General features: G+C 72.3%; 94 protein-coding genes and 1 riboswitch (1 of these 95 running past the window's edge). Of the genes, 61 read left to right on the forward strand and 33 right to left on the reverse strand.

Translation table 11 applies throughout. The annotated features are described in order from the left end of the window. Positions 1-187: 187 nt before the first annotated feature. The 4 genes from ACU436_RS15255 to ACU436_RS15270 all read right to left on the reverse strand — a co-directional run bounded on the left by ACU436_RS15255 (position 188) and on the right by ACU436_RS15270 (position 4,343). Positions 188-577, reverse strand: coding sequence for an ATP-binding protein (locus ACU436_RS15255; protein WP_459025734.1), 390 nt, complete (start codon positions 575-577; stop codon positions 188-190). Beyond that, positions 574-1,497 (reverse strand): MEDS domain-containing protein, encoded by a 924-nt coding sequence (locus ACU436_RS15260; protein ID WP_459025736.1) that lies wholly within the window; start codon positions 1,495-1,497, stop codon positions 574-576. Before ACU436_RS15260 ends, ACU436_RS15255 begins: the two co-directional genes overlap by 4 nt. 61 nt (positions 1,498-1,558) lie before the next feature. Further along, the gene (locus tag ACU436_RS15265; protein ID WP_459025738.1) at positions 1,559-2,251 is read right to left on the reverse strand and encodes a YdcF family protein; all 693 of its coding nucleotides are present in this window, start codon (positions 2,249-2,251) and stop codon (positions 1,559-1,561) included. 4 nt (positions 2,252-2,255) lie between these two features. Continuing rightward, entirely contained in the window at positions 2,256-4,343 is a 2,088-nt protein-coding gene (locus ACU436_RS15270) for a RecQ family ATP-dependent DNA helicase (RefSeq protein WP_459025740.1), read from the reverse strand. A 264-nt stretch (positions 4,344-4,607) separates the two neighbouring features. Here ACU436_RS15270 and ACU436_RS15275 point away from each other — a divergent pair, with 264 nt between their 5' ends. From ACU436_RS15275 to ACU436_RS15290, 4 genes are read left to right on the forward strand one after another with little or no spacing between them, the layout of a single operon-like run. After that, positions 4,608-5,825 (forward strand): MFS transporter, encoded by a 1,218-nt coding sequence (locus ACU436_RS15275; RefSeq protein ID WP_459025742.1) that lies wholly within the window; start codon positions 4,608-4,610, stop codon positions 5,823-5,825. Between the two features lie 48 nt (positions 5,826-5,873). Then, complete coding sequence (locus ACU436_RS15280; RefSeq protein ID WP_459025744.1) at positions 5,874-6,047, forward strand: hypothetical protein; 174 nt, start codon at positions 5,874-5,876, stop codon at positions 6,045-6,047. Between the two features lie 38 nt (positions 6,048-6,085). Next, positions 6,086-6,955, forward strand: a complete 870-nt coding sequence (locus tag ACU436_RS15285) for an AAA family ATPase (protein WP_459027002.1) — start codon at positions 6,086-6,088, stop codon at positions 6,953-6,955. 48 nt (positions 6,956-7,003) lie between these two features. Continuing rightward, positions 7,004-8,443, forward strand: a complete 1,440-nt coding sequence (locus ACU436_RS15290) for an AAA family ATPase (RefSeq protein ID WP_459025745.1) — start codon at positions 7,004-7,006, stop codon at positions 8,441-8,443. A gap of 77 nt (positions 8,444-8,520) precedes the next feature. Here the strand turns inward: ACU436_RS15290 and ACU436_RS15295 are convergent, their stop codons facing one another. After that, a complete protein-coding gene (locus tag ACU436_RS15295) occupies positions 8,521-9,258 on the reverse strand; it encodes an MBL fold metallo-hydrolase (protein WP_459025747.1) in 738 nt (245 codons plus the stop codon). 37 nt (positions 9,259-9,295) lie between these two features. Between ACU436_RS15295 and ACU436_RS15300 the strand changes: the two genes are divergently transcribed. From ACU436_RS15300 to nadD, 7 genes are all read left to right on the forward strand, one after another. Then, complete coding sequence (locus ACU436_RS15300; RefSeq protein WP_459025749.1) at positions 9,296-10,714, forward strand: vWA domain-containing protein; 1,419 nt, start codon at positions 9,296-9,298, stop codon at positions 10,712-10,714. A 47-nt stretch (positions 10,715-10,761) separates the two neighbouring features. Next, complete coding sequence (locus ACU436_RS15305) at positions 10,762-11,340, forward strand: TetR/AcrR family transcriptional regulator (protein WP_459025751.1); 579 nt, start codon at positions 10,762-10,764, stop codon at positions 11,338-11,340. A gap of 28 nt (positions 11,341-11,368) precedes the next feature. Further along, complete coding sequence (locus ACU436_RS15310; protein WP_459025753.1) at positions 11,369-11,827, forward strand: nuclear transport factor 2 family protein; 459 nt, start codon at positions 11,369-11,371, stop codon at positions 11,825-11,827. A gap of 38 nt (positions 11,828-11,865) precedes the next feature. Continuing rightward, complete coding sequence (locus tag ACU436_RS15315; protein ID WP_459025755.1) at positions 11,866-12,486, forward strand: alpha-ketoglutarate-dependent dioxygenase AlkB; 621 nt, start codon at positions 11,866-11,868, stop codon at positions 12,484-12,486. Between the two features lie 85 nt (positions 12,487-12,571). Then, a complete protein-coding gene (locus tag ACU436_RS15320) occupies positions 12,572-12,931 on the forward strand; it encodes an SPW repeat protein (RefSeq protein ID WP_459025757.1) in 360 nt (119 codons plus the stop codon). 134 nt (positions 12,932-13,065) lie between these two features. Continuing rightward, entirely contained in the window at positions 13,066-13,665 is a 600-nt protein-coding gene (locus tag ACU436_RS15325) for a TetR/AcrR family transcriptional regulator (protein WP_459025759.1), read from the forward strand. 9 nt (positions 13,666-13,674) lie between these two features. Further along, positions 13,675-14,268, forward strand: coding sequence for a nicotinate-nucleotide adenylyltransferase (gene nadD / locus ACU436_RS15330; RefSeq protein WP_459025761.1), 594 nt, complete (start codon positions 13,675-13,677; stop codon positions 14,266-14,268). Between the two features lie 70 nt (positions 14,269-14,338). Here nadD and ACU436_RS15335 read toward each other — a convergent pair whose 3' ends face one another. Genes ACU436_RS15335 through ACU436_RS15345 form a run of 3 tightly spaced genes read right to left on the reverse strand, consistent with a single transcriptional unit; the run spans position 14,339 to position 15,441 of the window. After that, the gene (locus ACU436_RS15335) at positions 14,339-14,776 is read right to left on the reverse strand and encodes an ATP-binding protein (protein WP_459025763.1); all 438 of its coding nucleotides are present in this window, start codon (positions 14,774-14,776) and stop codon (positions 14,339-14,341) included. 7 nt (positions 14,777-14,783) lie between these two features. Then, positions 14,784-15,161 carry an STAS domain-containing protein gene (locus tag ACU436_RS15340; protein WP_459025764.1) on the reverse strand — a complete coding sequence of 126 codons (378 nt, stop codon included), beginning with the start codon at positions 15,159-15,161 and terminating at the stop codon, positions 14,784-14,786. Beyond that, on the reverse strand, positions 15,103-15,441 hold the full coding sequence (locus ACU436_RS15345) for a hypothetical protein (protein WP_459025766.1): 339 nt from the start codon (positions 15,439-15,441) through the stop codon (positions 15,103-15,105). The genes ACU436_RS15340 and ACU436_RS15345 overlap by 59 nt, the downstream gene beginning before the upstream one ends. 157 nt (positions 15,442-15,598) lie before the next feature. Between ACU436_RS15345 and rsfS the strand changes: the two genes are divergently transcribed. The 5 genes from rsfS (at position 15,599) to ACU436_RS15370 (ending at position 19,712) form a co-directional block, all read left to right on the forward strand. Further along, on the forward strand, positions 15,599-16,003 hold the full coding sequence (gene rsfS, locus ACU436_RS15350; protein WP_459025768.1) for a ribosome silencing factor: 405 nt from the start codon (positions 15,599-15,601) through the stop codon (positions 16,001-16,003). Further along, on the forward strand, positions 16,000-16,626 hold the full coding sequence (locus ACU436_RS15355; RefSeq protein ID WP_459025770.1) for a histidine phosphatase family protein: 627 nt from the start codon (positions 16,000-16,002) through the stop codon (positions 16,624-16,626). Before rsfS ends, ACU436_RS15355 begins: the two co-directional genes overlap by 4 nt. A 10-nt stretch (positions 16,627-16,636) precedes the next feature. Beyond that, positions 16,637-17,365, forward strand: coding sequence for a diglucosylglycerate octanoyltransferase (gene octT, locus ACU436_RS15360; RefSeq protein WP_459025772.1), 729 nt, complete (start codon positions 16,637-16,639; stop codon positions 17,363-17,365). Between the two features lie 71 nt (positions 17,366-17,436). After that, positions 17,437-18,285 (forward strand): DegV family protein, encoded by an 849-nt coding sequence (locus tag ACU436_RS15365; protein WP_459025774.1) that lies wholly within the window; start codon positions 17,437-17,439, stop codon positions 18,283-18,285. Positions 18,286-18,701: 416 nt separating this feature from the next. Then, positions 18,702-19,712, forward strand: coding sequence for a helix-hairpin-helix domain-containing protein (locus tag ACU436_RS15370; RefSeq protein WP_459025776.1), 1,011 nt, complete (start codon positions 18,702-18,704; stop codon positions 19,710-19,712). Positions 19,713-19,726: 14 nt separating this feature from the next. Here ACU436_RS15370 and ACU436_RS15375 read toward each other — a convergent pair whose 3' ends face one another. Then, positions 19,727-20,266, reverse strand: a complete 540-nt coding sequence (locus tag ACU436_RS15375) for a hypothetical protein (RefSeq protein WP_459025777.1) — start codon at positions 20,264-20,266, stop codon at positions 19,727-19,729. A 93-nt stretch (positions 20,267-20,359) separates the two neighbouring features. Here ACU436_RS15375 and ACU436_RS15380 point away from each other — a divergent pair, with 93 nt between their 5' ends. From ACU436_RS15380 to ACU436_RS15395, 4 genes are all read left to right on the forward strand, one after another. After that, positions 20,360-22,756, forward strand: coding sequence for a ComEC/Rec2 family competence protein (locus tag ACU436_RS15380; protein ID WP_459025779.1), 2,397 nt, complete (start codon positions 20,360-20,362; stop codon positions 22,754-22,756). Between the two features lie 731 nt (positions 22,757-23,487). Further along, positions 23,488-43,896 (forward strand): preprotein translocase subunit SecA, encoded by a 20,409-nt coding sequence (locus tag ACU436_RS15385; RefSeq protein ID WP_459025780.1) that lies wholly within the window; start codon positions 23,488-23,490, stop codon positions 43,894-43,896. A gap of 28 nt (positions 43,897-43,924) precedes the next feature. After that, on the forward strand, positions 43,925-44,665 hold the full coding sequence (locus ACU436_RS15390; RefSeq protein ID WP_459025781.1) for a hypothetical protein: 741 nt from the start codon (positions 43,925-43,927) through the stop codon (positions 44,663-44,665). Between the two features lie 68 nt (positions 44,666-44,733). Further along, positions 44,734-45,183, forward strand: coding sequence for a pyridoxamine 5'-phosphate oxidase family protein (locus ACU436_RS15395; protein WP_459025783.1), 450 nt, complete (start codon positions 44,734-44,736; stop codon positions 45,181-45,183). Between the two features lie 7 nt (positions 45,184-45,190). Here the strand turns inward: ACU436_RS15395 and thrC are convergent, their stop codons facing one another. Then, the gene (gene thrC / locus ACU436_RS15400) at positions 45,191-46,465 is read right to left on the reverse strand and encodes a threonine synthase (protein WP_459025785.1); all 1,275 of its coding nucleotides are present in this window, start codon (positions 46,463-46,465) and stop codon (positions 45,191-45,193) included. Positions 46,466-46,473: 8 nt separating this feature from the next. Then, positions 46,474-46,590, reverse strand: a riboswitch (SAM riboswitch). 111 nt (positions 46,591-46,701) lie between these two features. On the opposite strand from thrC, the gene holA reads away from it, so the two are divergent. Further along, positions 46,702-47,661 (forward strand): DNA polymerase III subunit delta, encoded by a 960-nt coding sequence (gene holA / locus ACU436_RS15405; RefSeq protein WP_459025787.1) that lies wholly within the window; start codon positions 46,702-46,704, stop codon positions 47,659-47,661. A gap of 340 nt (positions 47,662-48,001) precedes the next feature. After that, on the forward strand, positions 48,002-49,465 hold the full coding sequence (gene gndA / locus ACU436_RS15410; protein ID WP_459025789.1) for an NADP-dependent phosphogluconate dehydrogenase: 1,464 nt from the start codon (positions 48,002-48,004) through the stop codon (positions 49,463-49,465). A 554-nt stretch (positions 49,466-50,019) separates the two neighbouring features. On the opposite strand, the gene ACU436_RS15415 is transcribed toward gndA, so the two are convergent. Next, complete coding sequence (locus tag ACU436_RS15415) at positions 50,020-51,852, reverse strand: sigma-54-dependent Fis family transcriptional regulator (RefSeq protein WP_459025791.1); 1,833 nt, start codon at positions 51,850-51,852, stop codon at positions 50,020-50,022. 202 nt (positions 51,853-52,054) lie between these two features. Here ACU436_RS15415 and ACU436_RS15420 point away from each other — a divergent pair, with 202 nt between their 5' ends. From ACU436_RS15420 to ACU436_RS15505, 18 genes are all read left to right on the forward strand, one after another. After that, complete coding sequence (locus ACU436_RS15420; protein WP_459027004.1) at positions 52,055-53,692, forward strand: ferritin family protein; 1,638 nt, start codon at positions 52,055-52,057, stop codon at positions 53,690-53,692. A 95-nt stretch (positions 53,693-53,787) separates the two neighbouring features. Beyond that, complete coding sequence (locus tag ACU436_RS15425) at positions 53,788-54,837, forward strand: FAD-binding oxidoreductase (RefSeq protein ID WP_459025793.1); 1,050 nt, start codon at positions 53,788-53,790, stop codon at positions 54,835-54,837. After that, the gene (locus ACU436_RS15430; RefSeq protein ID WP_459025795.1) at positions 54,834-56,021 is read left to right on the forward strand and encodes an aromatic/alkene monooxygenase hydroxylase subunit beta; all 1,188 of its coding nucleotides are present in this window, start codon (positions 54,834-54,836) and stop codon (positions 56,019-56,021) included. The genes ACU436_RS15425 and ACU436_RS15430 overlap by 4 nt, the downstream gene beginning before the upstream one ends. Next, the gene (gene mimD / locus ACU436_RS15435) at positions 56,018-56,383 is read left to right on the forward strand and encodes a propane 2-monooxygenase effector subunit MimD (protein WP_459025797.1); all 366 of its coding nucleotides are present in this window, start codon (positions 56,018-56,020) and stop codon (positions 56,381-56,383) included. The genes ACU436_RS15430 and mimD overlap by 4 nt, the downstream gene beginning before the upstream one ends. Before the next feature lie 110 nt (positions 56,384-56,493). Further along, positions 56,494-58,182, forward strand: coding sequence for a chaperonin GroEL (groL, locus tag ACU436_RS15440; RefSeq protein WP_459025799.1), 1,689 nt, complete (start codon positions 56,494-56,496; stop codon positions 58,180-58,182). Positions 58,183-58,195: 13 nt separating this feature from the next. Next, the gene (locus ACU436_RS15445) at positions 58,196-59,224 is read left to right on the forward strand and encodes an NAD(P)-dependent alcohol dehydrogenase (RefSeq protein WP_459025801.1); all 1,029 of its coding nucleotides are present in this window, start codon (positions 58,196-58,198) and stop codon (positions 59,222-59,224) included. 47 nt (positions 59,225-59,271) lie between these two features. Next, complete coding sequence (locus tag ACU436_RS15450) at positions 59,272-60,339, forward strand: amidohydrolase family protein (RefSeq protein ID WP_459025803.1); 1,068 nt, start codon at positions 59,272-59,274, stop codon at positions 60,337-60,339. After that, on the forward strand, positions 60,336-61,025 hold the full coding sequence (locus ACU436_RS15455) for an iron-sulfur cluster assembly protein (RefSeq protein WP_459025805.1): 690 nt from the start codon (positions 60,336-60,338) through the stop codon (positions 61,023-61,025). The genes ACU436_RS15450 and ACU436_RS15455 overlap by 4 nt, the downstream gene beginning before the upstream one ends. Then, positions 61,022-61,258 carry an iron dependent repressor, metal binding and dimerization domain protein gene (locus ACU436_RS15460; RefSeq protein ID WP_459025807.1) on the forward strand — a complete coding sequence of 79 codons (237 nt, stop codon included), beginning with the start codon at positions 61,022-61,024 and terminating at the stop codon, positions 61,256-61,258. The genes ACU436_RS15455 and ACU436_RS15460 overlap by 4 nt, the downstream gene beginning before the upstream one ends. After that, the gene (locus tag ACU436_RS15465) at positions 61,255-61,500 is read left to right on the forward strand and encodes a hypothetical protein (RefSeq protein ID WP_459025809.1); all 246 of its coding nucleotides are present in this window, start codon (positions 61,255-61,257) and stop codon (positions 61,498-61,500) included. The genes ACU436_RS15460 and ACU436_RS15465 overlap by 4 nt, the downstream gene beginning before the upstream one ends. After that, positions 61,497-62,093: a hypothetical protein gene (locus ACU436_RS15470; RefSeq protein WP_459025811.1), complete on the forward strand. Its 597-nt coding sequence runs from the start codon at positions 61,497-61,499 to the stop codon at positions 62,091-62,093. The genes ACU436_RS15465 and ACU436_RS15470 overlap by 4 nt, the downstream gene beginning before the upstream one ends. Positions 62,094-62,119: 26 nt before the next feature. Beyond that, positions 62,120-62,626 carry a cupin domain-containing protein gene (locus ACU436_RS15475; RefSeq protein WP_459025813.1) on the forward strand — a complete coding sequence of 169 codons (507 nt, stop codon included), beginning with the start codon at positions 62,120-62,122 and terminating at the stop codon, positions 62,624-62,626. Between the two features lie 10 nt (positions 62,627-62,636). Next, positions 62,637-63,467 carry a PhzF family phenazine biosynthesis protein gene (locus ACU436_RS15480; RefSeq protein WP_459025815.1) on the forward strand — a complete coding sequence of 277 codons (831 nt, stop codon included), beginning with the start codon at positions 62,637-62,639 and terminating at the stop codon, positions 63,465-63,467. A 63-nt stretch (positions 63,468-63,530) separates the two neighbouring features. Continuing rightward, positions 63,531-64,190 carry a hypothetical protein gene (locus ACU436_RS15485; RefSeq protein ID WP_459025816.1) on the forward strand — a complete coding sequence of 220 codons (660 nt, stop codon included), beginning with the start codon at positions 63,531-63,533 and terminating at the stop codon, positions 64,188-64,190. Between the two features lie 9 nt (positions 64,191-64,199). Continuing rightward, positions 64,200-65,390 carry a Tm-1-like ATP-binding domain-containing protein gene (locus tag ACU436_RS15490; protein ID WP_459025818.1) on the forward strand — a complete coding sequence of 397 codons (1,191 nt, stop codon included), beginning with the start codon at positions 64,200-64,202 and terminating at the stop codon, positions 65,388-65,390. Further along, positions 65,387-66,217, forward strand: coding sequence for a phosphoenolpyruvate hydrolase family protein (locus ACU436_RS15495; RefSeq protein WP_459025820.1), 831 nt, complete (start codon positions 65,387-65,389; stop codon positions 66,215-66,217). The genes ACU436_RS15490 and ACU436_RS15495 overlap by 4 nt, the downstream gene beginning before the upstream one ends. An 8-nt stretch (positions 66,218-66,225) precedes the next feature. Then, a complete protein-coding gene (locus ACU436_RS15500) occupies positions 66,226-66,669 on the forward strand; it encodes an SRPBCC family protein (protein WP_459025822.1) in 444 nt (147 codons plus the stop codon). Positions 66,670-66,905: 236 nt separating this feature from the next. Then, positions 66,906-68,024, forward strand: a complete 1,119-nt coding sequence (locus tag ACU436_RS15505; RefSeq protein WP_459025824.1) for an FAD-dependent oxidoreductase — start codon at positions 66,906-66,908, stop codon at positions 68,022-68,024. Between the two features lie 229 nt (positions 68,025-68,253). Here ACU436_RS15505 and catC read toward each other — a convergent pair whose 3' ends face one another. From catC to ACU436_RS15530, 5 genes are read right to left on the reverse strand one after another with little or no spacing between them, the layout of a single operon-like run. Beyond that, on the reverse strand, positions 68,254-68,541 hold the full coding sequence (gene catC, locus ACU436_RS15510) for a muconolactone Delta-isomerase (RefSeq protein WP_459025826.1): 288 nt from the start codon (positions 68,539-68,541) through the stop codon (positions 68,254-68,256). A 5-nt stretch (positions 68,542-68,546) separates the two neighbouring features. Next, positions 68,547-69,668 (reverse strand): muconate/chloromuconate family cycloisomerase, encoded by a 1,122-nt coding sequence (locus ACU436_RS15515; protein WP_459025827.1) that lies wholly within the window; start codon positions 69,666-69,668, stop codon positions 68,547-68,549. A 13-nt stretch (positions 69,669-69,681) separates the two neighbouring features. After that, complete coding sequence (locus tag ACU436_RS15520) at positions 69,682-70,536, reverse strand: dioxygenase family protein (protein WP_459025829.1); 855 nt, start codon at positions 70,534-70,536, stop codon at positions 69,682-69,684. A 10-nt stretch (positions 70,537-70,546) separates the two neighbouring features. After that, positions 70,547-72,097, reverse strand: coding sequence for a 4-hydroxyphenylacetate 3-hydroxylase family protein (locus tag ACU436_RS15525; RefSeq protein WP_459025831.1), 1,551 nt, complete (start codon positions 72,095-72,097; stop codon positions 70,547-70,549). Positions 72,098-72,126: 29 nt separating this feature from the next. Further along, positions 72,127-72,684, reverse strand: coding sequence for a flavin reductase family protein (locus tag ACU436_RS15530; protein ID WP_459025832.1), 558 nt, complete (start codon positions 72,682-72,684; stop codon positions 72,127-72,129). Between the two features lie 208 nt (positions 72,685-72,892). On the opposite strand from ACU436_RS15530, the gene ACU436_RS15535 reads away from it, so the two are divergent. Genes ACU436_RS15535 through ACU436_RS15560 form a run of 6 tightly spaced genes read left to right on the forward strand, consistent with a single transcriptional unit; the run spans position 72,893 to position 77,686 of the window. Beyond that, positions 72,893-74,548: a flavin-containing monooxygenase gene (locus ACU436_RS15535; protein ID WP_459025834.1), complete on the forward strand. Its 1,656-nt coding sequence runs from the start codon at positions 72,893-72,895 to the stop codon at positions 74,546-74,548. Further along, entirely contained in the window at positions 74,532-75,467 is a 936-nt protein-coding gene (locus ACU436_RS15540) for an alpha/beta hydrolase (protein ID WP_459025836.1), read from the forward strand. The genes ACU436_RS15535 and ACU436_RS15540 overlap by 17 nt, the downstream gene beginning before the upstream one ends. Before the next feature lie 22 nt (positions 75,468-75,489). After that, positions 75,490-76,314, forward strand: coding sequence for an IclR family transcriptional regulator domain-containing protein (locus ACU436_RS15545; protein ID WP_459025838.1), 825 nt, complete (start codon positions 75,490-75,492; stop codon positions 76,312-76,314). Positions 76,315-76,326: 12 nt separating this feature from the next. Next, positions 76,327-76,791 (forward strand): barstar family protein, encoded by a 465-nt coding sequence (locus tag ACU436_RS15550; protein WP_459025840.1) that lies wholly within the window; start codon positions 76,327-76,329, stop codon positions 76,789-76,791. Continuing rightward, positions 76,788-77,201: a guanyl-specific ribonuclease gene (locus ACU436_RS15555; RefSeq protein WP_459025842.1), complete on the forward strand. Its 414-nt coding sequence runs from the start codon at positions 76,788-76,790 to the stop codon at positions 77,199-77,201. The genes ACU436_RS15550 and ACU436_RS15555 overlap by 4 nt, the downstream gene beginning before the upstream one ends. Beyond that, complete coding sequence (locus ACU436_RS15560; protein WP_459025844.1) at positions 77,198-77,686, forward strand: SixA phosphatase family protein; 489 nt, start codon at positions 77,198-77,200, stop codon at positions 77,684-77,686. The genes ACU436_RS15555 and ACU436_RS15560 overlap by 4 nt, the downstream gene beginning before the upstream one ends. 114 nt (positions 77,687-77,800) lie before the next feature. On the opposite strand, the gene ACU436_RS15565 is transcribed toward ACU436_RS15560, so the two are convergent. After that, entirely contained in the window at positions 77,801-78,175 is a 375-nt protein-coding gene (locus ACU436_RS15565) for a hypothetical protein (protein ID WP_459025845.1), read from the reverse strand. Then, positions 78,172-80,133: a M13 family metallopeptidase gene (locus ACU436_RS15570; RefSeq protein ID WP_459025847.1), complete on the reverse strand. Its 1,962-nt coding sequence runs from the start codon at positions 80,131-80,133 to the stop codon at positions 78,172-78,174. The genes ACU436_RS15565 and ACU436_RS15570 overlap by 4 nt, the downstream gene beginning before the upstream one ends. Positions 80,134-80,360: 227 nt before the next feature. Between ACU436_RS15570 and ACU436_RS15575 the strand changes: the two genes are divergently transcribed. Further along, positions 80,361-81,026, forward strand: a complete 666-nt coding sequence (locus ACU436_RS15575) for a hypothetical protein (RefSeq protein WP_459025849.1) — start codon at positions 80,361-80,363, stop codon at positions 81,024-81,026. Then, positions 81,023-83,299 carry an N-6 DNA methylase gene (locus tag ACU436_RS15580; RefSeq protein ID WP_459025851.1) on the forward strand — a complete coding sequence of 759 codons (2,277 nt, stop codon included), beginning with the start codon at positions 81,023-81,025 and terminating at the stop codon, positions 83,297-83,299. The genes ACU436_RS15575 and ACU436_RS15580 overlap by 4 nt, the downstream gene beginning before the upstream one ends. Positions 83,300-83,311: 12 nt before the next feature. On the opposite strand, the gene ACU436_RS15585 is transcribed toward ACU436_RS15580, so the two are convergent. Beyond that, positions 83,312-83,680, reverse strand: a complete 369-nt coding sequence (locus ACU436_RS15585) for a Na+/H+ antiporter NhaC family protein (protein WP_459027005.1) — start codon at positions 83,678-83,680, stop codon at positions 83,312-83,314. A 416-nt stretch (positions 83,681-84,096) separates the two neighbouring features. Between ACU436_RS15585 and ACU436_RS15590 the strand changes: the two genes are divergently transcribed. Then, positions 84,097-86,922, forward strand: a complete 2,826-nt coding sequence (locus tag ACU436_RS15590) for an SUMF1/EgtB/PvdO family nonheme iron enzyme (RefSeq protein WP_459025853.1) — start codon at positions 84,097-84,099, stop codon at positions 86,920-86,922. Here the strand turns inward: ACU436_RS15590 and ACU436_RS15595 are convergent. Then, on the reverse strand, positions 86,904-87,713 hold the full coding sequence (locus ACU436_RS15595) for a class I fructose-bisphosphate aldolase (protein WP_459025855.1): 810 nt from the start codon (positions 87,711-87,713) through the stop codon (positions 86,904-86,906). The genes ACU436_RS15590 and ACU436_RS15595 overlap by 19 nt on opposite strands. A gap of 115 nt (positions 87,714-87,828) precedes the next feature. Beyond that, positions 87,829-88,452 carry a hypothetical protein gene (locus ACU436_RS15600; RefSeq protein ID WP_459025857.1) on the reverse strand — a complete coding sequence of 208 codons (624 nt, stop codon included), beginning with the start codon at positions 88,450-88,452 and terminating at the stop codon, positions 87,829-87,831. Positions 88,453-88,648: 196 nt separating this feature from the next. On the opposite strand from ACU436_RS15600, the gene ACU436_RS15605 reads away from it, so the two are divergent. After that, positions 88,649-88,864 (forward strand): hypothetical protein, encoded by a 216-nt coding sequence (locus tag ACU436_RS15605; RefSeq protein WP_459025859.1) that lies wholly within the window; start codon positions 88,649-88,651, stop codon positions 88,862-88,864. A gap of 15 nt (positions 88,865-88,879) precedes the next feature. On the opposite strand, the gene ACU436_RS15610 is transcribed toward ACU436_RS15605, so the two are convergent. Then, positions 88,880-89,323, reverse strand: a complete 444-nt coding sequence (locus tag ACU436_RS15610) for a pyridoxamine 5'-phosphate oxidase family protein (RefSeq protein WP_459025861.1) — start codon at positions 89,321-89,323, stop codon at positions 88,880-88,882. 188 nt (positions 89,324-89,511) lie between these two features. Between ACU436_RS15610 and ACU436_RS15615 the strand changes: the two genes are divergently transcribed. The 4 genes from ACU436_RS15615 to ACU436_RS15630 all read left to right on the forward strand — a co-directional run bounded on the left by ACU436_RS15615 (position 89,512) and on the right by ACU436_RS15630 (position 93,196). Further along, positions 89,512-91,122: an ABC transporter substrate-binding protein gene (locus ACU436_RS15615; protein WP_459025862.1), complete on the forward strand. Its 1,611-nt coding sequence runs from the start codon at positions 89,512-89,514 to the stop codon at positions 91,120-91,122. Positions 91,123-91,211: 89 nt separating this feature from the next. After that, positions 91,212-92,582 carry a Rieske 2Fe-2S domain-containing protein gene (locus ACU436_RS15620; protein WP_459025864.1) on the forward strand — a complete coding sequence of 457 codons (1,371 nt, stop codon included), beginning with the start codon at positions 91,212-91,214 and terminating at the stop codon, positions 92,580-92,582. A 33-nt stretch (positions 92,583-92,615) separates the two neighbouring features. Then, positions 92,616-92,948: a TfoX/Sxy family protein gene (locus ACU436_RS15625; RefSeq protein ID WP_459025866.1), complete on the forward strand. Its 333-nt coding sequence runs from the start codon at positions 92,616-92,618 to the stop codon at positions 92,946-92,948. Between the two features lie 38 nt (positions 92,949-92,986). Next, complete coding sequence (locus ACU436_RS15630) at positions 92,987-93,196, forward strand: dodecin (RefSeq protein WP_459025868.1); 210 nt, start codon at positions 92,987-92,989, stop codon at positions 93,194-93,196. Between the two features lie 9 nt (positions 93,197-93,205). Here the strand turns inward: ACU436_RS15630 and ACU436_RS15635 are convergent, their stop codons facing one another. The 7 genes from ACU436_RS15635 to ACU436_RS15665 form a co-directional block, all read right to left on the reverse strand. After that, positions 93,206-94,105 (reverse strand): serine protease, encoded by a 900-nt coding sequence (locus ACU436_RS15635; protein ID WP_459025870.1) that lies wholly within the window; start codon positions 94,103-94,105, stop codon positions 93,206-93,208. A 44-nt stretch (positions 94,106-94,149) separates the two neighbouring features. Then, entirely contained in the window at positions 94,150-95,721 is a 1,572-nt protein-coding gene (locus ACU436_RS15640) for a Na+/H+ antiporter NhaC family protein (protein WP_459025872.1), read from the reverse strand. Between the two features lie 34 nt (positions 95,722-95,755). After that, positions 95,756-96,949, reverse strand: coding sequence for a TIGR02679 family protein (locus ACU436_RS15645; RefSeq protein WP_459025874.1), 1,194 nt, complete (start codon positions 96,947-96,949; stop codon positions 95,756-95,758). Positions 96,950-97,011: 62 nt separating this feature from the next. After that, entirely contained in the window at positions 97,012-101,124 is a 4,113-nt protein-coding gene (locus ACU436_RS15650) for a TIGR02680 family protein (RefSeq protein WP_459025875.1), read from the reverse strand. Next, positions 101,121-102,314, reverse strand: coding sequence for a TIGR02678 family protein (locus tag ACU436_RS15655; RefSeq protein ID WP_459025877.1), 1,194 nt, complete (start codon positions 102,312-102,314; stop codon positions 101,121-101,123). The genes ACU436_RS15650 and ACU436_RS15655 overlap by 4 nt, the downstream gene beginning before the upstream one ends. Positions 102,315-102,399: 85 nt before the next feature. Further along, positions 102,400-103,956: a TIGR02677 family protein gene (locus ACU436_RS15660; RefSeq protein ID WP_459025879.1), complete on the reverse strand. Its 1,557-nt coding sequence runs from the start codon at positions 103,954-103,956 to the stop codon at positions 102,400-102,402. A 361-nt stretch (positions 103,957-104,317) separates the two neighbouring features. After that, positions 104,318-105,091 (reverse strand): aminotransferase class IV, encoded by a 774-nt coding sequence (locus ACU436_RS15665; RefSeq protein ID WP_459025881.1) that lies wholly within the window; start codon positions 105,089-105,091, stop codon positions 104,318-104,320. A gap of 82 nt (positions 105,092-105,173) precedes the next feature. Here ACU436_RS15665 and ACU436_RS15670 point away from each other — a divergent pair, with 82 nt between their 5' ends. Next, entirely contained in the window at positions 105,174-105,590 is a 417-nt protein-coding gene (locus tag ACU436_RS15670) for a hypothetical protein (protein WP_459025883.1), read from the forward strand. On the opposite strand, the gene ACU436_RS15675 is transcribed toward ACU436_RS15670, so the two are convergent. The 4 genes from ACU436_RS15675 to ACU436_RS15690 all read right to left on the reverse strand — a co-directional run bounded on the left by ACU436_RS15675 (position 105,574) and on the right by ACU436_RS15690 (position 108,912). Beyond that, on the reverse strand, positions 105,574-106,476 hold the full coding sequence (locus ACU436_RS15675; RefSeq protein ID WP_459025885.1) for a TIGR03564 family F420-dependent LLM class oxidoreductase: 903 nt from the start codon (positions 106,474-106,476) through the stop codon (positions 105,574-105,576). The genes ACU436_RS15670 and ACU436_RS15675 overlap by 17 nt on opposite strands. A 90-nt stretch (positions 106,477-106,566) precedes the next feature. Beyond that, positions 106,567-106,725 carry an SAM-dependent methyltransferase gene (locus ACU436_RS15680; protein ID WP_459025887.1) on the reverse strand — a complete coding sequence of 53 codons (159 nt, stop codon included), beginning with the start codon at positions 106,723-106,725 and terminating at the stop codon, positions 106,567-106,569. A 67-nt stretch (positions 106,726-106,792) separates the two neighbouring features. Continuing rightward, positions 106,793-108,070, reverse strand: coding sequence for an FAD-binding oxidoreductase (locus ACU436_RS15685; RefSeq protein WP_459025889.1), 1,278 nt, complete (start codon positions 108,068-108,070; stop codon positions 106,793-106,795). A 173-nt stretch (positions 108,071-108,243) separates the two neighbouring features. Continuing rightward, positions 108,244-108,912 (reverse strand): GntR family transcriptional regulator, encoded by a 669-nt coding sequence (locus tag ACU436_RS15690; protein WP_459025891.1) that lies wholly within the window; start codon positions 108,910-108,912, stop codon positions 108,244-108,246. A gap of 60 nt (positions 108,913-108,972) precedes the next feature. On the opposite strand from ACU436_RS15690, the gene ACU436_RS15695 reads away from it, so the two are divergent. From ACU436_RS15695 to ACU436_RS15720, 6 genes are all read left to right on the forward strand, one after another. Further along, entirely contained in the window at positions 108,973-110,346 is a 1,374-nt protein-coding gene (locus ACU436_RS15695; RefSeq protein ID WP_459025893.1) for an FAD-dependent oxidoreductase, read from the forward strand. A gap of 39 nt (positions 110,347-110,385) precedes the next feature. Then, entirely contained in the window at positions 110,386-111,723 is a 1,338-nt protein-coding gene (locus ACU436_RS15700) for an MFS transporter (RefSeq protein WP_459025895.1), read from the forward strand. 22 nt (positions 111,724-111,745) lie between these two features. Then, positions 111,746-112,918 (forward strand): CaiB/BaiF CoA transferase family protein, encoded by a 1,173-nt coding sequence (locus ACU436_RS15705; protein ID WP_459025897.1) that lies wholly within the window; start codon positions 111,746-111,748, stop codon positions 112,916-112,918. Then, positions 112,911-113,684: an enoyl-CoA hydratase/isomerase family protein gene (locus ACU436_RS15710; protein WP_459025898.1), complete on the forward strand. Its 774-nt coding sequence runs from the start codon at positions 112,911-112,913 to the stop codon at positions 113,682-113,684. The genes ACU436_RS15705 and ACU436_RS15710 overlap by 8 nt, the downstream gene beginning before the upstream one ends. A gap of 60 nt (positions 113,685-113,744) precedes the next feature. Further along, on the forward strand, positions 113,745-114,797 hold the full coding sequence (locus ACU436_RS15715; RefSeq protein WP_459025900.1) for a hypothetical protein: 1,053 nt from the start codon (positions 113,745-113,747) through the stop codon (positions 114,795-114,797). Positions 114,798-114,892: 95 nt separating this feature from the next. Beyond that, positions 114,893-115,343: the 5' portion of a hypothetical protein gene (locus tag ACU436_RS15720; protein ID WP_459025902.1), read on the forward strand. 629 nt of this gene lie beyond the right edge of the window; 451 of the gene's 1,080 nt are visible here — the first part of the coding sequence; its start codon is at positions 114,893-114,895; the stop codon falls past the right edge of the window.

The following is a 115,343-nucleotide window of genomic DNA, read 5'->3' on the forward strand; positions in this document are numbered from 1 at the left end:
CGATCTCCACATAGAGTGCGGTCAGGAGGGTGTCCAGGTCGTTCCTCACAGTCGATCATGGACACCCTCCACTCATGTCCCGGTTGATCGACACGCCATGTCCAAGGAATCGATCATCTAGTGTCCCGAACCGGAAGCCCGGTGCATAAATCCGTCGAGTTATGTGGTGGACTTTCGGTTCGGGACACTAGCGCCCTCGGCCGTCGAGCGACGCCGCCAGTGCGACGGTGGTGCCCTGGTCCCCGGGACCCGGACGTACCTTGAGCGGCCCGCCCAAGGTCTCGGCGAGCATCAGGCCACGACCGCGTCCGTTCGTGGGGAGCGTGATCGCGGCCGGGCCAGGACCTCGATCGGTGACCTCGCACCGCACCTCGCCGTCCACGGTCAGCGCGGTGAGCCGGCCCTCACCCCCGCCGTGCACGACCGCGTTCGAGGCGACCTCGAGCACCGCGTGGACGAACGCACCCAGCCTCGGTTCCTCCAGCCCCGTCCGCAGCAGCGTCATGAGGAGCCGGATCCGCAGCAGTGGCAGGTCGGGCCGGGTGAAGCCGAGATCCAGCAGGCGCCGTTCGGTCACGCGACGCCCTGGGCGCCGTCCGAGGCCTTCTTCACGACGAGCGCGATCTGGCGAACCCCGTCCGCGCCGAGTGCGCGCAGCACCATCTCCAGCGTCTGCTCGCACCGGATGACGAGCCGGTCGCCCTCGGGGAGCGCCGCGGCGAGATCGATCAGCATCCACGCGCAGTGGGCGTCCATGTAGCACATGTCCGCGAGATCGAGCTCGAAGTGGAGCGGGCCCTGCTCCGGGTGCCGGGCCAGTGCCTCGCTCAGGATCCGGGTGAACTCCTCCCGGGACCCCAGCTCCGCGGACCCCGCGATCCGGGCACCGCCGGGGTGCCGGCTGACCTCGAGCATGCCGAGGCGGTCGATCACCTGGACCGGGTGGACCCGGCGGGCGCCGGCCAGCATGCGTTCGCTGAACCGTTCCCGGTCGTACCAGCACAGGGCCGCGAACCGCGACGACTCGAAGAGTTGTTCCGCCGATCCCTCCCACGCCACCAGATCGTCGGCGCTCCACCCGGCCCGCGGCGCCCACGCCATCGAGATCGTGACCCGCAGCGCCTTGTAGCCGTCCCCGACGGCCTGCTCGATCGCGGCGGCGTAGGCACCGCGCTGGCGTCCGGCGTCGAAGTGCCCGTCCGGGAAGTAGAGCGGTGTGTTGCGGGCGACGACGAACTGGCCGCGCTCCTGCGCGGCGGCCGCCACCCCCGTGCCGCGGTCGAGGCGGGCGACCGCGGCGTCGTCGTTCAGGTCGTCCGGGTCGAGGACGAGCATCACCCGCTCTCCGCGCGCCAGCCCGATCTGGGCGAACGCCGTGAGAACCTCCCACCGGGCCTCCACGTCGTCGACGTCCACGCAGGAGTGGTCGCCCGGCTGCAGGCGCTCCACGGGGATCCGGCGCTCTTCCGTGACGTGGTCCTCGGCGTGCTCGATCACCGGGATGCCTCCCTGCTCACCGGCGCACGCCGGAGGAGCCTCCACAGAATAGTGAGCGGGGTCACCGCAGCCGTCGGCCGGATGGCGGCAATGCGCGGCTGGCGAAGCCCGCGGCGTGGAGCCGCTCACCCGCTGCGCGCACCTCTGCGGGTACCTCCTGCGGGACGGCGAACCCGCGCGCCGGGTACGCCACGATCCGCTGCAGGTCGCCGACCATCATGTCGACGACGAGACGCTCGTCGCCGATGCTCCGGACGTAGGCGTCGAAGTCGAGGGGTGCCGAGCTGCAGACGAGGTCCACCTCCGGCCAGAGCTTCCGCGCCGTGGCACGCGTCCGCCGTTCCGCGTAGGGCTTGGAGATCAGGAGGAGGGACCTCGGCCGGTACCCGGCGGTGGTGAGGAGCGCACGCGAGTTGACGATGTTCGCGCCGGTGTTCGTGGCGTCGGGGTCGAGGAGCATCGCCGTGCCGGGAACGCCGTGGGCGAGGGCGTGCTCGCGGTAGTGCACCGCCTCGCCGCGGGGGAAGCGGTCGCGGGTGGTCGGGCTGGACGCGCCGGTGAAGACGATCACCGGATACATCCCCCGGTGGTAGAGCTCGGCGGCGTGCGTGGCGACCCCGAGGTCGTGGCTGCCCAGGCCGACGGCCGCGTCGCAGGGGTGCAGCGCGTGGTCGAGGCGCAGGTAGTGCCAGAGCAGGAGCGCGTGGCTCCGCTCCTCGCGAGTGATCCCCGGGTGGAGGGGTCCCCCGAGCACCTTCTCAGCCGCGCTGGGCCAGCGCGAACGGCAGCACGGCCGACGCCCCGGCGCGGCGCAGCAGCCGGGCGGCGACCGTGGCCGTCCAGCCGCTGTCGATCACGTCGTCCACCAGCAGGACCGGCCCGTCCGGCAGCGCGAGCTCCGGCGGCTCGAACGCCGACCAGACGGCCGCGAGCCGCTGCGGGCTGTTGGAGTGCTCCTCGGGCCGCGGGCCGGCCGGGGCGAGGCTGCCGAGCAGGGGGAGGCGCCCGATGTCGGCGATCCGCCGGGCCAGGTGCTCCAACTGGTGGGGCCGGCTGCGGGAACCGATGCCGACGACGCCGACCGGCCGTTCCGCCCAGCCCCACCCGGCGAGCACGCGCACGCAGGCGTCGAGCACGTCACCGGGGACGGGCGCGTCGTCGCCGTCGACCAGCTCGCGCAGGCGGGTGCCCCACCCGATGTCGGAGAGGCGCCCGATCACGCGGCCCGGTTCGGCGAGCTCGCCCGCCGGGATCCGGCCCGACGCCGAGATGCCCAGCTCCGCCATGCCGCTGGGCCACTGCTTGCGGGGCGCGACCTCGACGCCCGGCCGGCTGATCCGTTCCTGCGCCGCCGCGGCCGCGCCGTCGCCGACGTCGGTGCTCCAGGCGGGGGTGGTGCAGGTGTCGCAGCGGCCGCAGCGCTCGTCGCCCGGGTCGTCGAGCTGCCGGCGCAGGAACTGCATGCGGCAGCCGGTGCCGTCGATGTAGTCGAGCATCGCCTGCTGCTCGGTGCGGCGGGCCTCGGCGATGCGGCGGTGGCGCTCCCGGTCGTAGACCCACTCCTCGCCGGTGGCCACCCACCCGCCCTTCACGCGGCGCACGGCGCCGTCGCTGTCGAGCACCTTGAGCAGCATCTCCAGCCGGGTGCGGGACAGGTCGACGCGCGTCTCGACGGCGGCCGTGGACAGCGCGTCCTCGCCGAGGACGCCCAGCGTCTGGCGCACCAGCGGCTCCGGCGGGAACGCGAGCGAGGCGAAGTAGGCCCAGATGTCGCGGTCCTCCCTCCCGGGCAGCAGCACGACCTCGGCCCGCTCGACGGCCCGGCCCGCGCGGCCGATCTGCTGGTAGTACGCCACGGGCGACGCGGGCGCCCCGAGGTGCACGACGAAGCCCAGATCGGGCTTGTCGAACCCCATCCCGAGCGCGCTGGTGGCCACGAGCGCCTTGACGCGGTTCTCGAGCAGGTCGGACTCGGCGGCGAGCCGTTCCGCCGGGTCCGTCTTCCCCGTGTAGGACGCGACGGGGTGGCCGCGCTCGCGCAGGAAGTCGGCCACCTCCTCGGCGGCCGCGATCGTGAGCGTGTAGACGATGCCGGCGCCCGGCAGCGCGTCGAGGTGGTCGGCGAGCCAGCCGAGGCGCTGGGCCGGGGTGGCCAAGCGGACGACCGACAGGCGCAGGCTCTCCCGGTCGAGCGACCCGCGTAGCACCAGCGGCTCACCGGAGGCCAGCCCCAGCTGCTCGGTGACGTCCACGACCACGCGGTCGTTCGCCGTGGCCGTGGTGGCGAGGACCGGGATGCCCGCGGGCAGCTCGGCGATGAGCGCGCGCAACCGGCGGTAGTCGGGGCGGAAGTCGTGGCCCCAGTCCGACACGCAGTGGGCCTCGTCGACGACGAGCATGCCGGCCGTGGCGGTGAGCTGCGGGAGCACCCGGTCGCGGAAGTCCGGGTTGTTGAGCCGCTCCGGGCTCACCAGCAGCACGTCGACCTCACCGGCCGCCACCGCCGCGTAGGTCTGCTCCCAGCCGGCCGTGTTGGCCGAGTTCACGGTGGCGGCCCTGATGCCGGCGCGCGCGGCCGCGTCGATCTGATTGCGCATGAGCGCGAGCAGCGGGGAGACGATCACCGTGGGCCCGGCGCCGTCGGCCCGCAGCAGCGCTGTGGCCACGAAGTAGACCGCCGACTTGCCCCACCCGGTGCGCTGCACCACGAGCGCCCGCCTGCGCTCGGCCACGAGCGCGTGGATGGCCGTCCACTGGTCCTCGCGGAGACGGGCCGCGGGGCCGGCGAGCGTGGCGAGCACGGCCTCGGCGCGCTGGCGGAGGTCCGACGTCACGGTGGAGGTCATGGGGCCATGGTGGACGAGGGCACCGACAGGCGTCCCGGCGGCGTCGAAGTGTCCGGTTCACGTCCTGTCGGTGGCCGGTCCCCGCTGCTAGCTTCGGATCACAGGGTCGGCGGGGGTTCGGCCCTGATTGGGGGTCCGATGAACAAGGATTGCGACACCGTCGTGCCGGCCTTCGGCACCAGGGTCACGTTCACCGGTACGAGGGTGACGTTCCGCTAGGAACTTCACAACCGGCATCCGCGCCCGGCCGGGCGCGGATGCCGCGTGGTCCCCCGGGGGGAAAAGATCATCGTCTACCGCCGGGTCGTCGCGGCGTCGGGCCTGGCGAACCTCGGCGACGGTGTCCGGCAGGTCGCGCTCCCGCTCCTGGCTGCCGCCATCACCCAGGACGCCGTGCTCGTCGCCGGGCTCACGGCGATCGCGTACGTGCCGTGGATGCTGCTCGGCCTGCCCATCGGCGCCCTCGTCGACCGCACCCGCCCCGAGCTCTTCGTGCTGTGGGCGGCCGTCTCCCGCGGCGTGCTGTTCGGCCTGCTCACGCTCGCGCTCCTGCTCGACGTCCGGTCGATGCTGCTCCTCTACGCCGTGGCGTTCCTGCTCGGCGTCGGCGAGGCCGCGTACGACAACGCGAGCCAGTCGCTGATCCCGCGCGTCGTCGACGACGCCGACCTGGAGCGGGCCAACAGCGCGCTCGTGAGCGTGGAGCGGCTCGGGCAGGACCTCGTCGGGCCGGCGGTCGGCGGTGTCATGTTCGCCGCGGCGGCGTCCCTGCCGTTCGCGGTGAGCGCCGCGGCCATGCTGCTCGCCGGCGTGCTCGTCATGGGGCTGCGCACGCCCGCGCCCGTCGTCGAGGGCCGGCCGACGCCCAGAACGGTTCTGCGGGAGGCCGCGGACGGGATGCGGTGGCTCCTCGGTGCCCGCTTCGTCCGCACGATCATCCTGACCGGCGCCGGCCTCACCTTCTTCACCCAGACCTGGGAAGGGCTGCTCGTCCTGCTCGCCGTCGGCCCGATGGGCACCTCGGAGACGGTGTTCGGGCTGATCCTCGCGGGCGGCGCCGTCGGCGGGATCGTCGGCGCGATGCTGACCGCGCCGCTCGTGCGCCGGTACCCGCAGCGCGCTCTCCAGGTCGTCGCCCTCGTCGTGGCCGCGGTGGGCAACTTCGTGCTCGCCGCGTTCCCCACCCCGGTGCTCGCCGCCGTGGTGCTCAGCACCACGAGCTTCTCGTTCGCCCTGTGGAACGTGCTGTCGGTGACGATCCGCCAGCGGCTCGTTCCGGCCGCCGTGCTCGGCCGGGTCAACGCGGCCGCCCGGACGCTCTCGATGACGGCGGCGCCGCTGGGCGCGCTGGCGGGCGGCGGGCTCGCGACCGCGCTGGACCTGCGGGCGCCGCTGTGGGTGAGCGGCCTGGCCATGGTGGTGATCACGGGCCTGTTCGTCGTGGCCACCCGGGACGTCGGTGCGGTGCGGGAACACAACTGAGAGACGTCACGGACGTGTGGAGTCACCCGGGCGGGGAATCCGGTCGGAATGAGCAGTCCTTCCTGGCCGTTCGCGGTGCGGCGTTGCACCCGATGCACGCGGGAGGCCGTCGTCGTGGTCACCTCGGACGACGGCCCCGGCACGGTGGCGGCCTGTTCCGAGCACCTGGAGTGGGTGTTCTTCCTCGGCGTCGACGAGTGGAGCGGGCGTCGAACGGCGTGACCCGACCGCGCCCGGCAAGGCACGATGGCCGGGTGAACCTGCCGCAGCCCGCGCTCTTCGCCTCGGTCGACGAGGTCGCCGAGCGCCTCGCCGGCGTCGACTACCTCGCCTCCACGGCCGTCGCCACCACCGTCTTCCTCGCCGACCGGCTCGGCAAGCCGCTGCTCGTGGAGGGCCCGGCGGGTGTCGGCAAGACCGAGCTCGCGAAGGCCGTCGCCGACGCCACCGGCTCGGGGCTGGTGCGCCTGCAGTGCTACGAGGGCATCGACGAGGCCCGTGCGCTCTACGAGTGGAACCACGCCAAGCAGCTGCTGCGCATCACCGCCGGCCAGGGGCACGAGTCCTGGGACGAGACCCGCGACGACGTGTTCTCCGAGGAGTTCCTGCTGCCCCGTCCCCTGCTCACGGCGATCCGGCGCACCGAGCCGACCGTCCTGCTGGTCGACGAGATCGACAAGGCCGACGTCGAGGTCGAGGGCCTGCTGCTGGAGGTGCTCTCCGACTACCAGGTGACCGTGCCGGAGATGGGCACGGTGCGCGCGGCCCGGCGGCCGTTCGCGGTGCTCACGTCGAACTCGACCCGCGAGCTGTCCGAGGCGCTCAAGCGGCGCTGCCTGTTCCTGCACCTCGACTTCCCCGACGCCGACCTGGAGCGGCAGATCGTGCTGACCCGGGTGCCCGAGCTCCCGGAGGCGCTGGTGGATGCGCTGGTGCGCACGGTCCGGGTGCTGCGCGGGCTGGAGCTGCGCAAGTCGCCGTCGGTGGCCGAGACCATCGACTGGGGACGCACCCTGCTCGCGCTCGGCCTGGACACCCTGGATGACGACGCGGTTCGCGCCACGCTCGGGGTGGTGCTGAAGCACCGGTCGGACGCGGACCGGGCGGCCAGGGAGCTGCGGCTCGACTGACGCAACTATGTAGATCCGGTCTATGTAGTTGTGAGCTACCATAATGGAATGCGTGCGTTCATCGGCCGAGCAACGGAGCTCGGGGTGCTGCAGAAGCGCCTCGACCGGGTCGCGAGGACCGGCGCAGGCGCGGCAGTCGCCCTTCGAGGCCGGCGGCAGGTGGGGAAGTCCCGGCTGGTCCAGGAGTTCTGTGATCGGTCCGGCGTCCCGTACCTGTTCGCCACGGCGACGAAGGGGGCCTCGTCGGTCGAGGCCGTCAGCACGTTCCTGGCCGACCTCCGGTCTTCGTCCTTGGCTGGATCGATCGACGTGGTGCCGTCGGGCGTCGCCGGTGGGTGGCCGGACGCCTTCCGGGCCCTCACCGTGGCCCTCCCGGATACCCCTTCCATCGTCGTGATCGACGAACTGCCGTGGCTGGCCGAGCAGGACGAGCTGTTCGACGGGGCCTTGCAGACGGCATGGGATCGCCTGCTCTCCCGACGCCCGGTCCTTCTGCTGCTGCTCGGGAGCGACATCCACATGATGGAACGGCTGACGGGCTATGACCGCCCGTTCTTCGGCCGCGCCGACAACATGGTCCTCGGCCCGCTCAACCCGGCCGAGGTCAGCGGTGCCCTCGGGCTCGAGGGGGCCGACGCCATCGACGCACACCTCATCACCGGCGGGCTGCCGGGCGTTCTCACCAGCTGGCCCCATGGCACACCCCCGCCGGACTTCTTGGAGACCGAGTGCGGCGACCCGGCCGCCCCACTGTTCAGCGTGCCCGAGTCCGCACTCCTGGCCGAGTTCGCGAATCCGGACCAGGCGAGGCGGGTGATCGAAGCGGTCGGCAGTGGCGATCGGAGCCACGCGACCATCGCTGCTGCGGCCGGCGGCCGCCAGGGACCGGTTCCCTCCGGAGCACTGTCGCCGCTGCTGAGACGTCTCGTCGAAGAGAAGCGTGTACTCGCCCTCGACCAGCCGCTCTCCACGAAACCAGGCCGGCCTGGCCTCTACCGGATCGCCGACAGCAACCTCCGCCTCTACCTCGGCATCGGGCGCTCCGCGCATGAGCAGGCCCGCCGAGGTCGGCCGGACGCGGCCGTCACGCTGGTGCAGCGCCGCTGGACGAGCTGGCGAGGTCGCGCCGTCGAGCCGCTGATCCGCGACGCCCTCGAGCTCGCGGCGTTGGCCGGTGCGCTGCCATGGCAGGAGGTCGCGACGGTCGGCGGCTGGTGGAACCGCCGGTTCGATCCCGAGATCGACCTCGTCGGGGCCGACCGTGGTCCCGTTGCACACCGCGTCGACTTCGTCGGGTCGATCAAGTGGATCAACAGCGCGTTCGACCATCGGGATCTGGGCACGCTCCGGCACGGCGCGACCCAGGTACCCGGCTTCGACCCGGAGAGCGGTTTGGTCGTCGTCTCGCTCTCCGGGGTCGTGGGAGTCGACGCCGCGCTGGTGTGGGGTCCTTCCGACGTCGTCTCGGCGTGGTCGTCGCCCACGTAGTCAGCCGAAGGACAGGTCCACCTCCGCGGTGACCGTCGGCGCGGTGGGCACCCGGGAGCGGTCACGCAGGGACACGCTCACCCCACCGTGACGGGGACGCCCGGAGGCGGCAGCACCAGCCGATCGGCCAGCCCGGCCGCGCCGAACGCGTCCCGCACCGAGTCCGGCCCCTGGGTGAAGTGCGTCCACTGCTCGACGTGCAGTACGACGACGTGCCGGGCGTCGAGGATCCGGGCTGCCTCCGCGGCGGCGTCGCTGGGCAGCGTGAGGAACCCGTCGACGAGCGGGGTCCGCGCCCCGCCCGCGAAGAGGACGGCGACGTCCACCGGTCCCGACCGGCGCGCCACCTCCCGGACGACGTCCAGGGAGGCGTTGTCCCCGCTCACGTAGACCCGCTGCGACCCGTGCAGCACGAACCCCGTCACCTCACCGACGAGGTGTTCCGTGCCGTCCGGCCCGTGCTGGGCGGGCACGCCGGTGATGCGGAGGCCCCCGACCTCGGCATCGGTCCAGGTCGGCAGCGCGGTGACGCCGGCGAGCCGTTCGGCCGCGGACCGGGTGGACAGCACCAGCGGGGCGGACGCGAGGAGCGCGCGGCCCGTGCCGTCTAGGTTGTCGGGGTGCTGGTCGTGGGAGAGCAGCACCGCGTCGAACGGCCCGACGTCCGCCGCCTGCAGCGCGGGCCCTGCCGTCTTGGTCAGGGCCCGGTCGCCGATGGGGTAGTTCCCGGGCGGGTCGAAGGTGGGATCGAGCAGCACCCGCACCCCGTCGAGCTCGAGCAGTGCCGTCGGTCCGCCGATGTAGACGATCTGCACATCGGCAGCGTGCCACGCGGGAGGGCATGATGGCCGGGTGGAGTCGGCGCTCACCGTTCCCGAGCACGGTCTGCCCGGGCATCTGGTCGACTTCGTCGGCGCGCTGCGCCGCCACGGCGTGTCGGTGGGGCCGGGGGAGACGGTCGACGCCGCGCGCGTGCTCACCGCCCTCGACCTCACGCACCGCGAGCACCTGAGGGAAGGCCTCGCGGCCTCGCTCCTGCGCCGGTCCGGGCAGCGGGACGCCTTCGACACGCTCTTCGACCTGTACTTCCCGGCGGCGCTCGGTGCCGGGGCGCGTCCGGTGGAGGTGCCCCGGGTCGACGACGGCCCGGTGGACGTCGACGCGCTGCGGGCCCTGCTCGCCGGCATGCTGCGCGACGGTGACACCGCCGCCCTCGCCGAGCTGGCCCGGGCGGCGGTCGACGCGCTGGGGCGCTCCGGCGCGTCCGGCACCGGGGTGCGCGGCGCGGCGGCGCAGCCGGGCTGGTCGGCCTACCAGGCGCTGCGGGCGCTCTCCCCGGAGACGCTGCTGGCGCAGATCGTCGCCGACCTGCGTGTCGGCGTCGAGGAGGAGGGGTTCGCCGACGAGATGCTGCGCCGGGAGATCCGGGACCGCATCGCCGCGTTCCGCCGGATGGTCACCGACGAGGTCCGCAGGCGCACGGCGGAGATCCGCGGCCGGGAGCAGGTCGCGCGCTCCGCGGTGCCGACACAGGCCGAGCAGGTCGAGTTCCTCTCCGCCCACGCCGAGCAGCTGGCCCGGCTGCGGCGGACGGTGCACCCGCTGGCCCGCCGGCTCGCGTCGCGCCTCGCGGTGCGTCGTCGGCACGCCAAGCGCGGCGAGCTGGACATGCGGCGCACGCTGCGGCGCTCGATGTCCACCGGTGGCGTACCGATGCGCCCGGCCTACCGAGCCCGGCGCCCCGGCCGGCCGGAGCTGGTGGTGCTGTGCGACGTCTCCGGGTCGGTCGCCGGGTTCAGCCATTTCACGCTGTTGCTGGTGCAGGCCCTGCGCGAGCAGTTCAGCAAGGTGCGGGTGTTCGCGTTCGTGGAGCGTGCCGACGAGGTCACGCACCTGTTCGAGCCCGGTGCCGAGCTCTCCGGCGTGATGCAGCGGGTGCTGCGGGAAGCCGAGCTCGTCACGTTCGACGGGCACAGCGACTACGGCGGCTCGTTCGGCAGCTTCGCCGAGCACTGGTCCGGCGCCGTCGGGCCGAAGACGTCCCTGCTCGTGCTGGGCGACGCGCGCACCAACTACCGCGACCCCAACCTGACGGTGCTGAAGCGGCTGGTCGGGCAGGCCCGGCACGCGCACTGGCTCAACCCCGAGCCGCGGCGGCAGTGGGGCAGCGGCGACTCCGCCGCCCTGCGGTACGCGGACGTCCTCCCGATGCACGAGTGCCGCACGGCGGCCCAGCTCGCCGACGTGGTGGAGGCCCTGCTGCCGGTGTGACCGCGGTAGCGTGGAGAACGCCCGTTCCCGCCGACGAGGACCCTGCCATGGCGCCGCTCGACACCGAGACCGCGCGTGCCCGCCTGCTCGACGCCGCGGAGGAGCTGTTCTACGCGCGCGGCATCCAGTCGGTCGGCATGGACGAGATCCGCACGGGCGCGGGCCTGCCGCTCAAGCGCGTCTACGCGCTGTACCCGGCCAAGGAACAGCTGGTCGAGGCCTACCTGCAGCGCCGGGACGTCCGGTGGCGGGGGCGGCTCGCCGCGGCCGTCGCGGAGGTGGCGGACCCGTGCGAGCGGGTCCTCGCGGTGTTCGACTGGCTCGGCTCGTGGTTCCGGGAGCCCGGGTTCCGTGGCTGCGCGTGGATCAACGGTTTCGGCGAGCTCGGGGCGGTGTCGGACGTGGTGGTGCTGCAGGCGCGGGCCCACAAGCAGGCCTTCGCCGACTACGTCGCCGGGCTCGTCGACGACGCCGGCCTGCCGCTCCGGCTCGGTCCGCAGCTGGTGCTGCTCGCCGAGGGCGCGATGGTCACCGCCGGCATCCTCGGCACGGACGCTCCGGCCGCCCAGGCGCGCGGGGCGGCGGAGGCGTTGATTGGAGAACGAGCGTTCTCTACGCTTCGGTGAGAACGCCCGTTCTCATCGAGGAGCTCCCATGGCCGACCGCCCCCCGCTTCCCCCGTTCACGCTCGAGACCGCCATGCAGAAGGTCCAGGCCGCCGAGGACGCCTGGAACACCCGGGACCCGGAGCGGGTTGCGGGCGCGTACAGCGAGGACTCGGTGTGGCGCAACCGGGACCGTTTCGTGCGCGGTCGCCGCGAGATCGTCGAGTTCCTGGCGGACAAGTGGAAGCGCGAGCTCGACTACGCACTGCGCAAGTCGCTGTGGACCTTCGCCGGCAACCGCATCGCCGTGCGCTTCCAGTACGAGTGCCACGACGCGGCCGGCGCCTGGTACCGCAGCTACGGCAACGAGAACTGGGAGTTCGACGAGCACGGCCTGATGGTGCGGCGGGAGGCCAGCATCAACGACCTCGCGATCGACGAGTCGGAGCGGCGCATCTTCGGCCCGCGTCCCGAGGGCGAGCGCGGCCTGGAGATCCCGCTGCAATAGAACTCGAACTGATGTTCGATTCGGCGTAGCGTGGCGGCATGGCCGCACCGGACCTCGCCTGGCAGCCCTCCCTGCTCGACGCGCCCGCCCTCGAGCTGGACCGGTCCTTCGTCGCGCTGCGCCGCCGTGGGCTCACCGAGGGGGCGTGGGTCGACCACGCCCCGGGGTGGTGTCGCGGGGCGGACGCGCTCTTCGCCCGCCTGCTGGCGGAGACGCCGTGGTCGGGCCGGGACGTGCGGATGTACGACCGCATCGTTCCCGAGCCGCGGCTCACGCACCGCTGGCGGTTGGACGACGGCCCGGCGCCCCCCGTCGAGCTCGCGGAGATGGCCGGCGTGCTGAGCGTGCGCTACGGCGTGGCGTTCACGCAGGTCGGGGTCAACCTCTACCGCGACGGCGCCGACAGCGTCGCCTGGCACGGCGACCGCGTCGCGCGGGAACTGCCGGAGGCCGTCGTCGCGCTGGTCTCCCTCGGCGCGGTGCGCCCGTTCCGGCTGCGGCCCGCGGGCGGCGGGCCGTCCGTCGCGTACCTGCCCGGCCCGGGAGACCTCCTGGTCATGGGTGGAACGTGTCAGCGCACGTGGCAGCACGCCGTACCCAAGACGCGAGCGGCGGCACCGCGGATCAGCATCCAGTTCCGCCACGCCTACGTCACCTGATCGGGTGTTCCGCACGTCATCTTGACCGGGCGGCCAGTCAAAGCGCATGATGATGTCATCTCCTCACGAGGGAAGGGTGAGTCTCATGACCGGGACATGGCATCGGTGGCAGGACTGGGCGGCACTCGTGATCGGCGTGCTGACGGCCTTGTCGCCGATCGTGGTGTCCACCGACACCGCCGCTCTGTGGTCACTGATCGTGTTCGGCGTGCTGATCGCCGTCGCCGCTCTGTGGTCGCTGGCGCAGCCGGGTTCGGTGGCCAGCGAGTACGTGCACGGGGTGCTGGGCGTCCTGCTGTTCATCTCGCCGTGGGTGTTCGGGTACGCCGACATGGCCGGCGCCGCCTGGACGTCCTGGATCGCGGGCGTGCTGACGGTCGCGGTGGGGCTGGCCGCCCTGCCGGCGGCCAACACCGAGCACCGCGGGCTCGCCGGTCAGCACTGACCGGAACACGCCACCACGAAACACCGAAACACCGAAACACCGAAACATCGAAACATCGAAACATTGAGACGACGGCCGCGGCCCTGGTTGGCCGCGGCCGTCTCGCGCGTACAGGATGGGCCGGTGAGGAGCACATGAGCGACGTCCCGCCGCCCGAGGAGCCCGCAACCCGCGAGCGGATCCTCGCGGCCGCCGAGGAACTCTTCGCCGAGGCCGGTTTCGACGCCACACCCACGTCGCGCATCGCGGAGCGGGCCGGGGTACCGAAGGGCCTCGTCCACTACTACTTCAAGCGCAAGCCGGACCTGCTGTCCGCGCTGGTCGAGCGGCTGCCGGAGGACCGCATCGACCCGGCAGCGGTCGTCGTTCCGGGCGACGTGGCGGCCAGCCTGCACCGCCTCATCGACGCGTTCGACCAGGCGCTCGACTCGTCGGCCGTGCTCTCCCACCTCCTGTGGCGGGAGTCCGACACCCACCCGGCGGTGCTCGACGCGCTGCAGGAACGCTTCGACCGCATGGTCGGCCAGATCCGGGAGGTCGTCGCGGCCGCGCGCCCGGTCGACGGTCCGCGGGCCGACGTCGACTGCGCGGCGCAGCTGCTCGCCTCGGCGATCAGCTACCGGCACTCGGTGGCGCGGCACGCCGAGGACGGGCAGGAGACCATGCACCGCGAGCTGCGGTTCCTCGCCGACGCACTGGCCGCCGGGGCGGGTGCCGGGAGCGGCGTCGCTTAGTCTTGGGCGGTGAGCCGCAAGATCGGCGTGATGGGCGGGACGTTCGACCCGATCCACAACGGGCACCTCGTCGCAGCCAGCGAGGTGGCGAACGGGTTCGGTCTGGACGAAGTGGTCTTCGTGCCGACGGGGCAGCCGTGGCAGAAGTCCGACCGCGCGGTGAGCCGGGCCGAGGACCGCTACCTCATGACGGTCGTGGCCACCGCGTCCAACCCGATGTTCTCGGTGAGCCGGGTCGACATCGACCGCCCGGGCCCCACCTACACCGCCGACACCCTCGTCGACCTGCACGCCGAGTACCCCGACGCCGAGCTGTACTTCATCACGGGCGCCGATGCGCTCGGCCAGATCCTCACCTGGGAGCGGCTCGACGAGCTCTTCCGGCTCGCCCACTTCGTCGGCGTGACCCGGCCGGGGTACACGCTCGAGGACGACCACCTGCCCGACGGCGCCGTCTCCCTCGTCGAGGTCCCGGCGATGGCGATCTCGTCCACCGACTGCCGCCGGCGCGTGGGGAACGGCCGCCCGGTCTGGTACCTCGTGCCGGACGGCGTGGTGCAGTACATCTCCAAGCGCCGCCTCTACCAGGACGAGAAGCCCTGACGGATCGCTCGGCGGGGCGGCGGACCGGTGATGTCGATGCCGACGGCGGGCGAAGCCGTAGCGAGGCCGCCTAGAACTCCCCGCCCAGCAGCGGCGGCACCTTCGCGCTCGTCAGCAGCATCGTGGTGCCGTCGGCCTCGTGGGTCACCTCGATGGCGTCCATGCAGGAGTGGATCATCAGGAGGCCGGGCCCCTCGAAGCCCTGGGGCTCCGGGGTCCAGTGCTCCCCGCCGGCCACCGCCACGAGGACCCGTCGCCCACCGTCCGACTCGGCGTACTGCCGCGCCGCGACCCGCACCTCCGCGCCGATGGCCGACGGATGGGTGTGCTCCACCGCGCTCGTGACCGCCTCGTTCACGGCCATCACGACGTCGTCGACCTCGCGTGGCGGCCAGCAGAGCGCCCCGAGCCACCGTCGGAACCGTTCGCGCACGACCGACAGCGACACGGGATCGGCCATGAGCACCATCGAGATCACGTCGTCCGGCGGGTGCAGCGGGTTGTCCACGAACTGCTCAGGCCGCGACGGCCTCGTCGACGGTGCGGAACAGCGACAGCACCTCGTCCAGGCCCATCGTGCGGATCGGCCGGATCACCGGCCGCGCCGGATCCACCACCACGCGCAGCGGCGCGCCCATATCTCGGCCGTCGTCGTGCAGCGCGACGAGCAGGCCGAGCCCCGAGGAGGAGAGGAAGTCGACCTTCGTCAGGTCGAGGATCACCGGCTGCTGCGCCGATTCGTGCAGCGCCGCGTTGCCGGCCTCCATCAGCCGTCCTCCCGTACTCAGGTCCACCTCGCCCCGTACGACCAGCACCAGGCAGCCGTCGCGGTCGTCACGCTCGATCGTCATCAGTTGCTCGGCCGGCGGCACCCCGCCGAGTGGGCCGTTCATGCTGGCGCAGCGTACAGCGATTGGCGTCGGTGTCGTCCGTTCGCGGCCCCCCTGGCGTGGTAAGCCGGGTGGATTCGCGCACAACACGGTGGGCGAGCGCGACGACCTCGCGGAGTCCGCGCCGGTCGAGCAGCCGCGCGACGTCCCGCGCGGCGGCCTCCGCGACGCCGTCCGGGTGCTCCGCGTCCTCGGCGGCGTCCATTCCCCCAGCGGGCCGGGTCTGCTCGTCGGACTGCGCGACGCCGATGGTCCCGTCGGTCGCCCCGTTGGTCGCAGTCATCGGCCCTCGCAGCCCTCGGACGTCCGCACACCGACCTCATTCCCGCTTCCACCGCACGGGAAACCACCACACGCCGGACCGCGTACCAGAGCCACCGAACGGGGCTGGGACAATGGGTGGGAGCAGGTGGGCCTGACCCGCCGGGGAAGGGGAACGGGTGACGGCGACCGACGACGCGCTCGACATGGCCCGGGTGGCCGTGGCCGCCGCGGCGGACAAGAAGGCGCAGGACATCGTCGTACTCGACGTGTCCGACCAGCTCGTGATCACCGACTGCTTCGTGATCGCGTCGGCGCCCAACGAACGGCAGGTGCAGGCCATCGTCGACGAGGTGGAGGAGAAGCTGCGCGCCCACGGCGCGAAGCCCACCCGCCGCGAGGGCACGCGCGAGGGACGCTGGGTGCTCCTGGACTTCGTGGACGTCGTGGTGCACGTCCAGCACTCGGAGGAGCGCGGCTTCTACGGGCTGGACCGGCTGTGGAAGGACTGCCCCCGGGTCGCGTTCCCCGAGGCCGTCGTCAACTCCGAACCGTCCGCCGACGCGACCAGGCCGACCACGTGAGCCTGCGCAGGGTGGTCCTGCTGCGCCACGGCCAGACCGACTACAACGTCAACGGCCGGATGCAGGGGCATCTCGACTCCCTGCTCACCGAGACCGGCGTCGAGCAGGCGAGCGCCGTCGCCCCCGAGATCGCCCGGCTGGCACCCGACCGGCTGATCAGCTCCGACCTGCGCCGGGCCGTCGACACCGCCGACCTCGTCGCCGCGGCGTGCGGCCGGCCGGTCAAGCTCGACGCCCGCTTGCGGGAGACCCACCTGGGGGAATGGCAGGGCCGCACGGTCGCCGAGATCGAGGACGCCTGGCCCGGGGCGATCGCAGCCTGGCGCTCGGACCCGGCGTGGGCGCCTCCGGGCGGGGAGTCCCGCATCGAGGTGGTGCGCCGCTCGCTGCCCGTCGTCGAGGAGCTGGACGACGAGTACGGCTCGTCCGAGCCGGAGATCACCGTCGTGCTGGTCGCCCACGGCGGCCTGATCGCCGGACTGGTCTGCGGGCTGCTGGCACTGCCCGCCACGGCATGGCCCGCGATCGGTGGCATGGGCAACTGCCGGTGGGCCGCGCTGGCCCGCAGGTCCGACCATCCGCGCTGGCGGCTCGCCGGGTACAACGTCGGCATCGGTACGTGACCGCCCGGCCGTGACGGCGAACGGCCCGGTGCTGCTGGTGCTCGCAGACTCCCTCGCCTTCCACGGCCCGGAGCGGCCAGAACCCGCCGACGACCCGCGGCTCTGGCCCAACGTCGCCGCCTCGGCGCTCGGCGCCCGCGCGGAGATCGTCGCGGGCACCGGGTGGACCGCGCGGCACGCGTGGCACGCGCTGATCTCCGATCCGCGCGTGTGGGCCGTCCTGCCGGCCGCCGACGCGCTCGTGCTGGGTGTGGGCGGGATGGACACGCTCCCGTCCCCGCTGCCCACCGCGGTGCGCGAGCTGATCCCGGTACTGCGGCCGGAGTGGCTGCGCCGCCGCGTCCGCGCGGCCTACCTGCGCGCGCAGCCCGCGCTCGCCCGGAGCTTCGCCGCGGTCCTGCCCGGAGGCGGGCCCGTGGCACTACCCCCACGGCTCACCGTGCAGTACCTGGAGCGCTGCCGCAGCGCCGTCCTCGCGGTCCGGCCGGGCCTCCCCGTCGTGGCCGTGCTCCCGCCCCCGCACCGCGCCGAGTGCTACGGGTCGGCCCACCCCGGCCGGGCGGCCGGCGAGCGGGCCACCCGGGCGTGGGCGCAGGCGTCCGGTGTGGCGCTGCTCGACCTGCCCGCCCTCGTCGCCGACCACGTGCTGGGCGGCCACGGCAACCCGGACGGGATGCACTGGGGCTGGGACGCCCACACCGCGGTCGGTGAGGCGTGCGCCGGGTTGCTGGGGCGCTAGTGGTTCCCGCCGGACGTACCGGGTCGAGATGCGTGCCGTACTTCCGGCGGGGACCACTAGGCTCCGGCGTCGTGCCCGTCGCCGTCGTCACGGACTCCACCGCGTACCTCCCGATGGGGGTGGCGGAGGACCAGGGGATCAAGGTCGTCGCGCTCGAGGTCCGGCTGGGTGACCGGGTCGGCCGCGAGGGCATCGACATCGACGCAGCCGAGCTGTCCGTGGCACTCGCCGACCGACACCTCGACGTGCAGACGTCTCGACCGACACCGGCCGAGTTCACCGCCTGCTACCGCGCCGCGTTCGACGGCGGAGCCGACGAGGTGGTGTCGGTGCACCTGTCGCGGGAGCTGTCCGGCACTTGGGACACGGCCCGGTTGGCCGCCGAGGAGTTCGGCCTAGACCGCGTGCACGTCGTCGACTCCCGGTCCACCGCGATGGGGCTGGGATTCGCGGTGCTGGCCGCGGCCGATGCCGCACGGGACGGGGCGACGGGCGGCGAGGTCGCGGCCGCCGCCGAGGCCGTCGCGGCGCGGTGCCGCCTGTTCTTCTCGGTCGAGACGCTCGACCGCCTCCGGCGCGGCGGGCGCATCGGTGCCGCCGCCGCCCTCGTCGGCACCGCCCTGGCGGTGAAGCCCCTGCTGCACGTCGCGCAGGGCCGCATCGTGCCGCTGGAGAAGGTCCGCACCACGGCCCGCGCCGCACAGCGGCTCGTGGAGCTCGCGGTGCGGGCGGCGGGGGACGGACCGGTCGACCTCGCGGTGCACCACCTCGCCGCGGCCACGCGGGCCGAGGAGGTCGCGGCCCGGCTACGTGAGCGGTTGCCGCAGGTGGCGCGGCTGCTCGTGTCCGAGGTCGGTGCCGTGATCGGCGCGCACGTCGGGCCGGGCCTGCTCGGTGTCGTGGTGGTGCCGAGGGGCTAGTGTCCCGGACCGAACGTCCACCACATAACTCGACGGCTCAGCTTCCCGCTGGCCGCACCGGCGAACCGCCCGAGTACGCCCGGTACGAGGCCGGCTCGCCGGCGCACCCAGCGGAAACCTGGATCCGCCGATTTATGCACCGGACTTCCGGTTCGGGACACTAGCGGAGGGTCTCCACAGCCGTGCGTCGCGGTCGGGCCTGTCGCCGATCAAGGGCAAACGGTCGTCGGTCGATCTCCGAGTTGATCGCAGCGAGCAGCACGCCAGTGATCGGTATGCGAGACGACCGGAGCGTCCAGCGGGCAACTGCGACAGTTCTTCCCGCCGCGCAGCGAGTCATCCACCTCGTACCCCGCTCATCCACAGCTCGCCAGGAAATCCGTTCGCCACCCTCGCACCGATCTAGCGTCGGCCACATGACGCGATCCGAGTTCCTCGTCCTGCCTGCGTCGCCCGAGCCGGAGGGCGGCCCCGGAACCGGCGGGCTGGGTGAGGGTGGGGTGTGGCCACCGCCGCGAGCGGAAGGAGGCTCGGCGAGTCCGAACCGGCTCGATCCACCCACGGTCCCGATCCTGCTGGCCGGCATGCGCGAGGCGCAGCCGCGGGCGGGCCCGCCCCGGTCGCTGCACCACCTCGTGCCGGACGACGAGCCGATCGCCGTGGAGCGGGATCGTTCCCCCGAGCAGGCCCCGGATCCGCTCGGCCGGGTCGCTGCCGCCTTGCGCCGGCTGGCGCCCGCGGCATGGCGCGGCGCACGTGTCGATCCCGGTCGGCCCGGCGCCACGGCGCTCGCGCTCGTCGCGGCAGTGGCTGCCGTGGTGGCGGCCGTGGGGGTCTGGTTCGAGCGGCCGCGGGCCGAGCCGGTGCCGGACCTGCCCGCGGTCACCGTGTCCGCTGCCGAGCCCGCCGCGTCGGTCGCGCCTGCCCCGGTCGCGCCTGCCCCGGTCGCTGCCACCACCGCCGCAGCGCCCACCGCGCCACCGGCCCTGCTCGTGGTGAGCGTGTCGGGCAAGGTCCACCGGCCCGGCCTGGTGGAGGTGCCGGAGGGCGCCCGTGTCGCCGACGTGCTCGACGCGGCCGGTGGTGCGCTTCCCGGCACCGATGTCAGCGGCCTCAACCTGGCGCGCCGCGTCGCCGACGGCGAGCAGGTCGCGGTGGGTGTTCCGGCCGCACCGGACGCCGCCCCGGCTCCGGCGCCCGGCGCTCCGCCGCCGGCGGCGGGCGGGGCTCCTGCCGGCAAGGTCGACCTCAACACCGCCACCGTCGAGCAGCTGGACACCCTTCCCGGGGTCGGCCCGGTCACGGCGCAACGGATCATCGAGTGGCGCACCCGCAACGGCCGGTTCACCCGGGTGGAACAGCTGCGGGAGATCGAGGGCATCGGGGAGCGCCGGTTCGCCCAGCTACGGGAAGTGGTCACGATGTGAGGTTGCCGGGCCGCTCATGCCCACCACCTCTCGACCGGCGCGACCGGCGCGGTGATGTCGGTGTGGCACGCCAGCAGCCGCAGTGACCGTTGTGTCTCCGGGTGGTTCGGCCCCAGCACCGCGAGCTGACCGTCGATCACCAACGCGAGCAGCGCGGTCGCCCGCACGCGCTGGCCCGTGTGCAGGAGCACGTGGGCGAACGTGCAGGTCCAGCGGAGCGTCAGCGGGTCGTACGGCCCGGCCATCTTCTCCAGCTGCTTCACGTACACGTACAGCTTCACGGCGGCGTCGTCGAACCGGCCCGCGTCGATGTACCTGCACGCCCGCTTCATGATCCACGCGTCCATCGCCCACTCCGCAGTGCCGACGACGTAGGCGATCCCGAGCCCCACGGCGAGGGAGACCGCCAACGTCCGCACCCACCGCGGCGTGGCATCGACGCCCCCGACCAGGACGGTGATCCCGATGCCCGCGACGAACAGCACCACCGCGCCCACCCCGATCACGACGGCCGGGGGCACGGACGTACGGCGCCGGAGTCGCTTCGAGGTCATCGGTCCTCCCGGGGATGCAGCCACGCCGGGTACGACCGACGACGGAGCACGTCGGTTGGGGTGGGCCCGCGACGGCGGCATGGCGTCGGGCACATGACGCTCACCGTCCGGCCGCGAACCTCCGACCTCGACCCGGTGCGGCGCCCGCCCGACCTGCGCCTGGTGCCGGCGGCGCTCGCGGTGTGGGCCGTCGTGCTGCTGGGCATCGGGCTCGGGCCGGTCGCGGGCGTGGCCGTGCTGATCGGGTGCGCGCTGCTCGTCGGAGCCACGGTGGCGCGCCACCGTGGGGCGGCCCGAGCGGGCGTGATCATCGCCGCGGGCGCCGGCGCGGCGGCAGCACTGGTGGTCACCGCCCACACGCTGCTCGTCGCGCAGCACCCGCTGCTCGGCCCCGCGGAGCGCGGCGCCGCGGCCGCGTTGCGGGTGGTCGTAGCCGACGACCCACGGCAGCTGCGGAGCCTGGGTTACGGGGCCCGGCCCGGCGAGGCGAGCCAGGTGCTCGTGCCGGCGGTGCTCCGACACGCCGAGGTCGGCGCCGCAGGTTGGGCGGTGGGTGGTCGGGTGCTGCTGATCGCACCCGCCGAGGAGTGGGCGACGCTGCTCCCGGGTCAGGTCGCCACCGCACACGGGCTGCTCGCACCGGCGGGGCGCCGCGATCTCACGGTCGCGGTGCTGCGGGTCCGCGGCCCGCCCGGGGAGGTCTCGGCGCCGCCGTGGTGGCAGCAGGCGGCGGGCGGGCTCCGGGCCGGCCTGCGCGACGCCGCGGGCGTGCTGCCGCCCGCGCAGGCCGGGTTGCTGCCGGGCCTGGCCGTCGGCGACAGGAGCGGGCTCACCGCGGAGGTCGAGGCCGACTTCCGGGCCGCGGGGCTCACCCATCTCCTCGCGGTGTCCGGGGCGAACCTCGCGATCGTGGCCGGCGCGGTTCTCGCGCTGCTGCGCCTGCTGCGGGCCGATCCGCGGATCGCGGCCGGCGTCAGCGCGGCCGCCGTGCTCGGGTTCGTGGTGCTCGCGCGGCCGTCGCCGAGCGTCGTGCGGGCGGCGGCCATGGCCGCCGTGGTGCTCCTCGCGCTCGCCATGGGGCGGGGGCGGTCCGCGGTCCCGGCGCTGGCCACAGCGGTGCTGGTGCTCCTGCTGGTCGATCCGGCACTGGCCGTCGACCCCGGGTTCGCGCTGTCGGTGCTCGCCACCGCCGGGCTGGTGCTGCTCGCGCCGGGATGGTCCGATGCGTTGCAGCGGCGTGGGGTGCCGCGGTGGGTGGCCGAGGCGCTCACCGTGCCTGCGGCCGCGTTCCTCGCCACCGCTCCGCTGATCGCCGGGCTGAACGCGCAGGTGAGCCCGGTCGCGGTGGTCGCCAACCTGCTCGCCGTGCCCGCCGTCGCGCCGGCCACGGTCCTGGGAGTGCTGGCCGCGGTGGTCTCGCCGCTCGGCGCGTTCCCGGCGCAGGTGTGCGCGTGGGCGGCGGGGCCGGCCGCCTGGTGGCTCGTGCTGGTCGCCGACCGGGCCGCGGCCGTGCCCGGCGCGGTGCTCGGCTGGCCCGGCGGGCCGGCGGGCGCGGTGCTGCTCGGCCTGCTCGTGCTGGGGCTGCTGTGGTTCGGGCGGTCACCGCGGTGGCGGGCGCTGCTCCTCGCCGTCGTGCTGGGGCTCGCGCTCATCCTGGTGCCCACGCGGATCGCACCGCCAGGGTGGCCGCCCCCGGGCTGGGCGGTGGTGGCCTGTGACGTCGGTCAGGGCGATGCGATCGTGCTCGCCACGGGCCGGCCCGGGTGGGTCGTGCTGGTCGACGCCGGGCCCGAGGACGGCGCGGTCGACGCGTGCCTCGACCGGCTCGGCGTGCAGGGCATCGCCCTCGTCGTGCTGAGCCACCTGCACGCCGACCACGTCGGCGGGCTGGCGGGCGCACTCCGCGATCGCGCGGTCGCCGGGGTGGCCGTCGGCCCGGTGCGGGAGCCGGGCTGGGCGCTGCGGGAGGTGGCCGGCACGGCATCCGACGCCGGTGCGCCCCTCGTCGCGCTCGCCGCAGGCAGGCGGCTGGAGTGGCCGGCGCTCGTCATCGACGTGATCGGCCCGCGGCATCCGGCCGTGTTCGTCGACAGCGAGGACGGCACGGCGGTCAACGACGGCTCGCTGGTGCTGCGCGCCCGCACCCCGGCCGGCACGGTGCTGCTCTCCGGCGACGTGGAGCTCGCCGCCCAGGCCGACCTGCTCGCATCGGGCACCGACCTGCGGGCCGACGTCCTGAAGATGCCGCACCACGGCAGCCGGTACACCTCGGTCGCGTTCCTCAATGCGGTGTCCCCGCGTGCAGTGCTGGTCAGCGTCGGTGCCGGCAACAGCTACCGACACCCCGACCCCGGCCTGATCACGGGGCTGGAGCGGGCCGGGGCCGCGGTGCGCCGCACCGACACGGCCGGGGACATCGCGCTGGTGGGGCGGCCGACCGAGGACCTGCAGGTCGTCTCCCGCGGTTCCCCGCTGCCGGCGCCGCCGTGAGGCCGGGGTGGAAGGCCGGCACTTCCGTGATGTGACCGCGGTTGTTGGTCGGTCCTGACCGCACCCAGCACGGGTTGTTCGTCAGGTCCGGCGGAAGTCGCGGAGAGCCCGAGCCTCGCATCGGGCCGGCTATCGGCCCGAATTCGACGCCCGGCGTGCGAACTGCGGCGCGGCGGAGAGCGGACGAGAGCGATCGTGGCACCATCCGGAGGGGGCCTGGGTGTTCCCGTTCCGCTACGGATGGGGTTTCCGTTCCGTCGCCGATCGGTGATCCACGGGGAGCGTCGCCGCACCGTCCCCGGACTGGCCGGGCACCCGTCGAGTCGACCCTCGCGAAGCTAGGAGATCGCATCCGCCGTTGGGTTCTGGTAACCTCCTGGTTACCTTGATCTTCGGGTCGAGGTTGCCGGGCTCGCCGCCGGTTGCTGACTTTGCGCAACTTGCGAGTCGAGACCGCATGAACCGCCAGGCGTGGTGTAGTCGCCCGGCTGTGGGTCGCTGCCTCAGGCGCGACGTGCGCATCCTCCATGTTCTTCCTCGTCAGCGGTCGTTCACGTGGCGCCCATCTCGGGGGCCTCGGACCTCTCGATGTACCTCCCCGTTGTTCCTCTCTGCGATCTCAGGAGTCGATCGGCATGTGTCGGCAGTCTGCGCACGACAGTGGGGCCCCAGGCCTCGCTGCGGGCGCTGGTGCCGTCCGGTTGCGTCTTTCGGCCACGGATGGGCTCTGGGTGGGGGCGCGGTGGCTGCTCGGTCTTGCCGGCGCCGTCGTGGTGCTCTGGGTCGGTGCGGCGTTCCTCGCCGCCGCGCCCGCCGCTGCGGCGGTGGTCGTCCCGATGGCAGCTGCTCAGGGCCTGCAGAAGGGAGGTACCACCAGGCTCATGAGCGCTGGTGACGGCGGCGGTTCCGACGGCGACTCGGGCGGCTCCGACAAGAAGGAGAAGAAAGAAAAGAAGAAGGACAAGAAGGAAGGAAAGAAGAAGGACAAGTCCGAGAAGAAGGAGGACAAGAAGGCGGACGACAAGAACGACGAGAAGGAGAAGTCCGAGAAGAAGCAGGACGGCAAGAAGAAGGAAAAGAAGTCCGAGGCGCGCGAGTCGCAGGACGACCAGGACGAGGACCAGGCTCGTCACGCCAAGCGGGCGAAGCACGAGCAGGCCGACGACGACGAGGACGCCGACCACCGCGAGAAGGACGACCGCGACGACGCTGACCGCCGCGAGAAGAGCGACCGCGAGAAGGACGACCGCGACGACGCTGACCGCCGCGAGAAGGCCGACCGCGACAAGGACGACCGCGACAAGGACGACCGCGAGAAGAGCGACCGCGACGACGCCGACCGCGACGACGCAGGGGCGCGCCAGGCCGCGCACGAGGACGACGGTTCGGACGTCGCAGACCGCGTCCGCAAGGTCGTCCGGGAGAAGCTGCAGGACTCGGGAACCGAGCATCGGGGGGACTCCGAGAAGTCCGCCGAGGCCGCTCGGGATGACGACCCCGACGCTGACGACATCGACGAGGCCGGCAAGAGCGACAAAGCCGGTGAGACCAGCAAGGGCGAGAAGACCGGCAAGGGCGACGGGCGCGACGAGGCCGACGGGGAGCGGGCCGACCGGCGCAGCGAGGTCACCCGCCTCGTGACGGCGAAGCTGAGCGAGCGCGCGAGCGACCACGAGGACTCGGACGCATCCGACGAAGCCGGTGACGATCGGTCCGGCAAGCGCGCCTCGGCCCGGGTGCTCGAGGGCGACGAGGACCACGGCGGCAAGAAGACGCACGAGAAGAAGAAGCGCGACGAACAGGGTCGTGCTCCGCCCCGCTCCGATGACGACGTGCGTCACCTCCTACGGGAGGTGGGTGCGCAACTCGACGGCGACGACGGCGACGGCTCCACCGAGGGCGACGGCGCCAAGAAGAAGCAGTCCCAGAAGAAGGCGGAGAAGAAGGCCGAGAAGCAGCGCGCTGAGGACGAGGCGCGCGAGTCGAGAGGCAGCGAGGTCGTGGCCGCGCTGCGCCGGCTGGGCGACTCCGACGGCAAGGACGGCAAGGACGGCGACAGCGAGGGCGGCAAGGACTCCGTCCGGGATGTCGTGAAGCGGGTGGCCGCGCAGCTGGCCGACCGCGATGAGAAGGGCGAGCGGTCACAGCGCGCCCGGGACGACCGCAAGAAGGTCCGCGAGAAGAACGGCAAGAAGGGCGCCTCCGAGCGTCGGGACGGTGAGAAGCTCGCCGACTCGGTGCGTGGACTCGTGCGCGAGGCGGTGGAGCACGCCGCGGACCGGGCCGGTGTGTCCAAGGACGACGTTGCCCGTGTGATCGACTCGGCGCGCAAGCGGCTGCGCGACGCGGACGGCGAGGAGCGCGGGGAGAAGGCCGGCAAGTCCGGTGAGGCCTCCGAGAAGGCGGCGTTGGCCGAGCTGCTCGACGCCGCCGGCGCCGACGGCGATCGCAAGGCCGATGAGAAGGTGTGCAGGGGCGGCAAGGGGTGTAGTGCGTCCGAGCTGCGCAAGCGGGAGGCGTCACTGCTGTCGTCGCGCGGCCCACCGAAGGGTGAGCGGGCCCGCAAGTCCGACGTGGACCAGCTGCAGCTGTTGAGCGCCCGCGACGAGGACGACAGCGACAAGGGCGACGACAGCGATCGGGACGACGACTCCGACGACGATTCGGCGGAGCAGTCCGAACGGGTGCTGCAGGGCCGGATCGACGTCGACAAGAGCAAGGCCCACCTGGCCGGCGAGAAGAAGAAGGTCGCCGCCGGCAAGGTCACCGCGGCCCAGTACAAGAAGGACAAGGCCGAGCACGACAAGCTGGCCAGCAAGTACGAGGCGGATCGCGCGGAGCTCTCGGACGAGCGGGCAGAGCTGATCGACGACGTCGTCGACGGCCAGCGGGGCCTGGACGAGGCGGAGAAGAAGCTGGCGGCCGAGGAGAAGAACGTCGCCGCCGGCAAGGTGACGAAGAAGGCGCACGACCGCAACGTCGCGAAGTTCGAGAAGCAGCGCGACAAGGTCTACGACGACACCGAAGACCTGATGGACGCCACCGACCGGGATGCCCGGGTGGTGCCGGACGACGGCCCGGACGGTGCGGGCGCGGTCGCCGGTTGCGGGTCGGACGGGGCCTTCGTCGAGTGCGGCTCGTCGAGCGAGTCCGGTGACGCGAAGAAGGACTCCGATCGAGACCTGTGCGTGTCCGGGGTGTCGTCGGGTTGCGGGGCGTCCTCGAGATCGGGTGACTCCCGCGCCGAGGCCTCGTGTGACGACTCCGGTTGTGGGAGTAGTGCGTCCAGTCGCGGTGCGGACGGCAAGATCAGCAAGGCGTCGGCGCGCTGCTCGGGGGACGCGCGGAACTGCGGTCAACACAGCCTTGCGATACCGGGCGGGGCGTCGGCGTACTGCGACAGCGGGGGAGGGTCCTGTCGCAGCGACAGCACCGGACCCGACCCGGACGTGGCGACACCACCGGACCCGGGAGATTCGGATCGCAGGACGGCCGCATCGGCGGCGTGCACCGGCGACTGCGCCGTGGACACCGTCGCGGACCGGTCGGGCGCCGAGTCCGACTGCGACACCGCGGGCGGCTCGTGCGACAGCAGCAGCACCGATGCCGGCCACGAGACCGGGGCCGAGAAGGCTGCGGCCACGGCCGCAGCCAGGTCGGCGACGAACGGGAAGGCGGTTTGCACCGTCTCCGGTGCCGGCGGGTGCTCGACGCGCAGCACCTCGAACGCCGAGGGTGACAGCGGGGACGACGGTGACTCGCGTGGTACCGCGGGCAGCAGTGACGCGGTGGTCGAGGTCGACTGTGGCGCCGGGTGCGTGGGCAAGGGCTCGACGAGCACTGTGGGTACCGCGAGCGGGGTCCGGGCCGGCGCGGAGCGCACGAGCACCGGGAGCTCGTCCTGCGAGGCGACGGGCAGTGGGTGTCAGGCCTACAGCAACACCGCCGTGGACAACCCGGTCGATGGGCAGGACTCGTTGGCGTCCCTGACCGACGGTGACGCCACGGTGGTCAGCTCGGCCGGCGCGAACGTGGACTGCGGCGACGGCCCGTGCAGCGGCGCGGCGCGCAGCGCCACCTCCGGTACGGCCGTGGGCGCGCCCGCCGGGAAGGGCGCGGCCGCGCCGGTGCGCACGACCAAGGCCTCCTCGAACTGCAACGCGACCGGCGGCGGGTGCGCGGCCGAGTCGAGCTCGCAGTTGAGCGACAGCGCTGCCGACGACGCCACCGAGCCCTCGTGGTCGGACCGGCTCAGCGCCGCCGCGCGCGGCACGACGCTCGCCGTCCGCGAGCTGGCGGCCTCGAGCACGGCCGGCTCGGAGCTGTCCTGCCTCACCGCCACGTGCACCGGGGCGGGTTCGAGCACGACCTCGGGCGGCGCTTCCGGTGACGTCAAGGGGGTCCGCGACAGCACCGGTTCCTCGTCCTGCACGGCCCACGGTGTCGGCGGCGGCTGCACGACGTCCGCGGACACGACGGTCGCCGACCGCGACCCGGCCGACGCCACGGACGTCGCGACGGCCGCCGGGGTGGCCCCGGTGTCCGGGCCGGTGAGCGTGTCGAACGCGGCGGCGTCGGTGGCGTGCTCCGGTGCCGCGACCGAGTGCGGCGGCACGGCGCGCTCGTCGACGAGCGCCCGGGACACGGCGGTGACGCCGCACGCCCGGGGCACGAGCGCGAGCGCGGACTGCACCGTCACCGGCGGTGGATGCTCGGGTGAGACCAGCTCGGCGGCGTCCAGCGCCGCGGACTACGTGGCGGTCGACCCCGACACCGGTGAGCCGCTGCCGGGCCAGTCGCTGAGCGGCCCCTCGTCGACCTCGTCGTCGAACGCCGGCCTGGCCTGTACGCCCGGCGTCCCCTGCTCGGGCTCGGTGCGCACCAGCACGGCCGCCTGGGACGGCGGCGTCGCCGGCGGGAAGCCGCGCACCTCGGAGGGCACGGCCGGTTGCACCGGTGGCACGGGCGGTTGCCAGGTGCGGTCGGCGTCGGGCGCCTCCACCGGCCCGGGTGCGGAGCTCGCCTTCTCCGGCCCGCAGGCGCAGGGCACGGCCCAGCAGGTCAACACGGCCCGGATGCCGGCCGGCCCGTCGGCGGCCTCGGTCGCGGGCGCGGCGCTGACCTGTGAGGGCCAGGCCGTCTGCACCGGGAAGGTGACCAGCTCGGCGACCGCCACCGACCCGTCGGTGTCGCCGGACCCGCGCGGCTCCCGCAGCGAGGGCTCGTGCGAGGGCGTCTCGGGCGGCGTGTGCCAGGCGGTGACGAACTCCGGGGCCGCGACCGGCCCGAACGCGAACAGCATGGTCCCGCTGGTGCAGGCGCGCTCCACCGAGAACGCCACGGTCTCCTCCGAGACCACCGGTGACGCGCCGGCGCAGGATCAGGAGACGCCGGCCGGCGGCCAGGACCAGCCGGCGGTCCCGCCGGCACCGACCGCGCCGGGTTCGTCCGCGAGCACCGGTGGCCCGACGGTGCCGGGCGCCTCAAGCTGGACGATGGCCTCGGCCACCCTGGACTGCCCCGGCGGTTCCGGTCCGTGTTCGGGCACCGCGCGGTCGTCGGCGACGGGCAGCGACGGGCCGAAGGCGATGAACGGTGCCGGCACGGCGCGTGGTCCTCCAGCCACGGGAACCTCCACCTCCAGCGGCAGCTGCACGAGTACTCAGTCCGGCTGCCAGGTCCAGACCGAGTCCTCCGCGGGTTCCGGCCAGGTCGTGGCCGACATCGTCGCGGAACAACGCAACAACGACGCCGAGCAGGCGAAGCAGCAGGCCGCCGAGGCCGCGCAGCTCGCCGCGCAGGCCGCAGACGTCGCCGCCCGGCCGGGTGCGACCGCAGCACAACGCAAGGCCGCCACCGCCGCCGCAGCCGCGGCGAAGAAGGCGGGCACGGCCGCCACCGAGGCGGCGAAGCTGGCCGCGAAGCCGGTCACCGACGCCCCGGCGACGCTGGCGCAGTCGAGTGCAACCGCGCAGTGCGCCGGGCCGGGATGCACCGCCGCGACCACGGGCGGGACGAGCGGCACGCCGGGCCGTAGCGACACGGCGGCCCACTGCACCGCCGCCGCGAGCGGATGCGTGGCGGTGAGCCAGGCCACCGCGGTCACCGAGCGTTCCCGGGACAGCGGCGAACCGGGTGGGAAGCCCGTCCCGGTCTCCTCCGGCAGCGGGCAGGCCGACTCGGAGATCCTCTGCCCGGAGATCGGCTGCACCGGCACCGTGTCGGGCAACGGGGAGGCCGTCGCCGGCCCGGCCGGGCAGCGCTCCCACAGCACCGCCACGGGCTCGACCCGCTGCGACGGCACCACCACGTGCCACGCGAACATCACCGCGACCGTCTCCTCGATGGCCACCGCACCGGGTGCCGAGGAGAGCGACCGGCTCGCCGCCACCTCCGCGGCCGTCCAGGCGGTCTGTGACAACGGCACCGAGGCGGGTTGCGCGACCCGCGGGTCGAGCCGTTCCACGGCGGTCGGCGGGGACGAGGTGCACGCCTCGTCGAGCTCGGCCTGCCAGTCGACCGGCATCTGCCAGACCGGCACCGGCGGGTTCGCCGCCGAGGACTCCGCCGGCTCCACCGCCGACTGCATCGGCACCGGATGCCGTACCCGCACCGAGGGCACCGCGCAGTCGGCCGCACCGGGCGGGACCAACAAGGCCGCGTCCCGCACCGCCTGCACCGCCGGGCACCTCGGTGGCTGCGAGGGCACCAGCCGGGTCGGCGCCAACCAGTACGGCTCGCAGGCCTCGGCCACCTGCCAGGGCAGCACGGGATCCCGCTGCTCCTACGGCTTCTCCTCCCGCAGCAGCGCCGCCGACAGCGGCGGCGGGGCCAGCTCCCGCGCGAGCGCATCCGGCTCGGAGTCGGGGACCTTCGGCGGCGGCTGGGTCGCCACCAGCGCCTCGGCGGTGGCCGACGCGGGTACCGCCCAGGCTTCGGCCTTCTGCGCCGGCACCGTGGCGAACTGCCGCTACTCCTACTCGGGCACCGCCTCGAGCTCGGCGGCCTACGACGACGGCACGCACAGCAGCTCGGCGAACGCCTACGCGTCCGGCTCGGGCGGCGGCACCGGCCAGGGCGGCGGCGGGCTGCTGGTCTTCGCGCACGCCTCGGCGGGCAAGGGCTACGGCAACGCGGAAGCCGGATGCAGCGGCGTGTCGAACTGCTCGACCAGCTACTCCAGCCGTGCCGACGCGTCGAAGACGGTGGGCGGGCAGCACGGCGAGGCGTGGTCGAAGTGCTCGGGCGGCGGCACGGGCGGGTCCTGCGGCTCCTACGCCTCGGTGAAGGTCGACTCCCACAGCGCCCTCGCGCAGGCGGGGTGCTCGGGCACCGGGTCGTGCGACAGCTACTTCGCGACGACCTCGGCGTCCTCGGCCAAGGGCGAGGGCATCAAGGGCGACTCGGGCGGCAACTGCTCCGGCGGCGGCCCGGACGGCGGGTACTGCGCCACCGGCTCGAAGGCCACGTACAGCAAGAAGACCGGTGAGCTGGAGCTGTCGTCCTACTGCGGGACCCAGGGTGGTACCTGCAGCCGGTGGGCGGACCTGGACATCGACGCGTCGTCGCCGGACGGGGAGCTGCACGGCAAGGGCGAGGTGGACTGCAAGGGCGGCGTGGGCTCGTGCGGGGTCATCGGCGTGGCGAAGTACTACAAGGAGTCCAAGGACAAGGACGGCAACCCGATCCCGCCGACGCTGGTGGTCGGCACCGGGTGTGACACGCAGGGCGGCGGGTCGTGCTCGCAGTGGTCGAAGGCCTACGCGGACATCTCCGCCCTGGACGGGAAGCTCACCGCGGACGCGGCGGCGGAGTGCTCGGGCACCACCGGCTGGTGCTCCACCGTGGTGGCCGGCGGCTACACCGAGAAGAAGAAGGGCGAGAACGGCGAGGCCCTGAAGGGCGGCGAGATCGTCGCCTACGCCGACTGCCAGGGTGGCGGCGGCAGCGCGTGCACCAAGTCCGAGGCGCACATCAACGGTGAGCTCGTCGAGAAGGGCAAGGCCACGCCGGGCGGCCCCACCGAGGGCACCATGAAGGGCGAGGGCTACACGCACTGCGACAAGACATCGGGCACGTGCTCGGTGGGCGCGGTGTTCCTGTACCACGACGCGGCGGAGTCGTGGAAGCGGGACAAGGACGGCAACCTCGTCCTCGACGAGAACGGCAACAAGATCCCGGTCTACGAAACCGAGTGGAAGCGGGACAAGGACGGCAAATTCGTCCTGGACGAGAACGGCAAGAAGATCCCGGTCGAGTCGACCGACGAGAACGGGGAGAAGATCCGGGCCTACGACCCGGCCTACATCGAGGTGCAGACGAGCTGCTACCCGAAGGGCGACCACTGCAAGCAGGACGCGAAGTTCACCGGCACCATCGACCAGCACAACGAGCACGAGAAGCACACGGGCACCGCCGACACCCACTGTTCCGGCACCTGGGGGGCCTGCAGTGTCGCCGGATCGGTCGCCTACAACCCCGAGACCGGCAAGGTGACGGCGTTCACCGACTGCGGGACGGGCGATGAGGGCGGCACCGCCTGCGACAAGTCCGAGACCCACACCTACGCGTGGGCGGAGTCGCCGGACGGGAAGCTGCACGGGACGGGCCACTCCGACTGCACGGAGGACGGCGGCCGCTGCTCGTCGGTGTCGATGGCCAAGTACCACGCGGAGTACATCCGGCCCATCCCGGATTCGTGCTACGAGCCTCCGGGCTGCTTCACCGCCACCGTTGAGGACCGGACGACTCCTGAGTACCTCACCGCCGGCGCCGGGTGCGACACCGACGGCAACGCCGAGAAGAACTGCAGCTACGACTTCTCGGCGGACGGCCAGCGGGAGGCCAGCGGTGATGAAGGCAGGCTGAGCGCCCAGGCCCAGGCCGGCTGCAACGAGTCCCACACCGGCAACGGCTCCGGCGGGTGCTCGATAGCCGCGACCGCCAAGGTGAACGCCAAGGACCACACGGCCGACGTGCTCGCCATGTGCGAGGGCAGCACGAGCTGCACGTACTCCGGGAGTGCCACGGCCAACTACGAGTCGGGGAAGAACAACGCCGACTCGACGAAGACCTGCGGGAAGGACACCTCCGGCACCTGCTTCATCGGGGTGAGCGCCTTCGCCGCGGGCGGGGACGACGAGAAGCAGGGCCTTGCGGTCGCGTCCGGGTTCTGCAGCGACACCAACGGGACCTGCAAGGGCGAGTTCCGCACCCACGTCGACTCCAACCGAGACACCCTGGCGGACTGCCACTCGAAGGGCAGCGGGATCTGCTACGGGATCGCCGTCCCCCAGTACGCCGAGTCCGGGGGCCGGGTCTTCGACGACCACACCAGCCTGTTCGTGGACACCAAGGCGCCCGGTGGCGAGGAGCACAAGGAGTGCTCGAACGGGAAGAACGGACACAAGAACAGTTGCGGGGAGGGTTGGTCCGAGGCGCTCGACGGCAAGGCCTTCGTCCTCCACCAGGAGACCGAGAAGAGCGTCGGCGGGTTCCTGAAGAACCTTGTCCGCGACGGCGACGACGTCCTCTCGAACGCGATCCCCGGTCTCCTCACGTCCATCGGCACCGAGCTGTTCAACTACGGCAAGCTCCGGCTCCTCGGCAAGGACGAGGGTCTGCTCGGCCTGGTGACGGGGGGGAACGTCGGCTTCTCGTCACCCGAGCAGGGGGAGAACGAGTCGGACCTGGAGTACTACGCCCGGCGCTACCCGTTCACCGGTGGGGTCGCCACGGGTGCGGTCAACTTCTACGACCGGTGGATCAAGAACGGCCCCGACCCCGGGCGGCTGGGCGACGACTACTACTTCGCTCCGATCTCCACCGCGCTGGAAGACATCGGCACCGTGGCGCTGGTCGCCTTCGGGGCCGGGGCGGTCATCAAAGCGATCTCGCTGGGCGCGAAGACCGGCGGCGCACTCGCGAGCGGCGCCGGTTCGCTCGCCGGCAGATTCGCGGTGACGAGCCGGCTGGGCGAGGGGCTGGCCGGCGGGGCGTCGAGGCTCAGGGGCTGGGCACCGCGCGCGAGCGCCGTCGGCCAGACGTTCTGGGACGCGTCGCTGATGGGCGGCAAGGTGGCCATGGCCCCCGTGACGCTGGAGCTCATGGGCGCGCGGGCGCTCACCGGGGTGATCGCGCGGCGTGGGCTCGCACCGCTCGGGGAACGGTTGGCGACCCGCGGAGGCATGCTCGGCCAGGTCGGGGGCGTGCTGAAGACCGGTGCCTCTGCCGGCAGCATCATCGGGCGCGGCGGCGTCTTCGGCCGGGTCGGCGTCAAGCTCCTCCGCGACAAGGAATCCGGCCGTCTCGGCTTCGAAAGGACCGACGTCCGGGGCCTGATCACTATCGCGCGCGGCTACCAGAAGCTCGGCCTGCCCTTCGGCCGCGTCGCCGCGCTCGGGGACGTGGTCGCCGCCGGGCGTGACGCGTCCGTCCCCCCGCGCACCGGGCTCAGCCGCGTTCTCGGCCAGAAGAGGGCCGACTCCATCCGCCAGAACCGCATCAACCGGGCCGTTGCCGCCGTGCTGGACGACCAGCTCGCGCGCATCAAGGGCACCAACGGCGGTCCCGCCCGCCTGTCGGGCAAGGACCTCACACCGGCCGAGCGGATGGTCCTCGAGGACGCCGTCGCGCGCGGCGTCGTGGTCGAGCAGCTGACCCCCGAGCAGCTGTCGGAACTGTCCGGGGTGCCGCTGAGCGAGATCACCGCCGCCGGCTGCCGCGGCGTGTGCGCGATCGACGGTCTCAACCGCACCGTCGCCGCGAACATCGACGACCTGGTCCTCTTCAGCCACAACGGCAAGATCTTCATCGACGGCCAGATCCTGGCCGCGCTGCGTGACGGCCGCCTGAGCCGCGCCGCGCTGGCCGACCTGGTACGCCACGAGCTCGACGAGCTGAACCGGAACGGTCGTGCGCACGGCGACCTGCACGAGCTCCCCGATCTGAGCCCGCTGGCCGACGATGTCGCCGCTGCCAACCGCGCCACGCGGCAGCAGGTCGACGAGCTCTTCGACCGGGCCGGCTGGCCGGAGGCGACCCGCGACGGCAAGCTCGCCGAGAACAAGATCGAGCAGCTGCGGGATCCGGCGATCTTCGCCGAGGTCGAGGCGACCCTGCGGGCCCAGGAGGCCGGCCGGATCGTCGGGATGAAGGACTGGCTGGAGTACAACGCGGGCAAGGCGCCCGCACAGCTGGCCGAGGCGGCCGCCGAGCTGGGCGTCGCTCGGCAGTTGGCGCGCGAGAACCCCGGCATGGTGGTGCGGGTCGGCCTGGAGAACAACGCGCCGATGCGGCCCGGGACGAACCAGCCGATGAAGGAGTTCGACCTCACGGTCGAGACGCCCGACGGGCAGGTCGTCGCCTCGGTCGAGGTGACCTCGGTCGACAAGCCCGTCTCCCAGCCCAGCGATGTGACGAACGGCGTTCGGCACGCCGTGGACAAGGCGGCCGACCGGCAGGGCACGCCGACCCCGATCGCGGGCAACCGGCAGGTCATCATCCACATGTCGCTGGACGTCGGCCGCCGGTCGATGCGTGGTGGTCTGATCCGGGAGATCCAGCCGGACGGCACGCTGACGCTCTTCCGCCCCGACGGCAAGACTCCGATCAAGGACAACAGGTCGACCGGCAACCTCTACGACGACATCGCGCAGAACCTCCCCGCCATCAAGAACCACAAGCTGCTCGACCGGGTGACGCTGATCGACGACGTGACCGGTCGGGAGACCGTGTACGTGCGGGACGGGGAGACCTGGACGAGGCAGGGCGAGCAGGGCGTTGCTCCGGGCGAGGCCCCGGGCCCCCGCTCGCCGGGGCCCGGGTCCGAGCCGGGCGCCACCTCGGGTGGGAACCCGACGGGCCCGGACACGCCAGGGCCCGGGCCCGGGAAGCTTCCGCCGGTCAACCCGCCCGGCGAGCGGGCCGGCGGCGGCGGGGCACGGACCTCCGGCGGCGGGGCCGACCCGCACATCGCGGAGTCGAGCTCCACCAGTGGGCCACGCTCGCACCTCGACGACTCGGCGCCTGCTGCGCCCCGCGAAGGACACCAGAGGCCACGTGATCCGGACGCGGACAACGGCGGTCCCGCACCCCCGCAGCAGGGTGTCGAGACGTCCGCTCCTACCGGTGAACTCGCCGGCCGGACGGACCAGGGCCCTGCTCGGCAGGGCACACCCGAGGCGGGTCAGCGGCCCGGCCCGGGTGCGACCGGACGTAAGGACAGCACCCGTTCGACCACGCCCGAGGAGGCACGACCAGGAACAGCTCACGATGCGAACACCACGAACCACGCTCCTGGCGAGCAAGGCGTTGACGCCAAGGGTGTGACGACGCCAGCGGAGACCAACCCCGCCGGCGGTGCCCGGACCACGTCCGGGCCGAAGGGATCGCGAGGGGCCACGGCGCCCGAGCGGTCCGGCGAGTCGCACGGCTCCACACAGTCGAAGACGGCTGAGCACCAGGGCACGCGCGAAACGTTCGAGGAGCAGGGACACCAGCCGGGCTCCACCCGGCCGGGCCCGCCGAACGTGGGCGAGTGGCTCGCGGTGCGCGACGTGTTCGACTCGTTCAAGGAGTGGCGCGCGACCCGCAAGCAGAACAAGGCCGACCGGACGAAGGTCGCGAAGTACCGGGAGGGCTTCGACGGCAAGAGCTACGACGACCTGATCGCCCGCGCGGAGGAGGTTGCCCAGGACGTCGAGAACGGGAAACGTTCATACGCGGACGGCATCGTCGAGTGCGTCGCCATCGCCTGTGAGGTGCAACGCCGGGTCAACCCGGACAAGGCGCCGTTCGAGGAACAGGTCCTGGGGGCCATCGCCCTCGTCCGCGACGGGCGTGTGGTGCAGATGCTCACCGGTGAGGGCAAGACGCTCACCGGTGCGATCGCCATCGTTGCTCGGGCGCTGATCGAACGCCCCAAGGGCGGGCAGGTGCAATGGGTGACCCCGAGCGAGGCCTACGCCGGGGAAGCGAAGCCGCAGATCACCCAGATCGCGGAGCGGCTCGGGCTGACGGTCGAGCTGCAGACGGCGGCGCGGGAGAGCCCGGGCAGGACGGCAGCCGACGAGGCCGCCATCAAGGTGCTCGCGCTCGGCGAAGAGGCGTTCGGTGCCCTGCGCTCCCGCAACGGGACGGGCAACGGCGGCCGGGCCGCCCCGGCGTGGAGGTTGCTCGACGAGGTCGACCAGCTGCTGCTCGACGACATCGCGCCGTTCGTCCTCAGCGAGCGGATCAAGGGCGGGAAGCCGGATCTGGCCGCCCTGAACTGGGCCAAGGAGATCGCCGAGGCGAAACGGCTGTCGCCTGCGACGGAGCAGAACCCGAACGGGCACTACAACCCGCGCACGTACGAGCTCACCGCGGCGGGCCGCAAGCTGGTCGGCGAGCAGATCGACGCGCTGGCGGCAGCCACCGGGCGGAAGTTCGGGGCCCAGGCGCGGGCCACGCTGCAGCAGCGGGTGGAGAACGCGCTCAAGGCCGAGGACGGCCTCGAGATCAACGTCGACTACATGGTCGAGAACGGCGAGATCGTCCTGATCGCCAGCGACAACCGGGCGCTGCCCGGGCGTCGGTGGAGCCGTGGGCTGCACGAGGCGGTCGAGCTGAAGGAGTTCGGGGACACCGGGGTCGGCGCCCCGACCCGGACCATCGACTCCCTCACCGTCGCCGAGCTGCTGGCCGAGGGCGAATGGGCCGGCACGACCGGAACGACCGGTGGCAAGGCCGGTGCCAAGCGGTTCCAGGACGAGTACGGCAAGGACGTCCTGGAGATCGACCCGCACACCCCGTTGAAGCGCGTCGATTTCGATCCGGCCAACCACGGGACCGCGGCGGAGGCCCGCGAGGCCGCGTTGAACGACGTGCTCGACGCCTACGCGCAGGGCTTCCCGGTGCTGCTGCGGGTCGAGAGCATCGCCGATGCGCTGATCATGGAGCGGCTGCTCTGGGAGCACGGCATCAACCCGCGGATGGTCACGGCCAAGTCCATCCACCAGTCGCAGGCCGCCGGGCTGACCACCCACGCCGGCCGGCGGGGCGCGGTCACGGTGGCGACCGACATCGCGGGCCGCGCGCGGGACATCGAGCTCGGCGGCTCGATCGCGGGCCACGTCGGCGACTACATGCTGCGCAACCACCCCGGGCTGGAGCCCTGGATGGACGGGTACCGCACGGCGCGGAACGAGGCCGTCGAGTGGGCCGAGGCGCACGTCAAGGCGGAGCTGAAGGACCTCGACGTCGAGGGCGGCGGGCTCCACGTGATCGGCCTCGGCACGCCGCGGAGCGTCCGGATCCAGGAGCAGCTGCGCGGCCGTTCCGGCCGTATCGGCCCGGACGGTGAACGCCAGCACGGCACGACGCGGATCCACCGCTCCATGGAGGACCGGCTGGTCCGGGAGAACTCGCGGTACGAGTTCGTCGTCGACGAGGGTCCCACCGCGATCACCGGCAAGTTCGACGGGCCCGAGGCCGAGGCGGTGTTCGAGCTCGCCCAGCACGACGCCGAGGTGGCGGCGAGCGCGCGGCTGGCCGCCACGAAGTCGCAGAAGGCCGCTCTCGGCTCCGACCACCTGGGCATGGTGCTGGGCGACGAGCTGCCCGCCGGGGTCCCCGCGCTGCCCGCCAACCCGGGCAACATCGACGTGCACCACCTCGACGCCCTGCGCAACACGGAGATGGTGCCGGGGCTGACCGCGGAGCAGTACCTGCAGGCCCGCGCGGATGCGCGGCGCTTCCAGGTCGAGCAGGACCCGGCAACGCAGGAGCTCGCGGACGCCGCCGAGGAGCAGGCGTTCGCGGAGGCCGTGGCCCGACTGGCGGACCTGATCCCGACCCGGAACTGGGTCGTGCGCGCCCGCCCCATGACCCCCGCCGACGTGGCGAAGATCCGGGAGCACGCCCAGCAGGCCGCGGACGCGTTCGCGCACGGCACGGAGCTGGCGGCCGGGCTCGGCATGGACGGGTCCCAGCTCGCCGCCATGATCGTGGTGGCCCGGCACATGCTGGGCGTGGGCGTCGGCAAGGATTCCGCCGACCCGGCACAGCCCCTGCGGCTGGACCGGCTGAACCTCGCGGAGCTGTTCGTCCTCGTCCACTACGCGAACGGGCAGTCGACGGAGCGGATCGCGGCCGAGCTGGGGATCTACCCCCGGCACATCGAGCCCCTCCTCGCCGTCGCCGCGAACGGCGCACTGACGGGCTCGGTGATCAGCAAGCTCGCCGGGCCCGGACGGGACGTGCGCACCGAGCAGGCGGCCCGCAAGCAGGCGACGGTGAAGAAGGCCCGGCCGGTCCGCAGGGAGACCGGGCGCGGTACCGAGCTGGCCACCACCCAGGACTGGAGCCTGCGCGACCTGGCCGATGCGCTCGCGCTGGCCACGGGCCGGCCGTTGCCAGAGGGGCCGATCACCGCCGAGGTCCTCGACGAGCTGCGCGCGGCAGCCGGCCTGGACCGGCTCGCCATCCTGCGCGGCGCCGCACCCGCCGCGCCGCACCCGACACCCCACTACCCGGGCGTGCTCGTCGCGCACGTGGGAATCGGTCCCGTCGACGCGCCCGAGGTGAACCGCGAATCCCGGCTGTTCGCCCTGCTGGCCCTGGACGAGCACGTCCACGGTCTCCACGGGACACCGCCGGCCCGGACCACGCCCTCGCAGGGACGGACTGAAGGCCGCGGCCGCGCGCTCCTGGGCCTCGGCGCGAGCATCCTGACGACGGCCCTCACCGGGGGCGTGCTCGGTTTGCTCGGGCAGCCGGTGTCCGTCCTGTACCTGGCGGGCGGCGCCCTCGTCGCCGCGACCGCCACGCGAGTGCTGCTGAAGTGGGGCGCGGGGACCATCCGCGGTCCCCCGCGGCAGATCCTGCGGCGAGACCGGTCGCCGGGTGGGCCGTCGCGGCGCGGTGGTGGTGACCTCACGGGCAAGATGTCGGCCAAGCTGGCGAGCTGGGTGGCGAAGCAGCACCGGCGCGGCAGCACCGTGGTCGTCACCGTCGCGGTGCGCGATGCGCACGGCACGGTCGTGGGTGTGCTGCGGCTGCTCCCATTGCGGGGCATGTCGGCGTGGGCACAGCGCTTGCTCGGTGTCGACGACCTGGTCGCGTTCGCCTGGGTGGGCAGCGGTGAGCGGCTGGTCGCGGTGGACGCGGAGCTGTTCGCGCAGATCCAGCACGTGCAGCAGGTCATCGCGACGGCCCGCGCCAAGCACACGTACGGTGGCCGGGCCGGCGAGCTGCAGCGGATGCTGGACGGCTGGGTGTTCGACGTGTTCCGGCACGAGAACGTGCACTTCGACCACCCGGGCGCCCGCCACGACGACGCGGTGTTCGACGGGCATCGGCATGTGCGGCACGGCCGGCTGGATCGGGCGGTCGCGTTCGCCGAGTACCTGGACCGGAAGATGCGCTTCTACGGCGCGACGCGGAACTGGGGCAGGTCGCGGATCGCCGGGGCGAGGGCGTTGCTGGATCGGCTCGCGGAGATCAGTGCGGCGCTCGGGTCTGCCACGCCCCAGGAGCGGGCGTGGCTGTTGGGAGAGGCCAGGGCGAAGCGCGCCCGGCTGGACGAGGTGCTCGGCACGACCGGCGCGGGGCCGGCGGCTCCGGTGCGTGGTCGGGCAGGTGGGCGACAGGAGGCGATGCAGGCGGCCGCCGAGGGGTGGGCGCAGCTCCCCGATGCCGAGTTGGGTGAGGGCGAGGCGGCCGCGTGGGAGGTCTGGCGCCTACTGGGTGCCCTGCTGCGGGCCGGCGCGCCACGGCTGAGCCACCCACGTGGGGCCGCGGCGGCCGATCTGGTGGCTCAGATCGGGGAGCTGGGGCATCGGCTGGCGGACGGGCAGCCGATCGATGCTCCGGAGTGGGTTGCTCCGTTGATCCAGCAGATGGTCAGGCGCGGCCTGCATGAGCCTGGGGCCGCGAAGAAGATCGAGGCCTGGTTGGCGGAGTTCGAGCGCCTCGGGCTGCTGACCAGGGAGGTCGACCTGTTCGGCGTGGAGCGGTTCCGGCCGGGTGGGGTGTTCGGGTTGATGCTGGCCCGGGCGCCGCCGCAGGCCGTGGATGCACTGTGGCGCAACCCGCTCGGCGTGGCTGGAGTCGGCGTCGCCGGGCTGTCGAGCGGTGAGCAAGCCGCTGCCGTCCGCACATGGCTGCGCGGAGTCGTGCTGGCCTGGGGCGCGGTCGAGCGCGGCTGGCGGTTGGCGGTTCCGCTGCGCCTGCGGGGGTGGTGGCTCGCCGCCGAGGTGCGCCAGGCGGAGAGGGCGTCCCGGGACGCGATCGCCGACGTGGTCGAGGCATCGGAAGAGCTGGCCGGGGCCGAGGCGGCGGGCGTGACCGGCGACGAGCTGACGACGCTGATCGGGACCCGGGACGAGGCGAACCGGAAGCTCGCGCAGGTCGTGGGGGCCGCTCGGGACGTGGCCGCCGCGAACGGCCTGAGCGCCCACCGGGTGCGGAACGTCGGCGTGCCTCCGCTGTTCGTGACCGAGGGCCGGCTCTACATGCCGATCCTGCCGGCGATGTTCGTCGCCGGCGTGACCTGGGCGCTGGGCCTCGGACCGGCGTGGGGCGCGCTGTGGCTGCCGTTGTGGGGGATGTTCCCGCACATGAAGACGGCGCGGACTCCCGGTTCGAAGCCGGGGATCCGGGGCTATGTGAAGTCGATCCGCTGGGAGCGGGCCTGGATGCTGGCCGCGCTGTCGTTCACGTTCCTCCAGACGACGCTGTGGTCGTGGGTGGTGGCCGGCGGGCTGGTCACGGTGGAGCTGGTGGGGCTCGGCGGGGTGGTGGCCGGGTTCTTGTCGACGTCGATGTCGAGGGGGCTGCGGGAGGAGCCGGACCAGGTGGCCTGGCTGACGACGGAGTCCTCACCGGTTCGGATGAAGTGGCCGTTCACAGCCATTCCGGATACGCGCCTGTGGCTGCGGATCAGCATCAACCTGTTCGGCCTCGGGTGGCTGCGGGTGGGGCCGGCCTTCTACACGTTCTGGCAGACGCCGGCGGACTTCATGCCGGTGCCGGGTGTGCGCGAGCCGAAGGTGAAGGGCTGGACCCGGCTGTGGCAGCGGCTGCGCAACTGGGCGGCCTCGTACGACAAGGGCCTGTCGTCGAGGAGGCCGGCGTTCTACACGTTCCACTTCCTCGGGTTGCTGGTCGGGTTCAACGATCAGCTGATCCTGGACCAGCGGGTGCTGTTCAAGCAGCTCTCGCGGGAGCGGCAGGCGCGGCGGCGCGCGCTCGACATCTGGACCGGGGCGAGCCGGACCTTCGGGAAGCTGATCTTCCTGGCCGCGCGGGGCCTGGAGCACACGGTGCCGGTCCGGCTGGGCCGGCGGCTGGCGCGCTTGTCGGATTGGTGGGTCGAGCGGGCGTTCCTCCACCTGGCCAACCACGCGCAGCGGATGCTGGTGCGCAACCTGACCGAGCAGGCATGGCAGCGCAAGCAGCTGGCCAAGCCACACAGCGAGAAGGCGAAGAAGCAGTGGCAGGCCGCTCTGGTCGAGAACGAGCGGCGTGCCGCGGAGATCCGCACGACCATGGATCGGCTGGCCGGTGAGTACGAGCAGCGGCTCAAGGCGCTGCACGAGGCCAAGCGGGACCTGCTGAGGGCCCGGCTGAAGGGGGTCGACGACCGGCTGGCCGCGAGGACGTGGGGCCGCAAGCTGCTGGACGTCCGCAAGGCGCGGCTGGAGGCCCAGCTCGAGCTGGTGGAACACGCCCTTGCGGATCTGGTGGCGCCGCCCCTGCGGCAGGGCAGGTACCTGCGCCGGGCGATGGAGCGTCAGCAGGCGAAGCTCGAGCGGCTGCGCGGAAAGCTGCGCAAGGCGCACGCGCAGCTCGCGGATGCTCGGGCGGGGGGCGACCGGGATCGGGTCCGGGCGTTGAAGGCCCGCGTGGACGAGCTGCAGGCGCGGTTCGACGCCGCCGGCTGGCGGGATCGGATGCTCGAGCGGGCCCCGGGCGCGTCCGGCGTCCCCGCCGGGACGACGTTGCGGGAGCTGTGGGCCGAGCCGTGGGTCCGGTGGACGGTGCGCGTGCTGGTCCTGGCCGCCGCGCTCGTCGGGGTCGTCGTGCTGCTGTCCATGCCTGCGGGTGCCACGCCCCTGGCCGGGGCAGGAGGGGCGAGCAACGGCGCCGCGACGTCGGCCGGCTGGTGGGCCGACCTCGGCCGGTTCCTGGACGGGGCCGCGTTCGGTGCGCTGGCCGCGATCGCGTTGGTCGGGGTGAAGGCCGTGCAGCTGGTGCGGGCGCACGGTCCACCGGCGTGGCTGGTGCGGGCCGCGCGACGGGCGACCGGCGGTAGGACGGCCGGACATCTCGCCCGGGCGGCCGGGGCGTTCGGGCACGAGGTGGCGTCGCGCTGGGCGCAGCGTTGGATCGGTCTCCGGGGAATCGCCGATCCCCAGCTGCGGCACCAGTTGCGGCGAGTGATCGGCAGCGGCGTCCCCGCACAGGTCGTGGCGGACCTCCGGGCGCTCGCCGAGCGCGGGGAGCTGACCGCGGAGGAGCTTCGCCGGCTGCTGGCCGTCGGCCGGTGGAAGGGCGTGGCCGGACCGGCGCAGGCGATCGGTGCCTTCGCCGCGGCGCACGGCCTGGAATGGGGCCGGAGCACCAAGAAGCGGTTGCGGGAGGCGTTGCGTGAGCTGCCGGACGAAACCCGGCCACGGGGTCGGGTCGCGGCGGTCGGCACCGGGATCCGGAACCGGCTGGTGCGGGCGGAGTGGGTGCAGGCTGCGGCACGGGCGCTGGTCGTGGTGGTTCTGGCGACGCTGTTCCTGGGGCTGCTCCCGAATCACGCGAGCAACGGGGCCTATGCGTTGCGCGGTGGCTTGAACTCGGTATCGGTCCGCGCCGGGCTGATGAGCCAGCTGAAGGCGCTGGCGCTGCTGGGGACGTTCGTGGTGAACGTGGTGGCGATGGTGTCGGCGACGGTCACGGGAGCCGGCCTGAGCGCGTGGATCTCGGGTCTCTACGCGGCGACCGTCGTGATGTTCTTCCTCGGGGCGTTGAAGACGGAGTCGAACGTGGCGCACGGCCGAGGGGAGTCGGCCAGCGGGATCACGGCGTGGTTGCTGACCTGGGTGGCGATGCCGATCACGTCGAACGTCGGGAACGTGCTGCTGGCGATCAGTGTCGGGTGGGTGGCCGCTCCGTTCGATCCGGTGCTGCTGGCGGCCACGGTGGTGCTGACGGTGGCGTTCGCCAACATGAGCGTGCTGGGAGTCGTGGAGGCGCTGCGGCCGACGACGTTCGGCGGCAAGTACCACGCGGTGATGGGCCGGGTCGGGAACATCAGCTTGCTGTACTGGGGGCTGGTGGCGTTGTGGCCGCAGCAGTGGCCGCTGCTCGTGGTCGCGGGTGCGGTCGTGGGCGTCGTGGTTGCCGGTCCGCGCGGGGTGTCGAAGCTCATGGCCTGGCGGGCACGGTTGACCCACAGCCCGCCGGCGGAGCGGGCGGCGATCCGCTCGGCGGTGCTCGGGCGGTTCTGGTGGGGCGTGGTCCCCGGCCTGCTCATGGCCGGCCTCGGCTTCTTCGTCCCGCTGGGAGTCCTGGAGTTGAGTGCGCCCGTCACGGTCGCGGCGGTATCGGCGGCGGTGACCCTCGGCGCGTTGTGGATCCTGAACTGGATCGTCCCGCACAAGGCGACGGGGAAGGCCCCCGATGCCACCGTCGTCAACCGCTGGATCAGTCTCGCGCCGGCGGCCGGGGAGAGCTCGCGGTTGCGGCCGATCGGTGCGTTCCTGCGCGGGACGGCCGTGGGCACCGCGGCCGCTGTGCTCGCGGCGCTGCTCGGCGCTCCGACGGTCGTGCTCGTGATCGCGGCCGCCGTGGCGGCGGTGAGCCCGGTCTTGGCGGCGGCAGCGGGTCACCACTGGGCCCGCGGCCCGCCGTGGACTCGGATCCTGACCCGGGCGGTCGCGATCGTGGCCGCGGTCGTCGCGTTGCTGGCGCTCGGTGGCGACAGCGCGTCGGCAACGCCGCCGCAGGACTCGGTCTCGGCGCCGGGTGTCGGGACGGCCCACCTGCTCGTGCCTCCGGGCAGCTGCGGACCCTCGCGGAACCCCGGATGGATCACGGCTTGCTCTAGGCCGGGGTCGCGGGGAACCTCTCGACCATGCAGAAGCACACGGTGCTCGACCGGGTGACGCTCGACGAGAACAGGGCGAGGTGCACGTGACCGAGGTGAGCATCTGGACCGAGGCCCGTCCGCACACGTACGCCGAGATCGTTGCCCCGGTCGGCGTCGACGACCAGCGTGCGTTCGCCGCGATGGCCGTGGACGCGCTCTTCTCGCTGGGTGACGGTCTTTTCGAACCGCTCGCGGTGAACGTCGAGCTCGTCTGCTGCGACGCCGAGTTCGGCTATCCGCGGGGCGACCCGCAGCCGGCCGAACGCTTCCACCAGTTGCGCCTCGCCGCGCCGCCCGAAACGGTCGCGATCCCCGAGATCTGGAACGACCTCGTGGTGGATCGGACCGAACGGCTCGACCGCGCGGTCGTCCTGGACTGGCTGGGCACGCTCCTCGTCGAGCAGGAGTGCCTGCAGCAGGACTCCAGGACCGGTTGGCTCCAGCTGATCGTCGAAGCGGTCCGTGCTCGCCTTCCCGAGAAGACGGGCCGCGGTGTCGAGAGCGGGGGCAACGAGCTGCTGATACCCGAGGGAGCGGGGGTGATCCGCTATCCCGTCGAGCGGTCCGGGGACGCGTTCCGGGTCGCCGGCCCGCTCGCGACGAGGTCGGGCACGTCCCCGTTCGGGGTGCGGATCGTCAACGAGGCCGGGGCCCTGTCCCTCGACTGGTCGCGGAACTGGTCGCCCTGGATCGATGCCGAGGGTGCGGGCCGCCCCGACGTCGAGGCGGCCATCCGCCGGCTCACGGCCGGGGGATGGGACGTGCGCCCGGCCAACCCGACCTGATCGCGGGGCTGGAGCGGTCCGGGGCCGCGGTCAGGGGTCGGGTGAGGCGATCGGGGATGCTGGTCCGCATGAGCGCTCCCCGTACCCGGCAGCAGCGCAAGCAGGACACGCTCACCCGGCTTCGGCAGGATGTCGACGCCTGGGTGGCGACGGGCGGGGACGGCCTCCCGTACCTCGTGCCGCTGTCGTTCCTCTGGGACGGGGAGACGCTCCTGATCGCCACGGCCGCCGCCAGCCCGACCGCACGCAACCTGCGGGAGACCGGCCGCGTGCGGATCGGGATCGGGCCGAGCCGGGATGTCGTACTCGTCGACGGCGTGGTGCAGGCTCTGGCGATGACCGACCTCCCGGAGGAGGTCGGCGACGCCTTCGCCGCCAAGACCGGCTTCGATCCCCGCCGGTACTCCGCGCCCTACCTGTACTTCCGCGTGCGGCCGCGGCGGGTGCAGGCGTGGCGCGAGGTGGACGAGCACGACGGCCGCGACCTCATGCGCGACGGGCGGTGGCTCACCGCCTGAAGCGGAGTCAGAGCCCGCGGTCCGCCAGCGCCTCGCGCACCGCCTTGCTGGTGGAGGGCACGGTGGCCGACGGGCCGATGTGGCCGGACACGGCGTCGAGGGTCTTGAGCCCGTCGCCGGTGATCAGCAGCACGGTCTCGGCGTCCGGGTCGAGCTGCCCCGACTCGATGAGCTTCTTCGCGGTGGCCACGGTGACGCCCCCGGCGGTCTCGGCGAACACGCCCTCGGTGCGGGCGAGCAGCCGGATGCCGTCCACGACCTCCTCGTCGCTGACGTGCGCGAGCGCCCCGCCGGTGCGGCGCACGGTGTCGAGGACGTACGGGCCGTCGGCCGGGTTGCCGATGGCGAGGGAGCGGGCGATCGTGTCGGGGCGCACCGGCTGCACGACGTCGTTGCCGTCCTCGAACGCCTTCGCCACCGGCGAGCACCCCGTGGCCTGCGCGCCGAACACCCGGTACGGGGTGGGCTCCACGAGCCCGAGCGTGCCGAGCTCGGTGAAGCCCTTGTCCACCTTGGTCAGCTGCGAGCCGGACGCCACAGGTACCACGACCTGCTCGGGCAGGCGCCAGCCGAGCTGCTCGGCGACCTCGTAGCCGAGGGTCTTGGAGCCCTCCGCGTAGTAGGGCCGGACGTTGACGTTGACGAACGCCCAGTCCTCGTGCTCGGCGGCGAGCTCCGTGGCGAGCCGGTTGACGTCGTCGTAGTTGCCGTCGACGGCGATCAGGGTGCCGTCGTAGACGGCGGTGGTGAGGACCTTGGCCTGCTCGAGGGAGCTCGGGATCAGCACCACGGAGTCCCAGCCGGCCCGGGCCGCTGCGGCGGCCACCGCGTTGGCCAGGTTGCCGGTGGACGGGCAGCAGAGCACCGAGAATCCGAGCTCGCGGGCGGCGGCCAGGGCCACTGCCACCACGCGGTCCTTGAAGGAGTGGGTGGGGTTACCGGTGTCGTCCTTGATCCACAGCGAGCGCACGCCCAGCGCCGCGGCGAGCTTGTCGGCCTTGATCAGCCGGGTGAGACCGGGCTCGGTGTTGGGGTGGGACTGCACGTCGGACGGCACCGGCAGCAGGTGCCTGTAGCGCCAGACGGACTTGGGCCCGGCCTCGATCGACTCGCGGGTGACGGCGCCGAAGTCGTAGGCCACCTCGAGCGGGCCGAAGCACTCCGGGCACGCGAACTCGGCGGCGAGGGGGATCTGGTGGCCGCACTCCCGACAGGACAGCGCGCGGGCCGGTCCGAGATCGAAGGCGGTGGAGGTCGCAGGGGCGCCAGCAGCCAGGGTCATGAGACGTCTCCTCATCTTCCCCGCGATGTGCGGGTCGGAATTGGCACCGTGTTCGAGCGCAAGAGCGCGCATCGCCGGTTGCCGGGGCTTCGTCGGGCCGTTCCCTCTGCCCCTCTGGATGAGCCATATTCGGTTGTGCCCGCCACGTTACGGCACGATCACCGCGGCTCCCAAGTTCGTTGCGTGATCTGGGAGCCGGGTCACGCGATGTCGGGGCCGTGCGCGAGCATGGACGCATGGCTGCGCCCGCCCCGCTCCGCCTCGTCGTCGGCGAGGAGGAGCTGCTCGTCGAGCGGGCGATCGAACAGGTGGCGGCGGAGGTCCGCGCGGGGGATCCGGCGGTCGAGGTGCGCCGGGTCCGCGCGGCCGAGCTCACCCCCGCCGACCTGACCGCGAGCCTGAGCCCGTCGCTCTTCGCCGAGGCGCGGGTGCTCGTGCTGCTCGCCTCGCAGGAGGTGGGCAAGGAGCTGGCGGCGGCGATCGTCGAGCAGTCGGCCGACCCGGCCGAGGGCATCGTCCTCGTGGTCGTCCACTCGGGCGGGGCGCGCAACAAGGGCCTCGTCGACGCGCTGCGGAAGGCCGGCGCCACCGTCACCACGTGCAACAAGATCACGAGGATGGACGAGCGGTCCGACTTCGTGCGCGCCGAGGCCCGCCGGGTCGGGGGCAAGATCACGGGCGACGCGATCGGCGCGCTGCTCGAGGCCGTCGGCTCGGACCTGCGGGAGCTCGCCTCGGCCACGAGCCAGCTGGTCGCCGACACCGGCGGGTCGGTCGACGAGCGCGCGGTGCGCCGTTACCACCGCGGCCGGGCGGAGGCCTCCGGGTTCGCGGTGGCCGACAAGGTCGTGGCGGGCGACCGCGCCGGCGCGATCGAGGCGCTGCGCTGGGCGCAGCTCCTCGGCACGCCGTCCGTGCTGGTCGCCGACGCCCTGGCCGACGCGCTGCGCACGCTCGCGAAAGTCGGGTCGGCCGGCCGCGGAGACCCCAACCGCCTGGCCGGCACCCTGGGCATGCCGCCGTGGAAGATCCGCAAGGCCCAGCAGGCCGTGCGCGGGTGGGGCCCGGAGGCCCTGACGGAGGCGTTCGCCGCCGCCGCCGAGGTCAACGCCGATGTGAAGGGCGCGGCGGCCGACCCGGACTACGCGCTGGAGCGCGCGGTCCTGCGGATCCTGGCCGCGCGCTCGCGCCGCTAGCCGTCGCTGGTGGTGCGGGTCTTCTTGAACCAGGCACCGACCTTGTCGCCCAGGAGGGCACCGCCGATTCCGGCGAGGACGGCGGGGATCAGCGCGAACAGATCAACGAGCATCGGGGGAGACTCCTCGGGTCGGACGGGCGAGGGGGAGCAAGGTGCCCGCCGGCGAGCCTCCACTCTGGGTGACGGCCGCCGAGGCTGTCGACGGGGATGTAGGCCATCTCACGTTTGGGTGCCGGCAACCCCGTGATCACCCGCCGTACCGGTGGGCCGACGGGCGACGGCGGCCATCGGGTGGGCGGTAGCGTTCGTGCGCAGGCATCTGAGTCCGAGGGGAAGCGATGACAGTGCCAGACGCGAACGCGACCGTCGCCAAGAGCCGTATCGGGGTGACCGGGCTGGCCGTGATGGGGGCGAACCTGGCCCGCAACATCGCGCGCCGGGGCACGCCCGTCGCCGTCCACAACCGGACGGCGGCGCGCACCCGGGAGTTCATCGAGGCCTACGGGTCGGAGGGCGCGTTCACGGCGGCGGAGACCCTCGAGGAGTTCGTCGCCGCGCTGGAGCGGCCGCGGCGGATCATCGTGATGGTGAAGGCGGGCGCCCCCGTCGACGGCGTGATCGAGGAGTTGGCGCCGCTGCTCGACGAGGGCGACATCATCATCGACGCCGGCAACTCGCACTTCCCCGACACCAGGCGCCGCACCGAGGAGTGTGCGGCCCGCGGCCTGCGGTTCATGGGTGTGGGCGTCTCCGGTGGCGAGGAGGGAGCACTCAACGGGCCGAGCATCATGCCCGGCGGCGACCCGGCCGCGTACGCCGAGGTCGAGGAGATCCTCACGAGCATCGCCGCGCAGGTGGACGGCACCCCGTGCGCCGTGCACGTCGGCCCCGACGGCGCGGGCCACTACGTCAAGATGGTGCACAACGGCATCGAGTACGCCGACATCCAGCTCATCGCCGAGGCGTACGACCTGCTCACGCACGTCGCCGGCCTCGACGCCCCGGCCATCGGCAAGATCTTCGAGGAGTGGAACTCCGGCGACCTGGAGTCGTTCCTCATCGAGATCACGGCCGAGGTGCTGCAGAAGACCGACGCCCGGACGGGCCGTCCCCTCGTCGACGTCATCCTCGACGAGGCGGAGCAGAAGGGCACCGGCCGCTGGACGGCGATCGACGCGCTCGATCTGGGCGTCCCGCTCACCGGCATCACGGAGGCCGTGTTCGCGCGCACGCTCTCGGCGCTGAAGAGCGAGCGGAAGGCGGCCGCCGGCGCCCTCGCCGGCCCGGTGCCGGGCGCGGGCGAGGACCGCACCGACCTCGTCGAGGACATCCGGCAGGCGCTGTACGCCAGCAAGGTGGTGGCTTACGCGCAGGGCTTCGCGCAGATGCGCGCCGCATCGGCGGCCAACGACTGGAACCTCGACCTCGGCGCGATGGCCACGATCTGGCGGGGCGGCTGCATCATCCGCGCGCAGTTCCTCAACCGGATCCGCGACGCCTACGCCGAGCACGGGGACGTCGAGAACCTGCTGATGGTGCCCTACTTCACCGACGCCGTCGCCGAGGCGCAGGACGCGTGGCGGCGCGTGGTGGTCACGGCCACGCAGCAGGGCGTGGCGATCCCGGCGTTCGCGAGCTCGCTGTCCTACTACGACGGCTACCGCCGCGAGCGCGGCCCCGCCAACCTGATCCAGGGGCTGCGGGACCTCTTCGGGGCCCACACCTACCGCCGGACCGACACCGAGGGCGTGTTCCACACCCGCTGGGCGCAGGACGGCACCGAGGTGCGCACGGACGCCTAGGACGGGGCCCCGGCGGGAGCGGCCGGTGGGTCGGTCTGTCGCCGGCGGTCTCATCGGAGGGACGGCCGGGATCGGACCCAGGCAGAACCACCGATTTCGTGGACGCTCTGCGAGATGCTCGTCCTGCCTCCCGGGCCTGCGTACCCTCCCGGGCCTGCGTACGAGCACGTCACCTGGGCGGCAGAGCGACTGCGTGTGGTCACCCTGCGGCGCGACCGCCGGACAGTGGTGTGGGCACCCGACGGCGCGCCGAGCCCCGCGTTTTCATGATCAGGTCGACCCCACGCGTCTCGGGAAGGCTCAAAGGAGTCGACATGATCATTCACTTCGGGGGGCGTGATCGCTGCGGGATGCGGCTCAGCGCCCCAGGCGGGGCGATCCGCCGCAACTCGGACTGATCATGCGGCCTTGATCGCTGCGAGACCACGCTGAACGCCCTCGTGAGGGCAGTTCCCCTCATCTCGGATGGATCGTGCTGCGTTGATCATTGCGAAATCACGGTGAGCGCCTTCGTGGGGGCGTTCACGCGGATCTCGGACCGATCAACCGGGGGGCTAGCCGCGCCGGGCCGCCTCCACCGGGGTGGGCATCGAGATCCCGTACTCGCGGATCTTGCGGTAGATCGTGGCGCGGGACGAGCCGAGCAGCCGGGCGGCCTCGACCTTGTTGCCGTCGGTGTCGAGCAGCGCCTCGATGATGGCGTCGCACTCGATCGCCTCCAGCGGGGTGAGCACCCGGCGAGTGGTGACCCGGCACTCCGGCGGGAGGTCCCGGGCCTCGACGACGCCGGCGCGGCGCTTGGCCACGACCTTGCGCAGCACCTGCTGCAGCTGCTCGACGTTGCCGGGCCACCGGTTGCGCATGAGCACGCGCATGGCCTCGGGTGAGCAGGTGAGGCTGCCCCGGGCGAGGTGGGTGAGCAGGTGCGGCACCAGCTCGGCGACGTCCTCGATGTGGTGGCGCAGCGGCGGCACCTCGACGGTCCGCGGGAAGCAGGTCAGCAGGGCCGCCAGGTCCGCGCTGCGCCGGTGGGGGTCGCGCGTGACGGTGGCCGCCACCCACGGCCGCTCGATCCCCGTCGCCTCGCGGTAGGGCTCGAGGGTGTCGGCGAGCGCGGTGACGCCGGCGGCGGGCAGCCGGTCGAGGTGGGTGATGACGAGGGTGCCGGCGTGCTCCAGCTCGCCCGCCACCTCGCCGATCCACTGCGGGCCGTACGCGGCGGCGTCGAGCACGCGCAGGTGGCCGGCCGGGGTGCGGTTGCGGTGCGTGGCGCGGGCGAGCGTGCCTTTGCCGACCCCCGGTTCCCCCTCCAGGATCAGCCACTCCCGCGCATGGAAGTGCCGGTCGACGGCCTGCCCGCACTTCTTCCACGACGTGCTGGACCCGACGGCGGTGGGCAGGGACAGCGCGTACGCCGGGGCGGCGCCGCTGGGCTCCGCCTGGTTCATCTGGGCGACGAGCTGCGCCTGCAGCACGCCGCCGCCCATACCGCTCTCGCTGAAGCTCGGCTTGCAGTGCACGCGCGCGGTGAGCCCGCTGGGGAGGTCGACGACGAGGCGGCGCTCGCGGCCCGAGGCGAGGGCCTCCACGGCCTCGGCGAGCAGGGCTCCCTGGTCCCGCGCGTCGAACTGCTCGCGCGCGCGGTCGTTCATCATCAGGAGGTCGGAGCCGATCGCGAACACGGCGCCCCGCGCGCGCCGGCACGCCCTGAGGTAGTCCTGCAGCAGCAGGTGCTCGCGCCGCCCGGAGTGGGCGAGCACGGCCTCCTCGATCCGGCGTCCGATCGAGGCCACAGCGGCGGCCATCATGGCTCCGGCGTTGGTGTGCCAGCAGGTGATGTCGACGACGCCCAGCACGCGGCCGGTGCCCGGGTGCCGGACGGGGACGCCCGCGCAGGCGAGGTCCTCGAGGTGCTCGACGTAGTGCTCGTGCCCGAACACCTGCGCCGGCCCGCCACCCTCCAGGGCGCTGCCGATGCCGTTGGTGCCGACGTGGCGCTCGGCGTAGCTGAAACCGGGTCGGAGCAGCACGCGGTCGAGGTGCTTCTCCAGGCCGGTGTCCGCGGTGCGCCGGTCGAGCACCACGCCGCCGGCGTCGCAGAGGATCACGCTCACCGGCTCGGTGGCGAACTGGTCGGAGACGTCGGAGAGCACGGGCCCGGCGGCGCGGGCCAGGAGGCTGTCCGGGTCGATGTCGTCGTAGGGCAGCTCGATGTGGTCCGCGGGGACGTGCCAGGCGAGGGAGCGGGACCACGAGGCCAGGATCGGCTCCCGCACCACGCCTCTCTGCACGGGCTCGTCCAGGAGGAACGACACGCGGGCGCGCGCGAGCTCCTCGGTGGCGGTTCCGGCCGCAGCCCGCGACCCGCCTTCCGTTCGCGCAGCCAATCGGGCCTCCTCGACGGCGGTGTCGACGCGTCAGCGTCCACCAAGGGTAGGTGCTCGGACGGAGTGACGCCCGTCTCATATTGAGACCGCGTATGCAAGCGGCAGGGGGTGTGATCGGCAACACGAGCAGACGACAACCCGCGCCGTCGGCGGCTCGCCGCCAACCCACCACCCGTGAGGAGATGTCGTGAGTCGGCAGAGTCTGGCGAAGGCTCACCAGAAGATCCAGGAACTTGCCTGGGAGCCCCTGTACCACGAGCCGTACATGAAGTACGGCACTGACTACACGTTCCGGAAGGCCGCGAAGAAGGACCCGCTGAAGCAGGTGCTGCGGTCGTACTTCCCGATGGAGGAGGAGAAGGACCACCGCGTGTACGGCGCCCAGGACGGCGCGATCCGCGGCAACATGTTCCGCCAGGTGCAGGAGCGCTGGCTGGAGTGGCAGAAGCTGTTCCTGTCGATCATCCCGCTGCCGGAGATCTCCGCGGCGCGATCGATGCCGATGCTGTTCCACACGGTTCCCAACCCGGAGCTGCACAACGGCCAGGCGATCCAGATGATCGACGAGGTCCGGCACTCGACGATCCAGCAGAACCTCAAGCGCCTGTACATGAACAACTACATCGACCCGGCGGGCTTCAACACCAGCCTGCGCGGATTCCAGGGCGACTACTGCGGCACCATCGGCCGCCAGTTCGCCGAGGGGTTCATCACGGGTGACGCGATCACCGCGGCGAGCATCTACCTGACGATCGTCGCCGAGACCGCGTTCACCAACACGCTGTTCGTCGCGATGCCGGCCGAGGCGGCCGCGAACGGTGACTACCTGCTGCCGACGGTGTTCCACTCGGTGCAGTCCGACGAGTCGCGGCACATCTCCAACGGCTACGCCACCCTGCTGATGGCGCTGTCGGACGAGGAGAACCACCAGCTGCTCGCGCGCGACCTGCGCTACGCGTGGTGGAACAACCACCGCGTGGTGGACGCCGCGATCGGCACGTTCATCGAGTACGGCACGAAGGACCGCCGCAAGGACCGCGAGTCCTACGCGGAGATGTGGCGTCGCTGGATCTACGACGACTACTACCGGTCCTACCTCGTGCCGCTGGAGAAGTACGGTCTCGAGATCCCGCACGACCTCGTCGAGGAGTCCTGGAAGCAGATCTGGGAGAAGGGTTACGTCCACGAGGTCGCGCAGTTCTTCGCCACCGGCTGGCTCGCCAACTACTGGCGGATCGACGGCATGACCGACGAGGACTTCGAGTGGTTCGAGCACAAGTACCCGGGCTGGTACGACAGGTACGGGAAGTGGTGGGAGAACTACAACCGGCTCGCCACCCCGAACGGGCACAACGCGATCGTCGCGGAGAACGTCGACTACGTGTACCCGCACCGGTGCTGGACGTGCATGGTCCCCTGCCTCGTCCGTGAGGACATGGTGATGGACGAGGTGGACGGCCAGTGGCGGACGTACTGCCACGAGATGTGCCACTGGACCGACAAGGTGGCGTTCCGGCCGACGTACGAGGGTCGCGAGACCCCGAACATGGGCCGGCTCGTCGGGCACCGGGAATGGGAGACGCTCTACCACGGCTGGAACTGGGCCGACATCGCCAAGGACATGGGTGCCGTGCGGGACGACGGGAACACCATGACCGCCCAGCCGCACCTGAATCTCGACCCCAAGAAGATGTGGACGCTCGACCACATGCGCCGCATGCCGGTCGTGCAGAGCCCGAACGTGTTGCTGAACCAGATGAGCGACGCCGAGCGTGCGGCGTTCGCGGCCGACTACGTCCGTCAGGGACCGGCCGGGCGCCCTGCCCCTGCTGACGCCTGAGCGCGGGTCAGGCGAGGGGAGAGGGCCGGTCACCGCCGGCCTTCTCCCTGCCGAGCCTGCTCCCGTTCCCTTCCCGGAACCGCATGGAGACCCCGTTGGGTGAGAAGCACATCGTCCGGTTCGAGCCGGTCGGCATCGAGATCGAGGTCGACGAGGACCAGACCATCCTGCGCGCCGCCGCCGAGCAGGGCGTCCAGCTCATGCACGGCTGCAAGGAAGGTCAGTGCGCAGCCTGCAAGTCCTTCGTGCTCGAGGGCGAGGACATCGAGCTGGACCGCTACTCGACGTTCGCGCTGCCGGACTTCGAGAGGGAGGAGGGGCAGACGCTGCTCTGCCGGGCGCACGCCTACGAGGACCTGACCATCGAGCTCCTCAACTACGACGAGGAGATCATCCGGGGCGGGTTGCCACTGCGCCGCGGCACGGTCGAGGTCGTGGCGATCGATTCGGTCACCCACGACATGCGACACCTCGTCGTCAAGCTCGTCGAACCCGAGGAGATCAAGTTCTTCCCGGGCCAGTACATGGACTTCCAGGTACCGGACACCGACGAGACGCGCTCCTTCTCGATGGCGAACACGCCCAGCCGGGACGGCCAGTTCGAGTTCGTCATCAAGGTCTATCCCGACGGCCTGTTCTCCGGGTTGCTGGCCTCCCGGCTGCAGGTCGGGGACCGGTTGGCGGTGGAGGCGCCGTTCGGCACCTTCACCCTCCGGGAGAGCCGCACATCCGACCTGATCTTCGTGGGCGGGGGTGCGGGGATGGCGCCGATGCTCGGGCTCCTGCGGTCGATGGCCGAGCGCGGGGTCGAGCGCCGGGTGAGGTTCTACTACGGGGCCCGATCGGCCCGGGACCTGTGTTTCGAGAAGGAGTTGGCACGCCTGCAGGAGCAGCTGCCCGGTCTCACCTACGTGCCGGCGCTGTCCGAACCGTCCGCTGCGGACGACTGGCAGGGGGAGACCGGTCTGATCACCGACGTCGTCGCCCGCCACGAGTCCGGCCTGGCCGGGAAGGACGCGTACGTCTGTGGCCCGCCGCCGATGGTCGACGCGGCGCTCGCGGTGCTGAGCAGGCTCGGCTGCACGACCGACCGCATCTTCTACGACAAGTTCACCACCACCGGTGATCCGGAGGACCAGCCATGACGACTACCGAACGCCCGGAGCGGAGCGTTCCGAAGCCCGTCTTCACCGATGCCGAGGCGGGGGCGCGCGAGTTCCCGGACTCCTCGGCGAGCGCGCGGCGCTACAACTACTTCACGCCGGCCAAGCGCAAGCAGACGCACTACGAAGACGTCACGGTCGACGTCCAGCCCGACCCGCGCCACTACCTGACCCAGGGCTGGATCTACGGGTTCGCCGACGGTGAGACGGGCTACCCGCTGCACTGGACGAAGCTCAAGGCCTGGGGCGTCGACAAGCCGGAGCCGCAGCGCGGTCCCGGCACGGGCGGTCTCCCGGTCGAGAGCTGGCCGGCCCACGGATGGCACGAGTTCCGCGATCCCAACGAGGAGTGGGAACAGACCATCTACCGCTACAACGCCAACGTTGTGCGGCAGCTGAACCAGAACATCGAGAACGCGCGGCACTCGAAGTCGTTCGAGCAGTGGTCGCCGAACTGGGTCCGGTTCGTCGAGCGGCACGTCGGCGCGTGGATGCACATCGAGCACATCCTGGGGCTGTACGTGTTCGCGGCGAACGAGCGGTCCGCGCCGACGAACATGCACAACACGGCGCTGGCGGTGAACAGCGCACACAAGATCCGGTTCGCGCAGGACCTCGCGCTGTACAACCTCACGCTGAGCGAGGAGATCGAGGGGTTCGACGGGGCGGCACACCTCGAGGCGTGGAACTCCGACGCCGAGTGGCAGGGCGTCCGGAAGGTCTGCGAGGCGCTCACCGCGGTCGAGGACGACTGGGGCGAGGCGATCTTCGCGGCGAACGTCGTGTTCGAGCCGTTGCTCGGGGAGCTGTTCCGCAGCAACCTCGTGATGCAGTCGGCCGCCGGCCACGGCGACTTCGTGACGCCCACCGTGATGGGTGCCGGCGAGTACGACTTCGCCCAGCGCGACCTGCGCTGGACGATCGCGTGCTTCGCGCCGCTCACGCAGGACCGCGAGTTCGCCGAGCACAACAAGGGGCTCATGCAGGGCTGGCTGGCGCACTGGGTGCCGCAGGCCCTCGAGGCGGCCCGCCAGCTGCAGCCGTTGTGGTCGCAGCCCGACGCGAAGCCGCCGCGTTTCGAGGACAGCCTCGACAAGGCCAAGAACCGGTTCGCCGGGATCTGCCGCGATCTCGGCCTCTCGACCCCCGAGGAGCTGAAGAAGTGACCGCCACCTCCACGAGCCCCTTCGAGCAGAACAGCACCGCTTCGAACATGTGCGGGTTCACGCTGATGAACAGCCAGGTCGGGGTGCTCATCGCCAACGTGATGACGCGCCTGGACAACGTGCAGGTCACCCACCTGCCCTCGATGATCCGCGTCGACGGCAGGAACCGGTTCGACGTCGTCTACGCCGACGTCGACGAGGAGGCCGGCGAGGAGGAGGGCTGGTTCAACGCCGCCGAGTTCGAGGAGGCCATGTCCACCCACTACGGGCGGATGGTCCACCTCGACGACCGCACGATCATGTTCGCCAATCCGGAGGACGCGGCCGAGTACCTGGACTTCGACCTGAAGCCGGTCAACTAGCCCCTCCGTCGGGCCGCCGCCCGCATCCCTCCGCGGGCGGCGGCCCGGTTCGTCGATCCCACCCGCGCAGCAGACCGACGTTTCGAAGAACATCCAGGAGGACCAACGACATGGCTAAGGAACTGCGCTTCGGCGCCGACGGAAGGCAACTGCTCCAAGCCGGAGTCGACCAGCTGGCCGAGGCCGTGAAGAGCACGCTCGGCCCCAAGGGGCGCAACGTCATCCTGGAGAAGATCACCGGATCTCCCGAGGTCACGAACGACGGCGTGACGATCGCGCGGGAGATCCACCTGCGGGACCCGTTCGAGAACATGGGCGCGCAGCTGGTGAAGGAAGCCGCGGTCAAGACCAACGACACCGTCGGCGACGGCACCACCACCGCGATCGTGCTGGCCCAGGCGATCGTCCGGCAGGGGATGAAGGCGATCGCCTCCGGCGGCAACCCGGTGCTCGTGAAGCGAGGCATCGACCTGGCCGTTGGCCGCATCGTCGCGCACCTGCAGCAGGTGACGCACCCGGTGACCACCGAGCAGGACTACGCGCGGGTGGCCTCGATCTCCGCGAACGACGACGAGATGATCGGCGCGGTCGTCGCGCGGGCGCTGCACACCGTCGGCGAGGACGGCGTCGTCACCGTGGAGGACGTCCCGCAGCACGGGGTGAGCGTCGGGTTCGTCGAGGACTTCCAGTTCGACAACGGCTTCGTCACGCCGTACATGGTCACCGACCCCGGCCGGCTCGAGGCGATCGTCGACGACCCGTACCTGCTGTTCACGGCGGAGAAGGTCAAGGACGTCCAGCAGCTGATGCCGGTGCTCGACAAGATCATGCGGGGCGAGCGGCGCCCGCTGGTGCTCGTCGCCGAGACCGTCGAGGGCACGGCGCTGCAGATGCTGGTGCACAACCACGTCAACGGCACGTTCCAGGCCGTGGCGATCCGGGCGCCCGGCTTCGGCGAGAAGCGCATCCACCAGCTGGAGGACATGGCGGCGCTGTGCGGGGGCAAGGTGCACAGCCGCAGCGCCGCGTTCGCGCTGGAGCAGATGACCACCGAGCACTTCGGGCGGGCGTCGCAGGTGCGCGTCACGAGCGAGAGCACCACGATCATCGGCGGCGGCGGGGACCGGGCGGCGCTGGAGCTGCGGCTCACGCAGCTGCGGGCCGAGCTGGCGCGCGCCACGATCGGCAGCGACGAGGACTTCCTGTCCGAGCGCATCGCGCGGCTGTCCGGCAAGGCCGCGGTGATCGGCGTCGGCGCCCCCACCAACGCCGAGGCGAAGGAGATCCGCCACCGCGTCGACGACTCCCTGCAGGCCACGCGCGCCGCGATCGCCGAGGGCATCGTCGCGGGCGGCGGCGTCGCGCTGCTGCACGCCGAGCCCGCCCTCGACGACATGGACGTCAGTGGTGACTACCGGATCGGGGTCGAGATCGTGCGCCACGCCCTCACCGAGCCGGTGCACCTCATCGCCACGAACGCGGGCTACGACGGCGACGACGTCGTCAAGCAGGTCACCGCGCAGGGCGTCGACGAGGGGTTCGACGCCCTGGAGGGGCGCTTCGGGAACCTGGTCGAGCTTGGCGTCCTCGACCCGCTGCGGGTGGTGCGCTCCGCGCTGCAGAACGGCGCCTCGGTCGCGGGCCTGATCCTCACCACCAACTCGCTGGTGGCCGAGGAGGTCACCCCGTGGAACAAGTCGCTGATGACCGAGTTCGGGCAGCTCGACGAGGGTATACCGCAACCGTCACCGGACTCGAGCACGCCGCAGTCCATGGGCCTCGGCCCGTCGATCGGTTGAGGAGGAACTCGTCGTGAAAGCCGTACGTGTGCACGACTACCACACGGATCCGAAGATCGACGACATCGAGGAGCCCCGGCTGCAGGGCCCCCTCGACGTGATCGTCAAGGTCGGTGGCGCCGGGGTGTGCCGCACCGACCTGCACATCCTCGAAGGGCAGTGGGCCGCCGCGATGAACCCGCAGCTGCCGTACGTGATCGGGCACGAGAACGCGGGCTGGGTGCACGCGGTCGGTGACGGGGTCACGAACGTCGCGGTCGGGGACACGGTGATCCTGCACCCGCAGCCGTCGTGCGGGTTGTGCCTGCCGTGCCGTCGTGGCAACGACATGCACTGCGTGAACGCGTTCTTCCCCGGGCTGTCGGACAACGACGGGGGAATGGCGGAGTACCTGCGCACCACCGCGCGGGCCTGCGTGAAGCTCGATCCTTCGACGAACCCGGCCGATGTGGCGGCGTTGGCGGATGCGGGGATCACCGCGTACCACGCGGTGCGCAAGGCCGCTCCGGTGTTGTGGCCGGGCACCACGGCCGTGGTGCAGGGTGCGGGCGGGTTGGGGCACATCGGCATCCAGTGCCTGGCCGCGTTGACCGCCACCCGGATCGTCGTGGTCGACAAGAACCCGGCCGCGCTGGAGCTGGCGCGCCAGATCGGCGCCGACGAGACCGTGGTGGCCGACGGGTCCCACGTGGACGCGGTCAAGGACCTGACCGGGGGCGAGGGCGCCACCGTCGTGTTCGACTTCGTGGCCGAGCAGGGCGCGGAGAACGAGGCTTGGGCGATGACCGCGCCGGACGGCTTCCAGTACGTGATCGGTTACGGCGGCCAGTTCAGCGCGCCGACGCTGGATTTCGTGGCCAACGAGAAGAGCGTGATCGGCAACATCGTCGGCACCTACAACGACCTGGCCGAGCTCATGGTCCTCGCGCAGGCCGGGAAGGTCACCCTGCACACGAAGCAGTACCCGCTGGATGCGGCGTTGGACGCGCTGCACGACCTCGACGCCGGCCGGGTCCGCGGCCGGGCGATCCTCGTCCCCTGACCCCCTTTCCCTGACCCTCTTTTCCCTGACGCGAAGGGCCCACCACCATGTATGAGAAGGACGGCGAGAAGTACTTCATCGTCGATTCGCACAGCCACTTCTGGGATGCCAGCCGGGAGAACTGGAAGCCGGGCGCGGAGCAGTACGCGAAGGGCTGGATCGACTGCTTCTACGGCTACCACCAGCTGGGCCCGCCGGAGACCCACTGGGACCAGGAGCACTTCCTGAAGGTCACGCCCGAGGACTTCGAGCGGGACATGTTCATCGAGGGCCACGTCGACCACGCCGTCTTCCAGTCGACCTACCTCAAGGAGTGGTACACGGCGGGGTTCAACACCGTCGACCAGAACGCGCAGCTGCTGGAGCGTTTCGGGGACCGCCTGATCGTCAACGGGCGCTTCGACCCGCGCGACGGCGACGCCGGGCTGAAGGAGCTTGAGGCGGACGCGCAGAGGTACAACCTGAAGGGCGTCAAGCTCTACACGGCGGAGTGGAACAAGGGGTCGCGCGGCTACAAGCTGTCGGACCCGGAGACCTACCGGTTCCTCGAGGCCGCGCAGGGCCTGGGGATCAAGAACGTGCACGTGCACAAGGGCCCGACGATCTGGCCGCTGGACAAGGACGCGTTCGACGTCTCCGACGTCGACCACGCGGCCACCGACTTCCAGGACCTGAACTTCATCGTCGAGCACGTCGGGCTGCCCCGCATCGAGGACTTCTGCTTCATGGCGGTGCAGGAGCCCAACGTCTACGCGGGCCTGTCGGTGGTGGTCGGCGGCCTGATGCACGCCCGCCCGAAGTTCTTCGCCAAGGTCATGGGCGAGCTGCTGTTCTGGGTCGGCGAGGACCGGATGACCTTCGGCGGTGACTACAACATCTGGGTGCCCAAGTGGCAGGTGGAGGGGCTCGTCGACTGGCAGATGCCCGACGACGACGCGTTCACCGACTACCCGCGCCTGACCACCGACTCGAAGAAGAAGATCCTCGGGATCAACGCGGCGAAGCTCTACGACATCCCGGTCCCGCCCGAATGCCGGCTCTCGACGTCGGCGGGCGAGCAGGACCAGCCCGGCGAGCAGTTGCTCACCGACGCCGCGGCGGCCGGTTCGCAGTGACCGGGCTGGCCGCTGCGGTGTGGGCGGCGTTGGACACGGTGCGCGACCCCGAGCTGGACGAGCCGATCACGGATCTGCAGTTCGTGTCCTCGTGCACCGTGTCCGACGGCGGGGTCGCGGTCGTGCGGCTGCGGCTGCCCACGTTCTTCTGCGCGCCCAACTTCGCGTGGCTGATGGTGGCCGACGCCCACGACGCGGTGGCCGCGGTGCCCGGGATCGCACGGGCGGACATCGCGTTGGAGGACCACTTCGTGTCCGCGACGATCAACGAGGGGGTCGCGGCCCGGGCCGGGTTCGTCGGCGCGTTCCCGGGTGAGGCGGCCGCCGAGCTGGACGAGCTGCGGGCGGTGTTCCTGCGCAAGGCCGCCCTGGCCGGGCAGGACCGGATCGCGCGGCCGCTGGTCGACGCCGGCTGGACCCCGCAACAGTTGGCGGGCGCCCGGCTCGGGGAGCTGCCGGCGTCGCCGGACCTGGCCCGGTTGCGGCAGCGCCGCGCCGAGGTGGGGCTGCCGCACGGGCCGGACGCGCCGCTGCTGCTGGACCCGGACGGCGCCCCGATCACCGCCGAGCAGGTCCCGTTGCACCTGCGGCGGGCCCGCCTGACCCGGGTCGGGATCGAGGCCAACGGCCACACCTGCCGAGATCTGCTCGCCACCCGCTACCCACAGGAGGTGGTCTCGTCGTGACCACGATCGAGGCGTCCGTGCTCACGTCACCCGACCACGCGCGCCGGTACGCGCTCGTCGAGCTGCTCCTCGTGCGGGTGCTCCACCTGGCCCCCGCCGACGTCCCGGCGGAGGCCGACGCCGTGGCGCATGCCGTCTCCGAGCGGGTGCTCGCCCGCATCGACGCCCTGCTCGGGTGGCCCGAGCGCGACCTGTCGGGCCGGCTCATCCCGCGCCGGGACGGACCGCCGTGAGCACCGAGACCTACAACCCGTGGACGGTGGTGAACGTCGTGTTCGACCACCTCGCGGAGGCGGGACTGCACCCCGTGCTCGGTGAGACCGGTGATCCCGCGGAGCCGGCATCGGCGCTGCTGCGTGCACTCGGCATCGAGCCCGGGCGCGACGACGAGGGCCCGGCCGCCCCGGCGGTCCAGGCCCACCTCGCCGAGATCCGCGCCCGGATGTTCCCCGGCATCGAGGAGGAGCGAGGATGACCGCACCCGCGGCCCCACCCACATCGGTGCGGCGGCTCGACATGGCGAGCGCACGCGAGCTCGCCGGACTCGCGGCGGTGCTCGACGACCTGCAGCACGCGCTGCGCTGCTGCGAGCACCTCGTGTCCCAGCTGGGCCGCCGCGGCGGAGCCGACGCGGTGCTGCTGGAGGCGCTCTGGACGGGGGCCCTGCTCGCCTACGTCCGCTGCTTCTCGCCGCGCGACGCGCTGCTCACCGCCGCGGACCTCGACGCCGTCGAGAGCGAGCACGAGGGTGAGTTCCGGCGGCTGCACGAGGTGCTGTTGAAGCTGCGCGACCACCTCGCGTCCCGGCACGTGAACCCGCGGGAGGCGTTCACGATCGGGGCGGCGCAGGCGAACGACGGCACGCCCACCGGGATCGCGGTCGTCTCCAGCCCGCGGCCGATCGTCGAGGAGCCCACCGTGCGGATGCTCGGGCGGCTCGCCTACCTCCTCGCGGCCCGGGTGGACGGCCGGATGCAGGAGCGGCAGGGCGAGGTGCTCGCGGAGGCCGCGGCGCTGTCGCCCGCGGCGCTGGCCGGGCTGCCGCTGGTGCACCTGAGCGAGGGATAGGTTCGTTCGTCGGCCAGACTCGCTCCGTGGGTCCCGGGGTGGGTGAGGGTGAGCGGGTGGCGGCGCTGCTCGGGCTCGAACCGCTGCCCCGCGAAGGCGGACTGTTCCGGCGCACGCACCTCGACGCGCACTCGTCGGCGATCTACTACCTGCTGCTCGCCCCCGACTTCTCGGCGATGCACCGGCTCCCGGCCACCGAGACGTACCACTGGTACGCGGGCTCGCCGCTGCGGCTGCTGCTGCTCGGCGAGGACGGGCAGGCCTGCGAGCCGGTGCTCGGCCCCGACGTCGCGGCCGGTCAGCGACCTCAGGTCGTGGTGCCCGCCGGCACCTGGCAGGGCTCCGGCCCGGCGGGGGAGTGGTCGCTCGTCGGGACGACCACGGCCCCACCTTTCGACTGGGCCGGGTTCGAGCTCGGCGACCGCGCCGCGCTCGGTGCGCGGTACCCGGGCGTCGCGGGCCGGATCGGAGAGCTGACCCGCCCGGGCCACGCGTCCCGGATTGGCCATGGCGGCCCCTCCCGTCGCCGATGATGCTGCACTCATGACCAGCCGCCCGTTCGCCCAGGTCGACGTCTTCTCCGCCGTGCCGTACCGGGGCAACCCGGTCGCCGTCGTCCTCGACGGCGACGGCCTCACCACCGAGCAGATGCAGCGGTTCGCGAACTGGACGAACCTGTCCGAGACGACGTTCGTCCTCCCGCCGACCACCCCCGCCGCCGACTACCGCGTCCGCATCTTCACCACGGCGGAGGAGCTCCCGTTCGCCGGGCACCCCACGGTCGGCACCTGCCACGCCTGGCTGGCCCGCAACCCGCAGCACACGGGGGACACGGTCGTGCAGGAGTGCGAGGCGGGGCTGGTCGCGCTCCGCCGCACCGGCGACCGGCTCGCGTTCGCCGCCCCGCCGCTGCTGCGCGACGAGCCGGTCGACGAGGAGCTGCAGGCACGCATCGCGGGCATCCTGGGCGTCGACCGGGCCGGGATCCGGGACGCCCGGTGGATCGACAACGGCCCCGGCTGGGTGGGCGTCCTCCTCGAGGACGCGAAGACCGTGCTCGCCGTCGCCCCGAACGCCGAGGACCTCAAGCTCGGGATCGCCGGCCCGTACCCGGCGGGCGCCCCGGAGGCCGTCGAGGTCAGGGCGTTCTTCCCGGCGGGGCGCACCAGCTTCGAGGACCCCGTCACCGGCAGCCTCAACGCCGGCCTCGGGCTCTGGCTCCTGCGCACCGGCCGGCTCCAGGCCCCCTACGTCGCCTCCCAGGGCACGGCGGTGGGCCGGGAGGGCCGGGTGCACGTCGACCAGGACGCGGACGGCACGGTCTGGGTGGGTGGCGACGCGGTCACCTGCATCTCGGGTGAGGTCGAGATCTGACCCAACCGGGATGCGCCGGGCGAGGTCGTCCGGAGCATGGGATCGGGATGGACACGGGACCCGGTGGTCGCGTCCGCGGGGTGGTGGCTCGCCGTCGTGAGCCTCGGCTGGGCGGCGTTGGCCGCCCTCGCGCTGCAGAAGCCGTGGAGCGCCGTCGCCTGCGCCTACGCGGCCGCGATCGCGGGATGTGCGATCGGAGTGCTGCGGGGGGAACTCTGGTGCGTCGTCGTGGCGGCATGTGTCCTCGTCGCCGTTCCGGTCGTCGCGATCGTGCTCGCCCTGCTGTGCCTCCCGATCATGATCATGCTGGCCGGCGCGTTCGTCCGGCTGCGTACGGCGGGGTCCGCCGCCGAGCACGTGCCCGACCCGGCCGCGGTGCCCGCAGGCGCGGCCTGCCTCGTCGCGGCCGTTGCCGGTGCGCTGTGGATCGCGGCCTGGGTCGAGATCGGGTCGGGCTGGGAGGAGCTCCTGGTCGTGACGGCGTTCGTGGCCGCGCCCGCGCTCGTGCTCGCCGTCGCGGCGGTCGGGATGCTGCTCGGGACGCCGGGCTGGGCGTTCGTGGCGGCGGTGGCGCTGGTCGTGACCGGCCTGGTCGTCCTGATCGCGAGGGTGAGCGAGGGGGTCGTGGCCGGCTGGGTGCCGATGGACCTCGCGCTGCTCGGCAGTGGCGCGTTCGCGTACGTCCGCCTGCTGCGGCTCGCCCGCGGCGCGGGACTGCGCTAAGAACGAATCATGGCCCTCGCCTACGTCATCGGCACCTTCGACACCAAGGGCGCGGAGCTGGGCTACGCGGCCGAGCGCGTGCGCGCGGCGGGCGCGGGGGTCGTCACGGTCGACGTGTCCACGCAGGCGCGGGGCGGGCCCGCGGACGTCGGGGCCGACGAGGTGGCGGGCCACCATCCCGACGGCGCCGCCGCCGTGTTCACCGGCGACCGCGGCAGCGCCGTCGCCGCGATGGCCGTGGCCCTGGAGCGGTTCCTCGCGAGCCGGTCCGACGTCGGCGGCGTGCTCGGGCTCGGCGGCTCGGGCGGCACCGCGCTGGTCACCCCCGCGATGCGGGCGCTGCCGGTCGGCGTCGGGAAGATCATGGTGTCGACGGTGGCGTCCGGGAACGTCGCGCCCTACGTCGACGCGTCCGACATCGCCATGTGGTACTCGGTCACCGACGTCGCGGGCCTCAACCGCATCTCCCGCCGCGTGATCGGCAACGCCGCCCACGCGCTCGCCGGGATCGTCACGCACGAGGTTCCCGCCGCCGACGACCGGCCCGCGGTGGGCCTGACGATGTTCGGGGTCACCACCACGTGCGTCACCGCCGTCACGCAGGGCCTCGGCGATGCCGTCGACCCGCTGGTGTTCCACGCCACCGGCACCGGCGGCCGGGCGATGGAGAAGCTGGTGGACGACGGCCTGATCGGCTCGGTCCTTGACATCACCACCACCGAGGTGTGCGACCTGCTGGTCGGCGGGGTCTTCCCGGCCACCGAGGACCGGCTCGGCGCGATCGCCCGCACGGGCGTGCCCTACGTCGGGTCGTGCGGTGCGCTGGACATGGTCAACTTCGGCGCGCCGTCGACCGTGCCGGCGCAGTTCGCCGGTCGCACGCTCTACGAGCACAACCCGCAGGTCACGCTCATGCGCACGACGCCGGAGGAGAACATTGCGATCGCCAGATTCCTGGCGCAGCGGCTGAACGCGTGCGACGGGCCGGTGCGGTTCCTGCTGCCCACGGGCGGGGTCTCCGCGCTGGACGCGCCGGGGCAGGCGTTCTGGGACCCGGACGCCGACGAGGCGCTCTTCGCCACGCTGGAGGCCGAGGTGCGCCAGACCGACCGGCGGCGGGTCGAGCGCCTGCCGCACAACGTCAACGACCCCGAGTTCGCCGACGCGCTGGTGCGCGCCTGGCAGGAGGTACTTCTGTGAAGTTCGTGCGTGCCCAGCTCGTCGAGCGGTTCCAGGACATGGCCCGGCGCGGCGAGCCGATCGTCGGCGGCGGTGCGGGCACCGGCCTGTCGGCCAAGTGCGAGGAGGCCGGCGGCATCGACCTCATCGTCATCTACAACTCCGGCCGCTACCGCATGGCCGGCCGGGGCTCGCTCGCCGGCCTGCTCGCGTACGGCAACGCCAACGAGATCGTGGTGGAGATGGCCGCCGAGGTGCTGCCCGTCGTCGAGCGCACCCCGGTGCTGGCGGGCGTCAACGGCACGGACCCGTTCATGATCACCGATCGGTTCCTGCGGGAGCTGGCCGACCTGGGCTTCGCCGGCGTCCAGAACTTCCCGACCGTCGGCCTGATCGACGGCGTGTTCCGGGCCAACCTGGAGGAGACCGGCATGGGCTACGGCCTGGAGGTCGACCTCGTCGCCGCCGCCCGCGAGGCCGACCTGCTCACCACGCCCTACGTGTTCTCCGCCGACGACGCGCGCGCCATGACCCGCGCCGGCGCCGACATCATCGTCTGCCACATGGGCCTGACGACCGGCGGCTCGATCGGCGCGGAGACCGCCAAGACGCTCGACGACTGCGTCGCCCTGATCGACGAGTGGGCCGCTGCCGCGCGCGAGATCCGCGACGACGTCCTCGTGCTCTGCCACGGCGGGCCGATCGCCATGCCCGACGACGCCGCGTACGTGCTGGAGCGCACGGCGCTGTGCCACGGCTTCTACGGCGCCTCCTCCATGGAACGGCTGCCCACCGAGAAGGCCCTGACCGAACAGACCCGCGCGTTCAAGACCCGACTCAACCGATAGGAGCCCCCATGCCCCGCGCATACGCCAGTGGTGTCGTACCCGCCTCGGCCGACACGGTCTGGTCCCACGTCCGCGACTTCAACGGGCTGCCGAGCTGGCTCCCGGCGATCACGGCGAGCGAGCTGACCGAAGGTGGCTCCGGCGCGGAGGTCGGGGCCGTCCGCAGGCTCACCCTCGGCGACGGCAGCGTCGTGGTCGAGCGCCTCCTCGAGCTGAACGACGGCGAGCGGCGCTACACCTACGAGTTCGTCGAGAACCCGTTCGGCGCCCGCCGCTACGTCTGCACGCTGCGGGTCGCGCCCGTGACGGCGGGCGGGGAGGCATTCGTCGAGTGGTGGTCGGAGTTCGACGCCGACGCCGCGGACGAGGAACGGCTCACCGGCTTCTTCGCCGACGGCGTCTACGCCACCGGGATCGGGGCGCTGCGGGAGCATTTCGCCGCGAAAGGCTGAGGCTGGAAGCACCTAATGGTCTGACCGAGCCCGGTTGCCGCGAAGCGGATGCCCGGCTAGCGTGGCGAGGTCGCGAAAAACGATGCTCTGCGGGTCCACCCGCCCGCCGAACATCGCGCATACATCGATGCGGGACGATTCTGATCGGTGAGCGTCTCCCTGCCGAGATCGGGCATCCCGTCCGCTCCCGGCGCTGGCCAGCGCCGGCGCGTGCTGGCGCAACAGAGGAGCGCAGCATGCAGAAGACCGTCACCATCGTCGGAGCGGGACTGGGCGGGCTGACGCTCGCCCGGGTGCTCCAGGCTCGCGGCGTCGCCGCGACGATCTACGAGAGCGAGGCTTCGGCGACGACCCGCGCACAGGGCGGCCTGCTCGACATCCACGAAGAGGCCGGGCAGGTCGCGCTTCGCGCAGCCGGTCTGTACGACGAGTTCCTCACTCTGGTCCGCCCGGGCGAGGACGCCAAGCGCGTAGTCGACCGCCACGGCACGATCCTGTTCGACAGACCTGCGGACCCCGGTTCGGCCCGTCCGGAGGTGGATCGCGGCGAACTCAGGCGCCTGCTCATCGACTCGCTGGCGCTCGGGACGATCAGGTGGGGCCACGAGCTCGCCTCGATCCGGCGGAGTCCGGAGGGCGGCTGCGACCTCACCTTCACGAACGGCTCCGCCGCGCGCGCCGACATCGTCATCGGCGCGGACGGTGCCTGGTCGAAGGTGCGTCCCCTGCTCACCCCGGCCAAACCTCTCTACAGCGGAACCTGCTTCATCGAGATCGCCCTCACCTCGGTCAGCCCGAACCATCGGGCGAGCGTGTCCGCGATCGGTAGCGGCACGCTGATGGCGGTCGCGCCGGGCAAAGGCATCATCGTCCACCGCTACGCCGACGGGCGCGTCCGCGGCTACGTGGCGCTGAACAAGCCCGAGGAGTGGATCAAGTCGATCGATTTCAGCGACCCGTCCGCCGGCCTCCGTCAACTCGGCGACGAGTTCGACGGCTGGTCGCCGCTGCTCACCGCCTTCGTGACAGAGAGCGACGCCGAACCGTGGCTCCGACCTGTTCATGCCCTTCCCGTCGGGCTCGAATGGGAAAGGGTACCCGGGGTGTCACTCGTCGGCGACGCCGCGCATCTCATGTCGCCCTTCGCCGGCGAGGGCGCGAACGTTGCCATGTACGACGCCGCCGACCTGGCGAGCGAGCTGGTCGAGCAACTCGACATCGAGGTCGCGCTCGCCGTCTACGAAGAGCGGCTGTTCCCGCGTAGCGGCGAGGTCGCCGGCCGCTCCGCGCAGAACCTGGAGACCTTCTTCGGCCGGGAAGCACCGCAGAGCGTGGTCACTCTGTTCGATCACTGAGCCCTTCCCGTCCCGGTGGCGGTTCGGCCGGCCGCTGCCGCCGCGAGGGCTCGACGGCCAGAACCCGCTCACACACCAACTTCCGCGCTCGCACACCAACTGCAGTTGGTGTGTCGGCGCACGAGTTGGTGTGCGACCGCCATCCCGGCGCCGCGCGCCCAACGACCCACCAACGACCCGGCGGGGATCTCGTCGACGCCGCGCCAGACCGCGGTGATCGCCGGTGCGCTCATGGCCCGGCCGCCAGTGCCGACGGGTGCTGGGCGAGCGGCGTGACCTGCACGGTCAGATAAGGGAACAGCGGCAGCGACCAGAGGATCTCGTGCAGCTCGTCGGTGGAGCCGACGTCGAAGACGCTGATGTTCGAGTACTGCCCGACGATCCGCCACAGGTGCGCCCAGGTGCCGTTGCGCTGCAGCTCCTGTGCGCGTTCCTTCTCGGTGGCGACGAGCCGGGCGCGCTCGTCGGGATCGAGGTCGCGGGGGATGGTGACGTCCATCCGCACGTGGAACAGCATCGGGGCTACCTCCTCGTCAGGGCCCGCACGGCGGCCGGGTCGAGCTCGACTCCGAGCCCGGGGCCGGCGGGCAGGTGCAGCTCGCCGTCGGCGTAGCGCAGCGGTGTGGTGAGCAGCTCCTCGCTCATGAGCAGCGGGCCGAACAGCTCGCTTCCCCACGTCACGGCGGGGGCGGCGCACGCGAGGTGCAGCGACGCGGCGGTGCCGATCGGGCTCTCGATCGACGTGCCGGCGTGGCAGGGGATCCCGGCGGCCGCGGCGATCTCGGCGATCGCCTTCGTCGCGCGAAGCCCGCCCGACTTCGTGGTCTTGAGCGAGTACACGTCGGCGGCGCCGAGCTTGGCCAGGCGCAGCGCGTCGGTGGGGGTGCGCAGGCTCTCGTCGGCCATCACGGGGACGGGCAGCGCGCGGTTGATCTCGGCGAGCGCCTCGAACTCGGCGCCCGGCACGGGCTGCTCGACGAGGTCGACCCCGGCGTCGACCAGCTTCGGCAGGTGCGTGAGCGAGGTGAGCCGGTCCCAGCGGGCGTTGAGGTCGACGCGCACGCTCGCGACGCCCGCGAGCTTCTCCGCGACCAGGCAGATGCGGGCCACGTCGTCGGCGGGGTCCTGCGCGCCCATCTTGAGCTTGAAGCTGCGGTGCAGCCCGGCGTCGAGCTTTCCGAGCGCCTCCTCGACGACGACGGGCGCGGGTTCGGTGCCCAGCGCCCAGGTCACGGGCACCGAGGTGCGGGCGGTGCCACCGAGCAGGGTGTGCACGGGGACGCCGAGGCAGCGTGCCCACGCGTCGTGCAGCGCGACCTCCACCGCGCACTTCGCGTACAGGTTCGCCGCGACGACGTCGCCGACATCGCGCTGGATGCCGGCGATGTCGTCGACGCGGCGGCCCAGCAGCAGGGGGGCGATGTACCGCTCGACCACCAGTTGCATGGTCTCGACGGACTCGCCGCCCCACCACGGGCCGGCCGGGACCACGCCCTCGCCGACGCCGGTGACGCCGCCCGCCGTGCGCACGAACACCAGCAGCACCGGCTGGGCGTCCATGCTCGTGCGGGCGAACCGGTGCGGCCGGCGCAACGGCACGTCCAGCAGTGCCGTCTCGACGTGGTCGATCGCCAGGTCGTTCACTCCAACCCCTCTTCTACGCGGCGCGCTCGAGCACGAAGTCGTACTCGACGCGCAGCGGTCCGTCCGGCTGGGCGACCGGGTCGAGCACGAGCTCCGGCTTGGTGGCGCCGGCGATGTCGGCGTCGAGCCACTCGCCGCCCTGGAAGTACAGCTGCGTGGTGATCTGCCGGTGGGCGGGCGCGCGGACGAGCAGGTGCAGGTGCGCCGGCCGCCACGGCTTCCACCCGGCGGCGGTGCAGAGCGCGCCGGTCGGCCCGTCGGTCGGGATCTGGTACGGCGCGGGCCGCACCGTCGTGATCTCGAACCGGCCCTCGTCGTCGGCCACGATCACGCCGCGCAGGTTGCCGTCGGGGATGTCGGGTGCGAAGCCGGAGTAGTAGCCGTGCTCGTCGGCCTGCCAGATGTCCAGCTCGGCGCCGCCGACGGGGTTGCCGTCGACGTCGTGGACCCGGCCGGTGAACACGAGCGGCGTGCCGCCCTCGTCCGGGCGGGTCGGCAGCGCCGCGGGCGACGGGAGTCGCCGCTGGTCGGGCAGGTAGTACGGGCCGAGGATGGTGCCCTTGGTGCCCTGCTGGGTCTGTGCGGCCACCTCCTCGACGACGTGCTCGAGGAACACGTCGAGGAACAGCGGCCACTCGCCGCCCTCGCCGAGCTCGATCAGCCACTTCTTCGCGGCCTGGAACTCGGGGTAGGTGACCTGGTGCGTCCGGATGGCGGCGTGCACGCCCTCCAGGACGGCCCGCACGACGGCGTCGACCCGCTGCGGATCGACGGCCGCTGCACCCTCCGCGCCGGCGCGGCGGAACGACTCGGTGGCCGACGCACCCGATCCGGCGGCGGTCGGGGAGTGCTTCTCCGTGGTGGTCATGGCGGTTCTCCTAGCGGTTGCGCAGGAACGACACGTCGTCGTTGCCGATCAGGTCGGGGACGGTCCAGCCGTCGATGTCGTACTCGGCGAGGCAGGCCTCGGCGAGGCCCTTCATCGCCGCCGTGGTGCCCTGGGCCTCGGCGGCGAAGAGCAGCTCGGACTTGACGTTCTCGTGGTTTCCGGAGTAGTTGCGCTCGTAGAGCTCGTGGCGGCCGCCGAACTCCGAGCCGACGGCGTCCCAGAGCGCTTTCATGACCTTGACGCGCTCGACCGCCGCGTAGCCGTTCGAGCCGCGGACGTACTTGTCCAGGTACGGCCGCACCTCGGGGGTCTTGAAGTCGATGGCGTGCGAGTTGAGGTAGATCAGCCCGCTGGCGACGTCGGACTCGATGATCTCCTTCACCCGCGGGTAGGCCTGGATCATCAGCATCCGGTAGGTCAGGCCGTAGTCGAGCTTCGGCAGGAGCGCGCCGTTCGTCCACTCGTCGGGGTTGCGGGCCATCGCGTCGGCGAGGGCGTAGAAGGTGTTGCGCCAGCCGACGACCTCGCCCGCCCGCGACTGCACACCGCGGAAGTCCTTGCTGCCGGTGATCTCCAGGGCCTTGAGCAGCAGCCCGGCGATGAAGTCGAGCTTGGTGGCCAGCCGGATGCAGCCGTGGAACGTGAAGCGCGGGATGAACCCGGACACCGGGAAGAAGCCGTTGATCTTGTCGACGTCGCCGTAGCAGAAGACGTTCTCCCAGGGCACGAGCACCTTGTCGAAGACGAAGATCGTGTCGTTCTCGTCGAGCCGGGACGAGAGCGGGTAGTCGAAGGGGCTGCCCATGACCGCGGCCTGCTGGGTGTAGGAGGCGCGGCAGATCAGCTTGATGCCCGGTGCGTCCATCGGCACCGTGCAGATGAGCGCGAACTCCTTCTTCTTGATCGGCAGCCCGTAGTGGGCGATGAAGTTGTAGTTCGTGATCGCCGACCCGGTGGCGACGACCTTCGCCCCCGAGACGACGAGCCCCGCGTCGGTCTCCTTCTCGACCTTCATGAAGACGTCGCCGACCTCGTCCGGCGGGAGGTTGCGGTCCACCGGCGGGTTGATGATCGCGTGGTTCCAGTACAGGACCTTCTCCTGCGACTCCCGGTACCAGCGCTTCGCGTTCTCCTCGAACGGGGCGTAGAACTCGCTGTTCGCGCCGAGCGTGCCGAGGAAGCTGGCCTTGTAGTCAGGGCTGCGGCCCATCCAGCCGTAGGTCATGCGGGCCCAGGTCTCGATCGCGCGCCGGTCGGCGAGCAGGTCGTCCACCGAGTGCGGGCTGCGGAAGAACGGGTGCGTGACGCCGCCGTTGCCGGTGTCGGTCGGCACGGTGAGCGCCTCGGCGTGCTGCGGATCGTGCAGGGCGTCGTAGAGCCGGGCGGTCATGCGCACGGGGTTGCGGAACGCCGGGTGCGTGGTGACGTCCTGGACGCGCTCCCCGTAGATCCAGACCTCGCGGCCGTCGCGGATCGACTCGATGTAGTCGTCGCCCGTCATCGGGCGGGTGGTGGTGGGGCGTTCCTGCTGGATGGTCATGGTGGCCCTTCCGCGTCGGTGGAGTCGGGTCAGGCGGCGTGCGGCCGCAGTGGCGTGAAGGTGGTGGAGGCGTCGAACCAGCCGGCCTCGGGGCAGTCGAGGGAGCCGGCCCAGTGGACGCCGGTCTCGGGCGCCCGCAGCTCGCGGAACGCGCCCGCGTGGAACACCAGCGGCTCGGCATCGGTGACGTCGAGGTGGTCGACCTCGCCGATCACGATGAGGTGGTCCCCGCCGTCGTAGGTGCGCCACGGCCGGCAGGAGATGGTGGCGGCGTTGCCCACCAGCGCCGGCGCCGTCGGGCCGTCGGCCCACTCCGGCTCCGGCTCCTGCGGGCGCCCCGCGAAGTGCAGCGCGGTGTGCAGTTGCGCCGCGGCCAGCACGTTCACGGCGAAGCCCGCCGCGTCGAGGTACTGGCACGCCTTGGACCTCCGCGTCAGCGCCACCTGGCACAGGGCCGGCTCGAGGGACACCGCGGTGAACGCGTTGACCGTGGCCCCGTGCGGCCTGCCCTCCCCGTTCCGGCAGGTCACGACGGTCACCCCGGTGGCGAAGCGGCCGAAGGCGTCCCGCAGCCGGCGCTGGTCCATCACGCACCTCCTCGTGCGAGTACGCTATGCGTACAACAAGAACGCTCTGCGTTCAATACGGAAGAGAGTGCACCCGGACGCGCCTCGGGTCAAGCCCGGGAGAAACCCGCCGCAGGATGAACCTCTTTTTTGCCCGGCACCCCTCCCGGGGACGGTCGCGGTGACGCATGCTGGGGACGGACCGGATCGTCGGACGAGGGAGTCGGATGTGACCGTCACGTCGGGAAAGCCCACGGAAGAGCTCGATGCGGTCGTCGTCGGGGCCGGGTTCTCCGGGTTGTACATGCTGCACCGCCTGCGCGAGCTCGGCCTGTCGGCGCGGGTGTTCGAGGCCGCGGGCGACGTCGGGGGCACGTGGTACTGGAACCGTTACCCCGGCGCACGGTGTGACAGCGAGAGCATCTACTACGTGTTCTCGGACCACTTCTCCGAGGAGCTCCTGGAGGACTGGACCTGGAGCGAGCGCTACGCCGCACAGCCCGAGATCCTCGGCTACCTCCGGCACGTCGCCGACCGGTTCGACCTGCGCCGCGACATCCGGTTCGACACGCGGGTCACCGCGGCGGAGTACGACGAGGCGACGAACCGCTGGGAGGTCCGCACCGACGACGGCGGCCGGGCGACGGCGCAGTTCCTGATCACGGCCGTCGGCTGCCTCTCGGTCGCCAACCTGCCCGAGTTCCCCGGCCGCGAGACCTTCGAGGGCACCTCGTACCACACCGGGCACTGGCCGCACGAGGGCGTCGACTTCACCGGGAAGCGGGTGGCGGTGATCGGCACCGGCGCCACCTCGGTGCAGGTCGTCCCCGAGATCGCCGGCGACGTGGAGCGCCTGTACGTGTTCCAGCGCACGCCGAACTACGACATCCCGGGGTGGAACCGCCCCCTCGACGAGGAGTACGTGCGGAAGACCAAGGAGTCCTACAAGGAGCTCTGGCAGCGGATGCGGGAGTCGCCGCTGGGCCTGCCCTACGACGTCGCGGAGCGTTCGGCGCTCGAGGTCGACGCCGAGGAGCGCCGCCGCGTCTACGAGGCGGCCTGGGGGAAGGGCGGCTTCCGGCTCGGCGGGGAGACCTTCACCGACCTCCTGACCGACGAGGAGGCCAACGAGACCGCGTCGGAGTTCGTCCGCTCCAAGATCCGCGGGATCGTGCGCGACCCGGAGATCGCCGAGCTGCTCGCGCCGAAGGACCACCCCTTCTTCACGAAGCGCCCACCGCTCGAACACGGCTACTACGAGGCCTTCAACCGGGAGAACGTGGAGCTGGTCGACGTCCGGCGCTCACCGATCGAGGAGATCACCCCCGCCGGGGTGCGGACGCGGGACGGTGAGTACGAGGTCGACAGCATCATCTTCGCGACCGGCTTCGACGCGATGACCGGCGCGCTGTTCAAGCTGGGCGTTCGCGGCAGGGGCGGGGTCCCGCTCACCGAGAAGTGGGCGGAGGGGCCCCGGAGCTACCTCGGGCTCGCCGTCCACGGCTTCCCGAACCTGTTCACGCTCACGGGCCCGCAGAGCCCTTCGGTCCTCACGAACATGACCGCCGCGATCGAGCAGCACGTCGACTGGGTCGCCGACTGCGTCGGGTACATGCGCGAGCGCGACGTCGACCGGATCGAGCCGCTGCCCGAGGCGGAGGACGGCTGGGTCGACCACCACCACGAGGTCGGTGACGCGACGCTGCTGCCGAGGACCAACTCCTGGTGGGTGGGGGCGAACATCCCGGGCAAGCGCCGCACCCTCTACCCCTACCTCGGCGGTCTCGGGGTCTACCGGGAGCGGTGCGACGACATCGCCGCGAACGGCTACGAGGGCTTCGCCCTGAGCCGCAACGGGGAGGTGCGCGATGCCGTTGAAGCCTGACGTGCAGGCCCTGCTCGAGGCGTTCGAGGCCCAGGGGGCGCCCCCGTTCGACGAGATGAGCGTCCCGCAGGCGCGGGACGCGATCGGGGCGTTCCGGGACCTGCAGGGCGAGCCCGAGCCGGTCGGCGAGGTCCGGGACATCCTCGTGCCCGGTCCGGCCGGAGACCTGCCGGTCCGCGTCTACCACCCCGAGCCCGGCACCGCGCTGCCGCTGCTGGTCTACTTCCACGGCGGCGGCTGGGTGGTCGGGAACATCGAGGTCGTCGACAAGCCGTGCCGGGCGCTGGCCAACGCCTCGCGGTGCGTCGTCGCGTCGGCCCAGTACCGGCTGAGCCCGGAGACGAAGTTCCCGGGTCCCGCCGAGGACTGCTACGCGGCCACGAGCCGGCTCGCCGAGCTCGCGGGCGAGCTGGGTGCCGACCCGGCCAAGGTGGGCGTCGGCGGCGACAGCGCAGGCGGGAACCTCGCGGCCGCCGTCGCCCTCATGGCTCGGGACCGCGGGGGGCCGCGCCTCGCCTACCAGCTGCTCATCTATCCGGTGACGGCGCCGGCGCGGGGCACGACGTTCGCGTCCTACCGCGACAACGCCGACGGGTACATGCTGACGCGGGGCAGCATGGAGTGGTTCTGGGACCACTACCTCCGGTCACCGGAGGACGAGAAGAACCCGTATGCCGCACCCCTGCACGCCCCCGACCTCAGCGGGCTGCCGCCGGCGATGGTCGTCACCGCGGAGTTCGACCCGCTTCGCGACGAGGGCAGGGCCTACGCCGAACGGCTGCAGGAGGCCGGGGTCGAGGTGAACGCCAGGACGTACCCCGGCGTCATCCACGGCTTCTTCTGGATGGCCGGCGCGATCGGCGACGGCCGCACCCTCGTCGCCGAGATGGGAGCGGAGCTGCGCTCTCACCTCGGGTGACCGGGGTGCGAGGATTGCCGGGATGACCGGCACGGAGAGCGAGCGGGACTACATCCAGAGCATCGAGCGCGGCTTCGCGGTGCTGCTCGCCTTCGACGAGGACCTGCCCAACCCGTCCCTCGCCGAGCTGGCCGCCGCCACCGGCCTGTCCCGGCCGGCGGTGCGCCGGATCCTGCTGACGCTGCAGCGGCTCGGGTACGTGCTCGCGGAGGGGCCGCGGTGGCGGCTGACGCCGCGCGTGCTCTCCATCGGCCAGCACTACTCCGGCTCGCACGTCATGATCGAGGCCGCCCAGCCCCACCTGCTCGCGCTCGCCGAGCAGACCGGGGAGTCGGCCTCCCTCGCCGCGCTCGACGGCACCGAGGTCGTCTACGTCGCCCGGGTACCGGTGCGGCGGATCATGAGCATCAACGTGTCGATCGGCTCGCGCGTCCCCGCGCACGCCACGTCCATGGGCCGGGCGATCCTGGCCTGGGCGCCGGAGGCGGTCGTCGAACGGGTCGTGGCGGAGTCCGGCCTGCGGGCGTTCACCGCGCACACGATCACCGAGCCGGAGGGTTTCCGCGCTGCTCTGCGCGCGGTGCGCGAGCAGGGCTGGGCGATCGTCGCGGAGGAGCTGGAGGAGGGCCTGCTGTCCGCGTCCGCGCCGGTCCGCGACCGGTCCGGGGCGGTCGTCGCGGCGCTCGCGTCGTCGACGTCCAGCGGGCGCTCCGATCCGGAGCGGCTGGCCCGGGAGGTGGTTCCGCTGCTCGTGGGGACGGCGGATCGGATCAGCGCCGACCTCGGGCACCGGGCGGGCTCGACGCGCCGTTCCGTGGTGCTGGAGGGGCGGGACGGGTTCTTCTGATCCAATGGGCGCATGGATCGGACCGCACGGGTGCGCGTCGCGACGCTCCTGCCCGGCCTGACCGGCCGCGGGGTGCTGCTCGCCGCCCCGATCGATGCCGAGCGCGTGCGCCGGACCCTGTCCGGGAGCGGGTTCGCCGTGGCCGAGGTGTCCGGGCCGGCGGTCGGGATGCGCGAGGCGCAGGCCGCGATCGCACGGGCCCTGCGGCTGCCGGAGACGGCGGGCCGCAACCTCGACGCCCTGGTCGACTCGCTGCGCGACCTGGCCACGTGGTGGCCCGACGACGATCGGGTGGTGTTGTTCTGGTCCGGCGCCGAGCAGCTGGTGGAGGGGGATCTCCCCGGCTTCCTCGCGCTGACCGAGATCCTGCGCGGCGCCACCGACGACCTGTGGCGCGGCGGCGAGCCCGGCGACCGGCAGTTCGAGACGGTCGCGTTCGTGCGCCGGCACGGTGTGCGGGCGTTGGGGGAAGCATGATCCGGATGGTGCTCGGCCTGCTGCTGGCCGTGGTCGCGCTGACCGGTTGCCAGGCGGCGCCGAGCGCGGCGCCGCCCGCCGCCGGCCCGGCCGCCACCGGCGCGGTCGACGACGGCATGCCCGACTGCGCCGTCGCGGACCTGCCACCCGAGGCGCACGAGGTGGTCGACGACGTCGAGGCGGGCGGGCCGTACGAGCACCCGCGCAACGACGGCGTCACGTTCGGCAACCGCGAGGGCCTCCTGCCCGACGAGGACCGTGGCTACTACCGGGAGTTCACGGTCGAGACGCCGGGGTCGAGCGACCGGGGTGCCCGCCGGATCGTCACGGGTGGGCCGGACGAGCGCGATCCGCAACACTGGTACTACACCGACGACCACTACGAGAGCTTCTGCGAGTTCGTACCGTGAACGAGGACGCCCACCGGCTCGTGGTCGTGCGGCACGCGAAGTCCGCGTGGCCGGACGACGTGCCGGACCCGGATCGGCCGCTGAACGCGCGCGGCCGGCGGGATGCGCCCGCCGCGGGCCGGTGGATCCGGGAGCGGGTCGGACGCCTCGACGCGGTGGTCTGCTCGCCCGCCACCCGGACCCGGCAGACGTGGCGGCTGATCTCGGCCGAGCTCGACGAGCCGCCCTCCCCGGTCGTCGACGACCGGGTGTACGCGGCGCCGGTCGAGACGCTGCTCGCGGTCGTGGCCGAGCTCCCCGATGACGTCGGCGTCGCGCTCCTGCTGGGGCACAACCCCGGCGTCGCGGAGCTCGTCGCGGCGCTGACCGGCGAGGAGCCGGAGATGAAGACCGCAGCGATCGCGGTCGTCGACCTAGGCGGCTCATGGGCCGACGCCGCCCCGGGCGTCGCGAGGCTGGCCGACCACGCGACGCCCCGCGGCTGACCAGCTGCTCGGCCCGGCCGTCCCGGAGAGTGTCAGGGCGACCGCACACACCGGGTGTGGACCGCGCACAGCGCCGGGCATGTGTCCCGTCCCGACTCGGTGTGTGCGGTGGCCCTAGTCCTTCAGCCAGCCGTACGCCGTTTGGCGCGAGATCCCTAGCGCCGTTGCCATCGCGCTGAGCTCCAGGCCCTGCTGCTTGCCGGCGCTCAGCAGCTCTCGCTGGCGGGCGCGCATCTCGTCGATGCGCTCGGCGACCTCCCGCATCTGCTCGAGCAGCGCCTCGGCCTCGGGCCCGGCGCCGGACCGGCTGCGCCCGACGCCCGGCCGCGGGTACCGGCGCACCTCGCCGGCGTCCCACTGCCTGCGTCCCTGCGCGTCGGGCTCCGGGAGCGGCTGCGGTGCCTGGTCCCGCGAGACGTAGCCGAGCCACGTCGCCGGCTTCACCCCCCACGCGGCCGCGCACTCGGCGCTGGTCCAGCGCTCGGTCACCAGATCCGCACCCGCTCCGCAGGCGCCCGGTAGAGCGCGTCGCCGTCCCGCACGCCGAACGCCTCGTGGAACGCGTCGAGGTTCGAGACGACCGCGTTGCAGCGCTGGTCCGGCGGCGAGTGCGGGTCGACCGCGAGCCGCCGGACCGCCTCGGCCTCGCGCGTGACGATCCGCCACACCTGCGCCCAGCCGACGAGCACCCGCTGCAGCCCGGTGAACCCGTCGATCGTCGGTGCCTCCGTGCCGCCCAGTGCGATCTCGTACGCCTTGAGCGCGATGGTCAGCCCGCCGAGGTCGCCGATGTTCTCACCGACGGTGAGCGCCCCGTTGACCTTGTGTTCGGGCAGCCCGGCGGGGGAGAGCACGTCGTACTGCTCGATCAGCGCCTGGGCGCGGCGCTCGAACTCCGCGCGGTCACCCGGCTCCCACCAGTCGGTCATGTTGCCGTCGCCGTCGTACTTGGAGCCCTGGTCGTCGAACCCGTGCCCGATCTCGTGGCCGATGACGGCGCCGATCCCGCCGTAGTTGGCCGCGTCGTCGGCCTCCGCGTCGAAGAACGGCGGCTGCAGGATCGCGGCCGGGAACACCACCTCGTTCATGCGCGGGTGGTAGTAGGCGTTGACGGTCTGCGGCGTCATCAGCCACTCGTCGTGGTCGACCGGCCGGCCGATCTTGGCGAGCTGGTAGTCGGTGTTCCAGGCGCCGGTGCGCAGCGCGTTGCCGAGCAGGTCGTCGGCCCGGACCTCGAGGGCCGAGTAGTCCTTCCACTTCTCCGGGTAGCCGATCTTCGACCCGAACTTGGCGAGCTTGGCCAGGGCCCGCTCGCGCGTGGCCGGGCTCATCCAGTCCAGCTCGCCGATGCTGCGCCGGTAGGCCTCGACGAGGTTGGCGACGAGCTCGACCATCCGGTCCTTCGCCGCCGCGGGGAAGTGCCGCTCGACGTAGAGCCGGCCGACGGCCTCCCCGACCGCCCCCTGGACGACGCCGACGCCGCGCTTCCACCGCTCCCGCAGCTGCGGGGTGCCCGACAGCGTGCGGCCGTGGAAGTCGAAGTCCTCCTCGACGATCGCCTCGGTGAGGTAGTCGGCGCAGGCGGAGGCCGTGTGGATCGCGAGCCACTCCTGCCACTGCGACAGCGGCCGCTCGGCCCACAGCTTCGCGGCCGCGGCGACGAAGCTCGGCTGCCGGACGATGATCTCGTCGAAGGCGCCGTCCGGCGCGCCGAAGGCCGCGAGGAACGGCTCCCAGTCGAACTCCGCGGCGTTCTGCCGCAGCGCCGGCAGCGTCATCAGCGTGTAGGTCTTCTCGGCGTCGCGGTTGGTGACGCGGTCCCACGAGGCGGCCGCGAGCGCGGTCTCGAGGTCCAGCACGCGCTCCGCGAGCCCGGCCGGGTCGGGCAGCCCGACGAGCTCGGCGAGGCGCGCGAGGTGCGCGAGGTACGCCGTGCGGATCTCGGCGTAGGCGTCCTCGCGGTAGTAGGACTCGTCGGGCAGCCCGAGCCCGGACTGCTCGAGCTGCACCAGGTACCGCGTGGCGTTCTTCGGGTCGGTGGAGACGAACGCGCCGAAGAGCGCCGTGCGGCCCTCCCGCTGGCGGCGGCCCAGCACGGCGGCGAGCGCCGCCCGGTCCTCGGCGGTCGCGACCTCGTCGAGGAGCGGCTCGAGCGGCGCCGTCCCCAGCGCCTCGACCCGCTCGACGTCCATGAACGACGCGTACAGGTCGGCGATCCGGCGTGCGTCGGTGCCGGGCGCGCCGTCCGCCTCCTCGACGATCGCGCGCACGTCCTCCTCCGCCTTGTCGTACAGGGCGCGGAACGCACCGTCCTGCGCGCGGTCGTCGGGGATCGCGTGCGTGCGCAGCCACTGGCCGTTGACGTGGGAGAACAGGTCGTCCTGCGGACGGGTGGCGGGGTCGACCCAGCGGAGGTCGAGCCCGGAGCGGGATGCCGAGGTCGTCACGGCGCCCATCATGCCCGTAGGTGTTCCGGCGTCGCGGGCCCGTTATTCACAGTTTCGAGTACTGCAGTGCTTGACTTGGACTAGGCGCGACGCTAGCCTTGCCCTTAGCGGGGTGATGGCACGAGGGCCTGGAAAAGAGCTTGCCCCGGGCGGCATGCAGAAGCAGGGGCGACCCGGGGCTTACGGGCCCGAGTGTAGCACTGCCTGCTCCGGCGACCCTCGATCGGATGGTGGAGGACGCCATGAGTACCCAGCCCCCCGCATGGGTCGACGTCGTCCTCTCGACGCCGCGGTTCACACCCTACTTGGCGGCCACTGGGGGAAACGCCACGGCGGCGATCGAGCTGGAGTGGTGGAACCTTGAGGTGGCCGCCGCGTTCGTGGTGCCGCTCAATCGCCTCGAACTGGCACTGCGCAACGCGCTCCACAGCAGTCTCGCCTCGAAGTTCTCCCGGCAGGACTGGTGGCATTCGGCACCGCTCGACGTGAACGGGCGGCGGAAGGTGGCGGATGCGAAGCGGCAATTGGCCCAGCTCCAGCGGCGGCCGGAGGTTCCCGACGACGTCGTTGCGCAACTGACTTTCGGGTTCTGGGTCTCATTGATCAGCAGTAGGTATCACCGAACGCTCTGGACGCCGGCTCTGCATCGCGTGTTCCCGGGCGCGGCCCGCCGCGCCCTGCACCAGGACTTCTCGAACGTCCTCGTGCTGCGCAACCGGATCATGCACCACGAGCCGATCCACCATCGGCACCTCGATGCCGACCACGACACGGTTTACCGTCTGCTCGGCCTGTTGTCGCCGGCGATCATCGCTGAACTGGAGTTGCGCGACCGTGTGCCTGATCTCCTCGTGCGGCGAAGTGCGATCGGGACCCGCGGTGGTGTCGGATGACGCGAACTCCCCAGTGGGTTTCTGCCGTGGACGTCGCGAGGCGCGCCGGAGTCGGTTCTGCCGCTGTCAGCAACTGGCGGAAGCGGCATCCGGACTTTCCAGCGCCCAGGCGGGTGGGTGCCACGGAGATGTTCGTATTCAGTGAGATTGCCGAGTGGTTGGGATCCCGGCGCATCCCGAAAAACGCGTTGGGGCCCGATGAGCTACCCGGAACCACCTACGGTGACCGCTTCCTGCTGCAGGGTCGCTCGACGGAGGCGGCACGGACCGCCGGGTCGATTCCGGTGCGCCCCGGGTCGGACCTCGCCCAGCGGGTGTGGTCCGCCTTTGTAAAGGCGCGGGGGACGCTCGACATCGATTCAGCGTTCGACCTGCTCGTGGCACTCCTGATCATCAGGATTCGAGCTTCGACGCACTGGCGTCAACTGAAGCATGATGGTCGATCTGATCTTCTGCGTTTCGGGCTGGATCATGTCTTGCGAGATCTGGCAAACGGGTCGGTGCCCGTGCATCTCCCGGACCCGGAGTGGGATGCCGGCGGAGACGAGTCGATTTATCGATTCATTCACGTGCTCGACGAGCTCGAGATGCCGGGCGATCGGGGTGGCGTGATTCACTTCCTTCTCGAATTGCAGGCGCTCATGGCGTCGGCCACTGCGCGTGGCGGCGACACCCACACGCCGCGCTCGGTGGTGCGTGTCATGGTCGGTGTGGCGGATCCAATCTCATCGGATCGTGTCTACGACCCGTTCTGTCGCTCCGGGGAGCTGCTTCTCGGTGCTGTCCTGCACGCGGAACGCGGAAATGCGGTAACGGCGACCGCAGCCCTGACCGGTCATGCGGTGAACCAGCGTTACGTGCGACGTACGTCGATGGCGGCGGCGCTGGCCGGTGTCAAGATGACCATCAGCTCATCGATGGCGCTCGACGCCGACCTCGACCATGAGAAGTGGTTCGACGTCGTGCTCGCGAATCCGCCGTTCAACCTGACCGATTGGCGCTCGGAGACTCGAACGGACAGCAGGCGTTGGCCGTACGGCGAGCCGCCCCGGCACAACGCAAACTTCGCATGGCTGCAACACGCGGTGACGGTGCTCCGGCCCGGCGGCCGAGCCGCAGTCCTGACGGCGAACGGCGCCACCTCCAGTCAGAACCCAGCCGAAGTCGCGATCAGGGAGCAAATGGTGGAAGCGGGTGCCGTCGAGTGTGTGATGGCCCTTCCGCCGGGTTTGTTCGCCGCCACCGGCATCCCGGTTACGCTCTGGGTGTTGCGGGCGCCTCGGCAGGTCTCGACCGAGGTGCTATTCATTGACGCGACGCTGCTGGGATCGACGGGTGACCGTAGACAGCGCGTACTCGGCGACGATGACATCGAGCAGATCGTCAGTGCATATCGGGATTCTCGAGGCCGCGGCGGATCGGTGGCACGCGAGCTGCCGCCAGGATTCGCTCGGAGTGTCCACCTCGAGGAGATTCGTGAGCGGCGTTTCGTGCTCAACCCGCGTTCGTACATCGCGACCCGGGCGGACGCGGCGAGCGCATCGTCCGCCCGGTCGATCACCGAACTGAGACTCGAGCTGGCCGAGATCAGAAACCGGGCAGGTGAGCTCGACCGGTTGCTTGACTACAGCGTCACGCGCGTCGATGAGAAGCAGGTCGACGGCCGGCCAGAATCTTCGCTGGGCTGGCAGAGGGCACTGTTGGGTGACATCTGCGATATCCTGGCCGGTCCCGGGCACGTTGCGAGGACGATGGGGCGCAGAACGCCGCAGCGACTCGTCGTCCCGCGCACCATCCGCTACAACGGCCTGGTCGGTGACACCGAGTTCGTGACGGAGCGCGAGGCCGCGAGATTGACCCGATATCGGCTGGAACAGGGTGACGTCGTCTGTGTCCGCACCGGTGAACCGGGTAGGAGTGGGCTGGTCGGTCCAGGGCAGCAGGGCTGGTTACTGGGGCCCGGGTGCATCCGCCTACGCCCCCGGCGCATCGTCGATTCCTCATACTTGGTGTACTGCCTCGGAGCACCGGCGGCTCGGGACTGGATAGATCGGAACCGCACTGGGTCGGCCATCAATTCCATCAGCACCAGGACCCTGGGCGATCTGCCGATCATGCTGCCTCCGACGTCTGTGCAGCGAGACATCGGTGAAGTCCTCGGTGCGCTCGACGCGAATGCCATGCTCCACGACCGGATCGGATCGATCGTCGTCGAGCTTCGGGAGCGCCTACTTGCCGCGCTGATGAGCGGGGCTGCCGGGATCGGGGAATGACCGGCGCCCGGTTCAGCCGCTGGACTCCGGCGCGGGTAGGGCCCCGATTCGGGTCGAGCGCATCCAGAGCACACCGACCGCGAGTGCGGTGACCAGCCCGGCCGCGCCGTTGCCCGTCACGCCCAGCACGACGTAGCCCACCGCGGACGCCGCCGCGACCAGCGCGAACGGCAGCTGTGTGGTGACGTGGTCGACGAGCTGGATGGCGGATCCGATCGAGGACAGGATCGTGGTGTCCGACAGCGGGGAGGTGTGGTCGCCGAAGATCGCGCCGGCGAGCACGGCGCTGAACATCGGCACGAGCAGCCCGGGGTCGAGGGCCACGGCGATCTCGCCCGCGATCGGGAGCAGCAGACCGAACGTCCCGAAGGTGCTGCCGATCGAGAAGGAGGCGGGAGCAGGGACAGCAGCGACGGTTCCACGGCGACTCCTCGTCGTTGAGGAGTGGTCCGATGGTTAGCCAGAAACCCCGTCAGGTCAAGGGAGCTGCGCCGCGATGTAGGGCCGGCAGGGCGTCGGCCGCCGCGGCCCAGCCGCGCGAGCAGCGCGTGCCGTCGGCGAGATGCCATCCCGTCGATCGAATGGAAGAATGCCTGTCGAGCCGTTCGCCGGCGACGGCCGGCGCCCCGGACGATGTTGACAGGAGGGCGTTCTTGCCTCCAGCGACGACGTTCGGTATCTGGGGCGACAGCCCGCTCGCAAACGAAGAACTGCGCGCTCGCCTTCGCGCGGCCGACCGGTCCGCCGAAGTTGTCACCCCGACACGAAATCAGCCGTTCGATTGCCTCGTTGCGGTAATGCGTCAACCGCTGACGGCGCGCGGTGCGTCGGAGTGGCTCCGGCTGGCGAACCTCGCCGCGGTCGACATCGCCGTCGTCACCGGTGAAGCTCGGGACGGGCAGCACGCGGATCTCCCCGTCGGCCCGGGCATCGACTGGAACGGCGACGTCACCGACATCCGTCGGGTGGCCCGCTGGATCGCCGACGTCGAACCGTACCTGGCGGAGTTCCCCCGGTCGGTGGTGCCGACGGTGGTCCCCATCGCCGACGCCGGCGTCGGCGGTGTCTGCGCCACCTCGTCCGAGCTGGTCAGGCTCCTGCAAGCGGGGCACGCCCGATTCGTCGCGGCCACCCCGGGGCTCATTGCGGAGATCCGGGACAACCGGCCCGCCCGCAGCCGTGAGGCGTTCGCGCTGAGAACGGTCGTCAATTGGTCGTTCGACCGCCGCGATCGCATTGTCGCCGAGCTGCCGTTGCGAATACTGGGCCTGGGCGCAAACGCGTCAGCACCGATCAGCCACTCCTTGCACGACCTCCTCTCCGATCCGCGCACCGCGAGCCTGGTGACGGTCATCGGCGAACCCGGTAGCGGCAAGACGTTGCAGCTCAGGCAGCTCAACGCCCAATGCGCGCTCGATGTCCTGCGCTCTCCGGAGAACGGCAGACCGCTCGAGACGTTCTACGCGCCGCTGTTCGACCACCCGCCCGGCCGGGCGATCGACCTGGCCTGGGTCGAGGAATGCTGGAACCGCGTCGTCGACTCCACCGCGTGGTGCACCTTCCCGGAGTTCCTCGCCGACGGGGGAGCCGTGATCCTCGACGGCTACAACGAGGTGGGGGCGCACTCGCAGGCGCTCACCCAGTGGATGTTGGAGTGGAGGGCCGTCGTCGCGGGCTGCTTCCAGCTCGGAGCGCGCCGCGTCGTGGTGTCCTGCCGCACCCGCGACCAGCTGATCCCCCTGCACAGCGCCCGCGGGGAGGAACCGACGGCGGTCGAGCTCTCCCCGGTGACGGCCCGCCAGATCGTCGCGATCGCCGCGGGGCGCGGGGTCGACGTCGCGCTCGACGTCCGCTCCGCGATCACCGAGGACCCCGAGCTCGCGGAGTTCTACTCCAGCCCCTTCCGGCTCCAGACCTACCTCGATGCGGGCGTGGCCCCCATCGCGAGGACGGACGCCCGCCTCTTCGGCAACGCGATCGCCGCGGCGATCCTGCGGGAGCGCGACCAGCTCCACTTCCATCCCCGGCTGTTGCCCGAACGCGCGATCGCGGCCCTCGTCACCACCCAGGGGCGCTCGGGCGCCGACCCGTGGCCGCTGCTCGCGGACGTGCCGCTGATCCGGGTGCTCGCCGGCCTCGCCCGCACGATGAGCCGTCCGGCCGACACGGCGGGCAGGACGCTCGACCGGGTCCGGACGCGGGCCGCGATCGCGGACGGGCTGCAGGAGGAGGGCCTCGCCGAGCCGGCGCCCGCCGAGGTCCTCGACGTCGCGATCGACCTGCACATGCTCGTCGAGGACGAGCGTCGCTCCTACGGCTTCTCGCATCGGATCGTGCGGCAGCTCCTCGCCGCCCTGACGATGGAGACCGACCGCGTCCTGGAGCTGATCCACGCAACGGCGGGGCCCGGCGCGGCGGACGCGGTGCCCGGGCCCGAAGCGCGGGACTCGGCAGGCGACACGGAGGGGATGGCGTCCGCGGCAGCGCAGCTGCACGGCGAGGACTTCACGCTGAAGCTGGCCGCCGCCGACCCGGTGCTCGCCGCCCGGGCCCACACCGCCGCACGCCTCGACGGCGACTCCGAGACCGGCCGCTCGATCCGCCTCGCGCTGCGTGGCCTGCTCTCCCGCGCCGACACGGTCGTCACGTCGATCGACGCGATGGAAGCGCTCGCGGGGATGGGGTGGAAGAACCCGGCGCCTCGACGCGGCGACCCCACCTCCGCCATGCACCGCGTTCCCGGCGGGGAGTGGCGGCTGGGTCCGGGCATCGCGGTCCCGGACGTGGACCTCGCGAAGATCAGCTCCGCGGTGGCGAGCGAGCGGCGGACGATCGAGCTGAAGCCGTTCTGGATCGCCGATGTGCCGGTGACGAACGCGGAGTACGCGGAGTTCGTGGCGGCCGGCGGATACCACGAGCGGGAGCTGTGGACCGATGCCGGGTGGGACTGGAGGTCGCGCAGGGACACGGTCGAGCAGTTCGTGCTGAACTGGATGCGCAAACGGGACACGCTGCGCGGGCATCCCGAGCGCATCGTGCGGCTCCTGCGCGACCAACTGGCGAGCCCGGCCCAAGCCGCAGCACTGGTTCGGTTCATGGACCTCGGCGACGACGACCTGGCCCGGTACGCGGGCGAGAACTTCCGGCGTCCCATCGAGGCGCCGCGGTTCTGGTCGTACCGCGGCCCCACGTCGGGGCTGCATCCGGTCATCGGGATCTCCTGGCACGAGGCAAACGCGTTCTGCGCGTGGAAGTCCCTGGAGCTCGGCGAGCTCGTGCGGCTGCCGAGCGAGGACGAGTGGGAGGCGGCCTGCGTGTGGCGGCTCGGCCGGGCGCCCCTCGACGGCCCGATCAACTCGATCGAGTACGGAGTCGGCGGGACGAGCCCGGTGGGGGCGTTCGAAGCCGTCGCGCGGCCCGGCGTCGAGATGCCGAAGGACCTGATGGGCAACTGCTTCGAGTGGACGTTCGACTACTACCGGCCGGGCGACCACATCCGGCGCGTCGTCAAAGGCGGGTCGTGGCGCCAGGAGAAATGGCGGGCCCACCCGGCGTATCGGGGCCGGGGCGACGTGAACATCCGCACGGACGACGTCGGCCTCCGCTATGTCGTCGGGGAATGATCCGCGCCGGAGCAGCACTTGGTGTAGGCGATACCGAGCCGATCCCGTAGCTCGACGAGGAAGGTCGCCGGGTCCTTCCGCTCGAAGATCTGGCGACCGAACGCCACCCCCCGGGCCCCGACCCGGACGGCCGCCTCGGCCCGGTCCAGGACCTCCTCGGTCGGGTCGTACTCCTCCCCGGCGATCAGGACCGGCACCCCGCAGGCCCCGTCGACGACGCGGCGGAAGGATTCCGCCGTGCCCGTGTACACGGTCTTGACCACGGACGCGCCGAGCTCGGTCGCCACCCGGACCGCGTGCGCGACCTTGAGGGCGAAGGCGTCCGGATCCGCGGCGCGCAGGCCGAAGTAGTTCTCGTCGCTGCCGTCCTCGCGGACCCCCCGGGGGTAGGTGATCGCGACGACCGGCATCCCGAACCGGCGGGCCTCGGCGACGACGCTCCCGAAGCGCTGGATCATCTCGTTCTCGCTGGGTGCGCTGAAGTTGAGGTGGCACGCCACCGCCGTCGCGCCGAGCCGCAGCGCGTCGGCGATCGACATGACGGTCACCTTGCGGGTGTGGTCACCCGTCAGGGTGCTGGCCGTCAGGTTGACGACGAGGGGGGTGCGCACGAGTTGGTCACGGCACCGGGACAGCGTGCCCTCGAAACCGAGCACGGCGTCCAGTTGGGTCACCACCTCGGGGACGAACAGCTCGCGCGGGTCACCCAACAACCCTTCCGGGCCGGCGATCAATGCGTCGTCGACCGGGTGCCACACGGCCGGCGCATCCGCCGGCAACAGGCGGGCCATCGCCCGAAAGTGACCGTCGCTTCGATCCATTTCCGCCGCCTAGTGCCGGGATACCGGAGACCGTTCATGATTTGGCCGCCGTCGTGAGGAGTACGCCGAGGGTATCCGCCTCAAATCATCCGAGAATATCGGGGGTATCGAACGTCGTGATCACCTCGAGGGCCTCGCCGACGCCGAACTCGCGCGCCATCTCGCGTAGCTGCTCGAGTATCGCCGCGTCGTCGGCCGACGGGTCCTGCGCCAGGGCGAGCACGGCCGCAGCGCTCGTCCGCACCAGCGGGTCGGCGCGCGGCTCGACGGGCACCCCGAGATCCAGAAGCACCCGGCCCAGGCGCAGGCACGCCTGCCGGCGTTCCCGGCGGAAGGCCGCCTCGCTCACCCCGCGGCGGCGGCGCAGCGCCGCATCCAGCAGCTCACCCGGGCTCATCGCGGGGATCGTCGTCGGGGACTCCCCGAAGAACAACTCGGTCAGCAGGCGCCCGTCCTCGGGGCGATCGTCGCTGAGGTCGGCGATCCCCAGCCGGATGAGGGTGCCGATGACGACACCGCGATCCGCCGACGTCCGTCGGCCGGCAGGGGAGCTCTTGAGGCCGAGGCGTTCGAGCACCGGAAGCTCGACGGGTGGCTCGGATCCGAGCGCCGCGTCGAGGCGCCCGAGGCCGCGGCGCCGGCATCGGACGAGCTCGTCCGCCACGATCCCGGGCGTCACACCCCCGTGTGGATCGCTGTCGGCGCTCACTGTGCGATGATGGCACGGCACCGGGCATGCGGTCCTCGGCCGGCCGATGAACCGTCACTACTTTCCGGTTCTGTGTCACTTCTGACGTTTAGGTTCGACGAGGTGCTGCGCCCGCGTGTCGGTGGCGTCACTTCCTCGTCACATCTGCGCCGCAGTCGATCTGGAACTGCACACCGGGCGCGCCGACCATGGTTCCATGGCCGATAACCTGATCCTTTTCATCCTGCTCACCGGAATGGCGTTCGTCGCCGGCGTCGCCGTCACCCTGATCGTCTCGGAGCGCTCGCTCTCCGCCCGGCAACGCCGTCAGGCGTTGCGGGAGCGCGAGCTCGCCGAGTTCAGCGCGTTCATCAACGACCGGCTGGCCCTGCTGGCACCGGGCCGGGACCCACGATCCCGCGGTGGACCGTGAACCGGGCCGGATCCGTCAGCGCTCGCGCTTCATCGAGACCATGGTGCCGCCGACGGTGCCGCCGGTGACCTCGTCGAGGTCGATCAGGATCGCGAACCCCTTGCGTTCGGGGTCGTGGTCGCGTTCCGCCTGCGCGCTCGCGTCGTAGACCGCGGTGCGCGTCTCGGCGTCGTCGGCGACGCGGGCACTGCCGGAGAACACGTAGGTCGTCCGCGTGTCCGAGTCGCGGTACAGCAGGCCCACCGCGGGGTTGCGGGTGATCGCCTCGACCAGCCCGGCGCTCTTGCGCACCCAGAGCGCGAGCTGGTCGGGCCCGTGCACGTGGGTGGAGCCGCGCAGCGACATGCGGGGCCTGCCGTCGGCGACGTAGCTCACGACGATCGGCTTGCCGCTCGTCAACGCCGAGTCGACGCGCTCGATCATCTCATCGGTGAGAGTGATGCCCAGTCCGGTTGTCACGGCGCTCCGGTCCTTTTGAGTAGACTTGCAGAGTCGCCATGACGGTAGGCGCGTCGTGCGCGGAGCAGAAATTCCTATTGTTTCTGCCGCGGTATCACTATTGTTGATGGCCGCCGATCTCGTTGACACTCGGGCCCGATTTCAGTTAGCTGGGACAACCTTTGCGGCTCGATGAGGAGTGCTGGTCGATGCGGTTCTGGCGACTGTGGTCCGCCGTGGCGACGATCGCAGTTGTCGTGCTGGTGGCGTCCTGTGGTGCGGCACCGGGGATCGGGCGGGTCGACGACGCGCCGCCGCTCGGTGCCGTCAACCCCTACGGGGGCGATCCGGCGGCCGACGGTCCACCGCAACGCGGCGGGACTCTCGTGATGGGCGGGACGGCGGAGGCCACGAGCTTCGACCCGACCGTCCTGAACGGCAACTCCGCGGCCAGCGCCGTGTACGACTCGCTGATGCGGATGACGCCGGACGGCGGCGTCGAGCCGTACCTGGCGCAGTCGATGGACACCCAGGACGGCGGCCGGACGTGGCTGCTGCGGCTGCGGCCGGGCGTCCGGTTCCACGACGGCACCGACCTCGACGCGAACGCAGTGATCATCAACGTGCAGCGGCACATCGACACGCCCACGTCACCCGGTCACGGCGGCGCGATGGCGATCCGGTCGATGCGTGCGGTCGACCCGCTGACGGTGGAGTTCGCGCTCACCGAGCCGGTCTCTGAGTTCTCGATGCTCTTCGCGCTGTCGTTCACCGAGGGCGCGCTCGGCATGATCATCTCGCCGGCCGCGTTGCAGCGGTACGGCGACGACGTCGGCAACCACCCCGTCGGCGCGGGCCCTTTCAAGTTCGCCGAGTGGGTCCGGGACTCCAAGACCGTCCTCGTCCGCAACGACGACTACTGGCAGCCGGACCTGCCCTACCTCGACGGTCTGGAGTTCCGGCCGCTGCCGGACACCGAGTCGCGGTACGCGTCGGTCCAGAACGGCGACGTCGACCTGATCTTCGCCGGCTACAACCAGGAGCTCGTGCGCGCGCTCGACGACCCGAACCTGGAGGTCTACTACGGCCCTGGCGACGGCGGGGAGTTCCTGCGGTTCAACTTCGCGCAGCCGCCGTTCGACGACCACCGGATGCGGGAGGCCGTGATCCGGGCGCTCGACATGAACGCGCTGGCCGTGAGCCAGTACAACGGCCGCCTCGTACCGGCGAAGAGCCTGTTCGGCGACGACAGCCCGTACCACACTCAGGCGGCGTCCGACGCGTGGCCGACCTACGACCCGCAGCGTGCGCGGCAGCTCGTCGACGAGTACCGGGCCGACGGCGGCAACCCCGACTTCACGTTCACCACGAGCACGAGCCGGGTCCAGTTCGCGGAGTTCGTGCAGGCGCAGATGGCTGCCGTGGGTATCACGATCGAGCTGAAGTTCTACGACCTCGCGGAGTTCACCTCCACGGTGACCCAGAGCGGGAACTTCCAGCTCACGACGTGGGTGGGTGAGGTCAACACGGCGTATCCGGGCGTGGGCAGGCTGCTGGGCACCGGTGGCAGCGCCAACCACGGCGAGTACTCGAACCCGGAGGTGGACCGGCTCCTCGACGTCGCGCGCGTCAGTCCCGACGCCGCGGAGCGGACGAGGGCCTACCAGCAGGTCGAGCTGCTGAGCGGCCGGGACCTCGCGGTGGCGTGGTTCAGCCGCACCTACCGGTCGACGATCGCCCGCCGCGAGGTCAACGGGGTCGACCGCTACGCGCTCGGGACGATGTGGTTCGCCACCGCATGGCTGGCCCAGACCGACTGATCGTCGACAATTTTGTTGACACTACTTCAGACAATCTGTTTAGCTATAGCAAACGTATCGAGGAGCGGTGGCTTCGGAGAGGGGCGACGATGCTGTCAACCGAGGACAACGAGCTGCTCACGCGCGTCGGGCCCGGCACCCCCATGGGGCAGCTGTTGCGTCGCTACTGGACGCCCGCGCTGCTGGCGACCGAGGCGCCGCTCCCCGGCGGCGACCCCGTCCGCGTGCGCCTGCTGGGCGAGGACCTGGTCGCCTTCCGCGACCTGAACGGCCGGGTCGGGCTGATCCAGGAGAACTGCCCGCACCGCGGCGCCTCGCTGTACTACGGCCGCAACGAGGCCGGGCCGGACGGGACCTGCGGGCTGCGCTGCCCCTACCACGGCTGGCAGTTCGACGCCGACGGCCGCTGCATCGACATGCCGAGCGAGCCGCCCAGCAGCTCCTTCAAGAACCGGGTCACGGCCAAGGCCTACCCGACGCACGAGTCCGGCGGCCTCGTCTGGACCTACATGGGCCCGCCCGACTCGATGACCCCGTTCCGCGACTTCGGTTCCGAGACGCTCGCACCGGAGCACGTCCAGGCCACGAAGATGCACACCACCTGCAACTGGGTGCAGGCGATGGAGGGCAACCTCGACACGTCGCACATCTCCTGGCTGCACCAGTGGGCCGGTGCCGCGGACCTCCCGGACGACGGCTCCGACAAGCCCGGGTACCCGTCGAACCCCTCGTCGTGGAAGTTCTGGCTCCACGACCGCGCGCCGCGGCTCGAGGTCGAGGACACCTGGTACGGCTTCAAGTACGTCGGCATCCGCACCACGCCCAACGGGAACAAGCACGTGCGGATGAGCGCCTTCTGCTTCCCGTACCACACGGTGATCGCGACGGTCCCGTTCGGCGTGCGGCACGGCATGTTCGTCCCGATCGACGACCACAACACCTGGCGGATCAGCTTCACCACCCGGGTGATCGACAACTCCCGCGGGGTGGGCGGGGCGCCGCTGTTCTCGGTCTCGCCGTTCAAGCTCGCCCGCGGCGAGGTGGACGGGGACGGGATCGTCCCGCGCGAGTACACCGCGGAGAACGAGTACGGGATCGACCGCGACGAGCAGCGCACCACCACCTTCTCCGGCATCGCGGAGTTCGCCAGCCAGGACCTCATGGCCACCGAGTCGATGAAGCCCATCTACGACCGCACCCAGGAGCGCCTCGGCACCACGGACAAGGCCATCATCCGCATGCGCAGGCTGCTGCTGGACGCGGCCAAGCGGGTCGCCGCAGGCGAGTCGGCCCCGGCCACGGCGCCCGACCTCGACTACCTCACGATCCGCTCGGCCGAGAAGATCCTCGAGCCGGACGAGGACTGGCGCGTGCTCGGCACGAACGACGACCCGCTCGTGCGCGAGATGGACGTCCACGGCTTCCGCGACCGCGACCGCGAGCCGATCGCCGGGAGCTGAGGCACGGCCACGGCTGGGCGTAGCGTCCCGGCCGTGGCGTACGACGAGGACCTCGCGGAGCGCATCCGGGATCTGCTGCTCGCCGAGCCGGATCTGGCCGAGCAGAAGATGTTCGGTGGGCTGGCGTTCCTGCTGGGCGGCAACATGGCCGTCTGCGCCAGCCGCGAGGGCGGGATCCTGGTGCGCATCGACCCCGCCGAGCGGGAGCGACTCTTGGAGTCCACGGCCGCGTTCCCCTCGGTGATGGGTGGCCGCACCATGAAGGGGTTCCTCCGGGTCGAGCCCGACGACGTGCGCACTGAGACCCAGCTCGCCACCTGGGTGCGGCGCGGAGCCGTCCAGGCACGCACCTTGCCCGCCAAGTAGCGGCAGCGGACTCCCCATCGCCGTGGTTCGCTACTGCGATGGACCACGTCTATCGCGTCACCGAGATCGTCGGCAGCAGCTCGAACAGCCTCGACGAGGCGATCCGGCACGGCATCGACCGGGCCACGCAGACGCTGCGCAACGTCGAGTGGTTCGAGGTCACCGAGATCCGCGGGGCGGTGCAGGAGGAGCGGCTGAGCTACTTCCAGGTCGGCATGAAGGTCGGGTTCCGGCTCGACGAGGGCTGATCGGCCGGCTCATCGGACCAGGGCGCGCAGCTTGTCGACGATGTCGTCGGCCGGGCCGGGGTCGAACGGCCGGGTGCCCGGCACCAGCTCCACGTTGCCCACGTCGCCGTGCGCGGCGGCGTAGTCCAGCGCCTGCGCGAGGTCGGCCACACCGTTGCTGCCCGGCATCGGGCTGAAGCTGAGCGTGGACAGCACACCCACCGCGTTGCCCGCGTCGTCGAGGTAGGCGCTTCCGGAGTCGCCGGGTACACCGGGGGTGAGCATGTAGACCTGGTGGCCGCGGCCTGAGCCCATGTCCGTCACCGCGAGCCCGGCCTGCGGGCTGATCTTCTCGATCCCCAGCCGCAATGGCGAGTTGCCGTAGCCGTAGACGTGCTCGCCGCGGCTGAGGCCGTCGGCGTCGAGGCCGGTGGGGCCACCGAAGAACGGGATGGTCGGGTTGACGTCGGCGACATCGGAGGCGGCGACCTCGACGAGGGCGAAGTCGTTGTACCGGCAGAGGTCCGGGTCGGTCTCGCCGCGCTCCTGCATCGCCAGCCACGAGCTGTAGGCGAGCCGGCCGGTGCGGGTGGTGCCGTCGGCGGCCCGGACGGTGACGGGGGTGCCGAGCGGGAGGCTCCCGGCGGTGCACCCGCTGGTGTCGGTGGCGGTCCCGGTGCTGGCGCAGTGGGCAGCCTGGCCGAGGAACGTGCGGGTGCCGCTGGTGAACACGAAGTTGCTGGTGCAGGACGCGCCGTCGGTCTCGAGGCTGACACCGGGCCGGATCGGCGCCGTGTCCGCGGGTGCCCACGACGAGCGGGCCGGGGCGGCCGACGCGGCCGGCGCCACCAGCGTGCCGAGGAGCAGCGCGCCGAGCGTGACCGCGAGCGCCCCTGCGCCGAACCCGATCCTGCTCCGTGATGTGTCCATGCCGATGACGACCGGTCTGATCGGCATTTGGTTGGGGCGGCGGCTCAGCCTCCCGGGCTCGGCTCCGCCACGGTCCCGACGCGGGGTGATCGCGCCCAGAGCACGCCGATCGCGACCGCGAGCGTCACGACGGCGGCGAGCAGGCCGACCACACCGCTGCCGGTGACGCCGAGCAGGACGTAACCCACCGCGGCCGCGGCCGCCGCGACCAGGGCGAACGGCAGCTGCGTGGTGACGTGCTCGACGAGCTGGATGCCCGAGCCGATCGACGCCAGGATCGTGGTGTCCGACAGCGGCGACGTGTGGTCGCCGAAGATGGCCCCGGCGAGCACGGCACCGAACATCGGCACGAGCAGCCCGGGGTCGAGGGCCACGGCGACCTCGCCCGCGATCGGGAGCAGCAGACCGAACGTCCCGAACGTGCTGCCGATCGAGAACGAGATGAACGAGGCCAGCGCGAACAGCAGGACCGGCAGCAGGGCGAGCGGCAACGCGGCGTCGACGAGCCCGGCCAGGTACTCGCCGATGCCCAGCTCGGAGATCACCCCGGCGGTGACCCAGGCGAGGAACAGCACCGCGGCGGCCACCAGCATCGACCGCAGGCCGGCCACCGCCGCGCGGCCCACCAGCGCGCCCGGCGTGCGCCGCGCGAGCAGCGTGCCCGTCGAGAGCAGGCACGCGGCGACGACGCCGACCAGGAGCGAGACGATGACGTCGGTGTTGGTGAGGATCTCCATCGGGCCGAGCGGGCCCTCGGTGCCGGCGATGCCGATCCACACGGCGCAGACCAGGGTGACCCCGGTGAGCACCAGGACGGGCCAGAGCAGGTCACCGACGCGCCCGTCGCCGCGCGCCTCCAGGGTGCGGTCGGTCTCGCCCGGCACCGGCCCGCGCGAGTGGTCGACGAGCAACCCGTCCTCGACGGCCGCCCGCTCGTGACGGCGCATGGATCCGAGCTCGAGGCTCAGGACCGCCGTCGCGATGGCGAGCAGCAAGGCCGTGATCGCGTACAGGTTCATCGGCAACGACTGCAGGAACGCCTCGTAGCCGCTGATCCCCGTGATGCCGTTGGCGTCGAGGATGCCCGCCATGGTCGCGGCGATGAAGGCCGCCCAGCCCGAGATCGGCACCAGGACGATGACGGGCGCCGCCGTGGAGTCCACCAGGTAGGACAGCTTGGCGCGCGAGATGCGGTGCTGGTCGGTGATGGACCGGCTGATGTTCCCGCCGACCAGGCTGCTGAACGCGTCGTCGAAGAAGATCACGATCCCGACGGCGACCGGGACCAGCTGCGCCTGCACCCGCGTCCGGACCCTCGTGATCGCCCAGGCCGCGAAGGCCACGAGACCACCCGAGACGTAGATCAGCGACGTCAGGACGCCCAGGAGCAGCACGACGCCGAGGATGTACACCTCCTCGGCCACCGCCCCGTCGTCGATGACGAGCCCGCCCGCGATGTCGAGCACGAAGGCCCCGGCCGCGAGGACGTTCCCCTGGGCGTAGAGGAGAGCTCCGAGGACGATGCCGAGCCCCAGGGAGATCAGGATCCGGCGGGTGGCGATCGCGCACACGATCGTGACGAGCGGAGGCAGGAGGGAGAGCAGCGACGGTTCCACAGGAGCTCCTCGTCGTTGGGGAGTGGTCCGATGGTTAGCCAGAAGACCTATCCGGGTCAAGCGGCTGGGCCAGGTCCGCGAGCAGGTCGTCGACCACGCGTTCCTCCTCGACGGCGCGACCCGTGCGGCGCATCTCCTCGGCGAGCTCCGGGTCCCACGCGCACGCGATCGGCTCGGCGCTCAGCGGGCGGCCGGCGCCGTGAGCCGTCGCGGACCGGTACGCCGCGGCGTCGAACCGCCACGGCTCGACGGGAAGCCGCCCGAACACGACGTTCCCGATGCGCAGCCCACCCCAGTCGAAGTCGCCGTGGTAGCGCAACCGGGCGCCGCCCTCGGCGAGGCTGCGCAGCACCGTCATCGCCGCAACGCCCGGCTGGCCGCCGATGCACACCAGTGGGCCGGCCGCGGCCCCGAGCCGGTCGGCGGCTTCCGCCACGACGACCGGGTTCTCGCAGATCGAGACGGTGCCCCGGCAGTGCAGCCGCGGTGGGCGCCGTAGCTGCCGGAGCGTGAGCACGGCCGGCTCCCCGGTCGCGCGCAGGCCGGCGAGCATCCGGCCGGTGGGCGTGTCGGTGGCGACGGGGAGGTTCAGCACCAGGACCGTGCTGGACAGCTCGTCGCGCAGCAGCCCGACCGACGCCCACACGTCGCGCCGCCACGCGGCCCCGTCACCGTCACCGACCCGGCCGAGCACCCGTGCCGCCCCGAACGCGAGCCCGGAGAGCGGCCGGTCGGCGTCGAGCGCGTGTGCGGAGCCGAGGATCCGTTCGGCGAACCGGCCCACCGGTTCCGCGTCGGCGGGGAGGGCAGCGAGGACGGCGGCCAGCCGGCCGAGCAGCGTGGCCGCGGTGACCGGGTCGCGCGAGACGCGGCGGACCGTTCCCGTGCTCCGGAGCCCACCGGCCCAGGCTTCCAGCTCCGGGTGCGCGTCGACCGCGGGATCCAGGCGGCCGAACGCGGCGGCCCACGCAGCCTCAGCCTTCGCCTCGGCAGTCCGGCGGTCGCGCACCGGTCCGGTGAGCGCCACGACACCCGCGGCCAGCCCGTCCGGATGCACCCCGGAGCGCCGCAGCACCGCGTCGAGGTCCTCGAGCCGGACGCTGACGGTGGCACCGTCGCGTGGACGGCGGCCGAGGAGGCGCGCCACCGCGTCACGCTGCTCCGGCGTGGCCCGCGCCAACGTGACCGTGCCGGCGACCGGCTCGCCCCGCTCCAGCCGTCGGCGCACGCGGTGGAGCAACCAGGCGAGCTCGTCGGCGCCGAGCAGCCTCCGCAGCCGGTCGTCCGCGGTCAGAACAGCGCCACCTCCTCCGCCGCCGGCGGAGCCTCCGCCGGCACGGCGACCGGGCGGGGCACGACCCTGCGCTGCTCCCCGTCCCACCGCCAGTTGGTGACCAGGACGGCCGCCACGCCGTCGGTGCGCGCCAGCTGCGCGATCGCGAGCCCCGGCACCTCCGGGTAGCAGCCCCACTCGCGCTCGCTGGTCATCACGACGTCGAGGTCGAACGCGGCGAGCAAACCGAGGTACTTCGCGCGGGCGTTGTCGTCGACGCCGGCGAACGCCTCGTCGAGCGTGACCAGCCGGGGGGCGTGCGGGTTGCCCGCCGAGGCGTAGTGCGCGGACGCCGCAGCGAACAGCGGCACGCTCGCCGCGAGCACGCGTTCGCCGCCCGAGGCCGGCCCGGTGGCGGGTCGCCACTGGCCGTTCTGGTGCCGCTCGATGACGAACCGGTGCCAGCCGCGGTAGTCCAGCGCCGTGGTGAGGTGCTCCAGCCAGGTGCCCGCCTCGTCGCGGGCCCTGATCTCGGCGATGCGGTCCTGCAGGAAGCCGCCGACGGCGGCGCGGTCCTCCGCCGACCAGGCGTCGGAGCTCTGCCGCAGCAGCCTGCGCCGCGCCTCGGCGAGCCCGGCCGGGCCGTCGTCGCGTGGCCGCCACTCGAGCCGCAGCCGCATACCGGTGCTGGTGGGCCGGTCGGACAGCTCGGCGTTCATGCGCTGCACCTGGCGCTCCGCCTCGGCGATCAGCTCCTGCAGCGTGCTCGCCACCTCGTTGACCAGGTGGCTCTCCAGGATCTCCCGCTCGCGCTCGTCGAGCAGCCGCTGCCGGTCGGCCACCTCGGTGCCGAGCGCGTGGGTTAGCTCGGGGACCGTGGCGGGCCGACCTCGGAACACGACCTCGACGACGATCCCGTCCTCGAGCAGCTGCGCCGACGCGTTGTTGCCCTGCCGGGCGAGGGTGTCGGTGAGCGTCTTGAGCTCGTCGGTGACCCGCCGTTGCACGCGGTCCCACGCCGGGTCGTCCGCGGCGGTGGCGGACAGCTCCTGGTCGATCTGGCGGGCGAGCCGGACCGTCGGGTCCGGCGCCCAGGTGTCGGCCGGGTCGGGCACGCCGAGCTCGGGCAGCGCGACGGCGAGCAGGCCGGTGGCGGCGAACCGCCGCATGGCCTCCGCCGCGTCGGCCCGCTCGCGGGTGGCGTCCTCGAGCGACGTGCCGGCGGCCTTGCGCGTGCCCTCGGCCTCCCCGCGGGCCCCGACCGCCCGCACGTGCTCGCCGGAAGCGGCCTTCCGGCCGCGCGCGTTGGCGGCGAGGCGATCGGCGACGTCGGCGAGCTTGGCCTCCAGCTCCTTCACGGTGTCGCCGAGGGTCTCCTGCAGCGTGGCGTGCTCCTCGGCGGCGTGCCGGGCGGCGCGCTCGGCGTCGGCGGTGCGCGCGACGGCGTCCTCGTGCGCCGCCTCGCCCTCCTCCAGGTCGCGGACGGCGTCCCGCTCGCTCTCGCGCGCCGTGGCGAGCGCCCGGACGGCGGGCCACAACCCGGCGAGCGCGACCCGGTACTGCGTGAGGCCGGTACGCACGCCGTCGAGCCCCGCGCGATCGGCCGGGAGCCCGACGTCCGCCGCGCCGGTGACGAGCGCCTCGGCCGCGCCCTCGGCGTCTGCGGTGGCGTCCACGAGCAGGCCGTCGGCGTCGGCGTGCTCCCGCGCGAGATCGGCGTGCTGCCTGGCCAGCGCCGCGACGTGCGCGTGCGCCTCGCGCAGGTCCGTGTCGGTGGGCTGGCCGTCGATCTCCGCCGTCAGCGCGTCGCGGCGGCGGGTGAGCCTGCGCTGCTCCGTGACGATCCGACCCTGCTCGGCCGCGACCTGGTCGGCGTCGGCGCGCAGCGCGGCGAGCCGGACCCGCCGGGCGGCCTCCCGCGCACCGCGCCCGATGTACTGCGCGGCGGGCTTGTGCCAGGCGCCGGTGAGCACCCCGATCCGGAACCGGCCGGCAGCATCCACCCAGGTGCCGGCGCCACCGCTCCCCAGCCCGATCGCCGCGAGCACCCGCGTGACCGCGGACTCCGGGACGGCGGCGGCGCGGGCGTCGTCCGGGTCGATCGCGGGGCGCAGGACGGCGGTCAGGGCGGTGCCGGGCCGATCCCCGTCGGACGGGGCGAGCAGGACGTCGCCGGTGCGGTCGCGCAGCGTCCCGCCCGGGTCGAGCCATGCGTCGAGGATGCCGGACGCCTCGAGCGCGGCCTCGAGCCCGCTCCGGTCGGCGTCGGGAACGGCCGCGACGAAGTCGACGAGCTGCCACAGCGGGGCCCCGGACCGGTCGGCGCGGGCTGCCGGGTCGCGCGTGTGCGGAGCCGGCGGGGCGCCGTGCTCGCCCGCCTCGAGCCGTGCGATCTCGGCGGCCAGCTCGGCGGCGCGGTCGGCCGCATCGGCGGCGCGCCGGTCGAGCTCGGCCCCCAGCCGGGCGAGCGTCTCGGTGGCGGCCCGGCCTGCGGTGTCGACCGCGGTTCGAGCCGGGCTCGGGCCTTCCAGGGTGCCGACCCACAGCTCCAGCGCGGCGGCGACGACCTCGACGTCGGGGACCGCGAGCTCGGTGGTGGACGACAGGTGCGCGCGCACCGCGGCGAGGAGCTCGGCACCCCGCTGCCCGACGGCCGCGTCCGCGTCGGCGCGCCGATCGGCGAGGGCGGAGATCGCCGATGCCAGCCGGTCGACCTCGGCCCGCGCGGCGAGGAGCGCCTGAGCGGCCTTCGACTCCGCGGTGAGCAGTCCCTCGACGTGCCGGATCGAGCGCTCCTGGCGCCCGACGAGGTCCTCGGCGGCGTGCCGCAGGCCGCGCAGCCACCCTTCTCCCTGCCCGCCGCCGGCCAGCTCGTTGTCGATCCGGGTGGCGTGCTCCGGGCCGAGCCGCGCATCAACCGCGGTGGACGCGGCACCCTCCCCCAGCGAGGTGAGCTCCTCGTCGGCCGCGCGGGTGCGTGCGGTCGCGGCATCCCGCCGGTTCCGCCGCGTGGCCACGGTCTCGGCGGCGTCCCGCGCCTGCCGTGCCGTGGTCTCCGCGTCGGCACGCCGGCGGCGGGCCTCCTCGGCGAGGCGTGCCAGCTCCTGAGCACTGCGCATCTCCGGGCTGGTGCGGAGCGACCGATCGCGGGCCTGAAGCCCGTCGGCCTCCACGGCGAGCTCGTCGAGCCGGTGCTGGGCCGCCGTGGCGGCCTCGTCGGCCTCCCGGTGCGCCTGCTCGGCGTCGGCGAGCGCCTCGCGTGCGGAGCGGTAGCGCTGCTCGGCCTGTCGAGGACGCTCGGCGCGCCGGCGTGCCGCGGTGGCGGCATAGCGCCGGTAGTGCCCGAGGAACGCCTGCGCGGACCCGTGGGCCTCGACCATCGCGGTGAGCTCGTCGCGGTCCTCCTCCAGGCTGCGGAACGCCTCGGCGACGTCGGCGACCACGGCCTGGTCGAGCGGCGGGAGGGCCTCGGTGAGCGCGTCGGACAGCTTCTGCTCGCTCGGCCGCTTCGACAGCTGGGGCTGCCGCAGCTGCACCAGCAGGTCGACGAGCGCGCCGTAGCGGCCCTCGCCCAGCCCGAACAGGGCCTCGTCGATGGCGCGCCGGTAGTCCTGTCGGCGGTCGTACACGTGCCCGTGCCCCGCGATCGTCTCGCCGAGCCGCTCGCGGGTGAGCGCGGTGCGGGTGGCGTCGACCAGTTGCAGCTCCGTACCGACCCGTTGCTCGGTGACGAAGAACCAGTGCCGCGCGACCCCGCGTCCGGCCACCGCCTTGAGCCCGCATCCGATCGTGCGGAACTCGGCCGTGCCGTCGTCGCGGCGCCTGCCGAACTCCAGCCAGGTGTAGCCGAGGCGCTCCGGGTGCGGGTGGTCACCGCCGAGCAGGAGGTTCCACTCCATGCGCTTCTTCGGGTCGGCGTCCGGCTCGACCCGGTGCGGCGACAGGTCGCCGTCGAGCAGGAACGGCAGCACCAGCGCGAGCACCTTCGACTTGCCGGTGCCGTTGTTGCCGCGCAGCAGCAGCCGCCCGTCGTGGAACCAGAACTCCTCGACGTCGTAGTAGAACAGGTCGACGAGACCCGCGCGCACCGGCTGCCAGCGCTCTCGGCCCGGCTCGGGGAGCGCGGTCATCGCCTTGCCTCCTGGATCTGCGCCTGGCCCACGGCGAAGCGCGACAGCGCGGGAAGTGCGTGCACCTCGGTGCCGGTACGCCGCACCAGGCGCAGCGCCTCCAGCCGCCGCAGCGCCTGCTCGGTGAGCTCGATCTCCGCGCCGGGCGCGGTGGCGTCCTTGCGCCAGTACGACCGGTGGGCGGCGGCCTGCGTGCGGACGTGGTTGTGCAGCGCGGGCAGCGGTACCGGACCGTCGGCCGCCGCCAGGTGCTCGGCGAGCAGCAGCGTGGCGTGGCCCTCCGTGCCGGTCTCGGGCATGCGGACGTCGGTGAGGTCGTCCTGCGGGTCGACCATCGCGATGCCCTCGGCCCGCACCTCCGCCACCAGGCCCGTGAGCTCCGTGATCCGGCTGGTGATCGCGTGCCGCTGGCTCGTGAGGTACGCGAGCTCGGTGTCGTCGAGGTCGGCGTGGTAGAGCACGGGCTCGTCGAGCAGCCTGCGGGTGAGACGGTGGCGGATCTGCTGGTTGCGCAGGTCGTCGGTGGTGGCGGGCAGCTCTTCGGTGAGCGCGGTGAGCCGTTCCTCGTGGCCCGCCGCCGCGATCGTGGACGGGCCGCGAGGGCTCGCGAGCAGGGCCGCGAGGACCCGGCGTTCCACGTCGTAGAGCGCGTCGCCGTCGTCCCGGACGAAGGCGTCCTCGTCGCCGGCCACACGGGACAGCACGCCCAGGTGGAGCAGCAGCCGGACCACCGAGACGAGGTCGGTGCGCTCCTCCCGGCGTTCCAGGGCGAACGAGACGCCGGCCGCCGCGAGGCCGGGGTCGGCCGCCGCCAGCACGATCTGCTCGGCCAGCCGCCCCAGCGTGATCTGCGCGTCGGCGCGCTCCAGCACGGCGAGCGCAAGGCAGGTGAGCACGTAGCGGCGGCGGGAGAACGCGGCGCGGCTGCGCGGGTCGCGCGCGGGATGGGTGGCGTCGGCGGTGTCGGGGACGGTCTTGACCAGCCGCGCCACCTCGCTGTCGACGACGAGCCGCCAGCCGGTGTTGCGGTCGAACCAGGCGCGCAGCTCGCTCGCGTGCCGGCGGACGAGCACGACGAGCTCGGCGTCCGGTCCGTGCGCGCGCAGGACCGGGCGGCGGAGCAGGGCCCGCGCGGCCTTGGTCAGCTCCGACCGGCGGCCCGCGGTGACGGCGTCGAGAGCGCTGCTCATCGCTCGGCCTCGCCGGCGCTCGGCCGGCCCATCGGGAAATAACGCAGCGCGCAGGCGCTGTTACATGATTCGCTCGCAAGCTCGCTCATGCCGTGAGCTCCGCGCGCTCCGCCGTGAGGTCGACGATGTGGACGAGGTGGTCGGGCCCGCGGAACACGCCGTGCGGGGTGCGGATGGCGATCTCGCCGGCCTGGTCGAGCACGGTGAGCTGCACCGCCATCGACCCGTCGGACGTGGTGGTGGACACCTCCCGACGGCCCGGGGTGAGGGCGGTGAGCGCGTCGCCGAGCAGGCCGAGGAACAGCCGGAACGGCTCCTCGTCCAGCGTCGCGATGTCGGAGAGCCGGATCGGACGCTCGGTGGTGAGCGCCGCCCGCGCCTCGGCCAGCTGCGCGGCCTCCTGCGCGGCCAGCTCGGCGAGGTGCCGGCGCCCCGCGGATCGGTCGGTGATGCGTGCGGGCCTGCCGCGCCGCTCGTAACTGCCGGTGCGCCGCAGCCGCGGGCTGATCTCCAGCGGCGGGGCCTGCGCCCATGGTGTGTTCGCGGGTACGGGCTCGTCGGCACGGGCGGCGAGCGTGTCGGCGTCGACCGTGAGGTGCCGGGCGGGGGAGAGGCCGAACGCGCTGCGCCACAACCGGTGCATCGCGGCCTCGTCCGGTGCCTGTGCGAACCAGAGGGCGAGCGTGCGGAAGTCGGCCGACCGGTCGGACCGGCCGGTGCGGCGCTCGTTCAGCGCGGCCACGACGTGCAGCAGCTGCGGGATGGCCGCCCGCGCCTGGGAGCGCAGCAGCTTGGCCTGGCTGGGATGCTGCGGCGTGCTGACGAACCAGGCGCGGAACCCCGCCCAGCGTTCTCGCCAGAGCGCCGCGCCCCGGGCGAACTCGACTTCGCGCGGGTCGGCGCCGTCGGCGCCCGCTCCGGGGGCGGCATCGGACGCCTCGCGGCGGGCCGCGACGTCGAGCAGCGCCTCCACGCCGGCCTCCTCGACGCGCGCGACCAGCCCGGCGATCTCCGCGCCGGTGGCCACGAGATCGGTGATGAAGCGCTGCAGGTAGTCGATCAGCCGGTCCTTGTAGGCGCGGAACGCCTCCGCGTCGGCGTCGTGCAGGTCGATCGAGCGCTGCAGCGACCCCATGAACGCTTGCGCATTGGCGGCCAGATCGGTGAAGCGGTCGACCAGCGCCCGCAGCGACAGGTGCACCTTCGCCGGATCGGGGTCGGGCCCCGTGGCGAGCTCCAGCAGCGCGCGCAGCTGGGTGGCGATGTCGGTGAGCGCGACGGCCTGCAGCGCGCCCCGCCTGCCGAGCGCGTCGTCGTAGACGGCCAGCGCCTCCTCCGCGGCCTCGCCCTCCCGGGTGAGCTGGTAGAGGAAGCGGGCGCGGTGGAAGTCCTCGACGGTGGTGACGCGGCTGGTGTCGGGGTCCGACCGCAGGTTGCCCCAGCCTTCGAGGGCCACCAGCGCATCGGCGACCGCGGCGAGATCGGGTGTGCCGCCGAGCGCCGCGTGCACGTCCTCGGGACGCAGGTGCACGGTGAAGCGGCGCTTCGCGGCGACGAAGGCGAGCATCACCCGGCGGTACAGCTCGGACTTGCCCACCGTGAGGTAGGTGAACGCGCTGTGCACCTCGGCCCCTCCTGTCACCCGTCGGCGGCGAGGTTAGAGGGCGGCCCCGACAGGATTCAGAACGGCACGCCGTTCGGGGTGTGGCCGACAACGAACATCCGCTGGTCGCCGACGATCACCCAGCCGAACTCCTCGCCCGGCTCCGCTCGACGTCTGGGCACCGGGTCCGGGCGGACGGCCCCGCAGCTCGTCGCCCGGGGTGAGCCGCACGCAGGTCGTCGTAAGCGGTGTAGTGGTCCACGCCGTGGCGCTTGCGATATGTCCGGATGCGCACCTGAGCGCCCGACCGGATCCAGTTCTCCGCATCGGCGCGGCGGTCCTTCCTGCGCATCCGATGGCGCTGCGCCCACTGCAGAAGGTGCGGGCGGTCGGCGACGTGTCAGCTCGCCTCGATGCGGCGCCTCAAGGCATCGGCGGCCGCGGCCGTCCTCGGCCCCGGAGTGACGGGCAGTGGCCGCCCGTCGATCGCGGACACCGGCTGGACCTCGCGCGTCGTCGAGGCGAGGAACGCCTCCTCCAGCTCGACGAGCTGGTCGCAGTGCAGCACCCGCGCCGTCGCCCCCATGAGCTCGAGCACGTGACGCCGGGTGATCGAGTCGAGGATGTGGTCGGCGAGCGGCGGGGTGTGCAGGCGGCCGTCGAGCACGTAGAAGAACGCCGAGGTCGGGGCCTCGAGCACCCGGCCGTGCGGCGTCACCAGGAGGGCCTCGTCGGCGCCCGCCTCCCGCGCGAGCCGCGACGCCAGCATGTTCGCGGCGTACGACAGCGACTTGACGGCGTCGAGCACCCGCGTCGGCGTGTACTGGATCGTGCCGAGCGTGACGGCCGGCGGCCGGTCGGGGAGCGGGCCGGCCACGGCCACTCGCCGCCCCCCGCGCGTGACCAGCAGCCGCAGCGCGCCGTCGACGGGCCCCACCCGCGCGAGCAGCGCGTCGACCTCGGCCAGCGCGGCGTCCAGGTCGAACTCCAGGCGGACGTTCGCCGCCGACCGCTGGAGCCGCTCGACGTGCTCGTCCCACGCGAACGGGCGCCCGGCGTAGAGGCGGGCGACCTCGAACACGCCGTCCCCGCGCAGCAGCCCGTCGTCGGTGATCGGGATCGTCATCTCGTCGGCCGGGCCGATGGTGCCGTCGACCGATGCCAGCTCGTCCACGGCGGGAAGCCTACGTTCGCTGTGCGCTGTCAGCGCATTCTGCTTCGATCATCCCGACCGGCACGGGGAACCTGGGGGTTGCGTGGTCGAACGGGAGCACAGCACGTTGTTCGAGGTCCTGAGGGCCTTCGCGATTCTCGTCCCGGTGACGGTCGCCGTCTACGCGGCCGAGCTGTGGGCCACCGGGGAGTGGACGGAAGCCGCCGAATTCCGGGTGACGTCGTGCACGGTGAACGAGGTCAGCGAGGGCGCCAGCTACTGGGGGATCAACTCCGTCGCGGTCACCGCCGAGTGCGGCCAACTCGTCATCCCGCGCGACGTCGTCATGACGCCGCCTCGGCTCCGGAAGGCCTTGGACGGGCCGATCGAGGCCGGCCACCGGTACCGCCTGGTGCTCGGCGAGGTCGACCCACCGCTCGAACCGCCGTACCAGCGCATCGTCCGGATCATCGCGGTCGAGCACCCGCGACAGCAGCCCGGCGTCACGGGCGACAGGTGAGCATGAGGGCCCGGCTGCGCGCCTGCTGCTCCGTGGAGCCGAACGGCGCGCCGGTGAACTCGTCGACACCCGCCGCGCGCAGCTCGTCGATCCGCGCCGCGACCTCGGACTCCGTGCCGATGAGCGCGGCGTCCTCGGGCCCGGCCCAGCCCTCCCGGTCGAGCATCGCCCGGTAGGACGGGAGCGTGCCGTAGACGGCGAAGTCCCGCGCCGCCGCGGCCCGCGCGGCCGCGGCGTCGTCCGTGACGCAGATCGGCAGGGCCGCGACGACCTCGACGGGCCGATCGCCTGCCGCCGCCCGCAGGCTCGGCCCGACGTGCTCGGCGAGCGTGCGGGGCCCCGTCATCCACGTGACGGTGCCGGCCGTCCGGCGCCCGGCCAGCCGCAGCATCTGCGGCCCGAGCGCGGCGACGTACACGGGCGGCGTCGGCGCGCCGGGGATCCGCAGGCCTCCCCGGGTGGTGGTGAACTCGCCCGCGGCGTCGGCCGCGTCGCCGGCGAGCAGCGGGAGCAGCCCGTCGAGGTACTCCGACATCTGCTTCACCGGGCGGTCCCAGGACATCCCCCACATGTTCTCCACGACCGGACGGTGGTTCATCCCGATGCCCAGCAGCAGCCGCCCGCCGGAGACCAGGTTGACGGTCAGGGCCCGCTGGGCCAGCGCCATCGGGTGCTGCATCTGGATCGGCAGCACCCCGGTGCCGACCTCGATGCCCTCGACCTCCCGCGTCGCCACGGCCAGGATCGTCAGCAGGTCGGGGTCGGGCGGGAGCTGCGCGGTCCACAAGCGCGTGAAGCCCTCGTCGCGCACCCGGCGCAGCCGCTCCACGTAGCCCTCCACGGGGGCCGGGCCGTCGCCGATGTAGCCGAAAACGCTGATCCGCATCCCGCCACATTCGCACCTGCAACCGACTTTCGCCGTTTCGCCGCGGGGAGCACCCGGTCCGGCCGATCCTGCGCGCATGACGACCTACGCCTACGACCACCAGCACCCGCCGGCTCGTCGCCGTGGGGGACACGGGCGTCGGTCGACGGCGTAGTTGTCCTTGCCTCCCAGCCAGTAGTTCCAGACCCGCGCCGAGTGCGGCACGGTGGTATCGATCACGGCAGAAGACCGGTCAGCGTTTTCCGTCATGGTCGCATCTTCTCCGGAAGGCGGATGTCGGTCGATGGCGTGCGGATGGTCGGCCGACGTGCTGCGGTCAGCGGATCTCGGGCGTCGTGGGTTCACCGAGCGGCGCGATGTTGTGGTTGCGGTGGAAGAGGTTCCCCGGGTCGTACGCCGTCTTGACCTCCCGCAGCCGGCGGATGTTCTCCGCCGTGAACGCGTCCTGCGTCCGCGTCGTGTCGTGCAGGAAGTTGAGGAACGAGCCGCCGGTGGCCGTGGCCGTGATCGCGTCGGCGGCCGGCGCGGCGATCTTCATGACGAACCGGGCGTCGCGGTGGCTGACCGGGCCGGGGTCGTCGTGGTTCGGGTGCGCGATCGCGCCGCCCCACGGCTTGACCTCGACCGTCACGCCGCTCTCGACGACCGCTCTGATCGTGTCCTCCGAGAGCTCGTCGTACATCGCGAACGTGATCGGCGGCGTGCCCCCGATCGTCGAGACCTCGGAGTAGCGCATCTCGCGGAACGTGCTCGTGGTCGGCGTGCCGGCGGCGTCCAGCAGTGGCCGCAGTGCGTCCTGTCCGTTCTCCCCGGCGTGCACCGCGCGGATCGTCAGCGACTCCTTGCCGACCACCACCGAGACCGACAGCTCGTCGGGCAGCTCGTGCTCAGCCAGGTAGCGCAGCGCGCCCTCGGCCCCGTCGACCGCGAACTCGGCGTTGCCGCCGTACACGCTCGGCACCGGGAAGAGCCGCAGCTCCAGCGAGGTGACGACCCCGAAGTTGCCGCTCCCGCCACGGATCGCCCAGTACAGGTCGGGGTGGTGGTGCCGGTCGGCGACGACCACGCGGCCGTCCGCCGCGACGAGCTCGGCCTTGATCAGGCTGTCGGCGGCGAACCCGTACTTGCGCGACAGCCAGGACAGCCCGCCGCCCAGCGTGTAGCCGACGACGCCGACCGACGGCGTGTCCCCGGACAGCGGCGCGAGCCCGAACGGCTCGGCGGCCGCGACGACCTCGCTCCACCGCGCACCCGGCCCCACCCGCGCGACGCGCCGGTCGGGGTCGACCAGTACCTGCGCCATCCGCGAGGTCCGCAGCAGCAGCCCGCCGTCGGTCGCGGCGACCGTGCCGTGGCCGGTGGACAGCACGGTGAGCGGGAGTCCGTTCTCGTGGGCGGCGCGGACGGCGGCCTGGACGTCCGCAACCGTCTCGGCGTCGATGACCGCGGCCGGCGCGCCGTGGAAGCTGTCGCGTTGCCGCTCGTACGCGGCGTCGCCGGGCAGGTGCAAGGGGCCGGTCAGCCGGGTCTCCAGCTCGTGCGCGATCCGGCCAGGGCTCGGGGCCTGCGCCAGGTGCTGGGTGGGGGTGCTCATCGCCGTCTCCTCGGGCCGTCTCGCCGGCCGGCCGGGAACTGATCGACCGGGTACGAGAAGGCTGCGCCGAGGAGGCGTCGAGGGCGTCCGTACGGCGAATACTCCTGGCCTACGTCGCGGTGCTCACGCTCGTGGGACGCGCTACGTCGTCGGAGGTATCCCCGCGTTCGACGTCAGCCGGCCGTGCGCGGGGTGGCGGGCCCACCAAGGGCGCGATAGGTGAGGTCGACCAGGTAGTCGTTGAGACGGTGTGACGCGGCGACGGCCTCGGCCTCGTCGCCGTGAGCGACGGCGCGCAGGACCGAACCGTGCAGGTCCGCCGCGATGCGCAGGTGCTCGGCCACGTCGGGGATGTGCGCGAACCAGAACCGGCGGGTCAACGACTGGAGCGGCGTCATCGCGAGCTCCATGTAGTCGTTGTGCGCGGCCTCGACGACCATCGAGTGCGAGCGCTTGAGCAGCTCGGCGAACGCGCGCACGTCCTCGCCGACGAAGCCGTCCAGGTCGACGGTCAGGGCGAGCATGGCCTCCTTCTGCCGGGTGGTCGCGCGGTAGGTCGCGAACCGGACGGCCATCTCCTCCAGCCCTCTGCGCAGCTCCAGCAGCCGGAACTGGGCCTCGACCGAGGCGGGAGCCACGAAGACGCCGCGGTGGGGGTGGATCTCCACCATCCGCTCGCGCGCGAGCCGTTGCAGGGCCTCCCGGACCGGGGTCCGCCCGTAGCCGAGCTTCTCCATGAGGCTCGACTCCGACACCGACACCCCGGGCGGGAGCTCCTGGAACGTGATCATCTCCTCCAGGATCTCGTAGACCTGCTCGGCCTTGTTCTGCCGCTCCGCCACGCCCCCGCTCCTTCCACCGCCCTCTTGCCCGCGCCCATACTAGCGATGTAGAACCGATATATGAGTGATGGACGACCGGTCGGCGAGTTCCCCGGATGGCACCTGACGAGCGACGGGGGCGCCGGGCTCCCCGTGCTGCACGACGTCGACGTCGTGGTGGTCGGGGGCGGCGCGGCCGGCGTCGCCGCGGCGACGGTCGCCGCCGAGGCGGGCCACTCCGTCGTGCTGGTCGAGAAGTACGGCTTCTGCGGCGGCGCCGCCGTCGCGGGCATGTCGGGGACGATCTGCGGGTCCTACCTCGCCGCCGAGACCGACGAGGGACGTCGGCGCGTGATCGAGGGGTTCACGGCGCGCTTCCGCGGGCTCCTGCGCGAACGCGGCGGGCTCACCGACCCGCAGCTCTACGGCAAGACGTTCACCGAGGCGCACGATCCCCTCGTCTGGCGCGAGGTCGCCGACCACCTGCTGACGGCCGCGGGCGTCACCGTCTTGCTGCACACCACCGTCGTCGGGGTCCTCCTCGACGCGGACGGGACCCACCACGGCGTCGTCGTCGAGTCCACGGCCGGTCGCTCCACGATCCGCGCGGCCCGCACGATCGACGCGTCCGGGGACGCCGCCGTCGTCGCGAGGGCGGGGCACCGGACCGTCTTCGGCGCCGACGGCTCCATCCAGAACCCGACGATGTTCTTCCGGCTCGGCGACGTCGACGTGCCGGAGTTCGACCGGGCGTGGGGCCGCGACACGATCTGCGCGCCCTGGGTGTCGGAGGCGATCATCGCCGCCCGCGACGACGGGCTGGACCTGCCCCGCTCCAAGATCTGGATCTTCCGCACCACCCGGCCGCACGAGCTGCTGGTCAACGCCACCCGGCTGACCGCGCGCGACGGCCGGATGCTCAACGTCGTCGACCCCGCCGACTTCACCGAGGCCGAGATGCTCGGCCGCGCCCAGGTCCGGGACTACGCGGCGTTCCTGCGCGCACACGTCCCCGGATGCGCCGGCGCCCACGTCGTCGACACCGGCGTCGAGGCGGGCATCCGCCAGACCCGCTCCATCGTCGGCGCGGAGACCCTCCGCAACGACGACGTCCTGGGCTGCCGCAAGCGCCCCGACGGCGTCGTCCGGTCACCGTGGCCGATCGAGCTGCACAGCGGGGACCGGCCGCGACTGGAGTGGCTGCTCGGCGACGTCTACGAGGTCCCCTACCTCGCCCTCGTGCCCGCGACCGGCGAGAACGTCATCACCGCGGGCCGTTGCCTGTCCGCGGAGCACGAGGCGCTCGCGTCGGCCCGCGTCACCGCGCAGTGCTTCGAGTACGGCCACGCGGCTGCGGTCGCGACGTCGGTGTCGCTGCGCAAGTCGCTGCGCTACCGCGAGATCGACGGCGCGGACGTCCGCGCGGTGATGCGGGAGCACGGAAGCGCTCTCTGACCCGTCCGTTCCCCCGACCACATGGCGAAGGAGCCCTCCGTGAGTCGACCCTCCCCTGCCCCCACCAAGCTGCGCAAGGTCATCGCCGCCTCCATGGCCGGCACCGTCGCCGAGTGGTACGAGTTCCTGCTCTACTCGGCCGCGTCCGCGCTGGTCTTCGGCGCGCTGTTCTTCCCCAGCACGGGCAACCGGCTCGACGGGGTCATCAACGCGCTGCTCATCTACGCGGTCGGCTTCGTCGCCCGCCCGCTCGGTGGCATGGTGTTCGGCTACTTCGGCGACCGGTACGGGCGGAAGAAGCTGTTGCAGGTGAGCCTGCTGCTGGTCGGGGCCGCCACGTTCCTCATCGGCTGCCTCCCCGGTTTCGACGCGATCGGCTACGGGGCTCCGGCGTTGCTGGTGGTGCTGCGCTTCGTGCAGGGCTTCGCCGTGGGCGGCGAGTGGGGCGGTGCCGTCCTGCTGGTGGGCGAGCACAGCCCGCCGGAGCGGCGCGCGTTCTGGTCGAGCTGGCCGCAGGCGGGCCTGCCGGTCGGCAACCTGCTGGCGACGATCGTGCTGCTGTCGCTGGCCTTCACGCTGCCCGAGGACGCGTTCCTCTCGTGGGGCTGGCGGGTCGCGTTCTGGGCGTCGGCGGTGATCGTGCTGATCGGGTACTACATCCGCACCCAGGTCGAGGACGCACCGATCTTCCTGCAGGCGGTCGAGAAGGCGAAGGCAGAGGCCGTGCGGAACGCGGGTGTCTTCGAGGTCGTGCGCCGCTACCCGCGGGGCATCCTCGTCGCGATGGGCGCCCGGGTGGCCGAGAACATCCTCTACCAGGTCGTCGTCACGTTCTCGATCACCTACCTGTCGATCGAGGTGGGGAGCAGCACGACCGACATCCTGCTGCTGCTGGTCATCGTGCACGTCATCCACCTCGCGATCGTGCCGCTGTTCGGCGACCTCGCCGACCGCATCGGACGCCGGCCCGTCTTCCTCGCGGGCTCGGTGCTGATGTGCGGCTGGGGGTTCGTCGGCTTCCCGCTGATGGACACCGGCAGCGACGTGCTGATCGTGGTCGCGCTCGTCCTCGGCGTCGTCGTGCACGCGCTCATGTACGCGCCACAGCCGGCGATGATGGCCGAGATGTTCCCGACCCGGATGCGGTACTCCGGGGTGTCCTTCGGCTACCAGATGACCTCGATCTTCGCCGGGTCGCTGGCGCCGTTCATCACCGCGTCGCTGCTGCGGGCGTACGACTCGTCCGCGCCGATCGCGGTGTACCTGCTGGTCGCGGCCGTCATCTCCACGGTCGCGGTGGCCTTCGCGCGGGAGACGAAGGGCATCTCGTTGGAGAGCGTCGACGAGGCCCACGACGTGCGCGTCCCGGCCCTCTGACCCACCCGAAAGGAGACCGGTCGTGCTCTCGGGCGTGTCCGTCCTCAGCTTCACCCACTTCCTGCAGGGCCCCTCGGCCACGCAGATCCTCGCCGACCTCGGCGCCGACGTGGTCAAGGTCGAGCCGACCGGCGGCGCGTTCGAGCGCGGCTGGTCGGGCCCGGACGCCTACCTCGACGGCGAGAGCGTCTTCTTCCTGCTGGGCAACCGCAACGCGCGCAGCCTGAGCATCGACATGAAGGCGCCCGAGTCGGTCGAGGTGCTGCGCAAGCTGCTGGCCGGGGCCGACGTCCTGATCGAGAGCTTCCGCCCCGGCACGATGGAGCGCCTCGGGCTCGGCTACGAGTCGCTGAAGGAGCTCAACCCGCGGCTCGTGTACTGCTCGCTCTCCGGGTACGGCTCGGACGGGCCGTACAAGGACCGTCCCGGCCAGGACGTCCTGATCCAGTCGCTGTCCGGGCTCGCGCACGCCACCGGTGGCGGCGACGTCCCGCCCACGCCCGTCGGTGCCTCGGTCGTCGACCAGCACGGCGCGGTCCTCGGGGCGCTCGGCATCCTGGCCGCGCTGCACGGGCGGGAGCGCACCGGGCGCGGCTGCCTGGTCGAGAGCAACCTGCTCAGCGCCGCTCTGGACCTGCAGATCGAGCCGCTCGCCTACTTCCTCAACGGGTTCCGCGGCGAGCGCAGCCCGTCGCGCATCTCGTCGATGTACTACAAGGCGCCCTACGGCGTCTTCCCGACGGCCGACGGGCACATCTGCGTGTCCATCACTGCCCCGCCCGCGCTGGCGGCGGTGCTCGACGACCCGTGGTTCGCGACGGTCGGCGACGACGAGGTGCTGGCCCGCCGCGAGGAGATCAACGAGCGGGTCGCGAGCCACCTCGTCCATCGAACGACCAAGGAGTGGGAGGATCTGTTCACCGAGCGCAAGGTGTGGTTCGCGCCGGTCAACGACTACGCGGCGGTCGTCGACGACCCGCAGGTGCGCCACAACGAGTCGGTGCTGCGCTTCGAGCACCCGGACGCGGGGGAGGTCGCCGTGCTCGGGCACCCCGTGCGCTACGACGGAGAGCGGCCCGGGCTGCGGTCCCTCCCACCCGCGCTGGGTGAGCACACGCGCGACGTCCTCGCCGGGCTCGACCTCACCCCCGAGCAGATCGATGCGCTGGTGGCGAGGGGAGTTGTCCGTGACTGAGGAACCCTCCGTCCGCGCCGAGCGTCACGGCGCCGTCGAGCTGCTGACCCTGAACCGGCCGCGGAAGCTGAACGCGTTCGACCTCCCGATGCTCACCGAGCTCGACGCGCACCTGGTGCGCGTGGCCGCCGACCGTGACGTCCGGGCCGTCGTCCTCACCGGAGGGCCGCGAGCGTTCTCCGCGGGCGCCGACATCCGCGGCTACGTCGACGCCCCACCCGTGCAGCTGCGCACCATCGCCGAGACCGCGGGTGCGGTCTGCCGCCGGATCGCGGAGATGCCGGTACCAACGGTGGCGGCGGTGCGCGGCCTCGCCCTCGGCGGCGGGTTCGAGGTCGTGCTGTCCTGCGACCTGGTCGTCGCATCGGAGGGCGCCGCTCTCGGCCTCCCCGAGACCGAGCTGGGCCTCATCCCCGGCTGGGGTGGGACCCAGCGCCTCACCCGGCTGGTCGGCGTGCACCGCGCGCTCGAGCTGATCCTCACCGCGGGGCGGCTGGACGCGGGCGAGGCGCAGCGGCTCGGTGTAGTCAACCGGGTTCGTCCCGCCGACGATGTGGTGCCCGACGCGCTGGCCTGGGCCGGGGAGCTCGCCTCGCGGGCTCCGCATGCGCTGGCGGCGGCGAAGACCGCGGTGCGGGCCGCCGGGACGGAGTCGGGGTTCACGGTGGAGCGGGAGCTGCTGCTCGGCCTCTATCGGACGGCGGATGGGGTGGAGGGGGTCCGGGCGTTCGCGGAGAAGCGGAAGGCGGAGTTCGGGGGGCGGTAGCGGTCGGTCTTCTTCGCCGTTCGGCCACGGGATCATGCGTGCAGCGGTCATCCTGCCGCTGTGACGACCTATGCATACGACGATTCGGCCACGGGGCAACTGTTCGCAGTCTGGGAGACGGGCATCGGTGCTGTCGTTCGCCCGGTGGCCCGCCTGCACGCCCGGACGCCGAGGCGCGACGGCGTGCGCCTGGCCAGGGCACTGTCCGATGTGTCGGAGGCAGCGTGGTGGGGATACAGCGACCCGGGGCTCGTGGATCTCGAACCCGCCGAGGCGCTTCGCGCGGTGCGGAAACCGCACCAGCCCCGTGCCGGTCTCCTGTTCCGCGAGGGCGACCCGCTGCTCGAGAGCGCGAACGAAGCCGGGCGGTGGCTGGCCGCCGTCGGCAGCGCAGGGGTGACGCGTGCCGTGCTCGCCGACCTCACCGAGGAGCTGGACAGCGTCGAGCGCGCGCTGCGCGGCGACCTCTCCGGGCGAGCCCGGCAGGCGGTGGAGCTGTCCCGGCTCGACGCCTCACCCGTTCAGATCGTCGAGGCCGACCGGCTGCTGTACGAGGTCCCGATGGGCAGCGAACGCCTGTTCACCGAGGTCGAGCCGACGGCCGCCGCCGTCGCGGCGGCCCATTGGCTGCAGGCCGCGGTGGACGTCACGCTCGTCGTCACGGGCTGGGATGACGCTGCGGCGGTCCTGGATGCGGCCGACGCCATCGAATCGTTCGACGTCACCACCGCCCAGGTGGTGCTCGATCTCCTGCGGCTCGGGAACCCTCCCATCGCGGCGGTGCAGTGCCTCGTCCGGACGGCGATGCTGGCGGCGCGCGGGATGATCCTCCCTGGTGATCCCGAGCCCGCCGACGACCCGGCTGACGAGGCCCGCTTCACGGTGCTCGACCCCGCGCGTCCCGCCCGTTCCCTGCTCGAACGCCTCACCCGCACCATCCAGACCTGTTCGCTCGTGCACACCGAGCACCTCGAGCCCGCGGTGCTCGCCACCCGCCCGGAGACCGACCGGATGGAGGCCGCCAGGCAGGTGTTCGACGCGCAGGTGCGTGTAGAGGCGGAGCGGTCGGCGGAGCGGCTGCTCCGCACGGATCGGATGGACCTGACGTCGTGATCGACGAGGCGAGGAGTTCGCGCTCGCGGGGGTCGCCACGGTCCGCCCGGGCCGTGAAAGTGTGAGGCGTGAGCGAGTACCAGTACTACGAGTTCGTGGCCATCGATCGGCCGCTGGACGAGCGCCAACTCGATGAGGTCCGCACTCTGTCGACGCGTGCGCACATCACGCCCACGAGTTTCGTGAACACCTACGAGTGGGGCAACTTTCGCGGCAACCCGCGGGTGCTGATGGAGCGTTATTACGACGCGTTCCTCTACCTCGCGAACTGGGGCAGCCGATGGCTGTCGCTCCGGGTGCCCTCGCTGCTGCTTGATCTGCCGACGGCGCAGCGCTACTGCGTAGGGGACGGGGCGAGCGCCCGCGTCAGCGGAGAGCACGTCGTGATCGACCTGATCTCCGAGGACGAGGAGGGTGACGAGCTCGAGCGGGGCGGTGAGGGCCGGCTGTCCTCCGTCGTCCCGGTGCGGGCGGAGCTGATCGCCGGCGACCTGCGGCCGCTTTACCTGGCCTGGCTGCTCTGCGTCCAGGAGCACGAGGTCCCGG

It is taken from the genome of Pseudonocardia wallangbongensis, from assembly GCF_054486945.1.

Coding starts and splice junctions, on each gene's coding strand:
- ACU436_RS15270 (WP_459025740.1), bottom strand. CDS start 4,343: ATGACCTCCACCGTGACGTCGGACCTCCGCCAGCGCGCCGAGGCCGTG.
- ACU436_RS15280 (WP_459025744.1), top strand. CDS start 5,874: ATGAGCAGTCCTTCCTGGCCGTTCGCGGTGCGGCGTTGCACCCGATGC.
- ACU436_RS15290 (WP_459025745.1), top strand. CDS start 7,004: ATGCGTGCGTTCATCGGCCGAGCAACGGAGCTCGGGGTGCTGCAGAAG.
- ACU436_RS15305 (WP_459025751.1), top strand. CDS start 10,762: ATGGCGCCGCTCGACACCGAGACCGCGCGTGCCCGCCTGCTCGACGCC.
- ACU436_RS15310 (WP_459025753.1), top strand. CDS start 11,369: ATGGCCGACCGCCCCCCGCTTCCCCCGTTCACGCTCGAGACCGCCATG.
- ACU436_RS15315 (WP_459025755.1), top strand. CDS start 11,866: ATGGCCGCACCGGACCTCGCCTGGCAGCCCTCCCTGCTCGACGCGCCC.
- ACU436_RS15320 (WP_459025757.1), top strand. CDS start 12,572: ATGACCGGGACATGGCATCGGTGGCAGGACTGGGCGGCACTCGTGATC.
- ACU436_RS15325 (WP_459025759.1), top strand. CDS start 13,066: ATGAGCGACGTCCCGCCGCCCGAGGAGCCCGCAACCCGCGAGCGGATC.
- ACU436_RS15340 (WP_459025764.1), bottom strand. CDS start 15,161: ATGAACGGCCCACTCGGCGGGGTGCCGCCGGCCGAGCAACTGATGACG.
- ACU436_RS15345 (WP_459025766.1), bottom strand. CDS start 15,441: ATGACTGCGACCAACGGGGCGACCGACGGGACCATCGGCGTCGCGCAG.
- ACU436_RS15370 (WP_459025776.1), top strand. CDS start 18,702: ATGACGCGATCCGAGTTCCTCGTCCTGCCTGCGTCGCCCGAGCCGGAG.
- ACU436_RS15375 (WP_459025777.1), bottom strand. CDS start 20,266: ATGACCTCGAAGCGACTCCGGCGCCGTACGTCCGTGCCCCCGGCCGTC.
- ACU436_RS15380 (WP_459025779.1), top strand. CDS start 20,360: ATGACGCTCACCGTCCGGCCGCGAACCTCCGACCTCGACCCGGTGCGG.
- ACU436_RS15395 (WP_459025783.1), top strand. CDS start 44,734: ATGAGCGCTCCCCGTACCCGGCAGCAGCGCAAGCAGGACACGCTCACC.
- thrC (WP_459025785.1), bottom strand. CDS start 46,465: ATGACCCTGGCTGCTGGCGCCCCTGCGACCTCCACCGCCTTCGATCTC.
- holA (WP_459025787.1), top strand. CDS start 46,702: ATGGCTGCGCCCGCCCCGCTCCGCCTCGTCGTCGGCGAGGAGGAGCTG.
- gndA (WP_459025789.1), top strand. CDS start 48,002: ATGACAGTGCCAGACGCGAACGCGACCGTCGCCAAGAGCCGTATCGGG.
- ACU436_RS15430 (WP_459025795.1), top strand. CDS start 54,834: ATGACGACTACCGAACGCCCGGAGCGGAGCGTTCCGAAGCCCGTCTTC.
- groL (WP_459025799.1), top strand. CDS start 56,494: ATGGCTAAGGAACTGCGCTTCGGCGCCGACGGAAGGCAACTGCTCCAA.
- ACU436_RS15450 (WP_459025803.1), top strand. CDS start 59,272: ATGTATGAGAAGGACGGCGAGAAGTACTTCATCGTCGATTCGCACAGC.
- ACU436_RS15470 (WP_459025811.1), top strand. CDS start 61,497: ATGACCGCACCCGCGGCCCCACCCACATCGGTGCGGCGGCTCGACATG.
- ACU436_RS15480 (WP_459025815.1), top strand. CDS start 62,637: ATGACCAGCCGCCCGTTCGCCCAGGTCGACGTCTTCTCCGCCGTGCCG.
- ACU436_RS15490 (WP_459025818.1), top strand. CDS start 64,200: ATGGCCCTCGCCTACGTCATCGGCACCTTCGACACCAAGGGCGCGGAG.
- ACU436_RS15500 (WP_459025822.1), top strand. CDS start 66,226: ATGCCCCGCGCATACGCCAGTGGTGTCGTACCCGCCTCGGCCGACACG.
- ACU436_RS15505 (WP_459025824.1), top strand. CDS start 66,906: ATGCAGAAGACCGTCACCATCGTCGGAGCGGGACTGGGCGGGCTGACG.
- catC (WP_459025826.1), bottom strand. CDS start 68,541: ATGCTGTTCCACGTGCGGATGGACGTCACCATCCCCCGCGACCTCGAT.
- ACU436_RS15520 (WP_459025829.1), bottom strand. CDS start 70,536: ATGACCACCACGGAGAAGCACTCCCCGACCGCCGCCGGATCGGGTGCG.
- ACU436_RS15525 (WP_459025831.1), bottom strand. CDS start 72,097: ATGACCATCCAGCAGGAACGCCCCACCACCACCCGCCCGATGACGGGC.
- ACU436_RS15530 (WP_459025832.1), bottom strand. CDS start 72,684: ATGGACCAGCGCCGGCTGCGGGACGCCTTCGGCCGCTTCGCCACCGGG.
- ACU436_RS15540 (WP_459025836.1), top strand. CDS start 74,532: ATGCCGTTGAAGCCTGACGTGCAGGCCCTGCTCGAGGCGTTCGAGGCC.
- ACU436_RS15545 (WP_459025838.1), top strand. CDS start 75,490: ATGACCGGCACGGAGAGCGAGCGGGACTACATCCAGAGCATCGAGCGC.
- ACU436_RS15550 (WP_459025840.1), top strand. CDS start 76,327: ATGGATCGGACCGCACGGGTGCGCGTCGCGACGCTCCTGCCCGGCCTG.
- ACU436_RS15555 (WP_459025842.1), top strand. CDS start 76,788: ATGATCCGGATGGTGCTCGGCCTGCTGCTGGCCGTGGTCGCGCTGACC.
- ACU436_RS15575 (WP_459025849.1), top strand. CDS start 80,361: ATGGTGGAGGACGCCATGAGTACCCAGCCCCCCGCATGGGTCGACGTC.
- ACU436_RS15580 (WP_459025851.1), top strand. CDS start 81,023: ATGACGCGAACTCCCCAGTGGGTTTCTGCCGTGGACGTCGCGAGGCGC.
- ACU436_RS15590 (WP_459025853.1), top strand. CDS start 84,097: ATGCGTCAACCGCTGACGGCGCGCGGTGCGTCGGAGTGGCTCCGGCTG.
- ACU436_RS15595 (WP_459025855.1), bottom strand. CDS start 87,713: ATGGCCCGCCTGTTGCCGGCGGATGCGCCGGCCGTGTGGCACCCGGTC.
- ACU436_RS15605 (WP_459025859.1), top strand. CDS start 88,649: ATGGCCGATAACCTGATCCTTTTCATCCTGCTCACCGGAATGGCGTTC.
- ACU436_RS15615 (WP_459025862.1), top strand. CDS start 89,512: ATGCGGTTCTGGCGACTGTGGTCCGCCGTGGCGACGATCGCAGTTGTC.
- ACU436_RS15620 (WP_459025864.1), top strand. CDS start 91,212: ATGCTGTCAACCGAGGACAACGAGCTGCTCACGCGCGTCGGGCCCGGC.
- ACU436_RS15630 (WP_459025868.1), top strand. CDS start 92,987: ATGGACCACGTCTATCGCGTCACCGAGATCGTCGGCAGCAGCTCGAAC.
- ACU436_RS15635 (WP_459025870.1), bottom strand. CDS start 94,105: ATGGACACATCACGGAGCAGGATCGGGTTCGGCGCAGGGGCGCTCGCG.
- ACU436_RS15650 (WP_459025875.1), bottom strand. CDS start 101,124: ATGACCGCGCTCCCCGAGCCGGGCCGAGAGCGCTGGCAGCCGGTGCGC.
- ACU436_RS15655 (WP_459025877.1), bottom strand. CDS start 102,314: ATGAGCAGCGCTCTCGACGCCGTCACCGCGGGCCGCCGGTCGGAGCTG.
- ACU436_RS15675 (WP_459025885.1), bottom strand. CDS start 106,476: ATGCGGATCAGCGTTTTCGGCTACATCGGCGACGGCCCGGCCCCCGTG.
- ACU436_RS15680 (WP_459025887.1), bottom strand. CDS start 106,725: ATGACGGAAAACGCTGACCGGTCTTCTGCCGTGATCGATACCACCGTG.
- ACU436_RS15685 (WP_459025889.1), bottom strand. CDS start 108,070: ATGAGCACCCCCACCCAGCACCTGGCGCAGGCCCCGAGCCCTGGCCGG.
- ACU436_RS15695 (WP_459025893.1), top strand. CDS start 108,973: ATGAGTGATGGACGACCGGTCGGCGAGTTCCCCGGATGGCACCTGACG.